Genomic DNA, 115,343 nt, shown 5'->3' with positions numbered 1-115,343 from the left:
TTTTTCTGAATATTAATGGAGTATTGATCCATGAAACGGGAGATATTTATTATCGAGATACAAAAATAGATAAGAAGAATCGAAATGAGTTAAGAAAAAGAGTGGGAATTGTTTTTCAGGATGCGGATAATCAAATTATAGCATCTACCGTATTGGCAGAGGTATCATTTGGACCAATGAATTTAAAACTTTCGAAAGAGAAAGTAAAAGAACAGGTCTATGAAGCACTGGATTATATGAATCTTATTGGCTTTGAAGAACGCCCTCCTCACTATTTGAGCGGAGGCGAGAAAAAAAGGGTCAGTATTGCGGATATTATAGCCATGAAACCGGAAGTGATAATTTTTGATGAACCGACCGCATCTCTTGATCCACTGAATCAGCAGATGCTGGAAGAGGTATTGAAAAAGTTGGAGAAGGAAGGAAAAACAGTCTTAATATCTACCCATGATGTAGATTTTGCTTATCGATGGGCAGAACGTATATTAGTGTTTTCAAAAGGTGAGATCATTGCTGATGCTCCACCGGATGAAATATTTCAAAATGATGAAATTATAAAAGCAGCAAATTTGAAAAGGCCTGTTTTATTAGATATATATGAAATGTTAGTTAACAAAAAGTTCTTAAAAGCAGAGAATTCCTATCCCAAGACGATAGATGAGCTTTATGGACTGTTGTCAAAAAGTAATTAGTTGAGTCATATTAACAAAAACTAGTTAAGGAGAGAAGAAAATGTCAAAGAAGCAAAAGAAGTTAGTTTTATTTGCCACTGCAATGGGACTTATGCTGTGCATAACCCCTGTAGCAAATGCCATGCATATTATGGAGGGATATTTATCGCCTAAGTATTGTATTGCATGGGGCGCAATTAGTCTTCCATTTTTGATAATGGGTAGTATTTTCATGAAAAATACAATTAAGGAAAACAGGAGATCCATAACATTATTTGCCATGGCTGGTGCATTTATTTTTGTGATTTCCTCACTAAAGATTCCATCTGTAACAGGCAGCTGTTCCCATATGACAGGAACAGGCCTTGGCGCATTATTGTTTGGTCCTGCTCCTGTTGCAGTTTTAGGGATGATCGTACTAATCTTTCAGGCAATTTTATTAGCTCATGGAGGATTGACAACACTTGGGGCAAATACTTTTTCCATGGCAATTGCAGGACCATTTTTGTCCTACGGAATTTATTATGTATGTAAAAAATGTAACCTTAATAGAAAAGTCAGTATTTTTTTAGCAGCCTGTCTGGGAGATTTATTTACATATTGTATTACAAGTATGCAGCTCGCTCTTGCGTATCCATCTAAAGATGGTGGAGTGATGGCTTCTGCCGTTAAATTTTTAGGAGTTTTTGCACCTACACAACTGCCTCTTGCAATTATTGAGGGTATCATAACCGTAATCATTATGATTGCATTAGAAACCTATGCAAAACCAGAATTAAAATCCATCGGTTTTTTAAAGGAGGTGAACTAAAATGAGTAAAAATAAAAAAACAGTTATTATTTTATCCGTAGTTATTATCCTCATGGCTTTTGTTCCTCTATTCCTTCTGAAAGGTGCTGAGTTTGGAGGTTCTGACGATGCAGGAAGTAAAATGATTGAAGAAATAAATGGAGGATATGAACCATGGTTTACGCCAGTCCTGGAAACATGGATTGACGGAGAACTTCCAGGAGAAGTGGAAAGCTTGCTATTCTGCCTTCAATCAAGTATTGGGGTAGGAATCATTGCTTTTACTATGGGACGTTTTGTAGAACGTAAACATAAGGAAGATGAACAGAAAGGCGCAGCGTAGGGAAGAAATTTATGCAACAAGGTATACTAATGGTCAGTTTTGGATCCAGTCACAAAGAAACGAGAGAAAAGAATATTGATGGGATATTTTCACATGTAAGAGAGAAATATCCTAAGGCAAAATGTTATCAGGCATTCTCAAGTGATATGATTCGGAAAATATTAAAAACAAGGGATTTCATTGAAATTCCGGATATAGAAGGGGCCTTAATAGAGATGAAGAAGGACGGCATTACCCATGCATATATCCAGCCCACTCATATTATTGATGGAATTGAAAATAATAAGATGAAAGAAATTGCAGGGAAGTTTTCAGGTGAATTTCAGGTATTAAAGATAGGCAGTCCGCTACTGGATACAAAGGAAGACTTTGACGAAACGGTCAAGGGAATATGGGAAGAATTAACTCCTATTGTGAGAGATGATATTTTAATCCTTATGGGGCATGGTACAACCCATGAAGCCAATGAAGCGTATTCCAGATTAGAAGCATGCTTTCGCAGTCATGGAAAAAATAAAGTGTACATTGCAACAGTAGAAGGTACACCTACTATAGAGGATGTAATGGATAAACTGACTTGCAGAAAAGGGGAGAGGATCGTACTGGCTCCGTTTATGTTTGTTGCAGGAGAGCATGCGGTCAATGATATGGCGGGAGAAGAAGATTCTTTTTCTTCTAAATTATCAGCAGCAGGATATATTACTGATTGTATTTTAAAGGGAATTGGTGAGTATGAACCAATCAGGGACAGATATATCAAACATTTGGATGAGATTCTGACTAAAGCAGAATAGAGGAAATTAAAGGAGTAGCAATGGACCTTTATATTAACAAGAACCAGAAAAAACTTAAGTGCGGATACACTACAGGAACCTGTGCAGCGGCAGCAGCAACTGCCGCTGCCAGTATGCTGCTATTGGAAAAAGAGTATAAATGTATTCCTTTAATAACACCGAAAGGAATTGAGGTAACGATACCTATTGATTCTACTGAGATAGAAGAATCAATAGGTATCGTTACCTGCTCTGTAATAAAAGACAGCGGAGATGATCCGGATATTACCAATGGGATCCGTATCTTTGCCAAGGTCTCTTTGGGAGGCAGTCAGATACCCGGGGAAGAAAGAGTATTTATTACAGGCGGAATAGGTATTGGTACGGTAACAAAGCCAGGTCTGGAACAGGAGATAGGCAGTCCTGCAATTAATAAGGTACCAAGGCAGATGATAAAAAGGGCAGTAGAAACTGTTTGTATGCAGGCAGATTATGCAGGCAGAATTATGGTAGAAATTTCAGCACCGGAAGGTGTAGAAATAGCAAAGAAAACATTTAATCCAAGACTTGGTATCAAAGGAGGCATCTCAATTCTTGGAACAAGTGGAATTGTGGAACCTATGAGCGATAAGGCTCTCATAGATACCATTGAGACGGAACTAAAGGTATCAAAAGCACAAGGGAAAAAACATTTGCTGGTCTCTCCGGGAAACTATGGAATGGAATATATCCGTAAGGATTTAAAGATAAATAGTAATGATATTGTAAAATGCAGTAATTATATTGGTGAAACCATTGATTTGGCTGCCAGTTGTTCTTTTGAGAGTCTGCTGTTTGTGGGAAACTTTGGGAAGCTTGTAAAACTTAGCGGAGGCATTATGAATACCCATTCCAAAGTAGCAGATGCAAGATTTGAAATCATTGGTGTCCACGCAGCATTATGTGGCGCATCAAAACAGATAATACAGGAAATTATGAATTGCATTACAACAGAGCAGGCACTGGATATTCTGGTTGAACATGAGATTTGCGAGGACACGATGTCCAGTATCCTAAAAAAAATCGATCAGGTAATCAAAAATCGAGCCGGTGAGGAACTGAAAGTGGGAGTTATTCTGTTTTCTGAAAAAAGAGGATTTTTAGGTAAAAGTAAATTGGCAGATGAATTGATCAAGTATCATGGAATATGAAAGAGGTGCAGTATGGTTTATTTTGTAGGAGCAGGTCCCGGAGCAAAAGATTTAATAACTGTCAGGGGATTGGAACTTATTAAAAGTGCGGATATTGTCATATACGCCGGTTCTTTAGTAAATCCTGAGTTATTAAATGATTGCAGAGAGGATTGTAAGATTTATAATAGTGCATTCATGACCCTGAAGGAAGTAATTGAAACTATGGAGGAGGCCGAACATAAACAACAGATGACAGTCAGGCTGCATACGGGGGATCCTTGCTTATATGGAGCAATCAGAGAACAGATAGATATGTTAAAAGAGAGGAAAATCCCATATGAGATATGTCCCGGTGTGAGTTCTTTCTGCGGTGCAGCGGCAGCATTATCGGCAGAATACACACTTCCCGGAATATCCCAATCCGTGATCATTACAAGAATGGAAGGAAGAACATCTGTACCTGAGAAAGAAAGTATTGAAGCTTTTGCAGCGCATCAGGCAACAATGGTTATCTTCTTAAGTGCCGGAATGCTCCTTGAGCTGCAACAAAGATTGCTGGCAGGGGGATATCCTGAAGATACGAAGGCTGCAATTGTATATAAAGCAACCTGGCCGGAGGAAAAGGTATGTTTTTGCAAGTTAAAGGAATTGGCAAAAACAGCAGAGGAAGAAAATATTAAAAAGACAGCATTGATTGTAATTGGGGAAGTACTTGGAGATGTTTATGAATATTCCAGGTTGTATGATGAGTGTTTTACTACGGAATATAGAAAGGGAAGGATGTTAGATGAAAATCAGCCTGATTAGTTTCACTTCCAGGGGCTATAGACTTCTTAACAAGCTTTTAGATATGATAAGCGATACCAATGAAGCAAGAGGATATTATAAAGGAAAATATTTACCGGCCGATCATGAAACAGATTCCAGGATTGAGATAGTGACAGATGAACTGTCTGAGTGGGTCAAAACACAGTATATCCAAAGGAATGCTATTATTTTTATCTCTTCGGCCGGAATCGCGGTAAGGGGTATTGCTCCTTTTGTCAGAGATAAATACAGGGATCCTGCAGTTGTTGTGATGGATGAATATGGGAAGAATATCATTTCCCTTCTATCAGGTCATCTCGGGGGAGCCAATGAACTTACAAATTATCTGGCAGATATGCTTCAGGGAAATCCAGTGATTACCACTGCCACAGATTTAAACTGTGTATTTGCGGTAGATTTGTTCGCAAAGAAGAATCAGCTCTTGATTACAGACAGGGAATTAGCCAAAGAAATATCAGCTGCAATTCTTAATGACAAAAAAGTATTTTTACATGCAGATACCATAATAAAAGGAGACTGGCCTGAGGAATTGGCAAATAGAAAAGAAACTTCAGAACAGTTCGGTATCTATGTGTCACCATTTGTAACAGTGAATACTCCTGAAATGGAAGGAAAAAGCCTTCATCTGATACCAAAAGTCATCAGTATCGGAATCGGATGTAAAAAATCAACCAGTGAAGATAAGTTAAAACAATTTATATTAGAGCAATTAGGACAAAAAGGAATCGATATCAGATCTGTTATTAATATTGCAAGTATCGATATAAAAAGAGAAGAGGAGTGTCTGCTTAGGATTTCCAGGGAACTGGAAGTTCCTTTTCTTACCTATGGCAGTGAGGAACTGATGAAGGCCGAGGGTGAATATGAGAGATCAGATTATGTAAGCAGGATAACAGGTGTAGACAATGTATGTGAACGGGCGGCTAAGTTAGCAAGCAACCACGGGAAAATTATATTACACAAGACAAAAGGCAATGGAATGACATTAGCACTGGCAATGAAAGAATGGAGTGTTACCTTATGAAAAGCAAACTTTATGTAGTGGGGATTGGTCCCGGGGGCAAAGAGTTCATGACAGAACAGGCAGCCCAGGCACTGAATGAAAGTGAAATCATTGTAGGCTATACAGTGTATGCGGATTTAGTGAAAAAATATTATCCTGATAAAGAATTTATTACCACCCCTATGAAAAGAGAAAAAGAGAGGTGTGAGATTGCCCTGACAAAAGCACAGGAAGGAAAGACAGTTGCAATGGTATGCAGTGGTGATTCTGGTGTTTATGGCATGGCCGGATTGATTCTGGAATTAGGTGAGAAATACAAAGAAGTTTTCGTAGAGATCGTTCCGGGTATTACTGCCGCATCTTCCGGTGCAGCGGTATTAGGAGCCCCTTTGATTCATGATTTTGCAGTGATCAGCTTAAGTGATCTGCTTACCCCTTGGGAAACAATAGAGAAGCGCCTCCATTCTGGTGCAGCAGCTGATTTTGTCATCTGTCTTTATAACCCTTCCAGCCATAAGAGAAGTGATTATCTGGAAAAAGCCTGTGATATTATTTTAGAGCATAGAAATTCAGAAACCATATGCGGATATGTGAAAAATATTGGACGTGAAGGTCAGACAAGTGAAATCATGACCTTGAAAGAATTACGAACCCGGAAGGTGGATATGTTTACTACAGTATATATAGGTAACTCTCAAACCAGGAGAATCGGGAATTCCATGGTGACCCCGAGAGGATACCGATAGATAAGGAGAATTCTATGAGCGGAATATTATATGGAGTTGGTGTGGGTCCGGGAGATCCGGAGCTATTAACACTGAAGGCACTGAATAAGATCAAGATGAGCCAAACCATTATTTTGCCTGTTGCCCATAAAAAAGAATGTCATGCTTATAATATAGTGGCAGGTATTTATCCGGAAATAGAAGGCAAAGAAATCATCTGTCTTCCTTTTCCAATGATAAAAGACAAAGAAATACTAAAAAAAGCCCATGATGAGATTTTTAAGGCTGTAAAAGAGGAATTAGAAAGTGGGAAAAAGGTTTCTTTTTTAACCATAGGAGACCCAACCATATATTCCACTTATATGTATCTTCATCAGAGAATGGTGAAAGAGGGATATGAAGCATACATTATAAATGGTATTCCGTCCTTTTGTGCGGCAGCAGGGGTACTTAATATTCCACTGGGTGAGAATAAGGAAGAAATACATATTATACCCGGTTCCTATGATGTGGAAGAAGCAATATTATTAAAGGGAACAAAAATATTTATGAAATCAGGGAAGCAGCTGATCAAGTTAAAAGAAGCTCTATTGGAATTAGAGAAATCTCATAAATATTCTATATATGGAATATCAAATTGCGGTATGGAAAATGAAATAGTTTATAAGAGGTTACAAGACATAGGAGAAGATAGTGGATATTTAACTATTGTTATCGTAAAAGAAAATAATTAGGCAGAAAAGGGAGTGGTACAGATGAATCGCATTGTTGTATTTGGAGGAACAAGAGAAGGAAGAAAGCTTGCAGGGTATTTAGAAGGTTCAGGTGTAAGTGTTCATATGTGCGTTGCTACGGAATATGGAGAATCCATTCTTCCAAAAGGAGATAATATTCATATCTGTGCAAAACGTCTTAATAGAATAGAGATGGAAGAATATCTGCTAACCCATCAACCGGAATATGTGATAGATGCAACTCATCCCTATGCAGTAGAAGTGACGGACAATATTATAGAGGCATGCAAGGAAACAGGATTTTCCTATATCCGTCTTATCCGGGAGGAGAACAGTACAGCAGAGGAAGCAGATATTATCCACGTACCGGATATTGAAAGTGCGGTTGCCTATTTAAGGCATAAGGAAGGAAATATCCTTATTACAACAGGAAGTAAGGAACTTAATAAATATACCCTCCTTGATAACTATAGAGAAAGATGCTATGCAAGGGTGCTCTCCGTTGCATCTGTAGTGGAAGAATGCAGTAAAATAGGATTTGAAGGAAAAAATCTTTTTTGCATGCAAGGTCCTTTTTCAGAAGAATTTAATTATGTTCAGATACGTATGATCCATGCTGCATATGTTGTAACGAAATCCTCTGGAACAAACGGAGGATTTTTAGAAAAATACAGAGCCTCCATGAGAGCAGGTGTAAAACTGATTGTAATAGGCCGGCCTATGGAACCAAAAGTAAAGACAGACAGCATGTCCTACAGAGAAGTGCTGGTATTTCTCAGAGAAAAATACGGAGTTTTGCCAAAGCAGAAGGTCACTTTGATCGGAATGGGGATGGGAAATAAGAACCATCTTACTTATGAAGCTGTGAAAGCGTTAGAAGAAAGTGATGTTATTATTGGAGCCAGCCGGATGCTTACACTTTGCAGAAGTATCGTATCTCATAAAGAATTTTACTCCAGCTATACAAAAGAAGAGATAGTCCGCTTTATTAAAGCACATCCGGAATATACTAATATTGCAATTGCTTTTTCAGGAGATGTGGGTTTTTCTTCTGGAGCCAAGGGATTATCATCTTTGTTGGATTCCTGCCAGATTACTGCAGTATCAGGAATTTCAACCCCTGTTTATTTTTTAAATAAGATAGGAGTGCCTTGGGAAGATACTCTATTTTTAAGCAAACATGGGAAAGAACTTAATATTATAAGTAAAGTACGAAATAATGAAAAAATATGTGTCTTATTGGGAAGTACCAGTGATGTGTCAGAAATCTGCCATAAACTATTGGAGTATGGAATGGAGTACCTGAATATTACAGTTGGAGAGAGACTTTCCTATCCGGAGGAAAAAATCTTAACCGGAAAGCCAAAAGATTTTGTGAATCAGGTCACGGAGAATCTTGCAGTTATTTATATTGAAAATATATTTGCCGGACATAGAAAGCAAAGAATAGAAGATGAGGAATTTACCCGGGGAAAAGTTCCTATGACAAAACAGGAAATCAGATTAATATCCATAGAAAAATTAGGTTTGGATAAAAACTCCATCGTTTATGACATAGGAGCAGGGACAGGTTCTGTGTCTGTGGAGGCGGCACTTCGATGTGAAGACGGAACCGTTTATGCTATTGAGAAAAATACAGAAGGAATTTCATTAATAGAGGAAAATAAGAGGAAATTTCAAGCAGATAATTGCACCATTATAGAAGGTATGGCACCGGAGTGCCTTGAAGGTCTCGAAGCTCCTACCCATGTATTTATTGGAGGAAGCAGCGGAAAATTAGAATCGATTGTAAAATCTGTCACGAGAAAAAATAAAAATGTCCGAATTGTTGTAAATGCTATTTCCCTGGATACGGTCTCGGAAATCATGAAATTGGTGAAAGAAGGTATTATAAAGGAGCCGGATATAATCCAGACCAATATATCCAAAAGCAGGAAGACTGGAAATTATCATATGATGCAGGCTTATAATCCTGTTTATATTGTATCGTTTGGAGGAGGAAACAGGAATGGTTAAAACAATCCCCAGAATACTTTTTGCAGCCCCCGGCAGTGGAAGCGGAAAAACAACAGTGACCTGCGGAGTGCTTCGATATCTGCAAAAAACCGGGAAGAAAGTGACTTCTTTTAAATGCGGTCCGGATTATATTGACACCATGTTTCACAGCAGGATACTAGGGATGAAAACCGCAAATCTGGATACTTATTTTACTGATGATAACACCACCAGATATCTATTGGCTAAAAATACAAAAGATATGGATATTGCTGTCTTAGAAGGGGTCATGGGATATTACGATGGTTTGGCAGGAATATCACTAAAAGCAAGTACTTATGATATTGGAAAGGTTACTGGAACACCAGTTATCCTGATCGTGAATGGGAGAGGTTCCAGCGTATCTTTAATCGCCCTTATAAAAGGAATGATGGAATACCGGACTGACAGTAATATAAAAGGCGTGATTTTGAATCAGGTGGGGGAAGGCATATATCCTGAATTAAAGGAAATGATTGAGAGGGAATTGGAAGTTCCTGTAGTAGGTCATCTTCCAAAAATGGAAGATGTCTTTCTTGGAAGCAGGCATTTGGGCTTATTACAGCCCCATGAAATACATAAAATCAATGATAAGATAGAAAAACTGTCAGAAGCAGTAGGAAAGAATATTGATATGAAGCTTCTTCTGGAAATCGCCCATGAGGCGAAGGAGATAGAATATGAAGAACTCATAATCCCGAAGCTTTCTAAGGAGGTGCGGATCGGAGTCGCAAAAGATGAAGCATTTAATTTCTACTATGCAGATAATCTGGACTTGCTTAAGAGAATGGGAGCAGAACTTGAATTTTTCTCCCCTATCCATGACAAGGAATTGCCGAAGCATATTCACGGGCTTTTATTGGGGGGCGGATATCCGGAGAATTATGGAGAAGAACTGGAAGCAAACCTCTCCATGAAAGAATGTATCAAAGAAGCAATTACAGGAGGAATGCCCTGTCTGGCTGAATGTGGTGGTTTTCTTTATCTCCAGGATACCCTTGAAGATATATCAGGAATTCACAGAAAAATGGTGGGGGTTATAAAAGGGAAGGGATTCAGAACAGAAAAACTCCAGCGTTTTGGCTATATAGAACTTGAGACAAAAGAAGACTGTGTAATAGGAAAACGGGGAGAGAAAATAAAAGGGCATGAATTTCACTATTGGGATAGTACCAGCAATGGAGAAACATTTCTTGCCAGAAAACCTCTCCGTAAGAGGGAATATCCATGTATCTGGAGTCAGGACAGAATATTGGCCGGATTTCCACACCTTTATTATTATAGTAATATAGATATGCCTTATCAATTCCTGTCAGCTTGTGCTCAGTCCAGGCAGGAATGGCTGCAAGAATAATATTAGCATAAAGAAGTAATTGAAAAATGAAAAGAAATTTTGAAAGACTTGGTATAAAAAATGAAAAATGAAAAATATTTGGAATTAGAAAACGTTCTGCCCGCAGATATTGAAAGAAGAAGCTTTGAAATCATATCAGAAGAGCTTGGAAATGTTTCTTTAGAGAAATCCCTGGAGCCGGTGATCAAACGTGTGATTCATACAACAGCTGACTTTGATTACCTTGATAATCTTTGCTTCTCTACAGATGTAATAGAAAAAGCATTAGAAGCAATAACTCAGGGTGCATGTATTGTAACGGACACACAGATGATAAGATCCGGTATTAACAAAAAAGAATTGGCAAAATACGGTGGTGAGGTATTTTGTTTTATGAGTGATGAAGATGTAGCAGAGACTGCAAGAATTACCGGGACAACCCGTGCAGTTGCAAGCATGGATAAAGCAAGTAAACTTGATAAAAAAATTATTTTTGCGGTTGGGAATGCACCTACAGCTTTGATCAGGCTTTATGAATTGATTAAAGAAGAGAAAGTAAAGCCTGAATTAGTCATTGGAGTTCCAGTTGGATTCGTGAATGTAGTTCAATCGAAAGAATTAATCATGAAAGGAGATACACCTTATATTGTGTCCAAAGGAAGAAAAGGAGGAAGTAATGTTGCTGCCGCCATCTGCAATGCACTATTGTATATACTAAGAGATGAAGAAAACCAAACGAAATAGGAAAGTCTCCTTTTATTGAACTATCTTTGTTCAAATGAGAGTCAAGTATCATTAATAGAACATATCCACTGTTATTCTTCATATATTATAACAGAGAATTATTTTAAGGGTGAATATATGGATAGTGGAAAAGTGAGTAATGACCTTAACCTGGCACTTGATGTGAATGATCAGGTTCGAGAGAAGTCAGCTGATCTTAATGTGGGATATATTGAAGAGGATAATAGTTGGGAGCTTATTGTCAAATATAGCGGAGATATAAACAGAATTCGTGAAGAGATGCAGATTCAGATCACAGAATTAATCAGTGGATATGCAACCGTGACCATTCCACAGTCAAGGATCGCGCAATTTATATCTTATCCGGAAATAGAATTTGTAGAAAAGCCCAGACGTCTTACTTTTGCAGTGAGTGCAGGAAGGGCAGCTTCCTGTATTAATCCTGTTCAAACAGCAGAATTTGATTTATTCGGGGACGGAGTATTAGTGGCAATCATCGATTCGGGAATTGATTATACCCATCCTGATTTCCGTAATGAAGACGGAACATCAAGAATATTGGATTTATGGGATCAGACAATTCCTGGGACGCCTCCCATAGGATATACTGTGGGAACTCTTTATACAAAAGCAATGCTTGATGAGGCACTATCCAGAAGAACTGTTCCGGAGCGGTTAGAAATTGTTCCAAGCGTTGATATTTCCGGACATGGAACCCATGTAACGTGTTTGAAAAATATTAAGGTTAGATATCCACTTAGAATCGAAAGTAAATTACCTGAGTTGACGAAACCAATGGATTTTTTAGAAATCTCACAAATGAAAATTATTTATGAAGGTAAAATTCAATCTTTTAATGAAAGTTCATTATATAATATAACAATGTTAATTAATAAGCTTGGTATAAGCTAAAATGTATTTATTAAAGAACTTGTTATAATTAATAAAAATCACAGAAGCAGTAAGTTTTTTATCGGTAAAAGACTTACTGCTTTTGTTTTTTTTTTCATAAACCTTCCGGTGGATAGGAAATGTATTTTTTATTATGAGAACATCTGAATTTTAAGGGTGTAGTTTTATAATACTTTTTAAATATTTTTGCAAAGTAACTTACATTTCTATATCCAATGCTATGGGCAATATATTACAAAGATATATATTTAGTTATATCAACTACGATTTAACAAATAAATCAGCCATGGCGAAAAAGTGTCAGTCGACAATTATAATAAATTTAAACAGTATTATAAAAAAATATAAACATTATTATGATAAAATATAAACATTATGTTAGAAATTTTTTTAATTTTCAACAAAAACATATATGAATTTCAGCAAGTTACAGTATAGATCAAATTATCTGATATAATTCTATTATATAATGATTTAATCAAATATAGATTTGTAATGTTTATGTATACTGAAATTAAAATATTGCTAACCTACATTAAATTTCTTTTTGAAGAGACAATCTTACCTTTGTAATGACAGTTAATATAAGTTAAATACAATTGTATAAAAAGGTTCGTAATATCATGACATCGAGGCGTATTTTTTTAAAAGAAATATATTTTATTAATAAAAATGAACACTTTAAAAGGTAAAAGAATATAAAACAATAGAAGAATCAAAAAATTACAAAAAATGTTTAAATTTGTCAAGATATAACAAAAACATTCAATTAATATTTGTATATATTTTATATTTACTTTTCATATCATAATAATTACAATTGATGTATAAAAATGATTTATATGTATTTGAATTATATTCAGATAAGAGGAATAATAATTATGTAATAAAGTGTATTTTAATTAATTATAATATGTATTTATAAGATTGGTTGGTGGATTATGAAAATAAAATTTAAGAAAATAAATATAATTCGATTTTTTATTACGTTTTGTTTATTATTCCTTATCGTTAGTATAAGTTATAAAAACAATATAGGTTCCAATATTAGTAAAGAAGAGAAAAATGTTTTTGTAAAGAATTCTGTTGTTAATGGGGGGCCAAAAAATGAAGGTGGATTTTCATATAATTCTGATGGCACAGTATCCTTAGGGCAAGGAATGACAAGTAATGGGTTTTATGACTCAAAAACAAAACTAATTATAGAAAATGGATCATTAATAAAACCTGAAAATGGTAAAGTTATGGGGCAAGTTGAATTTCAACAAAATGTTCAAGGTAAAAATAATTATTTATTAATTATTATGGTCGATTTTGTTCAGCAAAAATTCAACGTCGATGATGTTACATATGATTCTTATGCATTTTCTTTGAAAGGAGATGCCAAAAAGAATATTGATATTGAATTACCCTTAAAGGATTTAAACGCGCGCGAGTTTGAATATATAATTATTAGAGAACCCAATATTACAGAGCTATCAATAACCAACAAAGATGAATGGGCTAAATTACACATAACTAGAGATTTCTATTCATGGAGGCTTTTTTTGAGTGACTTTGATTACAAATCGTTTTCGTTGGAATATGACAAGTCATATAATGAAATGGGCAGAAATAATGGACTTACAATGGAATTAACAAAAGCTCATAACAAAATTATGACATTACCGACATGTAAAAGTTTAGAAAATGTTGAGTTAGTCATGGGGAATTCTTATAATGTTGATATGGATTTTGCCTTAGTGTCATTTTTAGGCTGGGAGCAAACAGAATTTGAGGATGGAAGTTTGGTCAAATATGTTAAAATTCCATCTAATAAAAGTATATATTTAAATTTAAAATTACCTAAAGTTAATTCTAAATTACCTTATCAGATAATAGCTTTTCCGAAACCATATGACAAAAATTTTAGGTATACAATGCCACCATTTTCAACTTTTAGAACGATTGTAACTCCAAAAAGTGAATAAAATTCTAGCAAATAATAAGGAGGTTATAATTATGAAAAAATTAATGAGTTTATTTTTATTAAGTTGTGTACTATTATCTTTCTAATCTCCAGTATATGCAAAAGGTTCAGAAGATTATGCTAAAGAACAAGATAATATCAAGTCAATTATAATTGACCAAAAGGGTAATAAGGTAGTTGAATATGAGGAAATTGAATTTGTTCCAGATTCTTATGTTATTCAAAGCAGTAGTCCTTCTATTGCAATTGGTGCTAAGGGAATGCTTGCAGCACCAAGTTATTCTTCAAAATTAGGGGCATATAATGATAATTCTTATGCAAGAGCACAATCAGATTCAAGTGTAGGTATTGATTATATGTTTGTTTCTTGTTCAGCATACTATCCATCGGGTTCATTTATTGGCAGTGATAACAATAGTAATCCTTCTGGTACTAAAGTTCTTGCATTGTCTGCCACAGTTGAAGCACCTGATTTATTTGATTTTCAAGTTGGTTCAGCAGATTCACAACATGTTTATAGAACAGCTGGGTATAATGAAGTAAGACATTTTCTTATATGGCCAGAATAATATTTTAGTAATGACTATTGGTAGCTCAAGACTTAAATAACTTAAATTTTAATTATTATCAAAAGAAAGCTGACTGCTGACTGAAGTGGTCAGCTTTTTAGTGTGGTGTGTCCAGCAAAGCTGGACCACGTTAGTCGGTGTAAGCCCGACCATGGTTGTATGATGTAATGCTGAAATTTGCAAAAGATAGTTGATTAGAAGAAGTCAGTTAGGAAATATGTCAATAGAATATACATATTATATTTCATTTAACATTAATGGAAAAAAGAAAGCATTATTATTAAGTCAAAGATTTTATGAGAATTTAATGAAGGAGATATGTTGTAATTTATAGTGGTAAGATTTGGATAGGAGGAGGGATAAACATGAATTTGTATGGAAATGAAATACCGAACATTTTAATTAAAATATGTGAAAAAGAAGAATACGCAAAAGATGTAAAGAATGGTAAAATCTATATGAAAGAAAGTGGATATTTCCGAAAGCTAGAAGAAAATCATCGAGGTGACATTTATGATGGCAAAATGCCGATACATGGAAACCTTGACATAAAAATTGGTTTAAAGAATGGTCGTATAAAAAGCTTTAAACAAGATTTTCCGGACTTAGTAATAAAAGAAATAGATGCTGGAATGGTAAATGATGATAAATTTCCAATATATTGTACTACTATTCTGAATGAAAATATTACGGAGTATATTAGCGATAAAGAATTTAATTTTAAAAATGAATTTATAGAAGAAATGAAAAATTTTGGTAGATATGCCGTAGTATTCAATGCTGATGAATTAATTCATAAATCAAGTAAATATCTTGTTGAGAATAAACTTGCTACTCGTGGAGAAACCGCTTGCATACTAAGTACTATAAACTATTGTGACATACATAATAAATATACTATAAAAGATACAGCATATATACAAAATCTAATACAGTTTTATAATAAGGATTTAAGTTATAAATGGCAAAATGAATGTAGATTGATTATTTTAAATAATCGTTTAATCCCATCTGATAAAGACCATTTTATAATGCAAATAGGAGAGTTAGAAACGGCCGTGATTATACCTATTGATGAATTAAATAGTTTAGAACTTTAAAGTTCTGTTTATTAAAAGAAGCCACTTCTGATTAAGCATATTCACAAAACCGGAAGGGACTTCTTACTTTTTAAGTATAAAAAGACCTTAAGACCTGTCTGAACGAGGTTGCTATCTCCTTAACTAATCTTGTCCAATTTTCCGTAACAGAAATTTTGAAACTCGAACGGCTCAAACACCGCGATCTTCATTTCATTCGAGACATTCAATTCCGCTTCACCTTGCCACTCAAATTCATCCCGGATATACTCATCCAGCCACACCTGCTCATCCGTTGTTAATTATTTTCTCATACTATTCACCCAATTCTGTCAACACCATGTCTAGGCACATACTCAGCAAATATTGTTTCGTAAAGCATGGATATTTTTCCACGAGGTTATCGAGGCGGTGCTGGCATGAAGTAAGTAATAGTAAGGAACACTAACGTTTTGTGTCATATCCTTTTAGTGTATTTCTATTAACCAAGAAACGAGGGTTCTTATGAAAGAATCACATAACAAAGAAAAAGTATTGTTAGAAGACTATGCATTAAGATATTTTATAAAAGACATTTAGAGGCAAACTGGTATGGAAAGTAAAATTATATCGCGGCGAGAAGGACCAGATGCTGTAGTTGAAATTAATAGTACTATAATAGGTATAGAGATAACCCACCTTTATTATGACAACGAAGAAGCAATTACAGGAGGAATGCCCTGTCTGGCTGAATGTGGTGGTTTTCTCTATCTCCAGGATACCCTTGAAGATATATCAGGGATTCACAGAAAAATGGTGGGATTTATAAAAGGGAAAGGATTCAGAACAGAAAAACTCCAGCGTTTTGGCTATATAGAACTTGAGACAAAAGAAGACTGTGTAATGGGAAAACGGGGAGAGAAAATAAAAGGGCATGAATTCCACTATTGGGACAGTACCAGCAATGGAGAAACATTTCTTGCCAGAAAGCCCCTCCGTAAGAGGGAATATCCTTGTATCTGCAGTCAGGCCAGAATATTGGCTGGGTTTCCACACCTTTATTATTATAGTAATGTAGATATGCCTTATCAATTCCTGTCAGCTTGTGCTCAGTCCAGGCAGGAACGGCTGAATGAATAATATTAGCACAAAGAGGTAAATAAAAAAGAAAGAGAAATTTTGAAAGAGTTGGTATAAAAAATGAAATACGAAAAATATTTGGAATTAGAAAACGTTCTGCCGGCAGATATTGAAAGAAGAAGCTTTGAAATCATATCAGAAGAGCTTGGAAATGTTTCTTTGGAGAAATCCCTGGAGCCGGTGATCAAACGTGTGATTCATACAACAGCTGATTTTGATTACCTTGATAATCTTTGCTTCTCTCCGGATGTAATAGAAAAAGCATTAGAAGCAATAACACAGGGTGCATGTATTGTAACGGACACACAGATGATAAAATCAGGTATTAATAAAAAGGAATTAGCAAAATACGGTGGTGAGGTAGTTTGCTTCATGAGTGATGAAGATGTAGCAGAGACTGCAAGAATTACCGGGACGACCCGTGCAGTTGCAAGCATGGACAAAGCAAGTAAACTTGATAAAAAAATTATTTTTGCGGTTGGGAATGCACCTACAGCTTTGATCAGGCTTTATGAATTGATCAAAGAAGAGAAAGTAAAACCTGAATTAGTCATTGGAGTTCCAGTTGGATTTGTGAATGTAGTTCAATCAAAAGAATTAATCATGAAAGGAGATACACCGTATATTGTGTCCAGAGGAAGAAAAGGAGGAAGTAATGTTGCTGCCGCCATCTGCAATGCACTATTGTATATACTAAGAGATGGAGAAAACCAGATTAACTAGGAAAGTATCCCTTTATTGAATTATCTTTGTTCAAATAAGAGTCAAGTATCATTAATAGAACATATCCACTGTTATTCTTCATATATTATAACAGAGAATTATTTTAAGGGTGAATATATGGATAGTGGAAAAGTAAGTAATGACCTTAACCTGGCACTTGATGTGAATGATCAGGTTCGAGAGAAGTCAGCTGATCTTAATGTGGGATATATTGAAGAGGATAATAGTTGGGAGCTTATTGTCAAATATAGCGGAGATATAAACAGAATTCGTGAAGAGATGCAGATTCAGATCACAGAATTAATCAGTGGATATGCAACCGTGACCATTCCACAGTCAAGGATCGCGCAATTTATATCTTATCCGGAAATAGAATTTGTAGAAAAGCCCAGACGTCTTACTTTTGCAGTGAGTGCAGGAAGGGCAGCTTCCTGTATTAATCCTGTTCAAACAGCAGAATTTGATTTGTTTGGGGACGGAGTATTAGTGGCAATCATCGATTCGGGAATTGATTATACCCATCCTGATTTCCGTAATGAAGACGGAACATCAAGAATATTGGATTTATGGGATCAGACAATTCCTGGGACGCCTCCCATAGGATATACTGTGGGAACTCTTTATACAAAAGCAATGCTTGATGAGGCACTATCCAGAAGAACTGTTCCGGAACGGTTAGAAATTGTTCCAAGCGTTGATATTTCCGGACATGGAACCCATGTAGCAGGGATAGCCTGTGGAAATGGAAGGGCAAGTGCAGGAAGAAACCGGGGAGTAGCCGCACGAAGTGAAATGCTTGTGGTAAAACTAGGATCTTCAGTGGGGAGTTCTTTTCCAAGAACTACGAGGCTGATGGAAGCAGTTGATTTTGTAATAAAGCGTGCCATTAGTCTTGGAAGGCCAATTGCAGTAAATATCAGTTTTGGAAATAATTATGGTTCTCATGATGGAAACAGTATTCTGGAGACCTTCCTGGATGAAATCTCTGGTTTTGGAAGAACGTGTATTTGTGTTGGAAGTGGTAATGAAGGTGGATTAAGGCATCATGTCGGTGGAACATTAGTTATGAACCAGCCTCAAACAATAGAGCTTGCAGTGGGGCCTAGTGAATCAACTTTAAGCGTCCAGATATGGAAAAATTTTTTTGATGATTTTGATATAGAATTAAGAAATCCCAATGGAGAATTGGCTGGTCCGATTCAAAAGGTCCTGGGCACTCAAAGATTTATTCTTGGCAATACAGGAATTTATTTATATTATGGAGAACCTACTCCTACCAATATGGCACAGGAGATATATATTGAATTTATTCCAATTAATGATTATATTGATGTAGGTACATGGAACATAAGGTTGATTCCTAGAATAATTGTAAATGGAAGATTTGATATGTGGCTTCCGTCAGGAGAAGTAATAACTCCAACTACAGGATTCCTGCAGCCTACAGAAGAGATCACACTTACCATTCCATCAACTGCAATGAGGGTAATCACTGTTGGTGCATATAATGCTTATTTGAACAGCTTTTCTTATTTTTCTGGCAGAGGCTATACCAGATATTACAGGAATATAAAGCCTGATCTGGTTGCACCGGGAGTTAATATTACGTCAGCGGCTCCCGGAGGGGGGTATACCTCCATGACCGGAACTTCTATGGCAACTCCTTTTGTAACGGGGAGTGCGGCCCTTATGATGCAATGGGGAATTGTTGAGGGAAACGATCCTTATCTTTATGGAGAAAAGGTAAAAGCCTATCTTATTGCAGGTACTAGAAAATTAGATATTGAACCGGAATATCCCAATCCAAGATTAGGGTATGGAGCATTGTGCCTTAGGGAAAGTTTCCGATGGGCCAGAAGAACGTTTTAACATAGAAATAAGGCGAAAAAGGAAGTAATCCTGTTGTAAGGAATGGCTTCCTTTGGAGGTTGTGTGATGAAAGAATTAAAGATACTTGCGCCCTGTGGAATACTGGGTTATGGATATCCTGAGTCCTCTCCAATTAATAAAGCTGATAAAAATATTCTTGAGGAGAATTCTGCTGTTAATTGGATCTGGAAAATGGCTCATCAAGAAAACCGGAAAATGGTAAAGTTATGGAACAAGGTTATTCTACATATATTATAATAGAAATTATTTTTAAGGTGAAGATATGGATAGTGGAAAAGTCAGCAATGATCTAAATCTGGCACTTGATGTGAGTCCACAGGTAAGAGAAAGATCAACAGACTTATTTGTTGGATATATTGAAGAAGAAAATAGTTGGGAGCTTATTGTTCGGTATAGTGGGGATTTAAGCAGAATTCGCGAAGAGATGCAAATTCAGATTACAGAATTAATAAGTGGATTTGCAATAGTGACAATTCCCGAATCAGAGATTGAACAATTTCTTTCTTTTCCTGAGATAGAATTTGTGGAAAAACCCAGACGTCTTGTCTTTGCAGTAAGTGAAGGCAAGGCGGCTTCCTGCATTAATCCTGTTCAGACAGCAGAATTTGATTTATTTGGGGATGGGGTATTAGTGGCTATTATAGATTCTGGAATTGACTATCAACATCCTGACTTTCGTAATGAAGATGGAACATCAAGGATATTGGATTTATGGGATCAGTCAATACGTGGAACCCCTCCGGAAGGGTATAATGTTGGAACACTTTATACAAAAGTAATGCTTGATGAAGCACTAGCGAGAACAACAATCCCAGAACGCTTGGAACTCATACCAAGTGTAGACATCTCTGGTCATGGAACCCATGTTGCAGGAATTGCTGCGGGAAATGGCAGAGCCAGTGGTGGTAGAAATCGTGGAGTAGCTTCTAGAAGCGAACTTCTTGTAGTGAAACTTGGCTCCTCAGTAGGCAGCTCATTTCCAAGAACAACAAGGCTTATGGAGGCAATTGACTTTGTAGTAAAGAGAGCCATTAGCCTTGGACGGCCTCTCGCGATAAATATTAGTTTTGGAAATAATTATGGCTCTCATGATGGGAATTCTATACTTGAAACTTTTATAGATGAAATCTCAATATACGGTAGAACATGTATTGTTGTCGGCAGTGGTAATGAAGGTGCATTAAGGCATCATGTTGGCGGTACGTTAACAATGAATGAGCCCCATATCATTGAACTTGCAATAGGACCGAATGAATCCTCTGTTAATGTCCAGATATGGAAGAATTTCTTTGATGATTTTGACATCGAATTAAGAAATCCAAATGGGGACTTAGCTGGTCCAATACAAAAGGTTTTAGGAACTCAACGATTTATTCTTGGGAATACTGGAATTTACTTATATTATGGGGAACCTACACCAACTAATATGGCACAGGAAATTTATATTGAATTTATTCCGATTGATGATTATATAGATGTTGGAAATTGGAATATAGGATTAGTACCAAGAGCGATAGTAAACGGGAGATATGATATGTGGCTTCCAACAGGGGAAGTGATAACTCCGGAAACAGGCTTTTTACGACCAACCGAAGAAATCACCTTAACAATTCCAGCTACTGCAAGAAGTGTAATAACTGTAGGCGCGTATAATGCCTATCTGAATAGCTTTTCTTATTTTTCCGGAAGAGGCTATACAAGATACATCAGAAATATTAAACCTGACTTAGTGGCACCTGGAGTTAATATAACTTCAGCTGCACCCGGAGGGGGGTATACGTCTATGACAGGGACATCTATGGCAACTCCTTTCGTGACAGGAAGTGCAGCACTCTTAATGGAATGGGGAATCATTGATGGAAATGATCCTTATCTATATGGAGAAAAGGTAAAAGCATATTTGATTGCAGGAACGAGAAAGTTGGATATTGAGCCGGAATATCCAAACCCCAGGTTGGGTTATGGAGCATTGTGTCTAAGAGAAAGCCTAAGATGGGCCAGCAGGACGTTTTAAATAGAAGAACCAGAGGTTTTAAACAGCTGATCAGAGAAATGTTTAAAATCTCTGGTTCTTCTATCTTCTGCCTAAAATAGCAGTAATGAAAAATGAAAGCAATGACCCATTTTTAACGCTACATATTTAATACATAAGAAAAGACCTTTATTCAAATAAATCTTATTAGTTTTTTTAATATGTAAATCATACTATTCCTATTGACAAAGTATAATATAAGATGGTAAGTTATATTAAATTAAAACATAGTAAACCGGTAAGAATTATATAAAAGGAGGGAGATGCCATATCAGAAGGCGAATATTAATCCATTACATAAAGGCAGGAATTCGATGTTTTACTTAAGTTAAAGGCTAAAATAATAAATTTAAATTGAAATTTGGAAAGGTAAGGTTCTAATTATGAATAAGAGAAGATTATTAAGTTTAGGTTTAACTTTAGTACTATCAATCGGAGTATTAACAGGATGTGGGAGCAAATCAGAAATAATTGAAATTACAAATGTTTCCTATGATCCCACCAGAGAATTTTATGAAGCTTATAATGAGGAATTTAAGGCTTATTGGAAAGAAAAAACAGATCAGGAGGTTACGATTGTTCAGTCCCATGGTGGCTCTGGAAAGCAGGCAAGGTCTGTAATCGAAGGAAATGAGGCAGATGTTGTTACATTAGCTCTGGCTCAGGATATCACGGCAATTGAAGAAGCCGGATTAATTGAGGCTGGCTGGATAGATGAGTTTGAAAAAAACAGCTCTCCTTACACTTCTACCATTGTTTTCCTGGTCCGTTCAGGAAATCCAAAGAATATTAAGGATTGGGATGACCTGATAAAAGACGGCGTGGAGGTGATTACACCTAATCCAAAATCCTCCGGCGGTGCAAGATGGAACTTTTTGGCGGCATGGGGTTTTGCAGATGAACTTTATGGGGGAGCCCAGGATAAAATCACAGAATTTATCACAAAGTTGTACAACAATGTAATTGTACTGGATTCCGGAGCAAGAGGATCAACAACGACATTTGTAGAAAATGGTCAGGGAGATGTTTTGATTGCCTGGGAAAATGAAGCCTATTTATCCTTGAAAGAACATCCTGATGAATATGAGATTATCACTCCAAGCATTAGTATTTTAGCAGAACCTTCTGTTGCAGTAGTGGATGAAGTTACGAAAAAAAGAGATACTGCTGAAGTAGCCAGTGGATATATTTCATATCTATATTCCGATGCTGCACAGCGGCTTGCCGGTGAGAATTACTACAGGCCTTCCAATGAAGAAATTTTACAGGAATTTTCCAACGTGTTTGACTTGAATAGCCGTTTGATAACGATAGATGATTTTGGCGGCTGGGAGGAGGCCAGCAAAGAATTTTTTGTAGATGGCGCATTATTTGATCAAATTTATTCTGAATAAATAGCTGAAAGGTATTTTATCAATGAAAGAATTAATAAAAAAGACAAAAGGAAAATATGGGAAGAAAATTATTCCCGGTTTTGGAATATCCATGGGAATTACTATATCTTTTTTAAGCCTGATCGTGCTGATTCCAATGGCATCCATCATCGTAAATGCGTCAGGGCTTTCATTTGAGGAGTTTATAGGGATTGTTACAGAAAAGCAGGTTGTTTCCGGATATAAAGTCAGTTTTTTATGTGCATTCATTGCAGCACTGATCAATAGCGGTTTTGGTGTTATATTAGCCTGGGTATTGGTAAAGTATGAGTTCCCGGGAAAACGGATATTGGATGGATTGATTGAACTTCCTTTTGCCCTGCCTACAGCTGTAGCCGGCATTACTTTAACTGCATTGTATTCGGATAAAGGATGGATTGGGAAAATATTTGCAGGAGCAGGAATCCAGATAGCGTATACGAAGGTTGGTATTATTATTGCAATGGTATTTATAGGAATTCCGTTTGTAGTAAGAGCAATACAACCGGTATTGGAAAAACTGGACACTCAGTATGAAGAAGCTGCAACCATGCTTGGTGCAAGTGGAAGTAAGACTTTTTTAAAAGTGATACTTCCAGAAATATTTCCTGCAATGTTAACAGGTTTTGGCCTTGCATTAGCCAGGGGGATTGGCGAATATGGAAGTGTTGTATTTATAGCTGGTAATATTCCATATAAAACCCAGATTGCACCTCTGCTGATCATGACTAAACTGGAACAATATAAATATGCAGATGCAACAGGGATTGCATTGGTAATGCTCATTGCATCTTTTCTTATATTGCTGATTATAAATATTGTTCAGTCATATATGAATAAAGTCACAAACAATTAGAGGTGTAAGTATGAAATCTAAAATCACAAGGATTATATTAATAACGGTTAGTTTCATTTTTATTGGGGGCATGTTAGTACTTCCGCTAAGTTCTGTAATTGTATATGCTCTGAGGGATGGCATCAAAGCTTATAAAGAGGCAGTCTTTGATGAATATACAGTAAAAGCCTTGTATCTGACTATAATAGCCACCATGTCTGCCGTTGCACTAAATACGTTGTTTGGGATATTTGCAGCATGGACTATTACAAAATTCAATTTTCGCGGAAAACAGTTACTGACAACATTGATCGATATTCCTTTCGCAATCTCACCAGTCATTGCCGGCCTGTTATTTATTTTAATATTTGGCCGGGTCGGCTGGGCCTATGATTTTATAGAAAAATATAATATTAAAATTGTTTTTGCGATTCCAGGAATTATTTTAGCAACCATATTTGTGACATTTCCTTTTGTATCCAGAGAGATTATTCCTGTTCTTAACTCTCAGGGGAAAGATGAAGAAGAAGCTGCCGCCCTTATGGGGGCTGATGGATTCAAAATATTTCGAAAAATCACATTGCCCCACATGAAATGGGCATTGCTTTACGGAGTTATATTATGTACCGCAAGAGCCATGGGGGAATTTGGAGCGGTATCCGTTCTTTCAGGTCATTTAAGGGGAAAGACCAATACCCTTCCTTTACATGTGGAAATATTGTATAACGAATTTAATTTAACTTCTGCTTTTGCAGTATCCTCCATTCTGGTGATCATGGCGATCATTATATTAATTTTAAGAAATATTGTTGAATACAAAGGGAAAAAGGCTGGTGAGTTGTAATGTATGTGGAACTTAAAAATATTAATAAATCTTTTGGGGATTTTAAGGCCTCCGATCATGTGGATTTTCAAATTGAAAAGGGAAAATTAATTGGATTGTTAGGTCCCAGCGGAAGTGGCAAGACAACAATATTAAGGATGATAGCCGGGCTGGAGATGCCTGATTCCGGTGACATTATAATTGATGGAACCCGTATCAATGATGTGCCGGCCAATGAAAGAGGAATCGGATTTGTTTTTCAGAATTATGCACTCTTTCGATATATGACGGTATTTGATAATATTGCTTTTGGTTTGGAAATTCAGAAAAAAAGTAAAAAAGAGATCAAGAACAGAGTAAATGAATTAATAAAATTGATTGGTTTAGAAGGTTTAGAAAAGCGATATCCTCATCAACTTTCAGGAGGGCAGAAGCAGAGGGTTGCTTTCGCAAGGGCATTAGCTCCCAATCCCCATCTGCTTTTACTAGATGAACCTTTTGCAGCAATCGATGCAAAGGTGCGTCAGGAACTTAGAAGCTGGTTAAAAGAAATGATTGAAAGAGTGGGAATCACAAGTATTTTTGTTACTCATGATCAGGAAGAAGCTATTGAAGTGGCAGATGAAATTATTATTACAAATCATGGAAGAGTGGAGCAGAAAGGCTCTCCCATAGAAATATATAAAAACCCCGGAACACCGTTTGTAGCCCAGTTTATCGGGCAATCCACCATTATTGAGAATTACGGTGCATTAAAAGGATTTGAAGTATTAAAAAATATAGAAAAAGCAGTTATCAGACCTGAATTTATAAGTATATCCAAGAAGTCCAGATTGAAACAGTACATAAGTGCAGCAGAAGAAGGAACCGTAGAGAAGATATCTTTTCGTGGAAGTTATTTAGAAGTAAAAGTCAGGGTAAAAGATATCATCCTCACAGCGACCCGTACCATGGAAGATGAACTGATAGAAGTAGGAGAGACAGTAAGTGTGTTGATCTATCGCCTGTATGTGTTTGATGAAAATAAAACCTACCTGTTAGAGAATAACACAATGGAGGATAAGAATCCGGTCTTTATTTAGTAGATAGTATAGGTAATTGGGAAACTTTGTATGTAGTGTTCAGGGAGGGTTTTATGAATAGTGAGATAAGAGTCGAAAGACTTACCACAGATATATTGATCATTGGTGGCGGCACAGCAGGATGTTATGCTGCCATGACAATCAGGGAATATTCCGGGGCAAAAGTAATAATTGCTGAAAAGGCCAATATTAAAAGAAGCGGATGTTTAGCAGCGGGAGTCAATGCAATCAATGCATACATCATTAAGGGAAGAACCCCGGAGGATTATGTTGATTATGCGAAAAAAGATGCAGATCATATTGTAAGGGAAGATTTACTGCTTACCATGTCACAGGGACTAAACCGGGTTACGGAAAAATTAGAAAAATTAGGTCTGGTTATTTTAAAGGATGAAAATGGAGAATACGTAGCCCGTGGAAACCGAAACATTAAAATCAATGGTGAAAATATAAAACCTTTATTAGCAGAGGCAGTAAATCAGTTAGAAAACGTAAAGGTTTTAAATCAGGTCAACATCATTGACTATATTGTGAAAGAGAATAAGATTTTTGGAGCTTTTGGTATTGGAGTAAACGATAATATCCTTTATGAGATAAAGGCCAAAGCAGTTATTTGTGCTACCGGCGGTGCTGCCGGTCTATATAAACCAAATAATCCGGGATTTTCAAGACATAAGATGTGGTATCCGCCATTTAATACAGGTGCCGGTTATGCTATGGGAATTCGAAACGGAGCGGAAATGACTACATTTGAAATGCGCTTTATAGCCCTTCGATGTAAAGATACTATTGCACCAACAGGAACAATTGCACAGGGAGTTGGCGCAAAACAGATAAATGCTTTGGGCGAAGTGTATGAGACAAAGTATGGGATTACGACTTCAGAGAGGGTCTATGGGACAGTGAATGAAAATAAAGAAGGAAGAGGTCCCTGTTATTTAAAAACAGAAGGAATTCCCCCTGAGCAGGATGAAGAATTAATAAAAGCATATCTGAATATGGCACCCAGCCAGACTCTTTCCTGGGTCGAAGCAGGAAAGAATCCAAGTGAGCAGAATGTAGAGATAGAGGGAACAGAACCATATATTGTGGGAGGTCATACAGCCAGCGGTTATTGGATCGATACAAAGCGCTCCACCACAATAAAAGGTCTTTATGCAGCTGGAGATGTGGCCGGAGGGTGCCCTCAGAAGTATGTTACCGGTGCCCTGGTAGAGGGGGGAATTTCAGCAAAAGCAGCAGTGGAATATATAAAAAATGAAGAGGATTCGAATATCCTTAATGAATTAGAGGAAATAAGGCTCATTAACAATAAAAAGAATGAGGTTGAAAAAATATTAAATAATAGAAATCCGGCCTTTCCCCCAGAGCAGTTGGAAGAGGCAATGCAGAAGGTTATGGATTCTTATGCAGGTGGGATTGGAACCAATTATCAATTTAATGAAAAGCAGCTGGATCTGGCAGATGAGAAAATCGACCAGCTTATAAAGCTTGCTGATGGTCTGTCCGCTTCCACCATGCATGAATTGATGTTTGTATATGAATTAAAGGAACGCCTCATAGTCTGTAAAACGGTGATTGCCCATCTAAGGGCAAGAAAAGAAACAAGATGGCATAGTTTTGCCGAGAATTTGGATTATCCAAATAAGAGTGATGAGTGGCTAAAATATGTAAACTCAAAATTAGTTGATGGGAAATTACAAATTATATTCAGAGACTTAGTGGGACGAGGTGAGACTTATGAGCATAGTTTTTGATAAGGGGAAATGTGTAAGCTGTAAAAAATGTTTATCTGTCTGTCCCGGAAGCCTGTTAAAGTCAGGAACAGATGGAAAACCGTTCATAAAGTATGAAAAAGATTGTTGGGGATGTACTTCCTGTATCAAAGAATGCCAGTTTGGGGCCATTGCTTTATATCTGGGAGCGGATATTGGTGGAAGAGGAAGTAAGTTAACTGCTAATATTGATGGTGATATTGTTCATTGGAAGATTGAAGAGAATAATGGTAAGGTACACGCCATTGATATAAACAGATCGGATTCAAATAAGTATTAGTTCATTTAAATCCTTGTGATTCGTAAGAAATCACCATGGGAGAACAGATAGGAGAATAAGTATGAGTGAATTATCGCATCTTGACGAATTAGAAGCAGAAGCAATATATATCATCAGAGAAGTGGCGGCAGAATGTGAAAAGCCGGTCATGTTATATTCCATAGGGAAAGACAGTTCCGTCATGCTGCACCTTGCCATGAAAGCTTTCTATCCGGAGAAACCGCCTTTTCCATTTATGCATATAGATACTTCATGGAAGTTTAAGGATATGATCGAATTTCGCGATCGAAAAGCCAAAGAACTAGGAATTGAGATGATCGTATATCGAAATGAAGAAGCGATTGCCGGGGGCATTAATCCCTTTGAACATGGTTCTGCGTATACGGACATCTTAAAAACCCAGGCTCTAAAGCAAGGATTAACCCAATATGGATTTACGGCAGCATTTGGGGGCGGCCGCCGGGATGAAGAAAAATCCCGTGCGAAAGAGAGAATTTTTTCTTTCCGTAATGAAGCTCATGCATGGGACCCTAAAAACCAAAGACCAGAGATGTGGAAACTCTATAATACAAAGATCAATAAAGGGGAAAGTATGAGAGTATTCCCGATTTCCAACTGGACTGAAAAAGATATCTGGCAATACATAAAGAGAGAAAATATTGATATTGTACCGTTGTATTATGCCAAAGAAAGACCGGTGGTATATCGGGACGGCAATATTATTATGGTAGATGATGAACGATTTCAGTTTTTACCAGATGAAAAAATCCAATATAAAAAAGTACGTTTTAGAACCCTTGGCTGTTACCCTTTAACAGGGGGATGTGAATCAGAGGCAACTACATTGGATGAGATAATAGAAGAGACCCTAAGTGCGGTATCCTCCGAAAGAACGACCCGTGTCATTGACAATGAAGCTGCAGGAAGTATGGAAAGAAGAAAGAGAGAGGGGTATTTCTAAGATGAAGAGTTTATTAAAATTTATCACATGTGGAAGTGTGGATGACGGAAAATCCACTCTTATAGGACATATTTTGTATGACGCAAAATTACTATATGCAGATCAGGAAAAAGCCTTAGAATTAGACAGTAAAGTTGGCAGCAGGGAAGGTGCCATTGATTATTCATTACTACTGGATGGTTTAATGGCAGAGCGGGAACAGGGAATCACCATCGATGTGGCATACCGCTATTTTACAACAGATAACCGAAGCTTTATTGTGGCAGATACACCGGGCCATGAAGAATATACAAGAAATATGGCAGTAGGTGCTTCCTTTGCGGATCTTGCCATTATCCTGGTAGATGCAAAGCAGGGAGTGCTCATTCAGACAAGAAGACATGTAAGGATCTGTTCACTAATGGGGATCAGGCATTTTGTATTTGCCATAAATAAAATGGATCTGATTCATTACGATGAGTCCCGTTTTAAAACAATTGAAAGTGAAATCCAGGAATTGACCCAGGAACTTTCTTTAGAGAGCATTAAGATCATTCCTTTATCAGCAACGGAAGGGGATAATTTAACAAAGAAATCCACAAACATTCCTTGGTATGAGGGGGAATCCCTGCTAACATATCTTGAGGATATTAATATATCAGATACCCATGAAGAGGGATTTTATATGCCTGTTCAAAGAGTCTGCCGTCCTAATCATACTTTCAGGGGTTTTCAGGGGCAGATTGAATCGGGCAGCATTGAGACAGGGGATGAAATTATCACTCTTCCAAGCAATGAGAAGGCATTGATTAAAAGTATCCATATTACGGATAAAAAAGTTGAGACCGCTTCAAAAGGAAATCCGGTAACCATACAGCTGGACAGGGAAGTGGATGTATCCAAGGGATGTGTACTTATGAAAGGTGCTAATCTTGAAACCAGTAAATTATTATCCGCAGCTATTCTTTGGATGGATGACTCAGAACTTAACATCGGAAAGGATTATATTGTAAAACTGGGAACTAAGATGTTACCCGGTGTTGTTACGGATATAAAATATAAAATCGATGTCAATAATGGAGAGCATTTACCCGCCTCTCTTTTAAAAAAGAATGAGATTGCATTGTGTGATATTACACTTTCAGAAAAGATTGTAACAGATAAGTTTGATTCCCATAAGACGTTAGGTGAACTCATCTTAATTGACCGGATCACAAATATGACGGCAGCTTGTGGTGTAATAGAAGATATCATAGACAGTCAGGAAGAAAAAGCAGCTTTTAGATATAAGGAACTACGTGCAAGAGGAGATATCTTTGAAGAATTCTATTACAATCTGAATGTATCCTCTTTGTCAAAATATAAATCTGTACTTAAGACATACACGGTAGGAGATGAAATACCAGTGAAAGGGGATAGCTACAGTTATCCAGAGGATTTTGATATATTACAGCTTAGTGATAAAGTAGCGATCAGGGTACGTAATAAAAAGATATTCCAGATGATTCCTATTACTGACTATATTTATTCAGGATTTCCGGTTACAGATGCCTGTGGTTTTGCCATAAGGGCTTATTCCGAAGACGAAGTAAATGACTTTATTAGGGAGTATAGTGAAACAGATGAAAATAAAAAGTTAGGTTTCTCCCAAAAATGGCTGAGTTTTGAAACTTATAGAAGAGTAGCATTTAATAATAATTTTTGGGTGATTTAAAAGGGAGGAATGTTATGGCTGTAGATTATGCATCATTAAAAAAGGGCGGATTTATGAGACAGAAGCAAAAGGGGATGTTCTCCCTCAGGCTGCAGGTGGTAGGAGGAAATCTGACTGCCGAAAATATAAAGAAAATATATGAAGTAGCAGAAAAATACGGGAAAGGATATGTCCATTTAACCTCCAGGCAAAGTGTCGAGATTCCATTCATTCGATTTGAAGACATTGAAGAAGTGAAAGAAGAATTAGCAAAAGGAGGATGCAAGCCTGGTGTATGCGGTCCCAGAGTACGTACGGTTACTGCCTGCCAGGGAAATACATTATGTCCCAGTGGAAATATTGATTCTTATAAAATCGCACAGGAACTTGACCAGAGATATTATGCCAGAGAATTGCCCCATAAATTTAAGTTTGGTGTAACCGGCTGCCAGAACAATTGCTTAAAAGCAGAAGAAAATGACCTGGGTATCAAAGGAGCTTTGGATGTCCATTGGGAAGAAGAAAAATGTATCTTCTGCGGGGTCTGTGAGAAAGCCTGCCGTGAAAATGCAATTACAATTGATGGCAATACTCTTACCTTTGATGCAAATCGATGTACCTATTGCGGAAGATGTGAAAAATCATGTCCGACCGGAGCCTGGGAAGGGGAAAATGCTTATATTGTGTCCTTTGGAGGACTATTTGGTAATACAATCAACAAAGGTGCTTCTTTCCTGCCATTAATTAAGGACGAAGAGCAGCTCTATCGTGTAACGGATGCTGCAATCCAGTTCTTTGATGAGAAGGGGAAATCAGGGGAACGTTTTAAATTTACTATTGACAGAGTAGGAGAAGATAAATTTAAAAAAGAAATGGAGGAAGCTTATCATGGCTGATTATGATATTACCGATACGGTAGATATTACAGATGTGGTTTGTCCACTAACCTTTGTAAAAGCCAAGGTTGCCATTGAAGAACTGGAAGACGGACAGATTCTGTCAATCAGGATGAATGATGGAGAACCGGTTCAGAATGTTCCAAGAAGTTTTAAAGAAGAAGGACACCAGATTTTGAAACTAATCAATAATAATGATGGAACTTATGACCTAATCGTAAAAAAAGTAGAAGAATAAGTAATTGAAATAAGAGGTGAATCCATTGGCAGTTAGAGTAAATGAATCAAATTTTGAAGAAGAAGTATTAAAGACACAGGAATTAGTCCTTGTTGATTTCTATTCGGATTCCTGTATTCCATGTAAGCAGATTTCTCCCATTTTAGGAGAGCTTGAGGAACAATACAAAAGCCAGATAAAGATTGTAAAGGTAAATGTTAATTTTGATGAATCCATTGCAAGCAATTATAAGGTAATGGTATCGCCTACGATTGTATTTATAAAAGAGGGCAGGGAAATTAACCGGACCAGAGGTTTTACAAAAAGAGAAGAACTGAAAGAAATAATAAATAAGATTATATAGGAGGAAGACACATGTTTATAACAGTTGCAGGCATTAAGAAAGAAGTAGAGGATGGCACTACAATCGAAAAACTGATTCTGGATGAAAAAATTGAGAATGCAGAATATGTCACAGTAACCGTTAATGATGAATTTGCCCGCCGGGAAGATTTTGATAAGAAAGCATTAGGTGATAATGATGTGGTTGAATTTCTGTATTTCATGGGAGGAGGCAGTTTTTAATGGCATTTACCAATGAACAGATAGAGCGTTATTCCCGCCATATTATATTAAAAGAAGTAGGGGCAAAAGGCCAGAAAAAATTACTGAATGGAAAGGTTCTGATTATTGGAGCCGGGGGTCTCGGCGCTCCTGCAGCCATGTATCTTGCTGCCGCAGGTGTTGGGACAATCGGAATCGCAGATGCAGATGAAGTAGATTTATCCAATCTTCAAAGACAGATCATTCACGGAACGAAAGATGTAGGAAAAGCAAAGGTAATTTCAGCAAAAGAAACCATGAATTCCATGAATCCTGATGTTACGGTAAATACATACCGCACTTTTGTAACTTCTGAAAATATTATGGATTTAATTAAGGATTATGATTTTATTATTGACGGCACTGATAATTTTCCGGCAAAATTTTTAATCAATGATGCCTGTGTCATGGCTGAAAAACCATTTTCCCATGCGGGAATCATAAGATTCCAGGGGCAGCTTATGACTTATGTTCCGGGAGCTGGTCCATGTTACCGCTGCGTTTTCAAAAATCCACCTCCAAAAGATGCGGTGCCTACCTGTAAACAGGCAGGAGTCATTGGTGCCATGGGAGGTGTGATCGGCAGTCTTCAGGCAATGGAAGCCATTAAGTATATTCTTGGAGTGGGTGATTTATTAGTGGGAAAATTATTGACCTATGATGCCCTGAAAATGGAATTTCGTACCGTGAACCTGCCTAAAGAAGTTTCTGATTGCGGCATATGTGGGGATCATCCTGCAATTACAGAATTAATTGATTATGAGCAGACAGAATGTGATGGAAAGTAGGGAGATATATGTTATTTTTAAGAAAGAAAGACTATGAATTAATCCTTGAACATGCCTTAAACGGTCTTCCAAACGAAGCCTGCGGATTAATTGCAGGAGTCATAAAAGAGGATAAAAAGTATATAGAGAAGGTTTATCTCCTTACCAATATTGATGTCAGCAGGGAACATTTTTCCATGGACCCTAAGGAACAACTGGCTGTGCTAAAAGACATCCGGGCCAACAATTATGTATTATTAGGGAATTTTCATTCCCATCCCGAAACACCTGCAAGACCTTCAAAAGAAGATAAGCGTCTTGCATATGATTCCAAAATCAACTATCTGATACTTTCATTAATGAATCCGAAGCAGCCTGTATTAAAGGCGTTTTTGATTCAGGAAGGTAAGGATGTCAGTGAAGAGGTAATTGAAATAGTGTAGAATTACGTATATGAAATTATACCATAATAATATATAATAGAGGGCGGACGAAGGGTTCGCCCTATTTGCATTACTTGGAGGATAACATATGTACTGTATTAGTATTAGTCATAAAACAACACCAGTAAATATAAGAGAATTATTTTCCTTTTCGGAACAAGAACAAATGGAATTTGAAAGACTGGTGATAAGTGATAAAGATATTTTCGGATGTGTGGTTATTTCGACCTGTAATCGAAGTGAAATATATTTTAGCGGAGAAAAAACGGCAATAGATATTGTAGAGAAACAGTTATCGGAATTTAAAAAGGTCAGGAAAAATGAAATCAGAAAATATTTAAATATATATAGTAATGAAGGAGCCATGAAGCATTTATTTCAAGTCACAAGTGGATTAGATTCCATGGTTTTAGGAGAAGATGAAATTTTACGGCAGGTCAAAGATGGATATTATTTAGCCTTGAATAATAAATGTACGAATCATGAATTAAATATCGCATTTCAAGGGGCCATGAATAGTGCAAAACTGGTGAAGACAGATACAAGATTATCCAACACACCAGTTTCTATTGGTACCTTAACTGCCAATAAAGTAGTTGATTATTTGGAATCAGTGCAGGGTAAAACGGTGTTAATTGTGGGTATTACAGGGCAAATCGGAACTATCGTAGCCAAAAACCTACTCTCTAAAAACTGTAATATTCTTGGGACCAGCAGAAGCCACAGGCATGAATTAATATTAAATGACAGTAATATAAAAATGATAGATTACAAAGACCGGTATCAATATTTAGAAATGGCGGAAGTTATAATAAGTGCAACCACAAGTCCTCATTACACCTTTACATATAATGAAGTATCAAATATTTTAAAAAGCAGATCCTGTCCTAAATTATTTATAGATTTAGCAGTACCTTGCGATATCGACAAAGATATATCAGAAATTAATAGTATCCAGATCATTGATATTGATTATTTTGAGAAAGCTTCCAAAGAAAACAACAGAATAAAATTAAAAGAGTTAGATAAAGCACAATTAATATTGAACAAGTGTGTTGATGATACTTTAAAAAATATATATTTTCAGGAATTCTATCCAGCCCTGGATCAAATAGAACAAAAAATAGAGGAAAAAGGATTTGGGCATATATTATTTCAGCTGAAAGAATCACTGAACAGTGAACAGTTAATGACACTTATCAATTCATTTGAAGAAATAATAAGGGAGGAAGACAAATGACCTATTTTCCGTTTTATGTTGATATCAGTAACCAGAATTGTCTGGTTGTTGGAGGTGGCAAAATTGCATATCGTAAAATAAAAATATTATTAGAATTTAATGTAAGGATAAAAATAATAGCCCCCGGCATCTCCAGACAGATCTATGACTTGGAATCTGAGATAAATAAGAAGCATTTAAAGAAAATCATAATAATAGACAGGGAATTTGAAGATGGAGATATAGATGATACGGATTTTGTCATAGCTGCAACGGATAATGAACATTTAAATTCCCATATATCAAGACTTTGTAAAAGAAATAATAAAATGGTTAACGTAGTTGATGTAAAAGAAGAATGCAGCTTTATTTTCCCTGCAATTATAAAAATGAAGGAAATGGTAGTAGGAATATCCACTGGCGGCAATAGTCCTGCAATGGCAGCTCAAATAAAAAAAGAGATCCAAAAGAATATTCCTGACTATTATGGAGAATTAATTGAATTTTTAGGTGAAAACAGAGATTATATAAAGAGTGAGGTATCTGATTCCGGGGATCGGAAAAAAGTTTATGATGAATTAATAGAGCTGGCAAATTTACATAAAGGGAACATAACCGGACAGGACTTAGTGGATATCGTTAATAAATATAAAATGAAACTTAATTCAGATGTGCTTTGAACCACAATGTTAGTATGAAGGAGATTCTACCAGAATGAAGGAAAAAAAGATTAGAATTGGTACAAGAGGAAGTAAACTTGCACTCGTTCAGACCGAATTAGTAATTGATGCAATGAAACAGGTATTACCTGATTTGGAATATGAGATAGTTATTATACAGACAACAGGTGATAAAATCCTGGATAAACCATTGGCTGAATTTGGAGGGAAAGCTGTATTTGTTTCCGAGTTCGAAGAAGCTTTGCTTTGGGATAAAATTGATTTTGCAGTCCATAGTGCAAAAGATATGCCGATGGAACTTAGTGAAGGGTTAGATATTGTAGGAGTGCTAAAAAGAGACGATCCGAAAGATGTGCTTATTACGCAAAAAGGAACAAATATTCATGAGAAAAGCACGGCTTTGATTGGTACCAGCAGTCTAAGAAGACAATTTCAGATTGAGCAATTATATCATAATATAGAATGTCATCCCATACGGGGAAATGTAAATACCAGATTAAATAAATTAAGGGAAGGTCAATATGATGGAATCATTCTTGCAGCAGCGGGGATCAATCGTTTGAAATTAAATCAGGAATCTGACTTCCAATATAAATATTTAGATATTGATGAGTGTATACCTGCCGGAGGTCAGGGAATTATTGCGATTGAAGGAAAGAAAAACTCAGAATGGGTAAGCCTTTGTGAGAAGATCACAGACAGGAATGCAAAAATAGAATTGGAAATAGAACGAAGGGCATTAAAATATTTTAATGCAGGATGCCATGAGCCAATTGGAGTTTATGCAAAAGCTTCGGAGAATCAGATTACAGTATGGATGATGAAAGAGATAAATGGTGAAATAGTAAGGAAGAAAGAAACCGGAAATATTTCAAAGGGTCTGGAGTTAGCCAGGGCTATGGTAAATAATATAATGGAGAGTATTTAATATGGGAATTGTATATTTAGTTGGAGCAGGTCCGGGAGATTCTAAGCTTATTACAGTAAAAGGAATGGAATTACTTAAAACTTGTGATGCGGTTATTTATGACAGGCTGGCATCATTGGAATTATTGGAATATGTAAAAGAGGATTGCGTAAAAATCTATGTGGGAAAAGAATCCGGGCATCATTCCAAAACCCAGGAGGAAATTAATAAAATTATTATAGACTGTACAGGAAATTATGAAAAAATAGTCCGTTTAAAAGGAGGAGATCCTTTTGTATTTGGAAGAGGGGGCGAAGAGGTTGAGGTATTAAAAGCCAGCCATATTCCATTTGAAGTAGTGCCGGGAGTTACTTCTGCTATTTCAGTGCCGGAAAGTGTGGGCATACCCGTTACTCACAGGGGAATCAGTCAAAGCTTTCATGTTATTACAGGGCATACGAAGTGGGGTGAATCCACTTTAACAGATAATTATGATGTATTGGCGAAACTGGATGGAACCCTTGTGTTTTTAATGGGCTTATCCAACATTGGGGAAATAACGGGAAAGCTGATTGAGAACGGTAAAGATAAAAATACTCCGGTAGCGGTTATTGCAAGTGGAACCATGAATAATGAAAAAACAGTACGGGGTAATCTTTCCACCATAGTTTCTAAGGTGAAAGAAGAAAAAATCTCATCTCCTGCCATTATTGTTGTAGGTAATGTGGCTGCTCTTCATTTTACATCAGAATGTGAAGATAAAGTTTTATCCAATGTAAAGATAGGAATTACAGGAACCAGAAAGCTGCGGGAGAAACTTGAAAAAGAATTGATTCACTTAGGGGCCCGGTTTTATACAGTATGTGATATGCACATTGAAAAAACATCTGCTATCCATGAATTGGATGGAGAACTTAAAAGTTTGGCCAAGTACCAGTGGATTGTATTTACCAGCCAGAATGCTATTGATATTTTCTTTGAGAGAATGGAGAAATGCTTGATAGACAGAAGAAATTTGAGCCAGATGAAATTTGCAGTAATCGGAAGCGGAACGAAGCAGTGTTTAGAGAAATATGGCTATTTTGCAGATTTTATCCCTTCCGGATATACAACAAAGGATCTGGCCAATGAGTTTTCTGCCATTGTGGATAAGAATGATGAAATATTAATACCAAGAGCTTTCAAAGGAAGCAGGGAATTAAATGAAATTTTAGAAAAGAATCATTTGAAATATAAAGATATACCAATTTATGACGTAAGAGGAAAACTAACGGAAAATGCCGTATACGTAAAGGACATGGACTGTCTTATATTTCTAAGTGCTTCCGGCGTGATCTCCTTTTTTGAAGAGATCCATGAAAAATCTGTCACTCTGCCTTCTACTGTAAAAATAGCATGTATCGGTGAAGTGACAGCAGGGGCTGTGAAGGAACAAAAGAGAGATGCCCATATTATAGCAAATGTAAATAATATTGATGGATTGATGGACAGTATTCAAAAATTTAAGTGGTGAGTATATGGAATATCCAGTTCGGGTCACCTGAATTATAGAACATTAAGAAGCTCTAAAGTTGAATTAAGGAAAAGAGGAGAAACAAATGGAACGTATGAGAAGGCTTCGGGTAAACGAAGCAATGAGAAGTTTAGTACGGGAGACAGATCTTAGAAAAACAGATCTGGTTTATCCGGTTTTTATTATGGAAGGAGAAAATATTAAGAATCCCATTGATTCCATGCCGGGAATCTATCAATATTCCATTGACTGTTTTGAAGAAGAATTGGATAAAATCCTGGAATCAGGAATTCAGGCAATTTTAATATTCGGCATTCCTTCCCATAAAGATGAAGTGGGGAGCCAGGCCTATGACGAGAATGGAATTGTCCAAAAGGCAATCCGTTATATTAAAAAAAGAGCACCAGGACTTTTGGTCATCGCTGATATCTGCCTTTGCGAGTATACTTCTCATGGACATTGCGGTCTAATTAAGAATGGAGAAGTATTAAATGATGAAACCCTGCCTTTATTAGCCAAAATGGCCGTAAGCGCTGCCAAAGCCGGGGCAGATATTATTGCTCCATCTGATATGATGGATGGGAGAGTTAAGGCAATCAGGGAGGCACTGGATCAAAGTGGCTTTTATAATTTGATGATTATGGCATATAGTGCAAAATATGCTTCCGGGTATTATTCTCCATTTAGGGATGCTGCTCATTCTGCACCGAGTTTCGGAGATCGTAAGACCTATCAGATGGACTCTTCTAATTTAAAGGAAGCTATGAGAGAGTGTCAGTCAGATATTGAAGAAGGTGCAGATGTGATTATGATAAAACCTGCACTTGCATATCTGGATGTAATTAAGGAAGCAGCCAATCGTTTTGATCATCCAATCGCCGCCTATAATGTAAGCGGTGAATATTCCATGGTAAAGGCAGCAGCAGCAAACGGATGGATCGATGAAAGAAAAATTGTTATGGAAAATCTGATTGGAATCAAAAGAGCAGGAGCCAAAATAATCATTACATACCATGCACTGGATGCTGCAAGGTGGTTAGAGGAAGAATCATGTTAACAGAAAGTTTTGATAAAAGGAGGAAATCATGAATTCTGAGAGATCAAGAGAGTTATTTGAAAAATCCAAAGCCTGCATTCCCGGAGGCGTGAACAGCCCTGTCCGTGCCTTTGGAAGTGTGAACAGAGCTCCTCTGTTTATTGAGAGAGCGGCAGGCTCTAAAATATATGATGTAGATGGGAATGAATATATTGATTATGTGAATTCCTGGGGACCATGTATTTTGGGACATGGTGATAAAAGGGTGATTGATGCAGTCAAGAGAGCATGTGACAATGGGCTGACGTATGGCGCACCAACAGAAAAAGAATATATCCTGGCAAAATTAATCAGTGAATTGATTCCGTCTATGGAACAGACAAGACTGGTCAGCTCCGGAACAGAAGCGGTTATGAGCGCAATTCGGGTTGCCAGAGGATATACAAAGAGGGATATGATTATTAAATTCAGAGGATGTTATCATGGCCATTCTGATGGGCTGTTAGTAAAAGCAGGATCCGGTGCATTGACTCATTCTGTTCCTGACAGCAGCGGTGTCCCTTATGATTATACAAAAAATACTCTGATTGCTGAATATAATAATGAAGAATCTGTAAAAGAATTATTTCATCAATATGGGGAAAAGATAGCGGCAATTATTGTTGAGCCGGTTGCGGCAAACATGGGAGTGGTTCTTCCTAAGGATGGATTTTTGCAATTTTTAAGAGATATCACCAGGAAATATGATTCTTTACTGATATTTGATGAGGTAATCACAGGCTTTCGTTTAGGTTTAGGGGGGGCTCAAGGATATTATGGAATCACTCCGGATCTAACTACACTGGGAAAGATTATTGGTGGAGGAATGCCGGTTGGGGCATATGGAGGAAAAAAAGAAATTATGGAGATGGTTGCACCGGTGGGATCTGTCTATCAGGCAGGAACCTTATCGGGAAATCCAATTGCAACCGCAGCAGGTATTGAAACTTTAACTATTCTGAAAAATACGCCGGATCTTTACCGCCAGATGGAAAAGCAAGCTGAGAAAATAGTTTATGCAGTGAAGGAACGATTTGAGAATCAGGTCTGTATCAACCATATTGGATCCCTGATATGTATCTTTTTTACAAAAGAGAAAGTAGTTGATTTTGATTCCGCTATGGCTTCTGACACGAAAAGATATGCAGATTATTTCGGATATTTATTGGAGAATGGAATTTATCAGGCACCATCCCAATATGAGGCAATGTTTCTATCCCATGCCCATACAGATGAGGATATTCATAAGACCTGTGCTGTGATAAAAAATTACCGGTAAGTCAAACGGCATTATAATCAAGTTCAACGATTATCAGACATATTAGAATAATCTTCTGTGTATTACGCATAATAATTAAAATTAATTAGGAGGTAATACTACTTTGAGGGAAAAAGCATCCAGCCGGAAAGATACAATTGATCAAACAAAGAATTATGTGAGTGGAGACAGAATGCCGTCCTCTTCAGGCCATAAATTTAAAAATAACGAAAGAGATCCTTCTAAGGAAAGTGGAAAGAGGAGCAGTACTGGAGACACAAACAAATTAATATAATTTACGACCGGGAAGAGGTTGTTGCAAAATTATTACGAATAATACAAGAAATGCAACAGCTCCTTCCCGGTCGTTTTAGGTTGGGATAAAGGTCGGATAGAAAGAATTTTACATAGACTTAACGTAGATTTGCTTCTGCCAGAACAATAATATGGTATCAATAAGTATATTGTTAATATGGGGATAAAAATGTCCACATGATAAACTGGGAGGTCAAACTATGGACAAAAGAAAAGATGCCTTAGAATATATTATTTATAATAAAAAAATTAAAACGGTCTTTCAGCCTATTATATCCCTTAGGGATGGCACTGTTTTAGGACACGAGGCACTTAGCAGAATTACATGTGAAAGTGAAATTACAAATTCTGAGATGCTGTTTTTAACTGCGGGAGAGTATAATCGTTTATGGGATTTGGAACTTCTTTGCAGGACAACTGCCCTTAATGCAGCGTATAAATTTATGGTTCCTCCCTATAATAAAAAATTATTTATTAATGTAAATCCTTATACAATGCATGATGATAATTTTAAGAAAGGATTTACAAAAAGCTTTCTTAAGCAATATGAAATTGCACCTCATAATGTTATTTTTGAAATAACCGAGAGAAATGTCATTACGGACATGGAAGGGTTTAAGGCAACAATTGCCCATTATAAAAGCCAGGATTATAAAATTGCCATTGATGATGCAGGAGCAGGATATGCAGGATTAAATCTCATAAGTGACGTAAATCCTAACTATATTAAACTTGATATGAAATTAATCCGGGGAATCAATGAAGATAGTTTAAAATATGCACTGGTAAAAGGAATGGTGGAATTTTCCAAGGTTTCAAATATATATCTTATTGCAGAAGGAATTGAAACTTATGAAGAAATGGACACTTTAATCAATCTGGGAGTCCAATATGGACAAGGTTATTATATACAAAAACCAAAAGAGGAAATATTAGAAATCAATTCCAAAGTGCTGGAAGAAGTAAAAGAAATCAATTTAAAGAAAAATCATACTTCCCAGAGTATGATTTCGAATCTGTATATAAAGAATTTGTGTACTTCTATTGATCTGGTATCACCAGAGGAAAAGATTCCTAACGTATATGACCATTTTAAGGCAAATCCCAATTGCTTTGGAGTATGCGTGGTTGAGAATGATATCCCCATAGGAATAGTCACTCAGGAAAAATTAGCATTTCAATTAAGTGGATTTTATGGTTTCTCATTAAATCAAAACAAGCCTATATCAAAGCTTATGGATAAGAATTATCTGTCGGTGGACTATAGGACACCTGTAAGTGTTGTATCATCTATGGCTATGTCCAGGTCGATTAATAAACTTTATGATTTTATTGTGGTGACAGAAGATGAGAAATATATTGGTGTTGTAACAATAAAAGATTTGCTCCAGAAGACCACGGAGATAGAAATTTCTACGGCCAAACACCAGAATCCGCTCACAGGCCTTCCGGGGAATCTGGTCATTGAACAAATGTTAAATAAATGTATCCTAAGTAATATGGAATATAGTATTGCATATCTGGATATTGATAACTTTAAAGCATATAATGATGTATACGGATTTGAAAATGGAGATATGGTCATTAAGCTGTTAGCCGATATCTTACAATATTATAGATCAGCAGATCAGTTTGTAGGACATATTGGGGGAGATGATTTTGTTATTATCTTAAATAAGCATGTATTCGATGATTATTTTAAAGATATTAAGAATGAATTTGAATATGAAGTGTTAGAATTATACAATGAGATAGATTTAAAAAATGGATATATAACTACAGCAAACAGACATGGCAAAGTGGAGCAATTTCCATTAATCTCTCTTACCATTGTTACTGTTAATAATAAATCAGAAACATTTAAGAATGAATTTGAACTTACGGAAATACTTGCAGGATTAAAGAAAGCAGCGAAACAAAAGAAGGTATCTGAGAGAACTATTTTAGATAATGAATGATAGAATTTGTAAAATGTGGTAGTTTATTCTAATAAATCATAGAATCCAAGCCGATACTTAAGGAAAGACATTATATATCAATTAATGGTGATAAAACATATGTGTCGTGCAAGGAGGCCTTGAAATGCTAATTCATATTCAGGATAATGATAATACCAATATTTTATTTAAAAACACTAAGAATGAGAGACATCATGGAGATGGTCATTTACAGGATAAAAAGAATCAAAAGACAGGTTCTGTTTATGGTGGCAGGCTGAATCTGAATCAGGATAAGATTCTCATGAAGAAAGTCATGGCACATAAAAAAGCATTAAAGACCGTTTTAGATACATATATGAATGATAAAGAAATTGACGATAACATAGAATCCAGAAGACAACGTATTAGTGAATTGGAGGTGGAATGTAAGGAATATAATGAGGAATTAAAAAGTATTGCAGATAAGAAGCAGCAATTAAGAGAAAAGTACGGGATTACAGATGACTATAATAAAGAAAAAACAGTGGATCCAGAGTTATTTGCAGAATACCAGACACTAATATCGGAATATGATGAGAGAGCAGGGGAATTACAAAAAAAGCTTGACGATTCAAATTATTTGATTTCTGCAGAATCCAATGTTATCAGCGGTATTGAAAAAGAGAGATTAAAAACACATGCCATGGTAGATGCAAAGGAAAAAGCTTCTGACATATTGGAAGAAGCAGGTAAAGAGATTATTGGAATGATTATAGATGATACGAAAGATCAGATAGATGAAGATATAAAAGAAAAAAGAGAAAAAGCCGAGAAAGAAGCGAAGGAGAAGGAAGAAGAGGAGTTACGGCTGGAAGAACTCAAAGCAGAAAAAGAAGAGAAAAAAGAAAAAAATAACGATTCACCTTTGGATAATTTGATTAATATTCAATTATTAAATGAAATTACCAAAGCAGATCTTGCAAAAAGCAAATTGCAAACGGAAATTAAGACCATGTTAAATACTCAGGTAGTACTGGATGAAGATATCAAAGGTATTAAAGTGGATAAACAATTATAAAATATTGCAGGGGTTGCCGCAAACTATTAGTTATAAAACTACAAATGCGGCAGCCCCGTTTTAGATTTATAATACGATTCCTTGACGATATTTATCAGTAATTCTATAATATACCTTATAGGCATTCTTTCGTGAACTTTAAATATATATTATAATGGAATGCTTGGCGGAGGTAATTATATTGCACAAAATATTTACATATTTAAAACCATATAGCGGCCACATGTTAATTGGCTTTCTTATAAAAGTACTGGGAACCTTTATGGATCTGGGGCTTCCCTGGGTGTTAGCATACATTATTGATGATGTAATACCTCACAAGGAAATTTCATTGATTTTGTGGTGGGGAGGAATCATGGTACTGTTGTCCATTGGAGCCAGAAGTTTTAATATCATTGCCAATCGAATGGCAACAAGTGTTGCAAGAGATACAGTACAAATTCTACGCCACGATCTCTTCGTAAAAATTCAAAGTTTATCTGGCAGTCAGGTGGACTATTTCTCAGTATCTTCCCTGGAAGCGAGAATGACCACGGACACTTATCATATACATAATATGATTGGAATGATGCAAAGAATCGGTGTCAGGGCACCTATTATCATTATCGGGGGAATTATCATTACTTTTACTTTAGAACCTGTTTTAACGTCTGTTTTAGTAGGTGTTCTGCCATTTCTGGCACTTATCGTCATCCTTGTATCTAAAAAGGGAATTCCATTATATACGAATATGCAATTGTCCATCGACAAAATGGTTCGTGTTGTGAGAGAAAACATCAGCGGAATCCGGGTTATTAAAGCACTTTCAAAAACCTGGTATGAGAAAGAAAGGTTTTCTCATGTAAATGAAGAATTAGCAGAGAAAGAAAAGAAAGCCGGGATTACCATGGCAATAACAAACCCATTTATGAATCTTATATTTAATTTGGGTTTGACATTGGTAGTTATTGTGGGTGCTTACAGGGTGAACAGTGGGGCTTCCCAACCAGGTAAGATTGTCGCTTTTCTTTCTTATTTTACACTGATGCTTCAGGCGGTCATGGCAATTACAAGAATTTTTGTAATTTATTCTAAAGCCATGGCATCAGCAAATCGTATTGGAGAAATTTTAGAAACGAAAGAAGATTTACAGATGCAGGATATCTCTCGGATACCATCGGTGTATCATATAGAATTTCAAGACGTTAGTTTCTCATATGTGCATGGGGATGATTCAGATAAAAGCCAACTTATCAAAGATATTAATTTTGGAATTATGAGAGGTAAAAGCCTTGGAATTATAGGTTCAACGGGATCAGGAAAAACTACACTGATTAATCTTCTTATGAGATTTTATGATGTGGATAAAGGGAATATACTCATCGACGGGCAGGATGTGAGAAGCTATGATAAGAAAGTGCTGCGTAAAAAATTTGGAGTAGTTTTTCAGAATGATATTCTCTTTGGTGATACTATATATGAAAATATTAATATGGGAAGAGGTTTATCGAAAGGGAATGTAAGAGCCGCCGCCGTGGATGCCCAGGCAAAGACTTTTATTGATGAGTTAGAGAAAAATATAGATTTTAAACTTGCTATAAAGGGGAGTAATTTAAGTGGAGGTCAGAAACAAAGGCTTTTCGTCGCCAGAGCATTGGCTGGGAAGCCGGAAATATTGATTTTAGATGATTCTTCCAGTGCCCTTGACTATAAAACAGATTCCCTCCTTCGCAAAGCAATTCGAGAGAATTATAAAGATACAACTACGATTATGATTGCCCAGAGAATCAGTTCGGTTATGAAATTAGATCATATCCTGGTTATTGAGGATGGTAAGATGGCGGGATATGGAACTCATGAAGAACTGCTGAAGTCTTGTGAAGAATATCAGGATATTTATAAATCTCAGATAATGTAGATAAGAGAATGGAAAAGAGGTGCAATATGCCCCCAGGTCAAAGTTTTGGTAAAATGAAAATAAGCAGTAAGACTGAAAAACCAAAGGATACGAAATATGTGTTCAAACGGCTGTGGTATTATATATATCAATATAAATTGCTATTTTTATTAGCACTTATATTAACCATTGTCAGCAATATATTAGCAATCATAGGCCCTATGTTATCGGGATATGCTATTGATGCTATTGAACCCGGAAAGGGATCTGTAGTGTTTAAAACGGTATTCTATTATGCCGGCTGGATGGTTCTGTTTTATGTCGCATCCTCTATACTTTCTTATATTCTGTCAGTGTTAATGATTCATCTTAGTCAGAAGATTGTAAGGAAAATGAGAGAGGATGTCTTTCATAAGTTAGTTGATTTGCCAATAAGTTATTTTGATACGAATCAAGCCGGTGATATCATAAGCAGAATTTCTTATGATATTGATACAGTGAATACATCCATGTCTACTGATGTAATACAGATAGCAGCAGGCTTGATCACTGTAATAGGTTCTCTGATTATGATGATAATTATTTCACCTGTTCTTGTATTGGTTATGTTTGTAACTATACCTCTATCTGTTCTGTATACCCGTTTTATGTCAAAAAGAATTAAACCTCTTTTTCGTAAACGTTCTGCAAAACTGGGAGAAATGAATGGTTTTATTGAAGAAATGGTATCAGGGCAGAAGACGATCAATGCATATGGGGCAGAAGATGAGATATTGAAACGTTTTGATAAGATAAATAAAGAGACAGTAGATGCTTATTACGATGCAGAATATTATGGGAGCCTGATGGGACCCACAGTGAATTTTATTAATAATATTTCTTTAACACTAATTACTATAGCTGGTGCAATTCTTTATCTTTTGAGTCATATGAGTCTTGGAAATATTTCTTCTTTTATTCAGTACAGCCGTAAATTTTCAGGGCCAATCAGTGAAGTGGCAAATGTAGTGAGCGAATTGCAGTCTGCAGCAGCGGCAGCAGAGAGGGTATTTAAGCTCATAGATGAAGAAGCAGAATTAATGGATAAAGAGGATGCCATTGATTTAAATATGGTACATGAAGATGTATCGCTGCACAATGTCTCTTTTGGATACATTCCTGAAAAAACAATTATTAAGAGTCTTTCCCTAAAAGCAAAATCAGGTAGTTTAACGGCCATTGTTGGGGCGACGGGTGCAGGAAAAACAACGATTATTAATCTGTTAATGAGGTTTTATGATATATGGGAAGGGAATATCTATCTGGATGATAAGGAGATAAGGGATATTACAAGAAAGAGCCTTAGAAAATCCTATACTATGGTATTACAGGATACCTGGCTGTTTGAAGGAACTGTTTTTGACAATATTGCGTATGGAAAAGAAAATGCAACAAAGGAAGAAGTAGAGGAAGTGGCTAAGATGACAGGGATTCATTCTTTTATTAAAAGACTTCCAAATGGATATGATACGATAATAAATGAGAATGGCATTAATATCTCAAAAGGACAAAAGCAGCTTCTAACCATAGCAAGAGCGATGCTTCTGGATTCCCAGATGTTAATCCTGGATGAAGCAACTTCTAATGTTGATACAAGAACAGAGATCAAGATACAGAAAGCTATGAGAAAATTAATGGAACAAAAAACATGTTTTGTTATTGCACATCGTTTATCAACGATTCAGGGGGCAGATAATATCCTCGTTGTGGATCAGGGAAATGTAATAGAACAGGGGAATCATATAGAACTTATGGAGAAGAAAGGATTTTATTATAAATTATACCAATCACAGTTTGAATAGAAACAGGGCTGCTGCAAAATACAGTTTTCTAGAAATGTAGAATAAATTTATTCTACATTACAGGATACTTATCTTTTGCAGCAGCCTCTTTGTGTAGTTTAATAATCAAAACCGTAGGAATCCATCATCTGATGATTATTAATGATCGCGTCGCTGTTTAATTTTTTCTGTCTTAAAGATTTATCACTTCCTAAAAGTGCGCTATACAAAATATCAATAATATATAAGAACATTAAATTATTTGATAAAGATACAGAGTTATTGGCAACAATTTTATCTGAGATAATAAATTTGAAATCGGAGATATCGTTTAACTTAGGTGAATCGTAACTTGTAATAGTCAGATTTTTGGCTCCTCTTTCTAAAGAAGCATTGGCTACCTGGTAAATATCCCGCATCATGATTGTTGGAGCAATAAAAATGGACAAATCGCCGGGAACTATATTTGTTGCCTGGATCCGCATATCAATAATATCAGTAAAAGATTTTGAGCCAATTCCAATCTGATCTAATTTAAATTCTAATTCTTTTGCTATGAGTGCAATGTTGGAAAGAGAAAAAATATGAACATTTTTTGCTTCCTTCATAAATTTAATGGCTTCCATAACAAGAGATTCATCTAACATTGCAGAAGTATTCATTAACATTTGACGATAATCTGCGGTAACAGATGAGATCAATCCATTCTCAGCAGAATAACTGTTTTGTTTCATCATATTATTATAAAAATTTTCTTGAGCAAGTGCGATCTTAAATCCATTAAATCCTTTATATCCAATTTTTTTGCAAAATCTATTAATACTTGCTTCTGATGTTCCGGTTTCTTTCGCAATTGTAGTTATCGTACTGGATACAACTAAATCTGGGTGATTTATTACATATTGACTTATCTCATTTTCACTTAAAGTAAAACTATGCTGAAGTGAAACTATTTTAGATATTACTGTAGATACCATATCCCGAACTCCTTATCTGTTAAGTTAAAACATTATACCATATCCAGTAAATTCGAAAACACCTCATTAAGTGGATAGGTACATATTCTCACTAAGCTCGGAAACACCTCGCTAAGTGTTCACATTATACTATAAAATCTGGAATAAAGCAAATTATAACAGAAAAATCGCAAATGATTTACAAATTAATTCAAAATAAAGAAAATAATTTTCAAAAATATTGACGTGTAATGAAAAATGTGTTAGCATTATAACATAAAAAGTAAAGTTAATTATATAAAAATATAAATAATGCACAAAAAAGAAGTGAAATATGACATGATCAGTTTTTAGCATTGAAAATTATTTTCAACAGATTGAATTATTAAGAAGGAGGCTTATGATGGGAAGTTTCGATTATGAAAAATTATTTGACGTTGTAATTGCAGGAGGAGGTGTCTCAGGAGCAGTCGCTGCAATAGCAGCTGGAAGAACTGGTGCAAAAACCCTTGTTATCGAGCAGTCAGGATATCTTGGAGGCTCTCTGACATCTTGTGGTGTTGGGCCTATGATGACTTTTCATGCAGGGGAAAAGCAGGTAATTAAAGGTGTGATGGAGGAAATTGTTGAAAACATGGTTGCAAGAGGCTATTCCCCAGGGCATATAAAGGACACGACCCAATACATAAATTATCTGACTCCATTTAATTCAGAAGGTTTGAAAATTGTTCTTGATGATATGTTACAGGATGCAGGTTGTGAAGTATTGTTTCATACCTTTATTGGAAAAGTTAATAGGAAAGATACAAAAATTCATTCCATTACTGTATGTAATAAAGATGGTCTGAATGATGTCTTTGGAAAAATATTTATCGATGCAACAGGTGATGGTGATGTTGCAAGTTTTGCTGGTGCACCCATGGTTAAAGGAAGGGAATCAGATGGTGCAATGCAGCCTATGACTATGAATATGAAATATTGTAATATCAATGTAGATCTCATTAAAGAGCACATTGAAAAATATGCAGACAGATTTCCACGTATGGTAAATAATATAGAGTTAATGAAAAAAACAAAAAGATTATCTTTTGCAGGTTTTGCAGATGAATTTAAGGAAGCAAGAAAACAGGGAGAACTAGATATTAAAAGAGAAGAAGTATTGTGTTTTGAGACAAATACTCCAGGGGAATTCATTGTAAATACTACAAGAATCCTTGAGCATGATGGCACCAGTGCCTTAAGCTTAAGTGAAGCAGAAAGATTAGGAAGAAAACAGTGTGAGCAATTGGATAAATTCCTAAGAAAATATATCCCCGGTTTTAGGGATGCAATCCTTGAATTTACCGGTCCTTCCATTGGAATACGTGGTTCAAGGCAATTAGTTGGTATTTATACCTTAAATGGGCAGGATGTAATAGAGAGAAAAAATTTTGATACAGTGATTGCTCATTCGGCATATCCAATTGATATTCATAATCCTAAAGGGGAAGGAACAGAAAGTTCTTTTGTTTCAGAACCTGGAACTTATTATAGTATCCCTTATGAAGTTATGGTATGTAAGGAAGTTTCCAATCTGCTTGTTACTGGCAGATGTGTATCCGCTTCTTTTGAAGCACAGGCAGCGATACGTACAACTCCAACGGCCGGTGCATTAGGTCAGGCAAGTGGAATCGCTGGGGCAATGGCAGCATTTGCTGATTTAGATACCAGAAATGTAGATATAAAAGAATTACAAAATCATTTAATTCTGCAAAATGCATATCTGGATCTTCATATTAGAAAGTCATAGGCATATTTAGCCTAAAAAATAGATTAAAGGAGGATTTAATTATGACTTTACAAATTATTGGTATTCTTGGGCTTTTTGTGATCATGGTAGTACTGATGATGACTCGCAAATTACCAACCATTCTGGCATTACCGATTATGGCGATTGGTATTGCACTGATTGCAGGAATTCCATTTTTGGGTGGGGAATTCGACATTGCAAACGGAGTCATTGAAACCGGGGCAATGAGAATGAGTACAGCGATTGCCGGATTATTCTTTGGAGGTTTCTTTGGAAAGGTTTTATCCAAAGTGGGTGTCACTCGTACGATTATTCGTAAGGCAGCTGAAATGGCAGGTGATAAGCCATTGCCAATCGCATTGGCATTTTTAGTGGTATGCTCTATTATTTTTGCAGCTTCTAATGGTCTTGGAATGATCATCTTAGTTGGTACTATCATTATTCCAATTATGATCAGTGCCGGGCTTAGCCCAATGGTAGCAGGAACCGTTCTTTTACTTTCTAACGGTATAGGGGTTACATTCAGTGTAAGTACATTAGCTGTTTATATTGATGTATTAGGCTTGCCTCAGGAAACAGTTACATCCTATTCATTATTATGTGGTATTCCGTTAATCGTGGTCGCAGTTATCATGATAGTATTTACTACAAAGTTTAGCGGGAAAACAAGAAAAGCATGGGCGATGCCTGCAGGTGGTGATTTATCTTCAGAGAAAAATGTACGCTCTATTGCTTTAATCAGCCCGATTATTCCGGTATTATTAGTATTTATCTGGCACTTACCATTAGTAACAGCAATTATAATTGGTATTATTGTAACGTTGATATTATCTACTCCTAAAAATGCAGTGCAGGTAGTTTCCAGTGCATTTGTAGAAGGGATACAGGATACTGCAGGGGCAGCAGCTTTAATGATCGGTATTGGTATGGTACTAAAAGCTGTTATGGCACCGGAAGTGGCTCTTGTATTAGAACCATTGATCAAAGCAATTATTCCTTCCAGTAAGATAATGTTCATCTTAATATTTGGTTTACTTTCCCCACTTGCAATTTACCGTGGACCACTAAATGTCTGGGGGCTTGGCAGTGGTATTATAGCTTTACTTGCAGCAAGTGGTATGAATCCTGTTGCAGCAATGATAGCATTAAGATTAGATTCTAATGTACAGGCAGTATGTGATCCTACAAATTCCCACAACGTATGGGTGGCTGATTTTACAAAGACAGATGTAAATGAATTTACTAAGAAATCTATGGTATGGATTATGGCATCAACATTTGTTGGTTTAATTATTGCAAGTTTTATTGTAACATTATAATGAAATTGGGGGCTGTTTTTAACAACCCCCTCCTAAAGTTGAAAGCAATTAGTATCTATATACTTTTTAAATAAATAATAGTTACAGTTCAGCCAAAGCCAGGTTTCGCCTTGCTATATCCCGCTGAACTGTAAAAACAACAGAGAGGTGCTAACATGAACAAAAAAGTCAGAATTGGTATTGATGTAGGCGGAACATTTACAGATGCAGTTCTTATAGACAACGATACTTATGAAGTTATGGCAAAACGTAAAATACCAACAACCCATAAAGAAGGGGTAGCAGTTGGTATTGTAAAAATAATCTCTGAATTAATGAAGGAGAATAACGTTTCTCCCGATGATGTAACATTCATAGCACATGGTACGACTCAGGCTACAAACGCCTTATTAGAAGGGGATGTTGCTAATGTTGGTATCATTGGAATGGGAACTGGGATGGATGCAAGAAGTGCAAAAAATGAAACTAATGTTGAGAATATAGAGCTTGCTCCCAATAAATATCTTAAATCCAATCATGTATTTATCGATTCAAAAGAATTAAGTGATGGGATCATTGAAAAAGCGATTGATGAATTGTTAGAAAAGGATTCGGAAGTTATAGTGGCATCTGGTGCCTATAGTGTGGATGATCCTGAAGATGAACTGCGTGTAATGGATAAAGCACAGGAGAAAGGATTATATTATACTGGAGGTCATGAGATTTCTCAACTGTATGGGTTAAAGATGCGTACCAGAACAGCAGTCGTAAATGCGAGCCTGATTCCTAAAATGATGGAAACTGCCAATATGACAGAACAAGCGGTAAAAGATATGGACATAAAATCCAATCTTATGATCATGCGTTGTGACGGTGGAGTCATGAGCATCAATGAAGTCCGTAAAAGACCGATTCTTACTATGTTATCCGGGCTGGCAGCAGGTGTGGCAGGAGCATTAATGTATGAAAAGATATCCGATGGGATCTTCTTTGAAGTGGGCGGTACCAGTGTTGACATTTCAGTAATTAAAAATGGTAAGGTAATGATTAAATATGCCCAGGTAGGGGGTCATAAAACCTATCTTCAATCCCTGGATGTGAGAACTCTTGGGATTGCCGGCGGCAGCATGGTACGTGTGAAAGATAATAAAATCATAGATATTGGGCCAAGAAGTGCACATATTGCGGGAGTGGAGTATGAATGTTTCCAGGAAGATTCTGCCCTGACCGGTGCTAATGTAAAGTTTGTAAGTCCCAGAAAAGATGATCCATGTGAATATGTTTTAGTGAAAGCCCAGGATGGGGAAGAATATTCCTTGACTCTTGCAGGCGCTGCCAATTTATTGGGCTATATTCCAGAAGGAGATTATGCACAGGGCAATATTAAATGCGCTAAAGCAGCCTGGCAGGCTTTAGGAGATTATCTGGGCATGCCGGCAGAAGATGCGGCTAAGCAGGTTATGGATCTGGCGATCAGGAAATTGGAGGTCGTAATAAATCAGCTGATTTCGGAATATGAGCTGGACCGGAAATTCATCACGTTAGTTGGCGGCGGCGGAAGTGGAGCAGTGATTGTAAATGCCTTGGCAGAGAAGATGGGATTCAAATGGAAACTGGCAAAAAATGCACCATATATATCAACTATAGGTGTGGCTCTTGCCATGGTCCGTGAACAGCTTGAAAGGACTATCGTAAATCCAACAGAAGACGATATCAAAAAAATCAGGATTGATGTATTAGAAAAGATTGTGAAGTCCGGTGCCAAAGAGGATACTGTAGATATTTCCATTGAAATTGATGCACAGAAGAATATTCTAAGAGCCATTGCCACAGGTGCGACAGAATTAAGACAAAAAGACTTAAATACAGCAGACCTGACGGAGGAGCAATTAAGAAATATATCAGCAGAAGCCCTGGGAGCAAATGAAGGGGATACGACCTTCGTCTCTGCAACTGGCCGCTGGAATGTATATAATGCCATTAGTAAGTCGAAAATGTTAGGATTTATTCCTGTTAAGAAACAAAGTTTATGTGTAATTGACAGAGAAGGAGTGGTTCGTCTTAAAAAAGAAAAAGCTTTTACAGTGAAGTTTAAAAAGGGCAGCCGTACTACCATGTTTAACAGCTTTTTGGAGGAACATACAATATACTCTGATGCAAATGCGACCATTCCTAAAGTATTCGTATTCTATCGTGAAAAAATGCTGGATCTGACAGGAATGCAGACTGCAGAACAGCTATATTCCATCCTTGATGTAGAGACAGAGAATTTAAAAGAAGATGAAGAAATTATTGCTGTAGCTTATAAATAGAAGAAACACAGAATGGTGATCTGACAGACGGGAGGGCGTTTTCTTGATTAAAGATGAAATTTTGGCTTTATGTGAATTAACTAATGATTTGTTGTATCATAAGATCCCGAAAGATAAACTTCATTATTATATTGATGAATCGTTAAAGATTGGGAGAATGGCTGGAAAAGAATTTAAAGGGCGGGACATTTTAAGTCTTTGCAAAGAGCATAATATTGAACTGGAATTTATAAAAGAAAGTAAAAAAACATATGGGGTATCTTTTCGTGCCCAGGTGGAAATGGATAAGAAGCATACAAAGATCTGGTTATATGAAGGTTCTATATTAGAATTATCAGACCACAGCAGTTTTGAAGGGAAAAAACCTATTGATTTTAAAAAAGCATTAGAAATCCATTTATCCCATGAGTTTTTTCACTATCTTGAATTTATAAATAATGACTTTGTTTCTGATCAGCTTGATCCTTTGGTTACAATGAAATTGCCGTACTTTACAAGGAAAGCCCGTATTAACCGGTGCAGTGAAATTGGAGCCCATGCTTTTGCAAAAGAACTGCTTGGATTAGAAGAATTACCTAATATATATGACTATTATTATTTAATAAATTCTGGTAAGACAACGAAAAAAGAATTTTATGATATGATAAACAGATATGAAAAATTATTAGAAGAATAAAGGAGAGTGTCTGTATGGAGCCACGTTGTACCATTATCACCAGTCCTTTGTGCGATTCTGTATATCAAAGGAATCAAGATAATATTGCGATCATACCGATAGTAGTATTATATACCAGACCTGTAAACAAAATAAAGATAAAAGCATTCCGCCCTGATTACGATTCAGATTGGGTTGAATTGATTTTAAATTATAGTACTGCAAAAGGAAATATATCAGTGCCTGCCGGTGACTGGTATAGGATACATATGCAGGCTTTCGATGAAAATGGTGGGATTGTTGAAGAAGATACAAGTATACAAGTAGGAGTGGGAGAAGTTTTTGTCACCTGTGGTCAATCCAACTCCTTAAATTTTGGCGATACATTAACGAAATCCCAGAGTTTGGATGTAGTAAGCTTTCATCCCGAGAATCATACATGGCAGTTATGTGCCGATCCCCAGCCAACAGAATATGGTCCGGAAGTTGATATGGGTAATGGCGGTTCAATATGGCCAACTGTTGGTGATTTCTTAGCAAAAGAATTACATATGCCAGTAGGTTTCTATTCAACTGGATGGGGTGGTGCTGGAATCAGTGAATTTGGATCAGATATGGTGAAATACAGAAGGCTTCTTAATGCACTGGAGTTCTTTGGAGATAATGGGTTAAGAGCTGTTTTATGGCACCAGGGTGAAACAGATGCTATTTATAATCCAGATACCCAATATTATAAAAATCTATTAACTGATCTTATATATCGGAGCAGAAAAGATGCCGGCTGGGAGGTATCCTGGGTGATCGCCCAGGCTGCATATCATCCAAAGGCAGCACGTGAAGATGAAAAATTAATACGAATTGCCCAGGAAATGTGTTGCAATGGGAAAGACATTTTACCAGGACCAAACAGCGATACATTACAAGGAGATTATCGTATTCTTAATAGTGCCCACTTTACCTTAAAAGGGCTGAAGGCCCATGGAATGCTGTGGGCAGCAGAATTGAAAAAACTGTTTTATTTTGTCTAATTAAATAATTTATTGGAAAAAATATGCACTTAGCTAAGACAGATGTCTTTCCTGGGTGCACATTTTTTCGTATTTCAGTCCATATTTTATTGCTTTCAAGTGTAAAAGGTGGTAGAATGATATGGAAAAAACTTAAAGGATGGGGATATTCAAATGGAAAACGAAAAAAACTTTAAACCATTTGTTTCAGCCGACAAGGTTGTTCCGGAATTTACCTTTACTTCTATTGCAATAGGTATTATTCTGGCAATTCTTTTTGGTGGTGCAAATGCGTATCTCGGATTGAGAGTAGGTATGACAGTATCTGCTTCTATTCCGGCGGCAGTTATTTCAATGGGTATTATCAGGGTTATTATGAAGAGAGACTCTATTTTAGAGAATAACTTGGTACAAACTATTGGTTCTGCCGGTGAATCTTTAGCTGCCGGTGCTATCTTTACTATGCCTGCAATGTTTATGTGGATGCAGGAGTGGGGAGAAGGAAGTCCTTCTTTTGTAGAGATGGCAGTTATCGGTCTATGCGGTGGTATTCTTGGTGTTGTATTCATGATTCCACTAAGAAAAGCGTTAATTGTAAAAGAACATGGAACACTTCCTTACCCGGAAGGAACTGCTTGTGCAGAAGTACTTCTGGCAGGTGAAGAAGGCGGAGAAAAATCCGGTGGTGTATTTGCTGGACTGGGTATTGCAGCAGCGTATAAATTCATTAGTGATGGTTTAAAGCTGTTCCCTAGTGAAGTTCACTATGAAATCAGTTCATATAAAGGATCCGCAATTGGTATGGACGTATTACCAGCCCTTGCCGGTGTAGGTTATATCTGCGGACCTAAAATTTCAGCGTACATGTTATCCGGTGGTGTTCTTGGCTGGTTTGTATTAATGCCGCTTATTGCATTATTCGGAGCCGACACGACTTTATTCCCTGCAACTGTTCCTGTGAATGAATTACTTAGCACAGGTGGAGCATTTGGCCTTTGGGGCAATTATATCCGCTATATAGGTGCCGGTGCGGTAGCAGCAGGTGGTATTATCAGCCTAATCAAATCATTACCATTGATCGTAAGAACTTTTGGGGATGCAATGAAAGATTATGCGAAGAAAGATTTTGGAAACAGTACGATCCGTACCGACCACGATATGTCAATGAAAACAATTCTTATTATTGTGATTGCAATTGCATTTATTATGTGGCTGGTTCCTGTTATTCCAGTTAACTTAATCGGTGCATTAATTATTGTAGTATTTGGTTTCTTCTTTGCAACCGTTTCTGCAAGAATGGTTGGTTTAGTAGGAAGCAGTAACAACCCTGTTTCAGGTATGGCCATTGCAACATTACTATTCTCAACATTGATTCTTAAAGCGACAGGTTCAACAGGTCATGAAGGTATGTTAGGAGCTATAGCAATTGGTTCAATTATCTGTATCATAGCTGCTATCGCAGGCGATACATCTCAAGATCTAAAAACAGGTTATATTTTAGGAGCTACTCCATACAGACAACAATATGGTGAAATTATCGGTGTTGTAGTATCTGCACTTGCAATTGGTGGTGTATTATACTTACTAAATGCAGCATGGGGATATGGTTCAACTGAATTGCCGGCACCACAGGCTACCTTAATGAAGATGGTAGTAGAAGGTGTTATGGGCGGAAATCTTCCATGGAATCTTGTATTTGTTGGTGTAGGTATAGCTATTGTGGTTGAAATCTTAGGTATACCAGTTCTTCCATTTGCAGTTGGTCTGTACTTACCAATTCACTTAAGTACAGGTATCATGGCGGGTGGTTTGGTAAGACTTTACTTTGATAAGAAGAAAGGTCTTGCTGAAGATAAGAGAAAAGATCTTGTTGAAAGTGGTATCTTATTCAGTTCAGGTTTAATTGCAGGTGAAGGTTTAGTAGGTATTTTACTTGCTGTATTTGCAATTATACCAATTGGTGCTTCAACATTAGGTGGAGTGATCGATATTTCATCGAAGATCTCATTAGGTAATATCGGTGGATTAGTATTCTTTGGATTGTTAATATTGATTTTACTTAAATTTACGCTATGGAGAAAAATTAAAAAATAAATAATATAATTTAAATTATGGAATTAAGAGGGATACATGGCAATTATCAGAGTTTGCCATGTATTCTTCATATAAAGATTTCATTTATAAGGAGTAAAAAAGTGGGCAAAAATAAAAAACAAGAAAATTATATGGATTTTGTACCATTAAAAAATAAAAAGTATAGTTGGAGTGAGAATGAAAAAGGAAGAGTGATAGTTGAAGTACCTCATGAAGGTTTTTATGATAAAATTGCTCAAAAATTTTTCAAGACTCCTAAAATAAGTAATATTGAACTTGATGATTATGGCAGCTTTGTGTGGAAATGTATTGATGGAGTGAATACGATTTATAGAATCTCTGAAGAAGTTCATAAACATTTTGGTGAAAAAGCAGAGCCCTTATTAAACAGATTAGTAAAATTCTTTCAGATATTAAAGGACCACAAGTTTATTATTTATAGTAAGGAAGGGAAAGATTGATGTTAGAAATGATTGTTGGTATCCTAATGACGGCCATTGCAACATCTGTAATATATATATGGGGACTAAAGAAAAGTATGTCCCAGCAAAATGATCTGTTGCAAATTCTTTCAATCAAAGGGCGTAAGAAGGTCCTAAAATATTTGAAAAAGAATGGACAGATCACTATTTCTGAGGTTGAAAAAGAAGTGAATAAAATTTCGGCATCCCAGTTTTATAGCAAAAGAAAAGCAGTTGTAACAGAACCTAAAGTTTTTAGTAAAGCTTTAATTAACGAGATGAAGGAAAATGGTATTATAACAGAAGAATTGGATCACGGAAAGAAAATATATAGATTACAATCAAAAGATTGAAAAACAATTTACCCTAAAAGATGAGGAAGTCTTTAGGGTTTTTTTGTTACTTTTAAATATATGAAAGTAAAATCTTTTACTATAGAAATTGTACGGTTCTGCCTGATTAATTTGGTGATATCGTCAATGTACAAAATCTAATATAAATTTTAATATAAATTCATCAAGATTTTTAGGATTAATACGAATTACAACAGGAGGATCATATGAATACAAGTATGAATTATAGTAAGGCAGAAGATTGGTACATTGAAGAAGAAAAATTTGACAGCTCATGGTTGGGAAAATGTGAAGCAATCATGTGCCTTGGGAATGGATACTTGGGGCTTCGATCTGCGACAGAGGAGGAATATCTGAATGAAAAAAGGGGTTATTTTGTTGCGGGAACCTTTAATAAATTCGATGACAGGGAAGTAACAGAATTACCGAATATTGCAGATATTATTAATTTGCAGATGATTATTAACGGTTGCTGTTTTACATTGGATAAAGGAACCATAAAAAAATATAGTCGTAAACTTAATTTAAGAACAGGTGAATTATCAAGATGTATCGTCTGGATTTCCCCAAAAGGGGATGAATTAGCTATTGAGTTTTACCGGGTGGTATCTATGGCGGATTTACATCTGATTGCCCAAAAAGTTATAATTACTCCTATAAACAGCAATATTTCTTTGAAAATAATATCGGGCATCAATGGACGAATTACGAATAGTGGTTCCCAGCATTTGTCAGATGGAGATAAGAGACTATATGAGCAAAAATACATGCAGCTGGTTCAGACAACAGGAGAATCCCAAATAGATTTTGTACATAATACAAGTCTTTCCTTTATGATAGATAATGAGACTTGTGAATTGGAGTCCCGCATTATTATTGAGAGAAGAAAAATCTATATGGAGTATGAGATGGATGTGCCTCAAGGCATTCCTTTGGTCATTCAAAAGATTTCCAATGTCTATACATCAAGGGAACCAGATAATGCAGATATAGGACTTAAAAAGCTCCAGGAAAAATCGTTGTCTTTACTAAAGAATGCTGTGGCTCATGGGTATGACAGGATTGCTTATGATTCTGCCACAGAGTGGGGAAAGAAAGTTTGGGACAAGACACCGATTAAGATTACAGCAGAAGACGAATTTGACCAATTATCAATACGCTTTGCCCAGTACCATTTAGCTATTATGGTACCTTCTCATGATAATAGAATGAGTATAGGAGCAAAGGGACTAAGTGGAGAAGGGTACAAGGGGCATACATTTTGGGATACTGATATTTTTGTGCTGCCTTATTTTATATTTACAGATCCCCAGTTAGCAAAACAATTAGAACAATACCGCTATCTGTCCCTTAATGGTGCACGGGCAAAAGCATTATCCAATGGATTTTCAGGAGCTCAATTTCCATGGGAATCAGCATGGCTTGATGATGGAGAAGTGACACCTGTGTGGGGAGCAGCAGACATTATAACAGGGGAGCCAACTAAGATTTGGTCAGGGTTTATAGAACAACATATCACATCCGATGTTTCCTATGGTATTTGGCAATATTACAAAGTAACGGATGATCAAAAATTTATGGACCAATATGGTTATGAAGTGATATTTGATACTGCTAATTTTTGGGTATCCAGATTAGAATTCAGTGAGGAAGACGGTTTATATCATATCAACAATGTAGTTGGCCCGGATGAGTATAAAGAGCATGCAGACGATAATGCATACACCAATTATATGGCTTATTGGAATATCAAAAAGGCCATGGAATATTATCAATATTTGAAAGAAGAAAGAACATCCATCTTTAATAAACTTCTAAACTCTCTGGATTTAGATGCCTCCTATGAAATGTGGGTGGATAGAGCTGATAAAATATATCTTCCGGTACCAAGAGAAGAGGATCTTGTTATTCCTCAGGATAAATATTATCTCACTTATAAGGAGATCGACTTGACAAATTATAAAAGTCAAACTCAGGTAGATACTATTTTTCTTGATTATAATATAGAACAGATTAATCACATTCAGGTATCAAAACAGGCAGATATAATGATGTTATTCTTATGTCTGGAAGATATGTTTTCTTATGAAGTTAAAAAAGCAAATTGGGATTATTATGAACCACGTACTCTTCATGATTCATCCCTTTCCCTTTCTTCTCACTGTATACTGGCAAATGACTTGGGAGATTATGATAAAGCATATGATTTATTCCGTAAAGCTGCAGGCATTGATCTGGGAACTAATATGAAGAGTTCAGATAGTGGTATACATGCTGCTTCTATTGGGGGCATATGGCAATGTATCGTCTATGGATTTGGCGGAGTACGTATGATCAATGGGAAACTTAGAATAGAGCCGAAACTGCCTAAAACCTGGAGTGATCTGGAATTTCCTATCATATGGCATGGGCAGAAATTAATAATAAAAATAAATAAGAACAGGTTACAAATTGAGAATATAACAAAAGAGGCTGAAGTAGAAGTAACGATCTATGGAAAATCATATCATATTGACGATAGACTGGAAGTGGACTTACCTGAGGGCTGCCAGCTGTAACATTCCTACTTGTAAAGAGAGAGATAGCATTTTCTGGATAAGTTTATATATTATAAAAATATTATTGGTTGACACATGTATACCAAAATGATAGTATTAAGGTAGACATATGTTGACCAAAGGAGCGATTATTATGAAATATATAGATTTATCAAATGGAGAGTGGAAAATAATGAATTTGTTATGGGAATCTTCACCACGTACCATAACAATGCTGACAGCCGATTTAAAAGAGAAAACTGGTTGGACAAAACATACTGTAATTACAATGCTTTCCCGTATGGAGAAAAAAGGTGCAGTACGTTTTGAGGAAGGGTCACGTGCAAAACAGTATTATCCCAATATTTCAAAAGAGCAGGTTTCTTACACTGAAACGAAAGGATTTTTGGATAAGGTTTATAACGGAAGTCTTAGTATGATGGTAAATGCCATGGTAAAACAGGATTCTCTTACAAAAGATGAGATTGATGAACTCTATGGTATTCTTAAAAAAGCAGAGGAGGAGAAGTATGATTGAAACCTTTGTCTCATCCTCGATTTTAATAATTATCCTATGTATTATACGCTTCCTGTTAAAAGGTAAGATAAATTTTCGACTCCAATATGCACTTTGGGGTCTGGCAGCCATTAGATTACTGCTGCCAAATACATTGATACAGTTACCTGGTATTGGGAGCTCTTTTAGTATCATGAATCCTGTAGTCCACGTTAATAAAAATGTAATTAAAGGAACCGACCTGGAACCATTAGTCACTAATATTACAACAGGCGTTGTATATCATGATGAAAATGCAACTTCCCTGTTGATTAAACTTGCGGCAATTGACTGGGAATTAATTATTATGGCTGTGTGGTTTGCAGGAGTTGTTATCATTGGAATATGGATGATTGTCATTAACATACGTTTTAGCAGATACTTAATTGATCACAGAAAGCGTATATTAAAACCAGATTTTCCATTACCTGTATATACAGTATCTGACTTACAAACTCCGTGTCTGTATGGGGTATATTCTGAACCGGCTGTATATATTACACCAGAGATATTAGAAAATCCGGAACAATTAGAACATGTTTTAACTCATGAATTATGTCATTTTAAACATTATGATCATATGTGGTCTATTATTCGATGCGGATTAATCGTGTTGTATTGGGTGAACCCATTTGTATGGCTGGCTGCTTACCTTTCAAAAAGAGATTGTGAACTGGCCTGTGATGAAGCAGCAATTGAAATATTGGGAAACGAACAAAGAATTCAATATGGACGAACCATACTTTCACTGGTTACGAATAAAGCAACATCCTCTGATTTAATAAAGACTGCCATAACCATGACTGCTGATAAACGGGCATTGAAAGAGAGGATAAAGATGATAGCAGACCAGCCTAAGATGTTAAAGACAACATTAGCTGGGTTAATGCTGGTGTTATTGGCAGTTATAGCAGTCACATTTACATCATCGGAGGAAGAATTCATTGATTTAAGGAATAACAGTGAAACTCAGAATATATCAGACAGTATGACAAAGGCTGAGGAGGAGAACTCAATCAAAGATATCAGGGAGCTGATCCCCAGACCTGCAAATTGGAATCCGGATTTGAATATTGGTGCAGATTCCCCGGTATTGGATTATGCTTCCAGAGCCTATATCATTTTTCACGGGTATTTTGGATTGTTTGTATATGATCTAGATACACAAACATTGGTAAGGACATTAGACTTAGAGTCCATTGGCTGTAATATGACACAGGGAGATAACTATTGTGAAGTCACAGTATCCAAGGATGGCAAAACAGTGTATTTACATCCGTTAAGTGAAGAGACTATGTATGTTTATAAAGTAGAAGATAATAAACTGTATCAACAACAATATGAAAAAACAGAAGAACCGTTTAATAATTTTGTACCGATAGAAGAATTGGTAAAGGAATCCGGGTTTTATAGTTATAATGCTGTCAGATTTATCACAGAGGATGGATATGAATATTTTGGCTATTTATACTTTATGGATTCTAATCTTAATTCGTTGGTTTATCAAGAGGGAGATATGCTTATGGAAATCTTTCGGGAAAAATAAAGTTCTTCTAAGTTCAGAAAACTGTATTTTGCAATGGTCCCTTTAAATATTTTCATAAAGTTTGGGTTAATAGGTTTACCGAAAGTAGTTTAAGTGATAGAATAAAAAAGTTAAATAAAGGAATGAAAAGTATTTATTGCGGAGGATATTTCATGAGGAAAAATAGCCTTGGTTTCATTATAATAATTTGGATCATAATGTTGACCGGATGTAGTTTTGGCAATAGCGCAAATTCATATCATAAAACAGGTATGAAATATTTTGAGAAAGGCGAATACAGTAAAGCAGTAGAGAACCTTAAGGAAGCTGTAAAATTGAATCAGGGGAAAGCAGAGTATTTTATAGACTATGGATTTGGATTAGTGAAAACGGGACAAGTTGATGAAGCATTAGCAGAATTTGATAAAGCTATTTTAAATAAAAACAATAAGGTTGTACGTGAGAACAATAAAAAAGCTTATCGCGGCAAAGGAGTTGCTTATTACGAAGGAGGAGAATATGAGAATGCAATTGTTGAATTTAGTAAGGCATTAGAAATTAAAGAGGAAGATAAACTAAATCAGGATTTAATGTATTATATTGCTTCATCCTATGAAAAATCGGGTAATTATAAAGACGCCCTCAATCAATATGAGAAGATACTGGATGAATTTAAACCAAATGCGGGCATATATGAATTGATCGCAAGAACGAATTATCATTTAGGAGAATTTGAAAAAGCAATAGAGAGTTATGATAAAGCACTGGAATTTGATAAAGATGTATATGAATATTATTTTGAGAAATATGCAATATTTAATAAGATGGGAGAAGTTGAAGCAGGGAAAAAAGTATTATCCAAAGCTGCCCAAATAAAAGCAAAATCAAAAGAGAATGATTTTAATGGAGCAAAACTCTTATTTTTATCAGGTGATTACGAGAAAGCAGCAGTTAAGTTTAATGAATCGTTGGAGGATGGCTTCAATCTTGCGAATTATTATCTGGGCGAGATTTATCGTATTGAAGAAGATTATGATTTGGCAATCCAATATTATAAAGAATATCTCAATAAAGAGTCTGACATACAGATATCATTGGTGTATAATCAATTAGCAGCTTGTCTTATTGCAAATGAAAATTATGAAGAAGCACTGGGATTTTTGAACATGGGAATCAAACAAAATGATTCCAGTACTTTAAAAGAATTATTATATAATCAGGTAATTGCTTATGAAAATTTGAGCAGCTTTAAAGAAGCCTATGGTACTGCTGAAAAATACTTGAAGTTATATCCGGATGATAAAGAGATGATGAGAGAATTTGAATTTATTAAGACACGAGTGACTGAATCAAAATCATCCAAAGAGAAATAATAATATAAAAAGAGCACGGAGGTCATTATGGCAGAAATTTTTGAAATAAAAGAGCAGGAAGAGAGAATCATTCTGGTTGGTGTAGCCGTAAGTGATGGTGATGATACGAAAGAATCTTTAGAGGAACTTGAAGAACTAGGGAAAACTGCCGGGGCTGTCACTGTGGGAAAAGTAATACAAAATAGAGAAAATATTCACCCTGGAACTTATATCGGGAAAGGTAAGATTGATGAAGTCAGGGAATTAGTTGAAGAACTTGATGCAACCGGAGTGGTCTGTGATGATGAATTATCACCGGTACAGCTTAAAAATCTGCAGGAAGCTCTGGATGTAAAAGTAATTGATCGAACTATTATGATTTTAGATATCTTTGCCAGCCGGGCTTCTACGAAAGAAGGTAAGATACAGGTTGAACTTGCCCAATTAAAGGACAGAGCATCAAGATTAGTTGGACTTCGTAATTCCTTATCCAGGCTTGGAGGTGGTATTGGAACAAGGGGTCCCGGTGAAAAGAAACTTGAAATGGACAGGCGTCTTATTAAGGAACGTATTACTCAGTTAAACAGAGAGCTGAATGATGTAAAAAGATCCAGGGAAACTACAAGACAACAAAGAAGTAAGAATGGAATACCAGTAATTGCAATAGTGGGGTATACCAATGCAGGCAAATCTACTTTGCTAAATACTTTGACAGGTGCAGGGGTATTGGAAGAGGATAAACTTTTTGCAACCCTTGATCCTACTACAAGAAATCTCACATTAGAAAGCGGGCAGCAGATTTTGCTGACAGATACCGTTGGATTTATCCGTAAATTACCTCATCATCTTGTAGATGCGTTCCGCAGTACACTGGAAGAAGCGAAATATGCAGATATTATTCTCCATGTTGTAGATAGTTCCAATCCCGATGCTTACAAACAGATGCATGTAGTTTATGAAACTTTAAATAAACTTGGAGTGAAAGATAAAACTATTATTACGGCCTTTAATAAGCAGGATAAACTAGAGGTTCCATTGATCATTAAAGATTTTAAAGCAGATAAAGTAGTGAAGATTTCTGGAAAACAGAAGACAGGTCTTGATACATTGCTGGAAGTGATTGAAGATATATTAAAAGAACAAAAGATCCTGATCGAGAAAGTCTTCTCTTATTCCGATGCAGGAAAGATACAAGGGATTCGTAAATATGGACAATTATTAGAGGAAGAATATAGAGAAGAAGGTATCTTTGTGAAGGCCTATGTACCAAAAGAAATCTATCCTACCCTGTAACAAACGCTACAGCTCAGCCATAAGCTCGAATTCGCTACACTACTTCTCGCTTGGGCAGAGCGCCATATAGAAATCAATATGAAACTGCCCTTAGGATGCTTGCACCCTAAGGGCAGCTTTATATTGATTTCTGCATGACTGAACTGTAACAAAAAAGTAAATAGGAATTAAGTCCTATGCAAACACTATATCTAGTACTGTTGAAAAAAATAGTGCATATATATGGTGTTTTTTATTGACTAAAAGATGGAAATCTGCTACAATCTTAATCACAGGGTTTAGTAAAAATATAGAAGAATATGGCAGAAAAGTATAACATTTTCTTCCATATAGAGTGGGAAGGAGATAACACAAATGATTAATGTAGTAAAAAGAGATGGAGAGATTGCAGAGTTTCACTTATCCAAAATTACAGGTGCTATCACAAAGGCATTCAATGCCACAGAGAAAATGTATAATGAGGACATCATCAATCTGTTATCCTTAAGGGTAACTGCTGATTTTCAGACGAAGGTAAAAGATAATCTGATATCGGTAGAAGACATTCAGGATAGTGTTGAACATGTTCTTGAACAAACAGGATATACTGATGTAGCAAAAGCTTATATTTTATACCGTAAGAATCGTGAAAAAATACGTAATATGAAATCAACTATCCTTGACTATAAGGAAATTGTTGACAGCTATGTAAAGGAAGAGGACTGGAGAGTAAAAGAAAATTCTACAGTTACATATTCTGTTGGGGGACTTATCTTACATAATTCAGGCTCTATTACTGCAAATTATTGGTTATCAGAAGTTTATGATGAAGAAGTTGCAGCGGCCCACCGCAATGCAGATGTACATATTCATGACTTATCCATGTTGACCGGATATTGTGCTGGTTGGTCATTGAAACAATTAATTAAAGAAGGGCTGGGAGGAATACCTGGTAAGATTACTTCATCACCGGCATCCCATTTATCCACACTTTGTAATCAGATGGTTAATTTTTTGGGAATCATGCAGAATGAATGGGCAGGAGCCCAGGCGTTTTCATCTTTTGATACTTATTTAGCTCCTTTTGTAAAGGTAGATAATCTATCTTATAGAGAAGTAAAGCAATGTATCCAATCTTTTATCTATGGTGTAAATACACCAAGCCGCTGGGGGACTCAGGCACCATTTTCTAATATAACGCTGGACTGGACGGTTCCTAATGATCTTGCTGAATTGCCATGTATCATTGGTGGAAAAGAAGTAGATTTTAAATATAAAGATTGTAAAAAAGAAATGGATATGGTTAATAAAGCTTTTATTGAAATTATGATTGAAGGGGATGCAAATGGAAGAGGATTCCAATATCCTATCCCAACCTATTCTATTACACGTGATTTTGACTGGTCTGATACAGAAAATAATAAATTATTGTTTGAAATGACTGCAAAATATGGAACTCCATATTTCTCAAATTATATAAACAGCGATATGGAACCAAGCGATGTTCGTTCCATGTGCTGCAGACTTCGCCTTGATCTTAGAGAACTTCGTAAAAAGACTGGTGGATTCTTTGGTTCTGGTGAAAGTACAGGTTCTGTAGGTGTTGTGACGATAAATATGCCAAGAATTGCATACTTAGCAAATACAGAAGAGGAATTCTTTAAGAAATTAGACCGTATGATGGATATCTCTGCACGCTCTTTAAAAGTGAAGAGAAAAGTAATTTCAAAATTATTGGATGAAGGTTTATATCCTTATACAAAACGCTACCTTGGAAGTTTTGACAATCATTTTTCAACCATCGGAATTATTGGAATGAATGAAGTTGGACTGAATGCCAGATGGCTTGGCAAAGATATGTCTCATAAAGAAACCCAGGAATTTTCAAAGAAAGTTTTAAATCATATGAGAGAACGTTTGTCTGATTATCAGGAAGAATATGGAGACCTCTATAATCTTGAAGCAACTCCGGCAGAATCTACTACATATCGTTTGGCAAAACATGATAGAAAACGTTGGCCGGACATTAAAACAGCCGGCAAAGAAGGAGACACTCCATTCTATACAAATAGTTCTCATTTACCAGTAGAATATACTGATGATATCTTTTCTGCCTTAGATATTCAGGATGAACTTCAGACATTGTATACTTCAGGAACTGTATTTCATGCATTCTTAGGTGAGAAATTACCTGAATGGCAGGCAGCAGCAAAATTAGTACGAACAATTGCAGAAAATTATAGTTTACCTTATTACACTTTATCACCGACCTATTCAATTTGTAAGACTCATGGGTATTTAAATGGTGAACAGTTTACTTGTCCGGAATGTGGTGGGAAAGCAGAAGTTTACAGTCGTATTACCGGTTATTATCGTCCGGTTCAAAATTGGAACGAAGGTAAATCACAGGAGTATGTAAACAGGAAAATATATGATATGACAGCTGCGAGGCCTATGCCTTGTGGAAATAGTAATACAGAAGTTGAAAAGCAGATGGAAGCAATGGAAACTATAAAATCCAACGGTACCTATCTTTTTACAACGAAAACATGCCCAAACTGTAAGATAGCTAAGACTTATCTTGAAGATATAGAATATGAAACAATTGATGCAGAAGAAAATGCAGATCTTGCATATGAATTTAAGATAATGCAGGCACCTACTTTAGTAGTAGTACAGGATGGACAGGTAAATCGTTATGTAAATGCTTCTAATATAAAGAAATATGTGGATGAAAAGCTAATGTTCATACAATAAGAAATATAAATATAGTGAATAATTCAAATAAAAGCTCTTTGAGCATAGTGAGGAAACTCAATTATGTCAAAGAGCTTTTATATTAACTTTTTAGAAAAAAATCTGATTAAATATTGAAACTCAGTAATAAAATACACCTATTTACGGTCAAAACTAGAATAAAATGCTTAAAAATAAACGAAACTCAAGAATGTATTTATGCAAAATGACTATAAAAGTCAAAAAAACGGGTTGACAAATTGGTTATAGTTACTTATAATGACAATATAAAGTTTGTTAACCGATTTCGTAAATCGGTAAATGAAGGAAGGATAATATGGTAGATAACAAAAGAGCAAAAATTACAATTGATGATGTGGCTGAAAAAGCCAAAGTTTCAAAGACAACAATATCTCGTTATATCAATGGAAAATATGAATATATGTCTGAAACCACAAGAGAAACAATTCAAAAAGTAATAGAAGAATTGGGTTATAGGCCAAGTAATATTGCAAGAAGTTTAAAATCACAAAAAAGCGGAGCAGTAGGATGTGTGATAGCAGATATTACGAGTCCCTTTTCTTCTTATATCGTAAAAGGAATCAATGATGTTTGTAAAAAAAATGGTTACCAGGTGCTGTTTGTGAACACAGATAACAATCAACAGAGTGAAATCGAGAGTATTCAATCTCTTATGGATAATAAACTGGATGGTCTGATTGTAAATGCCACAGGCTACAATGATGAATATCTGATGGAAATCCAGGAAGAAGGAATGCCTATTGTTATGGCGGACAGATGTTTGAAAAATAAATATCTTATGGATTCTGTCACGACTCAGAATTATACTTCAACTTATGAGTGTATTAAGTTCTTACAAAAGCAGGGTTATACGAAAGTTGCTTTTTTCACTCAGGAATTAGGCGAAATCAGTAGTCGTTATGAAAGACACAATGCATATATTGACGCCATGGCAAAATTATATTCACTGGATGGCAATCGATATACATACCTTGTCGATACGGATGATTTGAGTGTATGTACCAAAGGTCTTCGTAAATTAAAAGAAGAAAATCCAGAGGATGAAATCGGAATTTTTACAGTGAATGGTGTAACATTAATGGATGTGCTTACGGCAATGAATAAAGAGGGCTTTGCTATTGGAAAAGATTTTGGTATCTGTGGTTTTGACGATTGGGGATGGGCATCCCTGATTCCACCAGGAATAACAACAATTACACAAGATTCCTATGCTACAGGAGTGATGGCAGCACAGTTATTAATTAAAAGAATTGAAAAAGGCATTTCAAAGAAAAAGAAATTCATTGAATTACCTACTCAGCTGGTAGTAAGAGGTTCCACAACACCTTATCCCAGAGAGAATAATGAATAAGAAATGGAGCAGTCATAATGAATAAATCAGAAGTCAAGAATCTAATGAAAGGCAAATTAATTGCAGTTATCAGAGTAGAAGATCCAAATGAAGCAAAAATAATTTGCAGAACAATCGTAGAATCTGGAATTGATACGTTAGAAATTACTTTCTCCGTAAAAGATGCAGAAAAATTAATCTATGATTTAAAGCAGGAACTTCCAGAAGCAATGATAGGGGCAGGAACAGTATTAACAAAGGAACAGGCAGAACTTGCTTATAAAAATGGGGCGGATTTTATTGTTTCACCATGCATTGTAGAAGAAGTAGGGGCATACTGCAAAGAATATGATATCTTTTGCTCCATGGGAGCTGCAACGCCAACGGAAGCACTCCATTCCTATCAGGCAGGAAGTGATGTGGTGAAACTATTTCCGGGAGATTGTCTTTCACCTAAAATGATTAAAGGAATTAAGGCTCCAATGCCGTTTATTGATATGATGCCCACAGGGGGCGTAGATGATACGAATGTGAAAGAGTGGTTTAAAAATGGTGCATATGCAGCCGGCTTTGGAGGATATTTAACAAGTGGGATTAATTTAAGTAATCTTGATGAGCTGAAAAGACGCTGTCAAAAGCTTTTGAATGCATATCAATAGAAGGAGCAGGTTATGGATAAGGAAAATTTAGCAATTAATACATTAGTATTTTGGGAGCAACTAAAACAGGGGGTTCTACAGGAAGATCTGCTTGATCTGTTAAATGCCATGGATATAACTAAAGTGGAGATACGCAGAGAGTTTATCAAAAACTTTGACCGGGAGATTCACAACATCGGGAATAAGGCAAAGCAGTTTAATATGGAGGTATATTACTCTGTCCCTGAATTACTGTATGAGAATGGAGAACTTTTGTTTTCTGCTCTTGAGAAATATTTAATAGAAGCAAAGGCTATGAATGCTACCAGGATAAAACTGGGTATAGGTGAGTATAGAGAAGCAAGGAATGAAGACATCAGTAAGCTGAACAGGCTGTGCGAGGACTATAATATCTTACTTACAATTGAAAACGATCAGACCCGGGAAAATGGGCAGATCCACAAAATCAAACAGTTTTTGGAAGATGTTAGTGCATTAGGTAGTAAGATTTTAGCTACTTTTGATATTGGTAACTGGTTATGGCAACAGGAAGATCCTATGACCAATGCAAAACTTCTTAAGGAATATGTTGCTTATATTCATCTTAAAGATGTGAAAGGAGGCGAAAATCCACAAGCTACATTATTAGATGAAGGGGATATTGAGTGGAGACAAATATTAAAGGAACTTCCCCAAGTACCTTTGGCTCTGGAATATCCATGTGGATCTAATGCATCAGGGCAGCTGGCAATAGAACTGGCTAAATTAGCAAAATAGCAAAAGACTAATTAGAGGAGGATTTAGTATGTTAGAAACAATAATCGGTATCATCTTATTGCTTACCTTTGTAGGCTTCACAATCTATGCAGTAAAGGGCGGAAACTTAATGATTGGTTTCCTGGTAATGGCGATCATCTGGGTTGCACTTGGCATGGTTGGAGGAAAAATCACATGGGAAGATGCACAAACAGTGGTTTTTCAAGGAGGTCCTGAAAGTTGGGGTGCAACAGCAGTAGTTGTTATCTTTGGTAGTTGGTTTGGACAAGTACTTGTAAAGACCGGGATAGCATCAACTATCATTCGAAAAACAGTAGAACTTGGTGGTGATAAACCATTAGTTACGACCGTATTATTATGTATCGTAACTGGTTTGATTTTTACCAGTACTTTTGGTGCAGGTGCAGTAGTTGCAATTGGTGTTATTGTGTTACCGATTCTTTTATCTCTTGGAGTTCCTAAATCATTGGCAGTATCATCCTATTTAATGTCAGTAGGTTCAGGTATGTATGTAAATATTGTTCTATTTAAACAGATGCAAGGGATATTTGAAGGATTTCCATACGACAGCAGTTATTTAAGATTTGGATTCGCTGCTATGGCGGTTCAGTTAATTGTAGTAATAGTGATGCTGGCAGTAAGATTAAAGAAAGCAGATGTAAGCCACGCTTGGGCAGCTACGTCAGGTTCTCTTGACAGCAACGAACAGGCTCCTGTATATGCACTGATTACTCCAATCATTCCTGTTGTACTTGCAATATGCTTTAAATGGCAGCCAATCCCTGCATTTATTGTAGCAGCTTTTTATGCACTATTTACTTGTGGTAAGATCAAATCATATAAAGACACTGAAAAAATCGTAACAAAGACTTTTTACGATGGAGTTGTTGATGTTGCTTCTCTTTTAGGATTCTTATTCATCCTTCCAATGTTCAACAAAGTTTCAGGTTTAAATGCAGTATTTTTTGAATCTATATTAGGTGGTATTATGCCTACCAGTACATTGTTCGTAGCTATTTTATTTGCTGTTATTGCACCATTAGGTTTATTTAGAGGACCTTTAACAGTATTTGGTGCAGGTTCAGCAACACTTGGTATCTTAAGAGGTATCGGTACATTTACAGCCCCTTTCCTATTCCCTTTAATATATATTCCAACAATTACAATGAATATTTCATGCTGTCCAACACAATCCTGGAACCTTTGGGCGATTAACTATTCCAAGACAACAACAAAAGATTTCTTACGCTCAGGCGTATTGTGGGGTTGGGTCATATGCGCTATTAATACAGCAATTGTTTATTTCATGTTTGGCTAAAAGTAAGAAAATATATAGTATGTAAATGTATTCCCCATAAGTAGGTAACCTTAAAACACTTTATTGTTTCAAGGTTACCTACAACAAAATAAGAATCCAAAGTTACAATTAAGTTTAGTCCAAATCACATCCCAATTAAGTTTCATTTGATGAATCATGTGAAGAAAGTTATGAAGCGATTTATATAATTATAATGAAAACATATTAACTATGAAAATAATCAACTTAATATAAACTACAAAATAACAGGAGGAACGGGAAATGAGTAAAAAGGCAATACGAGTAGGCATTGATGTAGGTGGGACTCATACCAAGGCAGTTGCAATAGATAATGAAACTCATGAGATAATCGGAAAAGGCTCTGTCATGACGACCCATGATCATGAATTAGGAGTGGCACAAGGGGTTATTGAAGCATTTAAATTATGTTTGACAGCTAATAATATTGATCCGGATGATGTAATATTTATAGCACACAGTACTACTCAGGCAACCAATGCCTTATTAGAAGGGGATGTTGCAGAGGTGGGAATCCTGGCTACCGGAAAAGGCGGATTTGAGGGAATGCTTGCTAAAAAGCAAAGTAAGATTGACGATATCGACCTTGGAACCGGAAGGATTATTAAAATACATCACACTTATTTAAAAAAGAAAGATTTTAATGAACAATCTGTGGATGGCGAAATAAAAGCATTGAGGGAGAAAGGATCAAGTGTTATTGTTGCATCAAAGGCTTTTGGCGTAGATGATTTTACGGAAGAACAAAAGATCCAGCAAATTGCTGAAAAGCATGGTCTGCCAGTATCTGTAGCATCAGAGATCAGTAAACTGTATGGTCTGACAAGAAGAACAAGAACAGCAGCAATCAATGCCAGTATTTTACCTAAGATGTTAGATACTGCAACCAGTACAGAACAAAGTGTCCGTCAGGCAGGAATTAAAGTACCTCTCATGATCATGCGTGGTGATGGTGGTGTTATGGATATCAGTGAGATGAAGAAAAGACCCGTACTTACTATGTTATCCGGACCTGCTGCCAGTGTAGTAGGTGCTCTTATGTACCTTAGGGCATCCAACGGTGTATATTTTGAAGTTGGTGGGACGAGTACCAATATTGGCGTTATAAAGAATGGCCGTCCTGCTGTTGATTATTCCATTGTAGGAGGACACGCTACTTATATTAGTTCCCTGGATGTTCGCGTTCTTGGCATCGCCGGCGGAAGTATGGTAAGAGCCTCTAAGAATGGTATTGTGGATGTAGGACCAAGAAGTGCGCATATTGCCGGTATGCCATATGCGGTATATACTCCAATTGAAGAAATCGAGGACCCGGAAGTGGAATTCTTTACTCCAAAGAAAGGTGATCCATCAGATTATGTTGCAATTAAATTAAAAAATGGTAAGAGAATTACGATTACCAATAGCTGTGCAGCCAATGTACTTGGAATTGTTACCCCGGAACATTATTCCTATGGTAATCCTGCTGCGGCACGTAAGGCAATGGAACCACTGGCAAAACATATGAATATGACAGTAGAAGAAGTTGCAGAACAGATTCTTGCAAAATCTTTTGAGAAAATCAAACCAGTCATTGAAATGTTAGCAGAAAAATATAAAATAGAAAGAGACCAGATCTCTTTAGTTGGTGTTGGGGGTGGAGCAGCTGCATTATTGCCATATACAGCAAATCACATGAATTTGGAATATAGTATTCCGGAAAATGCAGAAGTGATCTCATCCATTGGAGTAGCTCTGGCTATGGTGCGGGATGTGGTGGAACGAACCATACCTACTCCTTCAAAACAAGATATTGCAGATATTAAGAAAGAGGCTGCAAACCTTGCGATTGCCAACGGCGCAGTTCCAGATTCTATTGAAGTGCAAATAGAGATTGATTCCCAGACTTCAAGAGTAACTGCAATTGCTTTAGGATCTACAGAAGTGCAGACCACGGATCTCCTAAAGGCATGTACAGAAGAGGATGCAAAAGAATTGGCAGCAAAGTCAATGGGAAGTACTTTGGAGGAAACAAAACTTATTACAAAGAACAATGTATTCTATGTATTTACTTCAAAGAAGAGCAATGGTGCAGATCAGATTCGAATTGTAGATAAGAAAGGGTTCATCAAAGTGCAACGTGGTGATGGAGATGCCGCTGGCTGTACGGTAGCAGAGGCTCCTGAAATTATTGAAAAAATGTGGGAAGACCTGGCAGTGTTTAAAAGCGATATTCGTCTTCAACCAGATCTCTACATCTGTATTGGTGGCAAGGTTCTTGATTATGCCGGTATGAGAGATCTTGAACAGTTGCTTATGGTTGTAGACACAGAATTAGGTCTTATGGAAGCAGAAGAACAAATTATTGTTGTTGGAGCAAGGAATGATATATGATAAAAGAATCCGCAGAAAAATTAATGTTGCTAGACGATATAGAGTGGGGGAATTATGCATTTAGCCGTGATCCGCTAAATCGTAAGATTGATTCCGATTTAAGGACTCATATGATAAAAAATGCCAATTTTTGCGGTATTGAACAAGCCAGAAAACTTAAAAATCAATATGGGCCCGCTACAGTAAAAGAGTATGCAAAGAAGCTTGATCTGAAGATTAAATATGAGGACTCTGATGGAGCTGATAATTACATTGTTTTTGCAAAGTTTAATTATCCTGATAAGGTGACCATATATCAGGGGAATATAGAAAAAGTAACAAATCTGTTGGAAGAAAAGGATATGAATGAAATGATGGAGCATGTGGATATTGAAAGTATGCTTTTGGCACATGAGATGTTTCATTATATGGAAGAACAGGATGAGAAAATCTATACGAGGACAGAAACAATTGAATTATGGAAAATAGGACCATTACGCAATAAATCAAAGCTTATGGCAATTGGTGAAATCGCTGCCATGGCATTTGCAAGGGAACTTTTGGGAATATCTTATAGTCCTTATGTATTTGATGCCATAATGCTTTATCCTCATGATGGGGGTAAAACACAAAAGTTAGTTGATGAAATTCTAACGTTTAAAAAGAATAGATTCCCTCAAAATTATCATAGAGGGCAGGAAGGGGAATAATATGAGTGAAGTAATTTTATTTGGGGAACCTATGGCGTTATTTATGGCAGATACTTATGGTCCATTAGAGGAGGTTGAGCATTTCACACGTTCTTTAGCTGGTGCAGAGGTTAATGTCTGTATCGGATTAACCAGATTGGGACATAAAGCAACCTATATTACCAGACTTGGTGATGAACCACTGGGACATTATATAGAGAATTTTCTAAAGAAAGAATCTATCGGCACAGAATTTATCACTTATGATCCTATCTATAAAACAGGATTTCAATTAAAAAGTAAAGTGAAATCAGGAGATCCCTATGTTCCTTATTACAGAAAAGGATCTGCGGCTTCCCATATGGGAATAAAAGAAATAGATGCAATTGACTTTAATGGAATCAAATTAGTTCATATAACAGGAATACCGCCGGCTCTGTCAGATACCTGCAGGGAAGCAACCTACCGATTGATTGAACGGGCAAAAGAAAACCATATCTTTATTACATTTGATCCTAATCTAAGACCTGCCCTGTGGGAGAGTCAAGAAGTAATGACTCAGACAATTAATGATATTGCTTCAAAATGCCATATGATCCTGCCTGGAACTTCAGAAGGGCTGATTCTAATGGGAAGTGAAGATCCTGAGAAAATCGCAGATTTTTACCAGGGACTGGGTATTAAAAAAGTGCTTGTAAAACTTGGACCGGATGGGGCCTATGTGAGAGATGAGGATACTTCATATACAGTTCCTGGTTTTAAAGTGGAAAAGGTTGTAGATACTGTTGGTGCAGGAGATGGATTTGCCGCAGGAGTGATAAGTGGATTATTAGAAAATTTATCAATCAAAGAGTCTGTACTTCGTGGAAATGCCATTGGTTCCATTCAAGTCACACATATTAGTGATAATGAAGGGCTGCCGACCAGACAGGAATTGGATGAATATATAAAACAAAGAAATTAAAGAGGAAAATTCCTTATATGTAAGAAAGGACTATTTTTAATTATGATATTACAACTTGCCATAGACCGGGTAACCATTGAAGAAGCAATTGATATTATAAAAGAGACCAGGGAGTATGTGGATATTATTGAGATTGGTACTTCCCTGATTAAAGATTATGGAATGGACTCTGTCCGTAAAATAAAAGAAAACTTCCCTGATATTAGGATTCTTGCAGATATTAAAACAATTGATGAAGCAGAGTATGAATTTCGGGCAGTATATGAAGCAGGAGCAGATATTGCCACTGTTATGGGAGCATCAGCAATCTCTTCCATTGAGATTTGTGACCGGGTTGCGAAAGAATATAAGAAAGACTATATGATCGATTTGCTAGAAGTAGATGACCAACGTTTATCCAGCTTAATAAAGTTCAAAGATGCAATCTTTGGAGTTCATCTTCCGGCAGATAAAAATGGAATAGGACTGGAGAATTTAATTCAGGAATCAATCCTGTCTCTAAAAGGGATAGAAAGGATATCTGTGGCAGGAGGAGTGTCTGTAAATACTATGCCACTACTTGAGAAAAGTGGAATTGAAATAGCTATTGTTGGAGGAGCCATTACAAAAGCCCAAGATCGTAAATTGGCGGCAAAAGACTTCAGTAGAATGAAAGAGGTTAGAAAATGATTGATATATTACAAGATATTATGAAGGAAATAACGGTTGTGTTAGAAAAGGTAGATATAGAACAGCTGGAGGAATTTTTATCCTATGTGCAAAAAGATAAAAGAATCTTTGTAGATGGAGAAGGCCGCTCAGGGCTTATGGCCAAAGGATTTGCCATGCGATTGATGCATCTTGGTTATAGAGTCTTTGTCATTGGAGAAACCATTACTCCTTCTATTGAAAAAGAAGATATCCTTATAGCAGTATCCGGTTCAGGGGAATCTTCCAGTGTAGTAGCAGATGCTAAAAAAGCAGTTAAGATAGGCTGCAGTATTATTGCGGTGACAAGCAAACCTTCCTCAACGATTGGAGAATTAGCAGATATGGCATTGATCATACCGGGGACTGTGAAATCAGAACAAGGTAAAGAAAGGGCATCCATCCAATTACTAAGCAGTTTATTTGATCAGACTTTACATATTACATTAGATGGGATATGTCTTATGTTAAGCAGAAGGGATCAATTTTCCAATGAGGAAGCAACCAAAAGACATTGGTAGTCCTTAGATAAACAACATCAGAAAAGGATCCGTTATAAAATATAGCAGGGGCTTTTGCAAAATATATTTTTCTGAAATTTAGAAGAACTTTATATTTTTGCAAAAGCTCCTTTTTGGATTGTATTTTTTAGTCGCTTATTTTAGTATAATATAGGGAGAATAGTCCTAAGGCAACTACATATAATAAATTATACCCACAGAGATAGTATTGTAATTGACTATAAGATTATATTCATGAAAGGAAAATATATAATGGATTAACATTATATAAGGTAATACCATGAAGTTTAGTGAAATGCCATATGAACGAGTAGATCATGAGGAATTAAAGAAAGAATTTAATAATCTGTTTACAAATTTTGCAAAAGCTGAAACGGGAGAAGAACAATTCGAAGCACATAAATATTATTACCATATCATGAAAAATTATGAGACCATGTCAACTATAGCTATGATTCGTCATGATATGAATATAAAAGAAGAATTCTATGCAGGGGAACAAGACTATTATGATACCATGTCGCCTCAGATAGACCATCTGATCAATCAATATATGAAGATGGTTTATGATTCGGAGCATAGGGATTATTTAGAGAGTAAGATTGGACCAGTTGCATTTAAGAATATTGAGTTAAGATTAAAGTCATTTGATGAGAAATTAATTCCACTGATTCAGAAAGAAAATGCTTTATCAACAATGTATAATAAACTAATTGCAAGTGCTAACATTAAGTTTCATGGAGAGGAACTTAATATATCTTTGCTGCGTAAGTATTTAATTAGTGAAGATAGAGAGATAAGAAGGCAGGCCCATAAAAAAGAATCCGAATTCTTTTTATCCATTGGGGAAGCTTTGGATGAAATCTATGATGAGCTAGTAAAAAATCGTACCGAACAGGCAAAATTGCTGGGATATGATAATTTTGTGGAACTGGCTTATTACCGAATGGAAAGAAATTGTTATGGTCAGGAGATGGTAAAGGTATTCAGGGATCAGGTAAAAGAATATCTTGTTCCATTTGCAGAAAAATTACATGAGCGAAGAAGAGAAAGAATTGGATTAAGCAGCTTATCCTATATAGATGAAGAAGTACATTTTAAAAATGGGAACCCTGCGCCCATTGGAACTCCGGAGCAGATTCTTCTGGCCGGTAAAGAAATGTATACAGAATTGTCAAGTGAGACAAAAGATTTCTTCCATTTCATGATGTCTAATGAATTATTTGATGTATTTGGAAGAAAAGATAAAAGAGCCGGAGGATACCAGACAACTATCCCTAATTATAATGCTCCATTCATTTTTGCCAATTTTAATACCACAAGTGGAGATGTTGATGTAATGACTCACGAATGTGGCCACGCATTCCAGGCATTTTTAGTAAGGAATGAAGAAATCAGAGAGCATAAAGAAATCACTATGGAAACAGCAGAGTGTCATTCCATGTCTATGGAGTTTTTCACCAGGCCATGGATGCACCTTTTCTTTGGAGAAAGAGCGAATGAATATATTCAAATGCATCTTGAACATTCCGTATCCTTCATTCCATATGGCTGTATGGTAGATGAATTTCAGCAGATAGTATATGAAAATCCCGATATGAGTCCTCAGGAAAGAAAAGATAAATGGATGGAACTTGAAAAAGTATATCGTCCGCATCTTAACTATGAAAATGATCCTTTCTTTGGAACGGGAGGCAGATGGCAGAAACAGACACATATATATAATTCACCATTCTATTATATTGACTATTGCTTAGCGATGACTTGTGCATTACAATATAAAGTAATGATGGATGAAGACTATGGAAAAGCCTGGAACAGTTATCTTAATCTTTGCAAAGCCTCTGCAAGTGACTTCTTTGTGAACACTATAAAGACTGCTGGTTTAATCAGCCCATTTGATAAAGACTGTATTAAATCATTAGTGGATAAACTTGAAGAAATAGTGTAATCTGCAGGGCAGCATAAAGGAACGTTCCCAGATAAGTTCAACTAAAATTCAGTCAGGATTCAAATCACATCTGAATTTTAGTTGAACTTAATTTTGAACTTGAATACAGTTCAGAATACGTTTTGCTGTAATATGAAGATACTTAGAGATTAAATAATGAAAAGAGCTGGAGGAGAAAAATGAGTTTAGCAGATAAGATATTTATTGATATGTGTAAGGATATCCTTGAAAATGGCTACAGTACAGAAGGGGAAAAAGTCAGGCCTAAATGGGAAGATGGCTCTTTTGCCTATACCATTAAGCAGTTTGGAGTGGTAAATCGTTATGACTTATCAAAAGAATTTCCAGCAATCACCCTTAGAAGAACCGGCATCAAAAGCTGTATTGATGAGATGCTTTGGATATGGCAGAAGAAATCCAATAATATTAATGATCTACATAGTCACATATGGGATAGCTGGGCAGATAAAGATGGTTCCATAGGCAAGGCGTATGGATATCAATTAGGAGTAAAACATCATTATAGAGAAGGAGACATGGATCAGGTGGATCGTGTCATCTATGATTTAAAGAATAACCCTTACAGCCGAAGAATCATGACTAACATCTATGTTCATCAGGATTTGCATGAGATGAATTTATATCCTTGTGCATATAGTATGACATTTAATGTGACAACGAATAAAGAAACTGGAAACTTAAAGTTAAATGCAATTTTAAATCAACGTTCACAGGATATATTAGCAGCAAATAACTGGAATGTATGCCAATATGCAGTTCTTGTCCATATGTTGGCACAGGTGTGTGGCTATGAAGTGGGTGAGCTGGTACATGTAATTGCAGATGCACATATCTATGACAGACATATTCCAATCATCAAAGAATTAATTACAAGAGAAACTTATGATGCACCAACTTTCTGGATGAACCCGGATATAAAAGATTTCTATCAGTTTACAGTGGATGATTTTCGTCTGGATAATTATATCACTGGACCAAAGATAGAAAATATACCTGTAGCAGTATAAATCTTGAGGTATACTGTTAAATTGCAGATTAGAATTGAGAGGATAAAGAATGAATTTAATTGTTGCAGTTGATAAAAATTGGGCAATCGGGCTTAAAAATCAATTACTGGTGAGAATCCCGGCAGATCAGAGGTTCTTTCGGACAGAAACAACCGGAAAGGTAGTTGTTATGGGAAGAAGTACCCTTGAAAGCTTTCCAGGTGGACAGCCTTTAAAGAATCGTACTAATATAGTGATAACAAGGCAGAATGATTACAATATGAAGGATACAATGATCCTTCACAGTATAGAAGAAGCACTTGAAGAAGTTAAGAAATATCCATCAAATGATGTATATGTCATAGGTGGTGAAAGTATATACAAACAGATGTTACCATATTGTGATGTGGCCTATGTCACTAAAATTGATTATGCCTATGAGGCAGATACTTATTTTCCTGATCTTGATGATATGCCCGATTGGGAATTGGCAGAAGAATCAGAAGAACAGACTTATTATGATCTGGAATATACTTTTCGTAAATATGTAAGGAATTAGACATTACCTAAAGGAATGATTTACATAAATTATTCGTATAGGTATATTGGATAAATTTAGATTTTACTATTGAATATTTAATCTTAGAAGTATAATATATTCAGTAATAAAGAAATCTGTTTAATGTAATTACTGGAAGTTTGGTAGTTATCAGCTAAAAGGAAGGATGAGAATAATGTTGGACATCAGATTTGAAAAAACTACTGCACCTAAAGAAATACCAGACGAAGATAATCCATTAGTATTTGGTACTATTTTTACGGATCATATGTTTCTCATGGATTACGAAGAAGGTAAAGGATGGCATGATGCCAGGGTAGTACCTTATGGGCCTCTTAGTCTTGAACCGTCTGCCATGGTATTTCATTATGGACAGGAGATGTTTGAGGGTTTAAAAGCGTATAAAACAGAAGATGGAAGAATATTATTATTCCGTCCTGATAAGAACATTGAGAGAGCAAATAGGACCAATGAAAGACTTTGTATGCCAGAGATCCCGGAAGAAGATTTTTTGGCGGCACTAAAAGCTGTAGTAAAAACGGATGAGGAATGGATACCTACAAAAGAAGGTACTTCCTTATATATCAGACCATTTTTGATCGCAACAGATCCATTCTTAGGTGTACGTCCATCCAATACGTACACTTTCATAATAATACTTTCCCCAGTAGGGGCTTATTATCCGGAAGGCTTGGATCCGGTCAAAATATGGATTGAGGATGAATATGTAAGAGCAGTAAAAGGCGGTATCGGCGAGGCAAAGACTGGTGGAAATTATGTGGCTTCCATGAAGGCACAGGTAAAAGCACATGAGGCCGGATATTCACAGGTTTTGTGGCTTGATGGTGTGGAACGCAGATATATTGAAGAAGTAGGAGCTATGAATATTTTCTTTAAGATTGATGGGAAAATAATAACGCCCCAATTAAATGGAAGCATCTTACCTGGGGTAACAAGAGATTCTGTAATCCAGTTGTGTAAAGACTGGGGAATCCCGGTAGAAGAAAGAAAAATTACAATTGATGAAATTTATGAAGCACATAAGAATGGTATTTTAGAAGAAGTTTTTGGCACCGGAACGGCTGCAGTAATTTCACCCGTTGGACAATTACGTTGGGAAAATCATATTATGAAAGTTCAGGATGGCGGTATAGGAGAACTTAGTCAGAAAATGTATGATACAATTACAGGAATACAATTAGGAAAAATAGAAGACACTAAAAATTGGACTGTGGAAGTAAAATAAATAGTATATTGATAATTCTTGTTATAAGGAGGCTGTCATGAATAATTTTATTGAAGAGAAGAATCGAATTTATATGAATGACCTGAAAGGACAACTGATTGCAGAAGTAACTTTTCCGGATATAGATGCCAATACAGTGAACCTAAATCATACTTTTGTTGATGATTCTTTACGTGGTCAGGGAATAGCAAGTAAATTAGTAGAAGCAGCGGCTTTAAAAATGCAAAAGGAGAATAAAAAAATCATTCCAACCTGCTCTTATGCGGTTCACTGGTTTGAGAAAAATAAAGACTTTGCATTTCTTTTAAAGTAATCCCTCTTGAAACTTTATCATATAAATAGAGTCGTGATTTTGTATAGGAATCAAATATATGGATGGTGTCTTTTTCATTGGAATAAACTTTCCAATACCCGCACAATTTATAATTTTTTCCCTGATTCATGATGAAACCGATGATATCATCTAAGGGATATCCAAGAAATACACCTATTTCATGTGGATATTCCTTGGATTTTTTTATTCTTAGTGCCAGAAAATCAATCATCTCATCTAAAGAATGATTCAGAGGATAATCATAATTTTTAAGAAAAGCTTTTATCTCCGGTTTTGATAATTGTTGTTCCAGCAGAGAAGCATCATAAATCAACAAGATATTACCGGCCCTTAGTTGATAAAGAATCTTAATACGTACAGGGCATGTGGATAAAGACTCATGAAATTCATGAATCCATTTTTTCAGCATCTTGATTTCTATTTGACAGGACAATAAATTAGCCGGTTTTAATCCCATAATACTTGGGGCACAATAATATGCCAGTAATTTTTCAAATTCATGATAGGTGAGCATAAGTTACTCCTAGAATGTGATATTTTTATCTATTATCTCCTGTAATGGAATATTGATACTGGAAATCACTCCTAGTGTGTGAGTCAAACGATCATTAAAATTAAATATAGATGTATACATTAAAATATCAGCGTATAATTATTCAATTTGACGTCGATTAACTGAAAGTGATATACCACTTGAAGGGAAAACGGTCAAATTAATATAATATACGCTGATATTTATTTAAAAATTAAGATGAACTTTGACATTCATGTTTACTACATTTCTTAAACTAATTCTGCGATTCTGCTTGTTGCAACATAAATTTCAGAAATTCTGTACCAGGTAGGGAAATCCACGATACCATTTGCAGGTAACCCAAATACACTTTGGAAAGTTGAAACAGCATCTGCTGTCTGCTGGCCAAAATTACCGTCTGCCACTACCTTAGGGATGGCAGGGAAGGAATCTGAAATTACATTGATCTGGTTTTGTATCATTCGAACAGGTTCTCCAGAGGAGCCGATTGTTAAATTATAACCAGGGAATGATGCAGGAACACCTGCAACGACAGGTGCTGTATTAATGAACATATTTTCTCCATAAAAATATCTAAGGATTCCAATTGGGTCATAACCTTGATCTCCTAAATATTTAGAACCCCATTGAGTCATCCACCCCGGACACTGAACCCGGTTACCATCACAATATTGGGTCAAAATTGGCTGGATTACATTTGGTCTTGATAAATAATTAGTAAAAAGAGCATCTACTTCAAGTGCTATGTTTCGATAATAATTTCTTCCAGGGATAAATTTGTGATCATAAGCAGTAGATGATGTAATTGTAAAATTATAACCTTGATTTCGATACCACTCTGTAAATACACGGTTTAATGTAAAAGAAAGAATCGCAAAAATATTAGCCTGTATTGTTGTAGTAGGCCATGTAGCATAAATTTCACTGGATGCTACATTCTTGATATAATCCCGGAATCTCACATAATAATTTTCTGCGGGACTGGCAGGCGGGCCATCATGTACAATAACGAATTCTGGTACGACAACTTGGCTTAAAACAATTTCGCCTGTTTCTTCAATATCTTTTATTTCATCTTCAGCAATTTTTGGAGGATAATCACCGTATAAAGTATGGGGAGAAACTACAAAAGTGTGCTCAGCAACTTCCGCTGCCTCTCTTAAATTTGTATTTTGTATGGCTAAAACATCTGGTAATATTTCAGTACCATCTACGATGATCTGTTCGAATTCAGGAGCAGTTACTTTAACTGTATAATTGGAGTAAGGTTGATCTGAATTAGGCTCCAGACTATAATCCAGAGGTGGTGCTGGTAATTCAACCTCTTCCGTCTGGCCTACATCATTAGTAGTAATCTCTTCTATTGTAGTGCCGGGATCATTGGTATAGGATATTGTGACTGTAGCATTTGGGATAGGGCGAAAGCCAACTTCGGTGAATGCATTCACTTGAAGTCTGCCAAATGACTGTGTGCTTACTTGAGCTGGATATACCAAGTGTTTATTCATAATACCTCTTTTATAATATTTGATTATTGTTATTAATAGCATATGTATCATAGAAAAATCTGTGATTATCTAAATTTCATTTTCTATATAAGTTTTACGTTATAAGAAACTTGATTTATTCCTCATCTGTGCTAAAATAATCAGAGAATTAAAATTGGGGGACAGACGATGGAAAAAGATGAGATCATTATTCGAAATGCAATTGTTCATATATTAGATTCAACCATAGGGATGCCTGTTTTATCAGATACATTATTGGAGCTTGGTCCGGATTTAAATGATTTTTTGAGAGGACATATTTATAAGATTGCTTCCAGTGATGATGTGAAAAGCTGTCAGTTTAATAAGGAAGAATCAATTGTTTATCATATTCTTGAAGAGTTCAATGAGGATAATTTAATACAGATAAGCCATAATATAGCAAGCCATTTATATGGTATCATGAATCAGAATATTGATATTACGCCAGCTGATCTGCTGGTGGTAACATATCAGGTGAATAGTACCCTTCATCTGGCGTTATTAAAAATGAATTATAAAGAATCATATATACATATCACTGGTTCTGATGTATATGGTAATAGTAATGATATTATTAAACAGAAAGCTACTTTACCGTCGGAAGGAACAAAATTATCAGAAGCCGTATTAATTAATCTTTTAGATTATTCTATTGAATTAGTAGAGAAAAAATATGAAATAAATGGTGTAAAGACCAATTATCTGTCACAGATATTTTTACAATGTATGGGAAAACTGTCTCCTAAGGCTAAACTTAATATTGTAACAAAAGCAATGGAGCAAATACATCAAAAATATTATGAAGAAGATTTTGACAAACATATGGAAGCAAAAAGTATTCTTCACAATGAATATATAGAGCAAGGTGTTATTAATACGTCCTCCCTTGGTGAGAAAATTTTCAAAGAAAATCCAGAAATCCGGGAAGAGTTTGTAGAAAAACTTGAAAAATATAATATCGAAGCGGATGAAGTGAAGCCAAGGAACAAGCAGACGACCAGGAAGTTTGAGAAGCAATTCTTAACAACGGATACCGGGATTGAAATTAATATTCCAATGGATCAGTACAATAATAAGAACAATATTGAATTTATTACGAATCCGGATGGAACCATATCTGTGTTAATTAAGAATATTAATCATATTACAAGTAAATAAGCCACAAGGATGGGACTTTTGTATTTTAGTTTATCACTACAAAAGCCCCATCCTTTTATGTGTAAAAATTTTAAAAATTACTATTGCATTTTCATGCAAAGCAATGTATAATTATAAAAAATAATTAATAAAAATTCATTTCGAAAAAAGGCTTGTATAATTTATAAAGATATGGTAAAATCTCTACAATTTGAGTAAAAAGTCGAAAAAGAATATGTCTCTAGCAGATATCATGATGTACAAGGGAGTATGTCCGATAAAATTATTGGGGTAAGTCTCTTCTTTTTTTGAGATTTTTTACAGAAAAGGATGCTATTAGTACTTAAATTCATACAAAATTCTTTGAAAAGGAAACGAAAAGTAATTTTTTTAAAGATATATTGGGAAATATTTCCAATATCAAAGCAACTTTCAACACAGGACAGAAAGGAACGGGTGCAAGTTATGAAAGCTTATCTAATACTTGAAGATGGAAATGTATTTACTGGAGTGAGTATTGGTGCCATGAAAGAAGTAATTAGTGAAATCGTATTTAATACTTCCATGACTGGATATTTAGAGGTACTAACAGATCCCAGCTATGCAGGGCAGGCGGTTGTCATGACATATCCACTAATAGGGAATTATGGAGTATGTTATGAAGATATGGAATCTTATAAAGCATGGCCAGATGGTTTCATCGTTCGTGAAATTTCTAGAAGAGCAAGTAATTTTAGAAGTGAAGACAGCATTGAAACTTTTCTAAAGAATCAAAATATATCAGGAATTGCAGGAATTGATACGAGAGCCCTTACGAAAATACTAAGAGAAAAAGGTACTATGAATGGTATGATTACTTCCAATGAAAATTATAATCTTGATGAAGTAATCAATAAATTAAAAGAATATTCTCCAAAAGAAGTGGTACAGAAAGTTACCTGTAAAGAGAAAATAGAATACAAACCTGAGAAATTTATAAAAAAGGTTGCCTTAATAGACCTTGGGACAAAGAATAATATTGCTAAATCCCTTGTAAAAAGAGGATGTGCAGTTACTGTTTACCCGGCGGCAACGAAAGCGGAAGAAATTATAGGGGAGAAACCAGATGGTATTATGTTATCTAATGGGCCCGGAGATCCAAAAGAATGTTCTGATATAATCAAAGAAATCAAAAAACTATATGATAGTGATATTCCAATATTTGCTATCTGTCTGGGACACCAGCTAATGGCCTTAGCAAACGGTGGGGATACTCACAAATTAAAATACGGTCATAGGGGTGCCAATCATCCTGTAAAAAATCTAAAAAATAATAGAGTATATTTATCTTCTCAGAATCACGGATTTGTTGTGACGGAAGGAAGTATTGATAAGCAAATTGCCGAACCAAGTTTTGTCAATGTAAATGATGGAACGATTGAAGGTTTACATTATCTTGGCAAGAATATATTTACAGTCCAGTTTCATCCAGAAGCGTGTCCGGGACCCCAGGATTCAGAGTTCCTGTTTGATGAGTTTATTCATATGATGGAGGTATCAAAATAATGCCAAAGAATGAATCAATTAAGAAAGTATTAGTAATCGGATCAGGTCCAATTGTCATAGGTCAGGCAGCAGAATTTGACTATGCAGGAACACAGGCCTGCCGTTCCCTGAAAGAAGAAGGTATTTGTGTTATATTAATAAATTCTAATCCGGCGACCATTATGACAGATAAAGAAATTGCGGATAAAGTTTATATAGAACCACTTACGGTACCAGTGGTGGAAAAATTGATCCAGCTTGAAAAACCAGATAGTGTATTGCCTACTCTTGGAGGCCAGGCTGCATTAAATATTGCAATGGAACTTGAGGAATCTGGATTTTTAAGGGAAAATAATGTGAAGTTGATCGGAACTACTTCCCTTACCATTAAAAAAGCAGAAGACCGTCTGGAATTTAAGAATACCATGGAAAAGATAGGAGAACCGTGTGCTCCTAGTGAAGTGGTAACAACAGTAGAGGATGCAATTGCCTTTTCTAATAAAATTGGTTATCCGGTAGTTGTTAGACCTGCCTATACACTTGGAGGCAGTGGCGGTGGAATTGCTGACAATGAAGAACAGTTGATTGATATTTGTTCCAATGGATTAAGGCTCAGCCGTGTGGGTCAATGTCTGATAGAACGTAGTATTGCAGGCTGGAAGGAAATTGAATATGAAGTAATGCGTGATGGTATGGGAAATTGTATTACAGTATGTAACATGGAGAATTTAGATCCGGTTGGTGTACATACGGGAGACAGTATCGTCGTGGCACCGTCACAAACACTTGGGGATAAAGAATATCAGATGCTTCGTACCAGTGCATTAAATATTATTACCGAACTAAATATAACGGGAGGCTGTAACGTTCAATATGCCCTTCACCCTGATACTTTTGAATACTGTGTAATCGAAGTAAATCCCAGGGTAAGCCGTTCTTCCGCATTGGCATCTAAGGCAACCGGCTATCCAATTGCGAAAGTTGCAGCTAAGATTGCATTAGGATATACTCTGGATGAGATTAAGAATGCAATTACAGGTAAGACTTATGCAAGTTTTGAACCTGCACTGGATTATGTGGTAGTGAAAATCCCAAAATGGCCTTTTGATAAATTTATCATGGCAAAAAGAACTCTTACAACTCAAATGAAAGCAACCGGAGAAGTTATGAGCATCTGTACTAATTTTGAAGGAGCTTTAATGAAGGCAATCCGTTCTCTGGAGCAGAATATATACAGTTTGGATTATGGTAATTATGACCAGTTAGACATAGAAGAGATCAGAAAACAACTTTATCTGGTGGATGACAGGAGACTCTTTGTAATTGCAGAAGCAATCAGAAGAGGTATCACCTTGGAAGAAATTCATGACATTACCAGGATTGACATTTGGTTCCTGGATAAGATTGCAATCTTGGTAGAGATGGAACAAGAGTTAAAAACAAAGACATTAGATGCTGATTTATTAAAAGAAGCAAAGAGATTAGAATATCCGGATAGGGTAATTGCACAGTTTACAGGTAAATCAATGGAAGAGATTAAAAAATTACGAAAGCAGGAAAATATCATTGCAGCTTATAAAATGGTTGATACCTGTGCAGCAGAGTTTGAAGCTTCCACACCATATTATTATTCCTGCTTTGGAAGTGAAAATGAAGTAGTAAACCACAAACAGAAGAAGAAAGTTATGGTACTGGGATCGGGCCCAATTCGTATCGGTCAGGGAATTGAATTTGATTATTGTTCCGTACACAGTGTATGGGCATTGAAAGAATGTGGATATGAGACGATTATTGTAAATAATAATCCGGAAACAGTGAGTACTGATTTTGATATTGCAGATAAATTGTATTTTGAACCGTTAACACCTGAAGATGTTGAAAATATTGTAGATTTAGAAAAACCAGATGGTGCTGTGGTACAGTTTGGTGGTCAGACAGCCATTAAATTAACAGAAGCATTATTAAAGATGGGAGTCCCTATCTTTGGAACCTCTGCAGCTGATGTAGATGCGGCAGAAGACAGAGAATTATTTGATGCCATCTTAGAAAAGTGCAATATCCCAAGACCTGCCGGCAAGACGGTCTACACAACAGAAGAAGCAATAAAAGCAGCCAATGATTTGGGATATCCGGTGCTTGTCAGACCTTCTTATGTACTAGGTGGTCAGGGAATGCAGATCGCAATATCAGATGAAGATATCATAGAGTTCATGGAAATAATTAATCGAACAGTTCAGGAACATCCAATTCTGGTAGATAAATATTTGATGGGTAAAGAGGTTGAAGTGGATGCAGTGTGTGATGGTGAAGATATATTAATACCTGGTATTATGGAACATATTGAGAGAGCAGGGATTCATTCCGGAGACAGTATTTCAGTCTATCCGACCCAGAATGTATCAGCTAAGATGAAAGAAGTAATCGTGGACTATACAAGAAAATTAGCAAAATCCCTTCATGTAATTGGGCTGATTAATATCCAATTCATTGTATATGAAGAACAAGTCTATGTCATTGAAGTAAATCCTCGCTCGAGCCGTACCGTTCCTTATATTAGCAAAGTAACTGGAATCCCTATTGTAGACCTGGCTTCCCGTGTCATTCTGGGAGAAAAGATCAAAGATTTAGGATATGAACCAGGATTAGCAGAAGAATCAGAATATATTGCTATCAAAATGCCAGTTTTCTCTTTTGAAAAGCTTCGAGGAGCGGATATTAGTTTAGGTCCTGAGATGAAGTCGACTGGAGAATGTTTAGGCATTGCAAAAACATTTAATGAAGCCTTATATAAGGCGTTCTTAGGTGCCGGTATCAATCTTCCAAAACATAAAAAGATGATATTTACTGTAAAAGATGCAGATAAATTAGAAGCAGTAGAAGCAGCAAAAAGATTTAAAGCTTTAGGATATGAAATATATGCGACCAGAGGTACTGCTAACGTATTTCTTGAAAATGGTATCGATGTTATTAAGGTAAATAAAATTGAAGAAGAATCTCCAACACTACTGGATCTTATCTATGGGCATGAAATAGATTTAGTGATTGATACTCCGACCAATGGACGTGATAAATCAAGAGATGGCTTCTTAATAAGAAGAATGTCGATAGAGACCGGAGTAACCTGCTTAACATCCATAGATACCGCCAATGCATTATTAACAAGCCTTGAGAATTCAAATAATGAGAATTTAACATTAATAAATATTGCTGAAGTGTAAATCAGGGAGGTTGGTTAGATATAGGAGTGAAGGTCGGTTAATGCATTAACAACCTTCATTTCTCTCATAAAAAAGAAGTTCGATAACTTTTGTATCGAACTTCTTTTTTTATATTAAGCTGTTCTTTTTACTTCTTTTAGGGCTAATGTTACTGGTGGTAAACATAGAATAATCACCGTAGCAATAAGCTCTGGAATAATATAAGTTGCATTATAGCCCAGTGTATAAATTAACGAATTCATATTTTCAGGAGCATAACTTCCAAAGAATATGTAACCAGAGATTACATGGAAGAGATATCTTCCAAGGATACCAACAATGCAGCCTTTTACTAAACCATAATTACTTTTATAAAATAGACCAGAAAGACCCAGTGCACCAAAAGCAAGTGGATAATCAAGTATTAATTGCCATGGGTGATAAATATAAGGATCAACAATAAGTTGAAGAATACCATAAGCAATTCCAGTTGTTAAACCAATTTTCGGTCCGTATAAATATCCAATAAAACAAATAAAAAACATACTAAATAGAGTGATAGAGCCACCAAATGGTAATGAAGCAAGTTTAATAAATGAAGTTATGGTTGCAAGAGCAAGTGCCATGGATGCGAAAACAAGTTGCTTTGTATTCATTCTTTTTTCAGATTTACCCAATAGTGTGATTATAAAAATAATCAATAAAAGTAGAATGACAAGAGCAGCATACCCTGCCGGTCGTAAAAGATATTCTCCGTCACCTTCGGTAACAAAGAAATGAATTAGATTTTGAAACATAAAAAATCCTCCTTTGATTTGCGCATAGGAGGGGCCATAATGGATGCTTCCTTACGCCGGCATTAACCGGATCAAGTAATGAGGGTAGTGAACGTATAATGAATGAACACCTCTCAGCCGCAGGCTCCCCTAGCAAAAAATATTTGCTTTATTTAGTTTATGTACAATAATTAAATTGTACGATTTACTACTGCTTCAATATAACAATATCAGTGATAAAAGTCAAGTAGGAATGATAATTTTGGTTGAATTTGATAGTAATCTAGAAGGGTATTCAGATTTGGAGTAAAACATATTTATGTTAATTATTACCAAAATTTATGAAACTTTTTAGCACTTTATGAAATTGAATTATCTGAATTTTAATGTTATAATAGTACTAATTTACGGGAAAATGCACGAATGAAATCAAAGTGTAATATAAATAGGGATTATAATCGTATAAATAGAAAAACTTTACATAAGTAAATATCCTTTTTAGGACTACAAGGGGGCACCAATGAGACAGGGCGAGATATTTTGGAGTGAAAATCTTACAAATGATAAATTAAATAATATATTAAGTCTTATTTCAGATATTTATTTCGAATATGATGTAGTTAAAGATTTATTAAAGTACAGTGGAAATGACGTTGAAGGCGGTATATTAAAGGAATTCAGTAAATATGTCATTACTACGAAATATATTCATGAAGAAGACAAAGACAATATTTTAAAGTTATTAAAGAATAGAACAGTAGGGAACCTTGAATATCGTCAGATTGATAAAAAGGGTAATATTACCTGGCATTTTGTAAGGACCAAAGCATTACTTAATGAGAATAATGACTTAACCACTTTAATGGGATGTGTCTATAATATTGATAAACAAGATAAGAGAAATATTAATGATGTGAGCAAAATATATTTTGATTCTTTAACAAAGCTGAATAATAAGATGGCATTGGAGACCAAGATCAATAATTATTTAAATGAGGAGGGGAAAGGAAAGAACCATGCTTTCTTAATTTTAGATATTGATAATTTAAAAGCAATCAACCATAATCTGGGGCGTCTGTTTGGAGACACCGTACTTAAAAATGTTGCAGATACATTTAAAAAACTTTTTTATACTGCAGGATATATTGGCCGTATCGGAGGAGATGAATTCCTTCTGTTTTTAAAAGAAATCAATAAAAAAGAGGAATTAGATAAAAAAGTAAGCATGATCAAAAAGGTTTGTGAGGAAACCTATAGCGGTGAAGGGTTAACAAATCAAATATCTTGTAGTATTGGAGTTTCAAGATATCCGAAAGACGGACAGGATTTTGATTCTTTGTTCAAAAGTGCGGATCACGCTTTATATGAAGTGAAAAATCAAGGTAAGAATGGTTATATATATTACAATAAAAAAGACAGGAAAGAAATAGAAACAGAAAAGTATCATAATACATATCAGGTAAAAGAAGATAGAAAATTTGGATATTCTATATTTGATAAAGAAATTACTACATTTGCATTTGATATTATGGCAAGTACAAAAGATATCAGTAGTGCCATCAATATGTTGCTTCAGCAGCTGGGGAAATATTACTGCGTTAATCAAGTATCAATATTTGAGACAGATGAATATGAAAAAACTCCTAGATTAACATATCTATGGAGAGCAAAAAATGATAAGAAAAATATTTACAAACAATATACTTTAAAGAATTATGATCAGGAATATAGCAGCTTTTTTAATGAAAAAGGCTTTTTTGCAGTTACAGATTGTGCTGCCTTGGACAGCAACGAATATCCTTATTATAAAGTCATCAACTCTTTGGGAGTAAAATCCATACTACAATGTGGTATCTTTGAAGAGGGGAATTTCCGTGGCTGTATTAGTATTGAGGATTGTGATGAACATAGAACCTGGGTGAAAAGTGAAATTGATTCTTTGCTGACAATTACTAAAATTGTTGCATCTTATTTATTAAAGATAAGAACATCCCAGCAAAGTAATGAGAAAATGGAAAAGATGCGTAATTATGATGAATTGACAGGAATTTCCACCTTCTATAAGTTTAAAAGAGATTCTGAAACTATTATCCGTCATTCCAAAGAAAAAGATAAATTTGCAATTATTGTATCGGATATTAGTAATTTTAGATTTATTAATGATACTTTAGGATATAAAAAAGGAGACCAGGTACTTTGTGATTATGCTGATTTAGTCACTCAGAGTTGTAAACAAAATGAACTGGCTGCCAGAATTTCAGCCGATAATTTTATGTTGCTCGTGAAGTTTAAGGATGAAGACTCTCTAATGAAACGAGTTGATTCTGTAAATGAAAAATTTCGCCAGGGGCAGAAATTAAAAAACAGAAATTTAAATATTATTATTATTAGTGGAGTATGTGTAATTCAGGATAACATTGATATTTCCACTGCCATTGACAATGCCAATATCGCAAGAAAAAGTATAAAATCTTCTCAAAGACCACAATGTAAACTATATGATGACCAGATGTTTGAGAAGATCACAAAAGAGATTGAAATTGCCAACTCCATGGATGAGGCATTAAAGAATAATGAATTTAGTATTTATCTCCAGCCTAAGATTAATCTTTCTGATGGGAGATTAGTGGGAGCAGAAGCATTAGTCCGCTGGATTAAACCAGAAGGTACTATTATACCTCCGGACAATTTCATTCCACAATTTGAAAGGAATGGATTTATTATTAATTTAGATTTCTTTGTTTATGAAGAAGTTTGCAAAACTCTGAGAAAATGGATCGATAATGGTGTCGATGTGATACCAATTTCCGTAAATGTTTCAAGGGTTCATTTAAACGAGGAAGACTTTGTGGGGAAATTCAAAAAATTGGTGGATAGTTATAATATATCGCCAGAATTACTTGAATTAGAATTAACAGAAACTATCTTTTTAGAGCATACAGAATTGGCTCTAAATGCCATGAGGGAATTTCGTAAACTTGGATATCAGGTATCCATTGATGATTTTGGCGCAGGCTATTCATCCTTAAACCTGCTTAAAGATATTCAAACGGATGTGTTAAAAATAGACAAAGGATTCTTTCTCCAAGGTGAGATGAATAAAGAAGGCAAAGTGATCGTATCTAATATCATAAATATGGCGAAGGAACTTAATATGAAGGTATTATCCGAAGGAGTAGAAACGAAGATGCAATCAGATTTCTTGCGTGATATTTCTTGCGATATGGCCCAGGGATATTTTTATTCCAGACCGGTACCAGTGAAAGAATTTGAAAATATTATGGATCAAAGTTTAATTTAAAAGAAGAATAAAAATGCCGCTGTATATAAAACAGGGCATTTTTATTTTGCTGTTATTATAAAATTTTATAAGCTGCTTTCATTTAAACTGATATCTGATTCATTAATGATACCGGAGTTGTCCAGACTATCCAGAAAATACTGGGCAGCGCCGGAAAGAGGTATTTTATCATTATATGCAGCTACTAAGGTTCTTGTTGGCAATTCTTCCTCTGTCTTTAGGGTAACAAGCTCTTTGTTATCTTCGCTAATACAAAAGTCAGGAATAAATGCGACCCCAAGACCTATTTTAGCTAAGTCAATTAACAGATCATTACTGCTTAATTCAATTGCCGGAACGAGATCCAGTGAATGCTGGAGAAATAGATTATGAAGATATTCACTGGTAGTTGAGTTTTTCTCCAGCATAAGTATTGGATAATTTAATAAGTCTTCTAAAGATAGTTTTGTAGATTCTATAGGAAAAGCCTCTTTATTAACAATGAATACATCCTGAAATTCTTTAATGGTCCGAATGCTTGTTATATTATTTAATCTTGAGTTAGGAGTGTTTATAATGATAAGGTCAACTTGATTATTCTCAAGTAATTCTACACATTGCAAAGAAGTCCCGTTGGTAACTTTAATATGTACTTTTGGATACTTTTTGTGGAATTCATTTAAATATGGAACCAGAAAATATCGGCAGATAGTATCACTTGCTCCAATTCTTAACTGACCGCCGCCTAATTCATTGGCTTCAAATATTTGATTTTCTCCACGCATAATAAGATTAATGGCCGGCTCTATATGTTTAAATAACATTTCGCCTTCTTTTGTCAGCTTGACCTTTTTCGTACTTCTAATGAAAAGAGTCTGGTTTAAACGCTTTTCCAGAACTTTGATCGATTGACTTACTGCTGACTGAGATATGAACAATTCTTTTGAAGCCTCGGAAAAACTAAGTGTTCTTGCAACCTTATAAAACACTTTGTATAATTCATAATTGATATCCATACTTTGACCTCCCGTTAATCTTATGTTTAGTTGCCATGCTACTAAATAAGCAAAATATTATAAGCTTTACTAATGAACACTTTGATAGTAACATACATTCTGATAAATAACAAGTAATATATTTTGTTACGGTAACATGGTAAAGTGAAAATGGCAGCCTTCAGATAAATATGTAGTTTCTGTGAAATCCTTCTTTGAACTTGACTTATCCTAGAAAAAGGTTAAAATATTATTCATGACGATATGAATGAATTATGATTGCTTTCTATGCATATTAAATGGATTCCATCGCCTACAAAAACTTATAATGGAGGAAACAAAGTGAAAAAAATTAAGAAAATCATATCAACTTTACTTATATTTACATTGGCGCTGACTTTAGTGACTGGATGTAGTAAGTCAGGTGGAAGTGAAAATTCAAAAAAATTAACTGTTACAGTTGGGGATTCAAAGGTATATCTTGATGAGATGATGTACTATATTTTTATGAATGAATATCAATTGGATCAGTATGATCAAATGTATAAAGCATATATGGGAACAAGTTATTGGGATATGGAATATTCTGAAGGCGTAACGATGCGTGAATTCGCAAAAACTTCAACTATGGATATGGTAGTTCAATATGAGATATTATATGCTGAAGCGAAAAAAGCAGGATATGAATTAACAGCTGAAGAAAAAGAGACTCTTCCAACAAATGTTGAACAATTTATGAGTGCAATTACAGAAGAACAATTAGAAAAAACTGGCCTTACGAAAGAAATTGTAGAAGATGTAGTTGAAAAATTAATGGTTACCAGTAGATATATTCAGGATATGATTGATAAATTTGAAATAGATGATGCTGCAATTACGGCTACCGTGGATAAAGATGAATTAAAACAATATAATACCCAGGCGTTATTTGTTGAAACATCAACAATTGATGAAGAAGGAAAAACAGTTGCATTTTCAGATAAAGAAAAAGCAGATGCTAAGAAGAAGTTAGATACAGTTCTTGAGAAAGCAAAAGCCGGCGACGAGTTTGATAAAATCGTCGAAGGTCAGGAAGAGATTCAAAAACAGGATAATAACTTTGTTATAGGCCAGGGGGCTGTAAGTGAAGAATACGAGAAATTAGCCAAAGGTCTGAAAAATGATGAAGTAACAGATGTTGTTGAAACAGCAGATGGATACTATATTATTAAAATGGTCAACAACAATTCTGATGAATCTTATAAAGCTGAGGTAGATAAAAAAATCAGTGAAGAAGAACAAAAGCAATTTGAAGCTGAATATGCAAAGATTAAAGAAACATATAAAGTTACAATCAACGATGAAGTTTGGAATGAAATTGTAATGGGTGAAACAACTCTTATCCAGGCAGAGGATACAAGTGCAGCAGAAGGAACTACGGAAGAAAGTTCTGATGCAGCACAGGACTCAGATTCTGAGAGTGCAGACGATACTGAGGCTGATGAGACAGAAGCAAAATAATTATCTGAAATCATAGCTGATATTTATAAAGATAGAATGGCTCATAACAAATATATTTGTTATGAGCCATTACTATGTGATATTATAATATGGCTTAAAGGTCAATAGTTTGTATAAAGTTCAACTTAAGAATCAGATCGTTGTCAATATATTGAAATATTAATTGACAGGAAACTTAATAAGTGATACTAATGATTGATTAAACATATATTAATTTTATTTATAAAACAACATATGTTATAATATGTACAATAAGCAGATTAGTATGTAAAAGGTATGACATCTTTAAGGGCCTAATCTGTATAGATATGACAAATTTGCTTCAATGAACTGATGAACATTGCAATGTGGAGGTAAACCATGAGTAACGTAAAGAGAATTTATGTAGAAAAGAAAGAATCTTATGCGATCAAAGCAAAGGAATTAAAAGGGGAAATAATAAATTATCTTGGTATAAAAAATCTTGTAAAGGTCAGAGTGCTAATCCGTTATGACATCGAAAATTTAAGTGAGGAAACATATTCAAAATCTCTTGGTACCATTTTTTCTGAGCCGCCTGTAGATTATTTATATGAAGAATATTTTCCATATGATAAAACAGATAATATTTTCTCTGTAGAATTTTTACCGGGCCAATTTGATCAAAGGGCAGATTCGGCAGTACAGTGCGTGAAACTTCTTAATGAAAAAGAAGAACCGGTCATTCGTTCAGCAGTTACTTATGTGTTATCAGGAAATCTTGATATAGATGAAGTGGAAAAGGTAAAAGCATATTGTATTAATCCGGTAGATTCCAGGGAAACCAATGAGATAAAGCCGGAAACTTTGATTTCTGAATTTGAAGAGCCGGAAGATGTAATAATCTTTGAGCAATTTATTCAATCTAATGAAGGTGACTTAAAGGAATTATATGATTCTTTAAGTCTTGCAATGACATTCAAGGATTTTATCCATATCCAGAATTATTTTAAGGAAGAAGAACATCGTAATCCAACTATGACTGAGATTCGGGTTTTAGATACTTATTGGTCCGATCATTGCCGCCATACTACATTTTTAACAGAATTAAAAAATATTGAATTTGAGGATGGTTATTACCAAAAACCAATCAAGGACTCCTATGACCGTTATCTGACAGATCGTGAAGTCATATTTAAAGGAAGAGATGATAAATATATCTCTTTAATGGACATTGCTCTAATGGCTATGCGTAAGTTACGTGCAGATGGTAAATTAGAGGATATGGAAGTATCCGATGAAATTAATGCATGTTCTATTATTGTACCTGTTGAAATTGATGGAAAAGAAGAAGAATGGCTGGTGTTCTTTAAGAATGAGACACATAATCATCCAACGGAAATCGAACCTTTTGGTGGTGCAGCCACATGTCTTGGGGGAGCAATCAGAGATCCCCTCTCAGGGCGTGGATATGTGTATCAGGCAATGCGTGTGACAGGTGCAGCTGATCCGACGGTTTCATTAAAAGAAACATTAAAAGGCAAATTATCTCAGAGAAAAATTGTCACTGGTGCAGCAAGTGGTTATAGTTCTTATGGCAATCAGATTGGTCTTGCCACAGGTCTTGTAAATGAAATCTATCATCCCAATTATGTGGCAAAAAGAATGGAAATCGGAGCTGTTATGGGCGCTGCCCCAAGACGCAATGTAATTCGTGAAAATTCTGAACCAGGAGATATGATTATCTTACTGGGCGGCAGAACCGGGCGTGACGGTTGTGGTGGTGCAACCGGCTCTTCTAAAGTCCATACGGAAAGTTCCATTGAAACTTGTGGTGCAGAAGTTCAAAAGGGAAATGCCCCAACGGAGAGAAAGATCCAAAGATTATTCCGCAGAGAAGAAGTGAGTTCTATTATAAAAAAATGTAATGATTTTGGTGCAGGTGGAGTATCTGTTGCAATCGGTGAATTAGCAGATGGCCTTCATATATATCTTGACAGAGTTCCAAAAAAATATGCCGGCTTAGATGGAACAGAACTTGCCATTTCTGAATCCCAGGAAAGAATGGCCGTTGTGGTAGATAAAAAAGATGTTGATAAAATGCTTATCTTTGCAGGAGAAGAGAATCTGGAGGCAGTGGTTGCAGCAGAGGTGACGAAAGAACCAAGACTTATAATGCTCTGGAGAGACAAAGAGATCGTAAATATATCCCGGGCATTTTTAGATACAAATGGTGCCCATCAGGAAACAGATGTACTGGTCTTGATGCCAGATAAGGAAAACAATTATATCAACAAAGAAATCAATGTGAGTGATTTAAAGAAGAAATGGCTTGAAAATCTAAGTGATTTAAATGTCTGCTCTCAAAAAGGTCTGGTTGAGATGTTTGATAGTTCCATTGGAGCTGCTACAGTAACAATGCCTTATGGGGGGAAATATCAATTAACTCCAACACAGACTATGATTGCAAAATTACCAGTTTTAAAAGGAAATTGTGATACTGTGACCATGATGAGTTACGGTTTTGACCCTTATCTATCCTCCTGGAGTCCATATCATGGTTCTGTATATGCAATTATCTCATCAGTGGCTAAGATTGTTGCAGCAGGCGGAGATTATTCAAAAATCAGATTTACATTCCAGGAATACTTTAGAAGGCTTGGAGCAGATAAAAAGAACTGGGGTGAACCATTCGTATCGCTCCTTGGTGCTTACGATGCCCAGATGAAATTAGGACTTCCTTCTATCGGTGGGAAAGACAGTATGTCAGGAACATTTAATGATATCAGTGTTCCTCCAACTTTGGTATCTTTTGCAGTAGATGTTGCAAAATATAAAGATGTAGTCACTCCTGAACTAAAGAAGGCAGGGAATGTTTTAGTTAAATTTACAATTAAGAAAGATGAATATGATTTACCGGACTATTCTTCTTTGGTCTCTATGTATCAGGAAATAACAAGGTTAATCAAGGAGAAAGTCTTAACATCAGCCTATGCCATATCCTTTGGCGGAATCTCTGAGGCGGTTAGTAAGATGGCATTTGGCAATAAATTAGGAGTGACCCTTGACGAGAGCCTAAGTAACAAAGAGTTATTTGCACCGGAATATGGTTCGATCATTGGAGAGATTTCAGAATCAGATCTGGATAAGATCAAGGTGGAATATAAGAGAATCGGTCAGATTACTTCTGACGAAAGGTTCGTATGTGGCAATATGATTGTAAGTATGGAGGAAGCTTTAAATACCTGGATGGGAACTTTAGAAAAAGTATTTCCAACAAGTTCAGGGGTGGAAGATAAGGTAATTGATACAAAACTTTATGATGCCAAGACCATTTATATTGGTAAGGAAAAATATGCAAAACCGCAAGTATTTATTCCTGTATTTCCGGGAACCAATTGTGAATACGATTCCATGCGTGCATTTGAAATGGCTGGTGCGGATGTAACAACAACAGTATTTAAGAATCAAAATGAAGCAGATATCAGAGATTCTGTGGAAGCATTTGTAAAGGGAATCAATGAAGCACAGATCCTTATGTTCCCAGGCGGATTTAGTGCGGGAGACGAACCAGACGGTTCAGGTAAATTTATTGCAACTGCATTTCGTAATGAGAGGATCAAAGAAGCGGTAAATCAGCTTCTAAAAGAGAGAGATGGTTTGTGTCTTGGTATCTGTAATGGTTTTCAGGCATTAATTAAATTAGGTCTTGTGCCATATGGAGAAATTACACCTGCAAAAGAAGATTCTCCTACTTTAACAACGAACAGCATCGGACGTCATATTTCCAAAGCGGTCTATACAAAAGTTGTCAGTAACAAATCACCATGGCTGCAAAAAGCAGAATTAGGCGGGGTCTATTCCATACCTGCTTCTCATGGAGAAGGACGTTTTGTAGCCAGTGAAGAATGGATTCAGAAATTAATTAAAAATGGCCAGATAGCCACTCAGTATGTGGATATTAACGGTAATCCCACTATGAATGAAGACTTTAATCCCAATGGTTCATACTATGCAATTGAAGGTATTACAAGTCCGGATGGAAGAGTGTTAGGCAAGATGGCCCATTCTGAACGCAGTAGAGAAGGTGTATCATTAAATATTGTTGGAAATCAAAATCAATATATCTTTGAATCCGGTGTAGAATATTACAAATAAATAATGAAGCTGTTGCAAAAATAGTTTTATCAAAAAAGAAGGAACTAACTACTTCTTTTTTGACAGAAAAGGATAAAATTTTGCAACAGCTTTTTCTGTATTTACAGGAGAATGTATATATTTGGAGCAGCTTATAGAATTTTCTGTAAAGTTAAGACATTCCGTTGATTATGAAAAATTATCGTGTTATAATGTGGGGAATAAAGATTGGAGGACAAAGATGGAAGACGTTATTGTAATAGGTGTGGCAGGAGGGTCAGCATCTGGTAAAACTACGGTTGCAAACCGATTAAAAGAGGCATGTAAAGAAAGTGTTGAATTATTAAGTCATGATTTTTATTATTTACCACATAATGAATTGCCTTTTGAAGAGAGAGCAAAATTAAATTATGATCATCCAAATGCGTTCGATACAGATAGATTAATCAATCATATTAAGCTATTAAAGCAATGGATTTCTATAGAACGGCCAGTATATTCTTTTACAGAACATAACAGATTAGCAGAGACTGTAAGGGTAAATCCATCGAAAGTAATTATTGTAGAAGGATTTATGATATTTGAAAATGCAGAATTACGTGACTTAATGGATATAAAAATATATGTAGATGCAGATGCAGATGAAAGATTGATCCGCCGTATCGTAAGAGATGTGAAAGAACGTGGAAGAAGCCTTGAGTCTATTATTGAGCAATATACGAATACAGTGAAACCAATGCATGAATTATTTGTGGAACCATATAAAAAATATGCAGATGTGATCATTCCCAGGGGCGGTATGAATGATGTAGCGATTACGATGCTTATTAATCGCATCAATGCAATTATAAATGAAGAATAAGAGTAAGAATAAGAAAAAGAGTAATAATAAGAATAACCGAGAGTGTTGCTTTCAAAAGCACACTCTTTTTTGATTTTTTAGAAAGTAACAAAGCCTGGATGCATAAAATGTAAAGTTTAGATTTAATAATTTCACTCAATTTTAAATATTAATAAAATGTTACAAAACAAAAATAGTTTTAATATTCACTAATAAAACAGCCAAAATATGACTAAAATGTGGTAAAAAATACATAAATAATTTATAAATTATTTTGATGAAGAAAATGGTCAATCTATTTCGTTTTATTGATTATGAGGAACTTCAAATTTCCTGTAATACCGTTAAAATGTACAAAAAGTAGCCTTTAAAAAATTATAAATTGTGCAATAAAATTTTCAATAATATGTTAGAATATAGTATAGAATAGGAAAAATATAAATATTAATTAAATGTGACATAAATGTTAAATAAATATTAAATGATTTTTGAATAGAGGGAGTGCTCCTAGAAGGGTGAGGACGAATGAATTTATACGATGCTATATTTGTTAGAAAGTCTTCCAGAAATTATATCATGGAAGAGATTGAACCACGAATTTTAGATAATCTGATGAACTTTATAAAACATGTTTCATTGCTGGATGAACATTTTAAAGTATCTTTTAAGATTTTAAAAAATTTAAAGGATACCAATGAATTACCAATAAGTACGAATGTAAAGGCCCCTTATTATTTAGTGATCGCATCTGAGGAAAAAGAAGATCATCTATTAAATGTGGGATATGTTATAGAGCAGATTTCTCTGTATTTAACTACCAAAGGAATTGGTTCCTGTATTTTAGGAGTTTCAAAAGTAAAAAGAAGTCAGATTGCTGACCTGGAATATCCAGTTGCATCTATTATGGCTTTTGGAAAAACAAAAGAGAATATATATAGAGAAAGTAGAAAAGCAAGGCGTATTAGTGAAGAGCACTTATGCAGTTATAAATCTGAAATTCCAAACAGTATAAAATCAATTATAAAAGCCGCCAGATTAGCCCCATCAAGTATGAACAGCCAGCCCTGGAGATTTATATTATATGATAATCGCATTCATGTATTTGCAAGAAAAGATTTCTTATCAGGCCGTCTATTAAAAAACACACGGGAAATTGATATTGGTATCATGCTTTCCCACATCATGCTCACTTCTGAAGAATTATGGCTTGATATCGTTGTGAAGAAGCAGGATAATATTGCAGAAAAAGAGTTTAAAAAGAATGAATATATAACAAGTGTGTTAATTAAATAAATAGTATAAAAAAACACAAAAAATTAAAAAACTTTTCCAAAGGTATTGACAAACTCAATTATATATAGTATATTATGTCATGTGCTTAAGAAATGCACATAACATAATATGCACGAGTGGCTCAGTGGTGGAGTATCGCCTTGCCAAGGCGAGGGTCGCGGGTTCGAATCCCGTCTCGTGCTTAATAAAGTAAAAAGGATATCCGGATGGATATCCTTTTTACTTTATTCGAGTCCAATCCTGGACTCGAAGTTCGAATGTCTCCGCTTCGCTCCGGTCCGCGCATAACCGAGGTCCACTGGACCTCGTGCGCCGTCTCGTGCTTTCCCAATCCCTTGTTTTCAAGGGATTTTTTGCTGCGCTGATATGTGCACCGTATCTATACTACGATTTCGTGTTCTTTCTATCGCTCTTTTTCAGAGCTTTATTCATAATATTAAGGTTCTCTTGTTCCGTATTGGGATTGTAAATATAACTTAGAGTAGTCCTTTCATCAACCTGTCCAAGCATATCCCAAAGATAATTACATTCATCTATTCTACGAAAAAAGCTTACATCATTTACAAAAGTATAAACAATACACTTTGCTGCTTGGTGTATATGAATTCTAGTGAATTTTATTTTATTTAATTTATTTAATATGATATCATGAGTTTATATTTAGTTAAAATTCATGATAATAAATGGGAAATATCAAAGGGGGGATATTATGATATTTTTCTCCAAAATTTAATTAGAAAATAATGAAGTAAAACAACACCTAATTATAGTTGTTATTATCCAAAAAAATATGTGCACTATTATGTGTACATTAATCAGAAGTGGCTATTGATAAACTTCGTCAAAGTAAGGCTAGGTTTGGAATTGCATATGTAATATTTTCGAATAACAGAATGGTATAGATGTGCTAAAAATATTGTAAGAAAAGTCAAAATTCTATAAGAAAATTTAGTGTATTTTGTACTGAGTTTTTTCAGGTCAATATTTTACATCATAAAGGAAATGTCAGCTATTTAATGCTAATTATATTTTCGATATCCTATGTATAAATAGGAGGAAATGAATATGGCAGAATATTATGACAGGTATGGCAAAAAACTACAAATCGTGACCATAGATAATGGTTGTATGTCGTTTACAGTTCTCCCGGAGAGAGGCATGGATATTGGTAATATTTATATAAATGGAGAAAAGGTGTCTTGGGAGGAACCAGAGGGGGAACTGCTTCATCCAGACAGTGTTGATTTAAAAGAACAGGGATCCTGGGACAAAGGATTTGTAGCCAGCGTTACGACCATTGGTCCCGAGGTGTTTGGAACACCGGATAGGATAAGAACCGTGCATGGAACCGGTGCTTATTCAACTGTAGATCCTTACTCTTTTTCTCAGAAGGAAACGAAGGAAGAGATAGAGGTTATGGGTACAGTAACAATTCGAGGATATGAGAAGAACCCGGTGTATAAAAAGGATATCCGCATAGTCACTAAGCGGAATTCCACTTTTTTAACTCGATATGAAAGAACATTCAATCTTACAGAGAACAGGCAGCATATTGATGATGGATTTCATATCCAACCGGCAGGTGCTTTTGTATCAAAAGGAGGTAGATACGTGTTACCTGTAAAAACAGAACATATGTTACTGCGTGACTCTGCTCCAATCGAGGAGGACCCAAAGAGAATATATGATCACAGTATGAAACTGGATCCTATCAGATGCTATCAATATGTTCCGGCAGAAGTACGGGGACTAGAGATGCTTCCTCTTCCGAATACCCATCATGTCACAGCGGAGATGCTAGTGGATGATAGATGGACGATGGCAGCTGTTCTTGTAAGACCTTTAGATGTATTTCCGAGAACATTGATTGCCAAAAGAGCAATAAATAAACCTATGTACGCAATTGAGCCGTGTAAGACCAGGCCTAATTCAATCAAACAAAAAGCCATTGATGGAGAATTGATGTATCTGGAGCCTCACAAATATATGGATTCCTGGATTACTTTAGGATATCTGCTTCAACAAGATGAGATAAAGGATGTTGCGTCTAGAATTGAAGAGGCGCAAGGGATAAAGGATGAAAAAAAATAGTTTTATTCTTAAGTTCAGCGTTATATTAATGGCAACATTTTTGCTATATGGAACATATGTAAGCCGGGAAACATACCAGAATATTCTGAAAAATAACTATAAAAATATAGATATTATGGTGGATGTGGATATAGAAAGTCTAAGGCAGACTCATGAATTAATCAGAGGAACCACTTTTTCTTTGTCAGGCAGTGATTCAATAGAAGGCTGGCGAAGGGATGAAACTTTTTTCTCCAGGGGAGATAAGAGGAGTCGGCTGAATCAGGAGAACCTGAACAAGATAATGCAGAAGATTCTTACAGATAACAATGTATGGAACTTTGAATTGTTTGATTATGTTGCTATCTATGAAAATGATCAATTGTTAGCGTTTACTTATACGAAGCCTTATAGCGCAAAACAGATTATTACCTCTTCTAGAATAGTATATGAGCAGATTAAGGACATGGAAGATTATACGGTAGAACTTCCTCCTACAGAAGATGATTATACCATTTATACCACATTACGTATCAAATCAGATTTTAAAAGTGCCAAAGCCTTATATATAATTGGTGCTACAAATGAACAGTGTTTTGGAGAAAGATTGAATAGTCTGGCTACTTATGATGGTTCACTGGTGTTTATGACAAACAAAGAGGGAACCGTTTATTCTTCCAATGATAGTAAATGGTTGGGCAAAGAATTGCCAAAGCAGCTATTTGTATTGCCTAATTCAACAGTAAAAAGTGAGCTTGTGATGAATGGAACCAGTTATATTGTAACAAAACGAACGATAAATAAGGGATACGACCTAATCTATCTTTATCCGAAACAAGAGGTAGTATTAAGTACTTTTATAGGCATGAGATACTTTATTATGGTATCGATACTATTTGCTGCATTTATAGTGGTGATTTTTGTTCTTATGACGAATGGAGTAAAGCGTTTGGTGAAGAGTGCCTATGAGTCCAAAATATTACTTGATGAAATGGAGATTAAATTTCTTCAACATCAAATGAATCCACACTTTCTGTTTAATATTTTATTAACGATACAAATCAAGGCAAAAATGTCGGGAGATGAAAAGATTTACAAGATGATTTCTTCGTTGTCGGCATTATTGAGGGCAGGTATCTATAAAGATGCACGTGCCATTGTGTCAATAAAGGAAGAACTTGAATATGTAGAGTATTATCTCTGGCTGCAAAAGGAGAGATTTGATGATCGTTTAAACTATAGTATTGATATATTAGATGCTTCCATACTAAACTGCAAAATTCCCAGACTTATTATAGAAGCCATGGTGGAGAATGCTATTGTGCATGGTATTGAAAATATGTCAGAAGGAGCTATGGTTCGTGTTACTTTGGAATATGCTATTGTAAATGGAAAAGAAGAGATTTTGATTCATGTCATAGATAATGGAATTGGTTTTAATGCGGCAGAGGTAGTTTCAGAAAAAGTAGGTTTAGAGAATGATGGCAGCATACGGCGTGATAAAATGGGGCTTAACAATACCAATCAAAGATTGAAGTTGATTTATGGTGAGCAGTATGGTTTAGAAATCCGAAGCAAGGAAAATGAAGGAACTGATATTAAAATACATATACCCAAAAAGTTAATGGAGACGGAAAATGATAAAAGTAATGATAGTTGATGATGAACGTAATATCAGAGAAGGTATTATTCATTTAATTAATTGGAGAGAATTAGGGTGTGAAGTGGTACATTCTTGTAATAACGGCAGTGCTGCTCTTCTGTATATGGAGGGAAATCCCGTAGATATTGTTGTGACTGATATTAAAATGCCGATTATGGATGGAATTGAGCTCAGTGAAAAAATTAGTCAAAAGTATGGGGCTAAGATAATTATATTAACAGCGTATTCTGATTTTGGATTGGCGAAGCAGGCAATCAAGTATAACGTGTCGGATTTTATTGTAAAGAATGAATTTATAGAAGAATTGCCCATATCTATCAATAAAACCATAGAGAAAATTGTAAAGGAACGAGAGATGAGTGAATCCGGCACATCAGAGATGCCTGGCAGCTTAAATTATGTCAGTATTTTTCAACGTCTGATCACTACGGGGGAAATTTCAGAAAAAGATATAGAAGAAGGGAAGTTACAGGAGAACAACTATGTTCTTTGTGCTTGTGATATAGGTTATTACGATAGGGTTACAGGGAATCAAAATATGTCAAAGCTTCTTAATAATATTCTTCGAATCTCATTGAAAGATTGCAGCTATAGTATTATACCGTTTACAGATTCCTACTTGATTATTACGGTAAGATATAAAAAGAATAGCCCAATCAATATTAATACCATAGTAGATTATTTTAACAGTATAATCATCATGATAGAAGAATTCATGAATATTGATATGAAATTGGGTCTTAGTTCTGAAATAAAAGATATAGCACAGCTTAAAAAAGGATATGAAGAAGCAAGACAAACATTGGCTAAGATAACAACGGAAGGAACGGCTATCAATGTGTATACCTCTCTGTCTTTGGCGGGTGCTATTACAGATTTTGATGTGGACAGATACACTAATATGCTGTTAGAGATGACCTTTGATGAGGAAAGCCAAGAGGCAGAAGAAAAGCTGGCAGAAGGTTTTGAAAGGTTGGCTGATACCGGCTACGCTTTTGAACAGTGTCAGTTATATATGCTGGTAATCTGTAGCTCTATTATTCATAAAGCGGTAAAGTATCATCTGGATGTGGATCAGGACTTTAATGAAATGGAAAGGGAAGTATATGAGAAGATTCAGAATGCAAAAACGATATATAGTTTGATTCTTGTAGGAAACCACACCATTAAAAGAGTCAGAATGCTTTGTATAGGTAAGAAAAATTTTAAAAATGAGTTGATAAAAAAGGTGGATGAATGTATACGAAAGCACTACAAGGAAGAACTTAATCTTCAATATATTAGCAATGAGCTGTACCTTAACAGTAGCTATGTAAGCCGGGCTTATAAAAAATTGACTGGTCATACTGTTACCGAGAAGATTGCCATGTATAGAGTAGGGAAGGCAAAAGAACTTCTGGCAGGTACTAATACAAAGATTTATGAGATAGCACAGGCAGTAGGATTTAAGGATGCACCGTATTTTACCAATGTTTTTGTGAAATATACTGGAATGAGTCCGTCTGAATTTCGGCAGGAGCAATAAGAAGACACATCAAAATATTTTTATATAAGTAAAAAATACACAAGAAAAATAAGAAGAATAGTACATAAAACAAGAAGAGGTCAAATTAACATAACAAGTAGAAAAATAATTCTATTCTGAGTAACAAGATGAAAGGGTATTATAATCTTGCACTAAAACAAGTTTTAGAAAAATAATTAGTGGAGGATAGATATGAAATATGAATGTGCTATTTTTGATTTAGATGGTGTAATTGTGGATACTGCAAAATACCATTATTTTGCATGGGCTGCTCTTGCCAAGAAGCTGAATATCAACTTTACAATAAAACACAATGAACTCCTTAAAGGCATATCCAGAGAAGAGTCGTTAGAAGTTTTGTTGGGCTATAGTGGATTAATTAATAAGTTTACTCGAGAAGAAAAAAATCAGATGATGGAAGAGAAGAATCAATTGTATTTAAGCTATATTGAACAGATAGGCAGGGATGAACTTCTAGAGGGAGCATTATGTTTACTAGAAACATTAAGAAATAGAGGGGTTAAAATAGTATTAGGATCAGCGAGTAAAAATGCTCCTTTGATAATGAGTAAACTTGGAATTGAGACTTATTTTGATGTGATAGTAGATGGTAATTTAGTTAAAACAGCAAAACCTGATCCGGAAGTGTTTATATTTGGGGCGGATAAAGCGTTAGTTCCGTATGAAAAATGTGTTGTATTTGAAGATTCCATAGCAGGAATTCAAGCAGCATTGGCTTCAAATATGTTTGCGGTCGGCATTGGAACGAAAGAAGATATGCCTTTAGCGAATGAAGTTATCAGTAACTTGAGTCAATTTGACGTGGATAGATTTTTTTGTTAATTATTAAATTCGAGAGGAAGTCAGACTGATGAAGAAAAAGTTACTGAGTAGAAAAATACATAAAGAAAGAATTATTAATAAAAGAAAGAGAAGTTACATATTTGATTCTATGGGAAGTATTCGTGTTAAACTAATTGGAGCTTTTATCATTCCCGTTGGGTTGATTATAGTACTAGGGGTAGTTTCCTATTCAAAAGCTTCATCTGGTCTCATTCGGAACTATGAATTAGCTACTATATCTACAATTAATAGTCTAACTGAATATCTAGACTTTGGATTTAGTACAGTTGAATCGAAAGCCAATATGCTAAATAGTAATAGTACGTTGATGAAGTATTATTCTGGTTATTACAGAGATAATAAAGTGGAAGAGCTAAAACAATATGAATATGTGAAGTCTTTAATTGCATCCAATATATGGACGGAAACTTATATCAGTAATATTTATCTGTTTTCTAAATATGGAAGAGCCTTTGGAGTGTCAGCGGATGGTGCTGAAGGCGAAGCATTATATGATAACTATATGGAATCGAAAGATGGACTTAGTTTTATTGAATCTGGTGAAAAGACAACGTGGGTTGGAAGGCATTCTTTTATAGATGAACATGTATCAAATGGGAAAGACTATAGTATAAGCCATATGAGCTATTTGTATAATTCCAGTGGCAGGCCCATTGGATTTATTGTTATTGACGTTAATAACGATTATATTGAAAAAGTACTCGATAATAGTGGAATGCTTGATAAGGGAAGCGTTGCATTTATAACAAGTGATGGAAAGGAAATCGTTGGGGGGAAACAGTTAAAAGATTATAAACTTTCTGAACAAGACTACTTTATGAAAGCCATAAATAGTGATGATAAACAAGGGTATAGTTATATAAATATTGGTGATAAAGAATATATGTTTTCATATTCAAAGACAAGCAAAGGGAATGCTTTATTGTGTGCATTGATTCCAAAGGCAGAAATTATTAAAGAGGCAAAAGAAATGAAAGAAGTTACACTTATAATTGTTTTTTTAGCAAGTATCATCGCGATTATATGTGGAACTATTATTGCTTCTGGAATTGGGAATGTTATAAATAAAACAAATCAAGTATTGAATGTAACGGCTCAAGGTAATTTGGGTGTAAGAGTTGAAATGAAGCGTAAAGATGAATTTGCAATTCTTGCACGAAGTATTAATCACATGATTGAAAGTATGATGGGACTTATTCAAAAGGTGACAGTGATAAGTGCAACTGTTTCTCATTCTGCATTTGATGTATCAGGAAGCTCACAAGTATTACTTGATGCAACAAAGAAAATTAATGAATCTCTTTTAGATATTGAACAAGGTATTATGCTACAAGCAGAAGATTCAAGTAATTGTTTGGCAGAGATGTCAACTTTATCAAAACAAATAAACGAGATATATTTAAATACAAGTGCAATTGGAGACAGCGCTAAAGAGACAAAATCTGTTGTTAGACATGGGTTTACAATAATAAGTGAATTGGAGCAAAAGGCAAAGAATACAACTAAGATTACGAGGGAAGTGATCCGAAATATAGAGGATTTGGAGAAAGAATCAGACTCTATTGGAGAAATTGTTCAAACAATTAATGCAATAGCAGAAGAGACAAATCTATTAGCCTTAAATGCTTCTATTGAAGCTGCAAGAGCAGGAGAGTTTGGCAAAGGATTTTCTGTGGTGGCGGATGAGATTAGAAAGTTGTCAAATCAATCTACAACTGCAGCCAATCAGATTGATAATATTATTATTGGAATCCATCAAAAAACAATAAAGACCGTTGGAGTTGCAAAAGAAGCAGAAGGTATCGTTGCCTCTCAAAGTGATGCATTAGGGCATACTATAGCTCTTTTTAGTGAGATTAACGAACACGTTGAGGAATTAACCAGGAACTTAATAAAGATCTCAGAGAGAATGGTAGAAATTGAGCATGCTAAGGAAGATACATTGGGGGCTATTGAAAATATTTCGTCAGTTTCACAAGAGACCGCAAGTGCCTCAAATGAACTAGCAGGAATAACCACAGAACAATTAAGGGCAGTGGAAACGTTGACGGCTGCTGCTGCTAAATTAGATGAAGACGCAAAAGATTTAGATGAATCGGTGGCAATATTTAAGATATAGTATGTATGTACCTCCTAGTAAATTGGTTGCAACACTGACGCTAGGAGGTCTTTTAATAGGATATGAATTTTTGTGGAACAACGATAAGAAGACAATACATCAAAATATTTTCATAAAAGTAAAAATTGTATAAGAAAAATAAGTAGGATAATACATAAAACAAGAAGAGGTCAAATTTCCATAACAGGAAGAAAAGCAATTCTATTCTGTATAACAGGCTGAAATGGTATTCTAATCTTGTATTAAAAAATAAATCGTTTATTTAGGAGGTCTTATGAAAAAAACAAAAGTAATTGCGTTACTGTTAGCCCTTACCATGACTATGTCATTGGTAGCATGTAAAAACAAGGATGCCAGCAAAGAAACAGGTACAAACACAGAGGCATCAGTAGATGAGACAGACAAAGGGGATACACCGGAGGGAACAAGCTCTGAACCAGTAGAAATCTCTTATGCAACTTTTATGGTTGGATCTCATGCATCTGCTGCAGCAGAAGAAGAAGTAATCAACGCATTCAATAAGAAGTTTGAAGGCAAGTACAAAGTAGTAGTAGAAGAACTCCCTAGTGATAATGCATTTGTTGATAAGATGAAGATATTAGCATCTTCACAAACATTACCAGATGTATTGATTGGAAAGAATGGCATCAGAGAGCTGGCAATTGAAAATGGGCAAGCTGTTAATATTAAACCGTTTTTAGAAGCAGATCCGGAATGGATGAAGTTTGTAGGAGAAGACGCTATGAATTATAACATGGAAGATGACGGAAGTGTTTACTCTATCTCCAACCAGCGTCAGATTATCGGCTATTTCTACAATAAGGATATGTTTTCAAAAGCGGGTGTCACTCCAGCTAAGACATGGGATGAGTTCATGAGCAACAATGCTAAGCTGAAGAAAGCAGGATTTACACCATTGGCTTTAATGACTGGTGAAAATGCATGGACTACAAATTTATGGCTGGCAGCAATGATTGGTACTGATGGTGCAGATGGAAATGCGTTCATGAATACCAGCTATCCTGCAAATTATAATAACAGCTCAGTGATCAAGGGCTTAGAAATGTTGAAAACATGTTTAAAAGAGTACACTACTCCAGATGCAGTAGGTGCACTTTATGCAAATGCAGCAAATAACTTTGAACAGGGTAATGTGGCTATGATCGCAAACGGACCTTGGATGTGTCCTGATTTTACAGATGAAACTAAGTCTATTCCAGGTTTTGGAGATCAGGTTGGTGTAGCTCTTTATCCTGAAGATGGATTGATTGCACAGTTTGAGGTTGGGTATATTCTTTGTACCAACGGAAAGTCTGCTGAGGAGCAAGCAGGTGCACTTGAATTCCTTAAGTTCAAGACAAGTGAGTATGCTCAGAGTGTATTCCTGGAGAAGGCAGGCGTTCTTCCTTTAACAGACAATATTGAGATGTCTGCTGAGTACAAAGCTGCTAATCCAATTCTTTCTGAACTAATCCAGTTGTCTGGTAGTGCAAAGTATACATTTGAGAATATCGATAATACGGCATTCTCTTCTATCGTAGATGAAACTGCTGTTAGATATCCAGAACTTGCATATGATGAGATTACACCAGAGGAGTTTGCAGATTACCTTACAAAGGCAGCTGAAATGAGCAAGTAATAAAGTGTTTTAGACAATTGCGCAAGCATAAATAAGGATTTAATGGCGATTCATATTTATGCTTGCGTTATTTTTTTGCAATATTTGCGGAATGGAGAATATTATGACAAAAAATAAGAAGTGGGTAATACTTTTTCTGCTTCCGGGAATTTTATTATTTAGTTTTATATTTCTTGGACCTATTATAGTCTTGTTTGGAACTTCCTTTACAGATTGGTCCATTGGCAAGGAAATATCTTTGGTTGGATTAAAGAACTACATATATTTATTTACAGAAGATAAAACATTTATGGATAGTTTGAAAAATACAGCTATCTGGATTCTTCTTCAGGCAACTTTTCATGTTTTTATTGGAACTGTAGTAGCTATTATATTAGCAAAAAAGAGATGGTATAGCAGTGCAATAAGAACTATTTTCTTTATACCAAATGTTATTTCAAGTGCAGCATTAGGCATGCTGTTCTTGTGTGTAATGAATCCACAGTATGGATTTATCAATACGTTGATTATGAAAATAACAGGAGAAGGCTTTAGTCAGAACTGGTTTATGGATCCAAAGTCTGCATTTTCAGCAGTAACTATGACATGGCTTCCATATGCAGGACTTGTTACAATTCTGGTCATGGCTGAGATGTCATCTGTTTCAGAAGATGTATATGAAGCAGCAAAGATTGATGGAGCCTCGTCTTTTCAGACAGATATATATGTAGTATTACCACTTATGAAAAATATTATTGGAACCTCTGCAGTTCTGGCAGCCACTAGTATGCTGCAAAAGCTGGACATAATCATGATGACCACCAATGGTGGACCGGGAAGCAGAACCATGAATATGCCCATGTATCTGTATAAAACGGTATTTACCAACAATAATTATGGACTGGCAAATGCACAAGGTGTTTTACTAGTACTTCTAGGTGTGATTTTACTTAAGAGTATTCGTAAGATATTCAGTATGGATGCAAAAGAATAGAAAGGATGACATTATGCTTCGAATAATTAGAAAAATACTTACAGCTCAGTTGCTGACGGTCATAGTGGTCATCTCCATTGTACCTTTTGCGTGGGTGTTATTTTCTTCATTTAAAACCAATAGCGAGATATTGACGGGAACATTGGGATTTCCTTCTGGTTTTCGCTTGAGTAATTATGTGACAGCATTTAAACTGGCACCTCTTATAACCTTTTATAAAAATAGTATAGTAATAGCTATAGCAGGAACAGTGCTAAATCTATTTGTATGTACCATGGCAGCTTATGTTGTGGTAAGGTGCTCATTTAAGTTAAAGGGAGTGGTAATGCTTCTGTTTTCTGTGGGACTGATTATTCCCGGAGCAGCATTGCTTCAGCCACTATATATAATACTTAATGTAACTAACCTTTATAATACGCGCACTGGTCTGATTCTTGTATACACAGCACTTGGTATGCCAACAACTTTTTATGTCATGATGAGTTACATAAAGACCATTCCGTATACCTTAGAAGAGGCAGCATATATAGATGGATCTGGTTTTTTACGAACCTTTGTAAAGATTGTTTTGCCTCTTACAAGGCCGGCATTTGCAACGGCTGGTATCATTCAGTTTTTATTGTGTTGGAATGAATTCCAGCTTGCACTTACTTTAACCGGAGAGACGGGAAAAAGAACCCTGCCAATAGCCCTTTACTATTTTAAGAGTGCATTTGCCAGTGATTATGGAGCCATGTTTGCGGCAACAGTAGTAGTTATCGTACCTAGTATCATTACATTTATATTATTTCAAAAACAAGTTGTTTCAGGTTTGGCTGCTGGATCAGTGAAAGGATAAAGGATGAATATAAATTGGTGCTTATATGAAAATTCCTATAATGGGGAGCTTATAAAGTATTATGAAGGGTTAATGACCCAGGGGAATGGTTATCTTCATGTGCGTGGAAGCTATGAAGAAGGAATATCAGGAGCAGTGCAGGATGAAGAATATGATAGGAAACCTGCTAATGTGACATTGGAGAAACATAAAAAGCAGAAATCCAAATGGGGGACTTATATCCCTGGCATAGTAGGACCACATCCTTATTTGAAAACGGAAACAATCAATCTTCCCTACATATTTGACTTGAAGGTAAATGCAGATGGAGAAGAGTTAGACATGGAAAACTGTCAGATAGAAAAGTACGAAAGGTACTTGAATCTTTTGGATGGTATTCTTACCAGGTCCTTTACCTGGAAGACAAATAAGGGAAAGGTGCTAAAGCTTACTTTTTCTCGAATGATCTCCATGGCAGATAAACATATAGCAGTACAAACACTTACGATAAAAGCAGAGTCAGGTGATATTAACATAGTTGTTACTGGTGACATCAACACTGGAGTCAGAACCAATGGATTTAATCATTTTACAAGAATTAAAAAAGAGAAACAAGATGATATAACCCGTGTAATTACTGAAACCAATGGCGGAAATACCATTACCATGTGCTCCTATTTGGACTGTGAGGGAGAGAATGTAATACAGCAGGGGGAACAACTTAAAATAACAAAGATTATCCAGGTTAGCACAGATCGAGATGAGG

97 protein-coding genes, 1 tRNA gene and 1 riboswitch (2 of these 99 running past the window's edge) are annotated in these 115,343 nt (G+C 35.7%); of the genes, 92 read left to right on the top strand and 6 right to left on the bottom strand.

Annotated features, from left to right (window positions below; all coding sequences use genetic code 11):
* The 13 genes from EDD66_RS10345 to EDD66_RS10285 all read left to right on the top strand — a co-directional run.
* Positions 1-692 carry the 3' portion of an energy-coupling factor ABC transporter ATP-binding protein gene (locus EDD66_RS10345; RefSeq protein WP_123609496.1) on the top strand. 142 nt of this gene lie to the left of the window's left edge, so only the last 692 of its 834 coding nucleotides appear in the window; its start codon lies off the left edge, out of view; the stop codon is at positions 690-692.
* A gap of 40 nt (positions 693-732) precedes the next feature.
* Positions 733-1,482 carry an energy-coupling factor ABC transporter permease gene (locus EDD66_RS10340; RefSeq protein ID WP_123609495.1) on the top strand — a complete coding sequence of 250 codons (750 nt, stop codon included), beginning with the start codon at positions 733-735 and terminating at the stop codon, positions 1,480-1,482.
* Position 1,483: 1 nt separating this feature from the next.
* Positions 1,484-1,804 carry an energy-coupling factor ABC transporter substrate-binding protein gene (locus tag EDD66_RS10335; RefSeq protein WP_123609494.1) on the top strand — a complete coding sequence of 107 codons (321 nt, stop codon included), beginning with the start codon at positions 1,484-1,486 and terminating at the stop codon, positions 1,802-1,804.
* An 11-nt stretch (positions 1,805-1,815) separates the two neighbouring features.
* Positions 1,816-2,598, top strand: coding sequence for a sirohydrochlorin cobaltochelatase (locus EDD66_RS10330; protein WP_123609493.1), 783 nt, complete (start codon positions 1,816-1,818; stop codon positions 2,596-2,598).
* 20 nt (positions 2,599-2,618) lie between these two features.
* Positions 2,619-3,767: a cobalt-precorrin-5B (C(1))-methyltransferase CbiD gene (gene cbiD, locus EDD66_RS10325; RefSeq protein ID WP_123609492.1), complete on the top strand. Its 1,149-nt coding sequence runs from the start codon at positions 2,619-2,621 to the stop codon at positions 3,765-3,767.
* Positions 3,768-3,779: 12 nt separating this feature from the next.
* Complete coding sequence (gene cobM / locus EDD66_RS10320; RefSeq protein WP_123609491.1) at positions 3,780-4,556, top strand: precorrin-4 C(11)-methyltransferase; 777 nt, start codon at positions 3,780-3,782, stop codon at positions 4,554-4,556.
* Complete coding sequence (gene cbiG / locus EDD66_RS10315; RefSeq protein WP_123609490.1) at positions 4,537-5,601, top strand: cobalt-precorrin 5A hydrolase; 1,065 nt, start codon at positions 4,537-4,539, stop codon at positions 5,599-5,601. Before cobM ends, cbiG begins: the two co-directional genes overlap by 20 nt.
* Positions 5,598-6,326: a precorrin-3B C(17)-methyltransferase gene (gene cobJ, locus EDD66_RS10310; RefSeq protein ID WP_123609489.1), complete on the top strand. Its 729-nt coding sequence runs from the start codon at positions 5,598-5,600 to the stop codon at positions 6,324-6,326. The genes cbiG and cobJ overlap by 4 nt, the downstream gene beginning before the upstream one ends.
* 14 nt (positions 6,327-6,340) lie before the next feature.
* The gene (cobI, locus tag EDD66_RS10305) at positions 6,341-7,039 is read left to right on the top strand and encodes a precorrin-2 C(20)-methyltransferase (protein ID WP_123609488.1); all 699 of its coding nucleotides are present in this window, start codon (positions 6,341-6,343) and stop codon (positions 7,037-7,039) included.
* Positions 7,040-7,060: 21 nt separating this feature from the next.
* Entirely contained in the window at positions 7,061-9,055 is a 1,995-nt protein-coding gene (gene cobK, locus EDD66_RS10300; protein WP_123609487.1) for a precorrin-6A reductase, read from the top strand.
* Positions 9,048-10,427 (top strand): cobyrinate a,c-diamide synthase, encoded by a 1,380-nt coding sequence (locus tag EDD66_RS10295; protein ID WP_123609486.1) that lies wholly within the window; start codon positions 9,048-9,050, stop codon positions 10,425-10,427. The genes cobK and EDD66_RS10295 overlap by 8 nt, the downstream gene beginning before the upstream one ends.
* A 60-nt stretch (positions 10,428-10,487) precedes the next feature.
* Positions 10,488-11,150, top strand: a complete 663-nt coding sequence (locus EDD66_RS10290; protein ID WP_123609485.1) for a precorrin-8X methylmutase — start codon at positions 10,488-10,490, stop codon at positions 11,148-11,150.
* Positions 11,151-11,267: 117 nt separating this feature from the next.
* Positions 11,268-12,062, top strand: coding sequence for a S8 family serine peptidase (locus EDD66_RS10285; protein ID WP_123609484.1), 795 nt, complete (start codon positions 11,268-11,270; stop codon positions 12,060-12,062).
* Positions 12,063-12,156: 94 nt separating this feature from the next.
* Here EDD66_RS10285 and EDD66_RS19010 read toward each other — a convergent pair whose 3' ends face one another.
* Positions 12,157-12,279: a hypothetical protein gene (locus EDD66_RS19010; RefSeq protein WP_408632109.1), complete on the bottom strand. Its 123-nt coding sequence runs from the start codon at positions 12,277-12,279 to the stop codon at positions 12,157-12,159.
* 724 nt (positions 12,280-13,003) lie between these two features.
* Between EDD66_RS19010 and EDD66_RS10275 the strand changes: the two genes are divergently transcribed.
* From EDD66_RS10275 to EDD66_RS10120, 33 genes are all read left to right on the top strand, one after another.
* The gene (locus EDD66_RS10275) at positions 13,004-14,032 is read left to right on the top strand and encodes a hypothetical protein (protein WP_123609483.1); all 1,029 of its coding nucleotides are present in this window, start codon (positions 13,004-13,006) and stop codon (positions 14,030-14,032) included.
* A gap of 259 nt (positions 14,033-14,291) precedes the next feature.
* Positions 14,292-14,600: a hypothetical protein gene (locus EDD66_RS10270; RefSeq protein WP_123609482.1), complete on the top strand. Its 309-nt coding sequence runs from the start codon at positions 14,292-14,294 to the stop codon at positions 14,598-14,600.
* A 365-nt stretch (positions 14,601-14,965) separates the two neighbouring features.
* Complete coding sequence (locus tag EDD66_RS10265) at positions 14,966-15,700, top strand: hypothetical protein (RefSeq protein ID WP_123609481.1); 735 nt, start codon at positions 14,966-14,968, stop codon at positions 15,698-15,700.
* Between the two features lie 570 nt (positions 15,701-16,270).
* Positions 16,271-16,798 carry a hypothetical protein gene (locus EDD66_RS10260; protein WP_123609480.1) on the top strand — a complete coding sequence of 176 codons (528 nt, stop codon included), beginning with the start codon at positions 16,271-16,273 and terminating at the stop codon, positions 16,796-16,798.
* Between the two features lie 60 nt (positions 16,799-16,858).
* Entirely contained in the window at positions 16,859-17,521 is a 663-nt protein-coding gene (locus EDD66_RS10255) for a precorrin-8X methylmutase (protein WP_123609479.1), read from the top strand.
* Between the two features lie 117 nt (positions 17,522-17,638).
* On the top strand, positions 17,639-19,390 hold the full coding sequence (locus EDD66_RS10250) for a S8 family peptidase (RefSeq protein WP_123609478.1): 1,752 nt from the start codon (positions 17,639-17,641) through the stop codon (positions 19,388-19,390).
* A 66-nt stretch (positions 19,391-19,456) separates the two neighbouring features.
* A complete protein-coding gene (locus tag EDD66_RS10245; protein WP_123609477.1) occupies positions 19,457-19,648 on the top strand; it encodes a hypothetical protein in 192 nt (63 codons plus the stop codon).
* Between the two features lie 25 nt (positions 19,649-19,673).
* Positions 19,674-21,425: a S8 family peptidase gene (locus tag EDD66_RS10240; protein WP_123609476.1), complete on the top strand. Its 1,752-nt coding sequence runs from the start codon at positions 19,674-19,676 to the stop codon at positions 21,423-21,425.
* Positions 21,426-21,826: 401 nt separating this feature from the next.
* Positions 21,827-22,837, top strand: coding sequence for a sulfate ABC transporter substrate-binding protein (locus EDD66_RS10235; RefSeq protein WP_123609475.1), 1,011 nt, complete (start codon positions 21,827-21,829; stop codon positions 22,835-22,837).
* A 22-nt stretch (positions 22,838-22,859) separates the two neighbouring features.
* Positions 22,860-23,711: a sulfate ABC transporter permease subunit CysT gene (gene cysT / locus EDD66_RS10230; RefSeq protein ID WP_123609474.1), complete on the top strand. Its 852-nt coding sequence runs from the start codon at positions 22,860-22,862 to the stop codon at positions 23,709-23,711.
* Positions 23,712-23,721: 10 nt separating this feature from the next.
* The gene (gene cysW / locus EDD66_RS10225) at positions 23,722-24,534 is read left to right on the top strand and encodes a sulfate ABC transporter permease subunit CysW (protein ID WP_123609473.1); all 813 of its coding nucleotides are present in this window, start codon (positions 23,722-23,724) and stop codon (positions 24,532-24,534) included.
* On the top strand, positions 24,534-25,595 hold the full coding sequence (locus EDD66_RS10220; RefSeq protein WP_123609472.1) for a sulfate/molybdate ABC transporter ATP-binding protein: 1,062 nt from the start codon (positions 24,534-24,536) through the stop codon (positions 25,593-25,595). The genes cysW and EDD66_RS10220 overlap by 1 nt, the downstream gene beginning before the upstream one ends.
* Positions 25,596-25,648: 53 nt before the next feature.
* A complete protein-coding gene (locus tag EDD66_RS10215; RefSeq protein ID WP_123609471.1) occupies positions 25,649-27,352 on the top strand; it encodes an adenylyl-sulfate reductase subunit alpha in 1,704 nt (567 codons plus the stop codon).
* Positions 27,336-27,650: a 4Fe-4S dicluster domain-containing protein gene (locus EDD66_RS10210; protein WP_123609470.1), complete on the top strand. Its 315-nt coding sequence runs from the start codon at positions 27,336-27,338 to the stop codon at positions 27,648-27,650. The genes EDD66_RS10215 and EDD66_RS10210 overlap by 17 nt, the downstream gene beginning before the upstream one ends.
* A 61-nt stretch (positions 27,651-27,711) precedes the next feature.
* A complete protein-coding gene (cysD, locus tag EDD66_RS10205) occupies positions 27,712-28,611 on the top strand; it encodes a sulfate adenylyltransferase subunit CysD (RefSeq protein WP_123609469.1) in 900 nt (299 codons plus the stop codon).
* 1 nt (position 28,612) lies between these two features.
* A complete protein-coding gene (locus EDD66_RS10200; protein WP_123609468.1) occupies positions 28,613-30,304 on the top strand; it encodes a sulfate adenylyltransferase subunit 1 in 1,692 nt (563 codons plus the stop codon).
* A gap of 14 nt (positions 30,305-30,318) precedes the next feature.
* Positions 30,319-31,179, top strand: coding sequence for a 4Fe-4S binding protein (locus EDD66_RS10195; RefSeq protein WP_123609467.1), 861 nt, complete (start codon positions 30,319-30,321; stop codon positions 31,177-31,179).
* Positions 31,172-31,417 carry a sulfurtransferase TusA family protein gene (locus EDD66_RS10190; RefSeq protein ID WP_123609466.1) on the top strand — a complete coding sequence of 82 codons (246 nt, stop codon included), beginning with the start codon at positions 31,172-31,174 and terminating at the stop codon, positions 31,415-31,417. Before EDD66_RS10195 ends, EDD66_RS10190 begins: the two co-directional genes overlap by 8 nt.
* A 25-nt stretch (positions 31,418-31,442) precedes the next feature.
* Entirely contained in the window at positions 31,443-31,760 is a 318-nt protein-coding gene (trxA, locus tag EDD66_RS10185) for a thioredoxin (RefSeq protein WP_123609465.1), read from the top strand.
* Positions 31,761-31,771: 11 nt separating this feature from the next.
* Positions 31,772-31,981, top strand: coding sequence for a sulfur carrier protein ThiS (gene thiS, locus EDD66_RS10180; RefSeq protein ID WP_123609464.1), 210 nt, complete (start codon positions 31,772-31,774; stop codon positions 31,979-31,981).
* Positions 31,981-32,787, top strand: a complete 807-nt coding sequence (locus EDD66_RS10175; RefSeq protein WP_123609463.1) for a HesA/MoeB/ThiF family protein — start codon at positions 31,981-31,983, stop codon at positions 32,785-32,787. The genes thiS and EDD66_RS10175 overlap by 1 nt, the downstream gene beginning before the upstream one ends.
* 8 nt (positions 32,788-32,795) lie before the next feature.
* The gene (locus EDD66_RS10170; protein ID WP_123609462.1) at positions 32,796-33,209 is read left to right on the top strand and encodes a M67 family metallopeptidase; all 414 of its coding nucleotides are present in this window, start codon (positions 32,796-32,798) and stop codon (positions 33,207-33,209) included.
* Between the two features lie 88 nt (positions 33,210-33,297).
* Positions 33,298-34,449 carry a glutamyl-tRNA reductase gene (gene hemA, locus EDD66_RS10165; protein ID WP_123609461.1) on the top strand — a complete coding sequence of 384 codons (1,152 nt, stop codon included), beginning with the start codon at positions 33,298-33,300 and terminating at the stop codon, positions 34,447-34,449.
* Positions 34,446-35,108 (top strand): precorrin-2 dehydrogenase/sirohydrochlorin ferrochelatase family protein, encoded by a 663-nt coding sequence (locus EDD66_RS10160; RefSeq protein WP_123609460.1) that lies wholly within the window; start codon positions 34,446-34,448, stop codon positions 35,106-35,108. Before hemA ends, EDD66_RS10160 begins: the two co-directional genes overlap by 4 nt.
* A 34-nt stretch (positions 35,109-35,142) precedes the next feature.
* Complete coding sequence (gene hemC / locus EDD66_RS10155; RefSeq protein ID WP_123609459.1) at positions 35,143-36,036, top strand: hydroxymethylbilane synthase; 894 nt, start codon at positions 35,143-35,145, stop codon at positions 36,034-36,036.
* Position 36,037: 1 nt separating this feature from the next.
* The gene (gene cobA, locus EDD66_RS10150) at positions 36,038-37,528 is read left to right on the top strand and encodes a uroporphyrinogen-III C-methyltransferase (protein ID WP_123609458.1); all 1,491 of its coding nucleotides are present in this window, start codon (positions 36,038-36,040) and stop codon (positions 37,526-37,528) included.
* 85 nt (positions 37,529-37,613) lie between these two features.
* Positions 37,614-38,585, top strand: a complete 972-nt coding sequence (hemB, locus tag EDD66_RS10145) for a porphobilinogen synthase (protein ID WP_123609457.1) — start codon at positions 37,614-37,616, stop codon at positions 38,583-38,585.
* 28 nt (positions 38,586-38,613) lie between these two features.
* A complete protein-coding gene (hemL, locus tag EDD66_RS10140; protein ID WP_123609456.1) occupies positions 38,614-39,882 on the top strand; it encodes a glutamate-1-semialdehyde 2,1-aminomutase in 1,269 nt (422 codons plus the stop codon).
* A gap of 103 nt (positions 39,883-39,985) precedes the next feature.
* Positions 39,986-40,156, top strand: coding sequence for a hypothetical protein (locus tag EDD66_RS18445; protein WP_170164318.1), 171 nt, complete (start codon positions 39,986-39,988; stop codon positions 40,154-40,156).
* A 220-nt stretch (positions 40,157-40,376) separates the two neighbouring features.
* Positions 40,377-42,134, top strand: a complete 1,758-nt coding sequence (locus EDD66_RS10135) for a GGDEF domain-containing protein (RefSeq protein ID WP_123609455.1) — start codon at positions 40,377-40,379, stop codon at positions 42,132-42,134.
* Between the two features lie 124 nt (positions 42,135-42,258).
* On the top strand, positions 42,259-43,173 hold the full coding sequence (locus EDD66_RS10130) for a hypothetical protein (protein ID WP_123609454.1): 915 nt from the start codon (positions 42,259-42,261) through the stop codon (positions 43,171-43,173).
* A gap of 181 nt (positions 43,174-43,354) precedes the next feature.
* Positions 43,355-45,070, top strand: a complete 1,716-nt coding sequence (locus EDD66_RS10125; RefSeq protein WP_207667775.1) for an ABC transporter ATP-binding protein — start codon at positions 43,355-43,357, stop codon at positions 45,068-45,070.
* A 26-nt stretch (positions 45,071-45,096) separates the two neighbouring features.
* Entirely contained in the window at positions 45,097-46,890 is a 1,794-nt protein-coding gene (locus EDD66_RS10120; protein WP_243115338.1) for an ABC transporter ATP-binding protein, read from the top strand.
* Between the two features lie 98 nt (positions 46,891-46,988).
* Here EDD66_RS10120 and EDD66_RS10115 read toward each other — a convergent pair whose 3' ends face one another.
* Complete coding sequence (locus EDD66_RS10115) at positions 46,989-47,846, bottom strand: MurR/RpiR family transcriptional regulator (RefSeq protein WP_123609452.1); 858 nt, start codon at positions 47,844-47,846, stop codon at positions 46,989-46,991.
* A gap of 382 nt (positions 47,847-48,228) precedes the next feature.
* On the opposite strand from EDD66_RS10115, the gene EDD66_RS10110 reads away from it, so the two are divergent.
* The 28 genes from EDD66_RS10110 (at position 48,229) to EDD66_RS09975 (ending at position 82,184) form a co-directional block, all read left to right on the top strand.
* Positions 48,229-49,614 carry an FAD-dependent oxidoreductase gene (locus EDD66_RS10110; protein ID WP_123609451.1) on the top strand — a complete coding sequence of 462 codons (1,386 nt, stop codon included), beginning with the start codon at positions 48,229-48,231 and terminating at the stop codon, positions 49,612-49,614.
* A 41-nt stretch (positions 49,615-49,655) separates the two neighbouring features.
* Positions 49,656-50,933 (top strand): citrate transporter, encoded by a 1,278-nt coding sequence (locus EDD66_RS10105; protein WP_123609450.1) that lies wholly within the window; start codon positions 49,656-49,658, stop codon positions 50,931-50,933.
* 155 nt (positions 50,934-51,088) lie between these two features.
* On the top strand, positions 51,089-53,224 hold the full coding sequence (locus tag EDD66_RS10100) for a hydantoinase/oxoprolinase family protein (protein ID WP_123609449.1): 2,136 nt from the start codon (positions 51,089-51,091) through the stop codon (positions 53,222-53,224).
* 43 nt (positions 53,225-53,267) lie between these two features.
* Positions 53,268-53,900: a hypothetical protein gene (locus EDD66_RS10095; RefSeq protein WP_123609448.1), complete on the top strand. Its 633-nt coding sequence runs from the start codon at positions 53,268-53,270 to the stop codon at positions 53,898-53,900.
* A 14-nt stretch (positions 53,901-53,914) separates the two neighbouring features.
* The gene (locus EDD66_RS10090) at positions 53,915-54,907 is read left to right on the top strand and encodes a sialate O-acetylesterase (protein WP_123609447.1); all 993 of its coding nucleotides are present in this window, start codon (positions 53,915-53,917) and stop codon (positions 54,905-54,907) included.
* A 153-nt stretch (positions 54,908-55,060) separates the two neighbouring features.
* Positions 55,061-56,980, top strand: a complete 1,920-nt coding sequence (locus EDD66_RS10085) for an OPT family oligopeptide transporter (protein ID WP_123609446.1) — start codon at positions 55,061-55,063, stop codon at positions 56,978-56,980.
* Between the two features lie 101 nt (positions 56,981-57,081).
* A complete protein-coding gene (locus EDD66_RS10080) occupies positions 57,082-57,441 on the top strand; it encodes a PqqD family protein (protein WP_243115337.1) in 360 nt (119 codons plus the stop codon).
* Complete coding sequence (locus EDD66_RS10075; RefSeq protein WP_123609444.1) at positions 57,441-57,794, top strand: helix-turn-helix domain-containing protein; 354 nt, start codon at positions 57,441-57,443, stop codon at positions 57,792-57,794. Before EDD66_RS10080 ends, EDD66_RS10075 begins: the two co-directional genes overlap by 1 nt.
* A gap of 206 nt (positions 57,795-58,000) precedes the next feature.
* On the top strand, positions 58,001-60,352 hold the full coding sequence (locus EDD66_RS10070; protein WP_123609443.1) for a glycoside hydrolase family 65 protein: 2,352 nt from the start codon (positions 58,001-58,003) through the stop codon (positions 60,350-60,352).
* Between the two features lie 133 nt (positions 60,353-60,485).
* A complete protein-coding gene (locus tag EDD66_RS10065; protein ID WP_123609442.1) occupies positions 60,486-60,869 on the top strand; it encodes a BlaI/MecI/CopY family transcriptional regulator in 384 nt (127 codons plus the stop codon).
* Entirely contained in the window at positions 60,862-62,433 is a 1,572-nt protein-coding gene (locus EDD66_RS10060) for a M56 family metallopeptidase (RefSeq protein ID WP_170164317.1), read from the top strand. Before EDD66_RS10065 ends, EDD66_RS10060 begins: the two co-directional genes overlap by 8 nt.
* Before the next feature lie 152 nt (positions 62,434-62,585).
* Complete coding sequence (locus EDD66_RS10055) at positions 62,586-63,785, top strand: tetratricopeptide repeat protein (protein WP_170164316.1); 1,200 nt, start codon at positions 62,586-62,588, stop codon at positions 63,783-63,785.
* Between the two features lie 27 nt (positions 63,786-63,812).
* Positions 63,813-65,057 carry a GTPase HflX gene (gene hflX / locus EDD66_RS10050; protein WP_123609439.1) on the top strand — a complete coding sequence of 415 codons (1,245 nt, stop codon included), beginning with the start codon at positions 63,813-63,815 and terminating at the stop codon, positions 65,055-65,057.
* Positions 65,058-65,411: 354 nt separating this feature from the next.
* On the top strand, positions 65,412-67,793 hold the full coding sequence (locus EDD66_RS10045) for a ribonucleoside triphosphate reductase (RefSeq protein WP_123609438.1): 2,382 nt from the start codon (positions 65,412-65,414) through the stop codon (positions 67,791-67,793).
* A 316-nt stretch (positions 67,794-68,109) separates the two neighbouring features.
* Positions 68,110-69,165 (top strand): LacI family DNA-binding transcriptional regulator, encoded by a 1,056-nt coding sequence (locus EDD66_RS10040; RefSeq protein WP_123609437.1) that lies wholly within the window; start codon positions 68,110-68,112, stop codon positions 69,163-69,165.
* A gap of 17 nt (positions 69,166-69,182) precedes the next feature.
* Positions 69,183-69,803 carry a bifunctional 4-hydroxy-2-oxoglutarate aldolase/2-dehydro-3-deoxy-phosphogluconate aldolase gene (locus tag EDD66_RS10035; RefSeq protein WP_123609436.1) on the top strand — a complete coding sequence of 207 codons (621 nt, stop codon included), beginning with the start codon at positions 69,183-69,185 and terminating at the stop codon, positions 69,801-69,803.
* Positions 69,804-69,815: 12 nt separating this feature from the next.
* Positions 69,816-70,559 (top strand): sugar phosphate isomerase/epimerase family protein, encoded by a 744-nt coding sequence (locus EDD66_RS10030; protein WP_123609435.1) that lies wholly within the window; start codon positions 69,816-69,818, stop codon positions 70,557-70,559.
* A 28-nt stretch (positions 70,560-70,587) separates the two neighbouring features.
* A complete protein-coding gene (locus tag EDD66_RS10025) occupies positions 70,588-71,877 on the top strand; it encodes a citrate transporter (protein WP_123609434.1) in 1,290 nt (429 codons plus the stop codon).
* Between the two features lie 261 nt (positions 71,878-72,138).
* Positions 72,139-74,268, top strand: a complete 2,130-nt coding sequence (locus EDD66_RS10020; RefSeq protein ID WP_123609433.1) for a hydantoinase/oxoprolinase family protein — start codon at positions 72,139-72,141, stop codon at positions 74,266-74,268.
* Positions 74,265-74,957 (top strand): hypothetical protein, encoded by a 693-nt coding sequence (locus EDD66_RS10015; RefSeq protein WP_123609432.1) that lies wholly within the window; start codon positions 74,265-74,267, stop codon positions 74,955-74,957. Before EDD66_RS10020 ends, EDD66_RS10015 begins: the two co-directional genes overlap by 4 nt.
* A gap of 1 nt (position 74,958) precedes the next feature.
* On the top strand, positions 74,959-75,900 hold the full coding sequence (locus EDD66_RS10010) for a sugar kinase (protein ID WP_123609431.1): 942 nt from the start codon (positions 74,959-74,961) through the stop codon (positions 75,898-75,900).
* 42 nt (positions 75,901-75,942) lie between these two features.
* Positions 75,943-76,569 (top strand): orotidine 5'-phosphate decarboxylase / HUMPS family protein, encoded by a 627-nt coding sequence (locus EDD66_RS10005; protein WP_123609430.1) that lies wholly within the window; start codon positions 75,943-75,945, stop codon positions 76,567-76,569.
* On the top strand, positions 76,566-77,108 hold the full coding sequence (gene hxlB, locus EDD66_RS10000; RefSeq protein WP_207667774.1) for a 6-phospho-3-hexuloisomerase: 543 nt from the start codon (positions 76,566-76,568) through the stop codon (positions 77,106-77,108). Before EDD66_RS10005 ends, hxlB begins: the two co-directional genes overlap by 4 nt.
* A gap of 280 nt (positions 77,109-77,388) precedes the next feature.
* Positions 77,389-79,059 (top strand): M3 family oligoendopeptidase, encoded by a 1,671-nt coding sequence (locus tag EDD66_RS09995; protein WP_123609429.1) that lies wholly within the window; start codon positions 77,389-77,391, stop codon positions 79,057-79,059.
* Positions 79,060-79,238: 179 nt separating this feature from the next.
* On the top strand, positions 79,239-80,087 hold the full coding sequence (gene thyA / locus EDD66_RS09990; protein ID WP_123609428.1) for a thymidylate synthase: 849 nt from the start codon (positions 79,239-79,241) through the stop codon (positions 80,085-80,087).
* Between the two features lie 49 nt (positions 80,088-80,136).
* Complete coding sequence (locus EDD66_RS09985) at positions 80,137-80,625, top strand: dihydrofolate reductase (protein ID WP_123609427.1); 489 nt, start codon at positions 80,137-80,139, stop codon at positions 80,623-80,625.
* Positions 80,626-80,800: 175 nt separating this feature from the next.
* Positions 80,801-81,871 (top strand): branched-chain amino acid aminotransferase, encoded by a 1,071-nt coding sequence (locus EDD66_RS09980; protein ID WP_123609426.1) that lies wholly within the window; start codon positions 80,801-80,803, stop codon positions 81,869-81,871.
* Between the two features lie 7 nt (positions 81,872-81,878).
* Positions 81,879-82,184: a GNAT family N-acetyltransferase gene (locus EDD66_RS09975; protein ID WP_330511091.1), complete on the top strand. Its 306-nt coding sequence runs from the start codon at positions 81,879-81,881 to the stop codon at positions 82,182-82,184.
* Here EDD66_RS09975 and EDD66_RS09970 read toward each other — a convergent pair.
* Together EDD66_RS09970 and EDD66_RS09965 are read right to left on the bottom strand one after the other, a co-directional pair.
* A complete protein-coding gene (locus EDD66_RS09970; RefSeq protein WP_123609424.1) occupies positions 82,114-82,719 on the bottom strand; it encodes a DUF3793 family protein in 606 nt (201 codons plus the stop codon). The two genes, EDD66_RS09975 and EDD66_RS09970, sit on opposite strands and share 71 nt — an antisense overlap.
* 269 nt (positions 82,720-82,988) lie before the next feature.
* Positions 82,989-84,248 (bottom strand): peptidoglycan-binding protein, encoded by a 1,260-nt coding sequence (locus tag EDD66_RS09965; RefSeq protein WP_123609423.1) that lies wholly within the window; start codon positions 84,246-84,248, stop codon positions 82,989-82,991.
* A 168-nt stretch (positions 84,249-84,416) separates the two neighbouring features.
* Here EDD66_RS09965 and EDD66_RS09960 point away from each other — a divergent pair, with 168 nt between their 5' ends.
* The 3 genes from EDD66_RS09960 (at position 84,417) to carB (ending at position 90,148) form a co-directional block, all read left to right on the top strand.
* Positions 84,417-85,427: a nucleoid-associated protein gene (locus EDD66_RS09960; RefSeq protein ID WP_123609422.1), complete on the top strand. Its 1,011-nt coding sequence runs from the start codon at positions 84,417-84,419 to the stop codon at positions 85,425-85,427.
* Between the two features lie 444 nt (positions 85,428-85,871).
* Positions 85,872-86,951 (top strand): carbamoyl phosphate synthase small subunit, encoded by a 1,080-nt coding sequence (locus EDD66_RS09955; protein ID WP_123609556.1) that lies wholly within the window; start codon positions 85,872-85,874, stop codon positions 86,949-86,951.
* The gene (carB, locus tag EDD66_RS09950; protein WP_123609421.1) at positions 86,951-90,148 is read left to right on the top strand and encodes a carbamoyl-phosphate synthase large subunit; all 3,198 of its coding nucleotides are present in this window, start codon (positions 86,951-86,953) and stop codon (positions 90,146-90,148) included. Before EDD66_RS09955 ends, carB begins: the two co-directional genes overlap by 1 nt.
* 113 nt (positions 90,149-90,261) lie before the next feature.
* Here carB and thiT read toward each other — a convergent pair whose 3' ends face one another.
* Positions 90,262-90,924, bottom strand: a complete 663-nt coding sequence (thiT, locus tag EDD66_RS09945; RefSeq protein ID WP_243115336.1) for an energy-coupled thiamine transporter ThiT — start codon at positions 90,922-90,924, stop codon at positions 90,262-90,264.
* Positions 90,925-90,955: 31 nt separating this feature from the next.
* Positions 90,956-91,065, bottom strand: a riboswitch (TPP riboswitch).
* 358 nt (positions 91,066-91,423) lie between these two features.
* Between thiT and EDD66_RS09940 the strand changes: the two genes are divergently transcribed.
* Positions 91,424-94,204: an EAL domain-containing protein gene (locus EDD66_RS09940; RefSeq protein WP_123609420.1), complete on the top strand. Its 2,781-nt coding sequence runs from the start codon at positions 91,424-91,426 to the stop codon at positions 94,202-94,204.
* 65 nt (positions 94,205-94,269) lie between these two features.
* On the opposite strand, the gene EDD66_RS09935 is transcribed toward EDD66_RS09940, so the two are convergent.
* On the bottom strand, positions 94,270-95,199 hold the full coding sequence (locus EDD66_RS09935) for a LysR family transcriptional regulator (RefSeq protein WP_123609419.1): 930 nt from the start codon (positions 95,197-95,199) through the stop codon (positions 94,270-94,272).
* Between the two features lie 321 nt (positions 95,200-95,520).
* Here EDD66_RS09935 and EDD66_RS09930 point away from each other — a divergent pair, with 321 nt between their 5' ends.
* The 14 genes from EDD66_RS09930 to EDD66_RS09865 all read left to right on the top strand — a co-directional run.
* Positions 95,521-96,678, top strand: a complete 1,158-nt coding sequence (locus EDD66_RS09930) for a peptidylprolyl isomerase (RefSeq protein ID WP_170164315.1) — start codon at positions 95,521-95,523, stop codon at positions 96,676-96,678.
* A 360-nt stretch (positions 96,679-97,038) separates the two neighbouring features.
* Positions 97,039-100,794, top strand: coding sequence for a phosphoribosylformylglycinamidine synthase (locus EDD66_RS09925; protein WP_123609417.1), 3,756 nt, complete (start codon positions 97,039-97,041; stop codon positions 100,792-100,794).
* Between the two features lie 220 nt (positions 100,795-101,014).
* Complete coding sequence (gene udk / locus EDD66_RS09920) at positions 101,015-101,635, top strand: uridine kinase (RefSeq protein ID WP_123609554.1); 621 nt, start codon at positions 101,015-101,017, stop codon at positions 101,633-101,635.
* Between the two features lie 504 nt (positions 101,636-102,139).
* Positions 102,140-102,907, top strand: a complete 768-nt coding sequence (locus tag EDD66_RS09915; RefSeq protein WP_123609416.1) for a nitroreductase family protein — start codon at positions 102,140-102,142, stop codon at positions 102,905-102,907.
* Between the two features lie 110 nt (positions 102,908-103,017).
* Positions 103,018-103,089 (top strand) — tRNA-Gly (locus tag EDD66_RS09910).
* 883 nt (positions 103,090-103,972) lie between these two features.
* Entirely contained in the window at positions 103,973-104,998 is a 1,026-nt protein-coding gene (locus EDD66_RS09905; RefSeq protein ID WP_170164314.1) for a DUF4432 family protein, read from the top strand.
* The gene (locus EDD66_RS09900; RefSeq protein ID WP_123609414.1) at positions 104,985-106,637 is read left to right on the top strand and encodes a sensor histidine kinase; all 1,653 of its coding nucleotides are present in this window, start codon (positions 104,985-104,987) and stop codon (positions 106,635-106,637) included. The genes EDD66_RS09905 and EDD66_RS09900 overlap by 14 nt, the downstream gene beginning before the upstream one ends.
* The gene (locus tag EDD66_RS09895) at positions 106,615-108,165 is read left to right on the top strand and encodes a response regulator transcription factor (RefSeq protein ID WP_123609413.1); all 1,551 of its coding nucleotides are present in this window, start codon (positions 106,615-106,617) and stop codon (positions 108,163-108,165) included. Before EDD66_RS09900 ends, EDD66_RS09895 begins: the two co-directional genes overlap by 23 nt.
* Positions 108,166-108,357: 192 nt before the next feature.
* On the top strand, positions 108,358-109,008 hold the full coding sequence (pgmB, locus tag EDD66_RS09890) for a beta-phosphoglucomutase (protein ID WP_123609412.1): 651 nt from the start codon (positions 108,358-108,360) through the stop codon (positions 109,006-109,008).
* 28 nt (positions 109,009-109,036) lie between these two features.
* A complete protein-coding gene (locus EDD66_RS09885) occupies positions 109,037-111,148 on the top strand; it encodes a methyl-accepting chemotaxis protein (protein ID WP_123609411.1) in 2,112 nt (703 codons plus the stop codon).
* 274 nt (positions 111,149-111,422) lie between these two features.
* Positions 111,423-112,787: an ABC transporter substrate-binding protein gene (locus tag EDD66_RS09880; RefSeq protein ID WP_123609410.1), complete on the top strand. Its 1,365-nt coding sequence runs from the start codon at positions 111,423-111,425 to the stop codon at positions 112,785-112,787.
* Between the two features lie 103 nt (positions 112,788-112,890).
* A complete protein-coding gene (locus EDD66_RS09875) occupies positions 112,891-113,760 on the top strand; it encodes a carbohydrate ABC transporter permease (protein ID WP_123609409.1) in 870 nt (289 codons plus the stop codon).
* A gap of 13 nt (positions 113,761-113,773) precedes the next feature.
* Positions 113,774-114,598 (top strand): carbohydrate ABC transporter permease, encoded by an 825-nt coding sequence (locus EDD66_RS09870; RefSeq protein ID WP_123609408.1) that lies wholly within the window; start codon positions 113,774-113,776, stop codon positions 114,596-114,598.
* Positions 114,599-114,601: 3 nt separating this feature from the next.
* Positions 114,602-115,343, top strand: partial view of a glycosyl hydrolase family 65 protein gene (locus EDD66_RS09865; protein WP_123609407.1) — the start only. 1,361 nt of this gene lie beyond the right edge of the window; only the first 742 of its 2,103 coding nucleotides appear in the window; the start codon lies at positions 114,602-114,604; its stop codon lies beyond the right edge, outside the window.

Source organism: Mobilisporobacter senegalensis (assembly GCF_003752155.1).
GTDB lineage: Bacteria > Bacillota > Clostridia > Lachnospirales > Lachnospiraceae > Mobilisporobacter > Mobilisporobacter senegalensis.
This window is presented reverse-complemented; position numbering and strand designations above follow the sequence as displayed.

Bases quoted from the DNA above. Each gene is read 5' to 3' on its own strand.
- EDD66_RS10340 (WP_123609495.1), top strand. From the start codon at position 733: ATGTCAAAGAAGCAAAAGAAGTTAGTTTTATTTGCCACTGCAATGGGA.
- EDD66_RS10335 (WP_123609494.1), top strand. From the start codon at position 1,484: ATGAGTAAAAATAAAAAAACAGTTATTATTTTATCCGTAGTTATTATC.
- EDD66_RS10330 (WP_123609493.1), top strand. From the start codon at position 1,816: ATGCAACAAGGTATACTAATGGTCAGTTTTGGATCCAGTCACAAAGAA.
- cbiD (WP_123609492.1), top strand. From the start codon at position 2,619: ATGGACCTTTATATTAACAAGAACCAGAAAAAACTTAAGTGCGGATAC.
- cobM (WP_123609491.1), top strand. From the start codon at position 3,780: ATGGTTTATTTTGTAGGAGCAGGTCCCGGAGCAAAAGATTTAATAACT.
- cbiG (WP_123609490.1), top strand. From the start codon at position 4,537: ATGAAAATCAGCCTGATTAGTTTCACTTCCAGGGGCTATAGACTTCTT.
- cobJ (WP_123609489.1), top strand. From the start codon at position 5,598: ATGAAAAGCAAACTTTATGTAGTGGGGATTGGTCCCGGGGGCAAAGAG.
- cobI (WP_123609488.1), top strand. From the start codon at position 6,341: ATGAGCGGAATATTATATGGAGTTGGTGTGGGTCCGGGAGATCCGGAG.
- cobK (WP_123609487.1), top strand. From the start codon at position 7,061: ATGAATCGCATTGTTGTATTTGGAGGAACAAGAGAAGGAAGAAAGCTT.
- EDD66_RS10295 (WP_123609486.1), top strand. From the start codon at position 9,048: ATGGTTAAAACAATCCCCAGAATACTTTTTGCAGCCCCCGGCAGTGGA.
- EDD66_RS10290 (WP_123609485.1), top strand. From the start codon at position 10,488: ATGAAAAATGAAAAATATTTGGAATTAGAAAACGTTCTGCCCGCAGAT.
- EDD66_RS10285 (WP_123609484.1), top strand. From the start codon at position 11,268: ATGGATAGTGGAAAAGTGAGTAATGACCTTAACCTGGCACTTGATGTG.
- EDD66_RS10275 (WP_123609483.1), top strand. From the start codon at position 13,004: ATGAAAATAAAATTTAAGAAAATAAATATAATTCGATTTTTTATTACG.
- EDD66_RS10270 (WP_123609482.1), top strand. From the start codon at position 14,292: ATGCTTGCAGCACCAAGTTATTCTTCAAAATTAGGGGCATATAATGAT.
- EDD66_RS10265 (WP_123609481.1), top strand. From the start codon at position 14,966: ATGAATTTGTATGGAAATGAAATACCGAACATTTTAATTAAAATATGT.
- EDD66_RS10260 (WP_123609480.1), top strand. From the start codon at position 16,271: ATGGAAAGTAAAATTATATCGCGGCGAGAAGGACCAGATGCTGTAGTT.
- EDD66_RS10255 (WP_123609479.1), top strand. From the start codon at position 16,859: ATGAAATACGAAAAATATTTGGAATTAGAAAACGTTCTGCCGGCAGAT.
- EDD66_RS10250 (WP_123609478.1), top strand. From the start codon at position 17,639: ATGGATAGTGGAAAAGTAAGTAATGACCTTAACCTGGCACTTGATGTG.
- EDD66_RS10245 (WP_123609477.1), top strand. From the start codon at position 19,457: ATGAAAGAATTAAAGATACTTGCGCCCTGTGGAATACTGGGTTATGGA.
- EDD66_RS10240 (WP_123609476.1), top strand. From the start codon at position 19,674: ATGGATAGTGGAAAAGTCAGCAATGATCTAAATCTGGCACTTGATGTG.
- EDD66_RS10235 (WP_123609475.1), top strand. From the start codon at position 21,827: ATGAATAAGAGAAGATTATTAAGTTTAGGTTTAACTTTAGTACTATCA.
- cysT (WP_123609474.1), top strand. From the start codon at position 22,860: ATGAAAGAATTAATAAAAAAGACAAAAGGAAAATATGGGAAGAAAATT.
- cysW (WP_123609473.1), top strand. From the start codon at position 23,722: ATGAAATCTAAAATCACAAGGATTATATTAATAACGGTTAGTTTCATT.
- EDD66_RS10220 (WP_123609472.1), top strand. From the start codon at position 24,534: ATGTATGTGGAACTTAAAAATATTAATAAATCTTTTGGGGATTTTAAG.
- EDD66_RS10215 (WP_123609471.1), top strand. From the start codon at position 25,649: ATGAATAGTGAGATAAGAGTCGAAAGACTTACCACAGATATATTGATC.
- EDD66_RS10210 (WP_123609470.1), top strand. From the start codon at position 27,336: ATGAGCATAGTTTTTGATAAGGGGAAATGTGTAAGCTGTAAAAAATGT.
- cysD (WP_123609469.1), top strand. From the start codon at position 27,712: ATGAGTGAATTATCGCATCTTGACGAATTAGAAGCAGAAGCAATATAT.
- EDD66_RS10200 (WP_123609468.1), top strand. From the start codon at position 28,613: ATGAAGAGTTTATTAAAATTTATCACATGTGGAAGTGTGGATGACGGA.
- EDD66_RS10195 (WP_123609467.1), top strand. From the start codon at position 30,319: ATGGCTGTAGATTATGCATCATTAAAAAAGGGCGGATTTATGAGACAG.
- EDD66_RS10190 (WP_123609466.1), top strand. From the start codon at position 31,172: ATGGCTGATTATGATATTACCGATACGGTAGATATTACAGATGTGGTT.
- thiS (WP_123609464.1), top strand. From the start codon at position 31,772: ATGTTTATAACAGTTGCAGGCATTAAGAAAGAAGTAGAGGATGGCACT.
- EDD66_RS10175 (WP_123609463.1), top strand. From the start codon at position 31,981: ATGGCATTTACCAATGAACAGATAGAGCGTTATTCCCGCCATATTATA.
- EDD66_RS10170 (WP_123609462.1), top strand. From the start codon at position 32,796: ATGTTATTTTTAAGAAAGAAAGACTATGAATTAATCCTTGAACATGCC.
- hemA (WP_123609461.1), top strand. From the start codon at position 33,298: ATGTACTGTATTAGTATTAGTCATAAAACAACACCAGTAAATATAAGA.
- EDD66_RS10160 (WP_123609460.1), top strand. From the start codon at position 34,446: ATGACCTATTTTCCGTTTTATGTTGATATCAGTAACCAGAATTGTCTG.
- hemC (WP_123609459.1), top strand. From the start codon at position 35,143: ATGAAGGAAAAAAAGATTAGAATTGGTACAAGAGGAAGTAAACTTGCA.
- cobA (WP_123609458.1), top strand. From the start codon at position 36,038: ATGGGAATTGTATATTTAGTTGGAGCAGGTCCGGGAGATTCTAAGCTT.
- hemB (WP_123609457.1), top strand. From the start codon at position 37,614: ATGGAACGTATGAGAAGGCTTCGGGTAAACGAAGCAATGAGAAGTTTA.
- hemL (WP_123609456.1), top strand. From the start codon at position 38,614: ATGAATTCTGAGAGATCAAGAGAGTTATTTGAAAAATCCAAAGCCTGC.
- EDD66_RS10135 (WP_123609455.1), top strand. From the start codon at position 40,377: ATGGACAAAAGAAAAGATGCCTTAGAATATATTATTTATAATAAAAAA.
- EDD66_RS10130 (WP_123609454.1), top strand. From the start codon at position 42,259: ATGCTAATTCATATTCAGGATAATGATAATACCAATATTTTATTTAAA.
- EDD66_RS10120 (WP_243115338.1), top strand. From the start codon at position 45,097: ATGCCCCCAGGTCAAAGTTTTGGTAAAATGAAAATAAGCAGTAAGACT.
- EDD66_RS10115 (WP_123609452.1), bottom strand. From the start codon at position 47,846: ATGGTATCTACAGTAATATCTAAAATAGTTTCACTTCAGCATAGTTTT.
- EDD66_RS10110 (WP_123609451.1), top strand. From the start codon at position 48,229: ATGGGAAGTTTCGATTATGAAAAATTATTTGACGTTGTAATTGCAGGA.
- EDD66_RS10105 (WP_123609450.1), top strand. From the start codon at position 49,656: ATGACTTTACAAATTATTGGTATTCTTGGGCTTTTTGTGATCATGGTA.
- EDD66_RS10100 (WP_123609449.1), top strand. From the start codon at position 51,089: ATGAACAAAAAAGTCAGAATTGGTATTGATGTAGGCGGAACATTTACA.
- EDD66_RS10090 (WP_123609447.1), top strand. From the start codon at position 53,915: ATGGAGCCACGTTGTACCATTATCACCAGTCCTTTGTGCGATTCTGTA.
- EDD66_RS10085 (WP_123609446.1), top strand. From the start codon at position 55,061: ATGGAAAACGAAAAAAACTTTAAACCATTTGTTTCAGCCGACAAGGTT.
- EDD66_RS10075 (WP_123609444.1), top strand. From the start codon at position 57,441: ATGTTAGAAATGATTGTTGGTATCCTAATGACGGCCATTGCAACATCT.
- EDD66_RS10070 (WP_123609443.1), top strand. From the start codon at position 58,001: ATGAATACAAGTATGAATTATAGTAAGGCAGAAGATTGGTACATTGAA.
- EDD66_RS10065 (WP_123609442.1), top strand. From the start codon at position 60,486: ATGAAATATATAGATTTATCAAATGGAGAGTGGAAAATAATGAATTTG.
- EDD66_RS10060 (WP_170164317.1), top strand. From the start codon at position 60,862: ATGATTGAAACCTTTGTCTCATCCTCGATTTTAATAATTATCCTATGT.
- EDD66_RS10055 (WP_170164316.1), top strand. From the start codon at position 62,586: ATGAGGAAAAATAGCCTTGGTTTCATTATAATAATTTGGATCATAATG.
- hflX (WP_123609439.1), top strand. From the start codon at position 63,813: ATGGCAGAAATTTTTGAAATAAAAGAGCAGGAAGAGAGAATCATTCTG.
- EDD66_RS10045 (WP_123609438.1), top strand. From the start codon at position 65,412: ATGATTAATGTAGTAAAAAGAGATGGAGAGATTGCAGAGTTTCACTTA.
- EDD66_RS10040 (WP_123609437.1), top strand. From the start codon at position 68,110: ATGGTAGATAACAAAAGAGCAAAAATTACAATTGATGATGTGGCTGAA.
- EDD66_RS10035 (WP_123609436.1), top strand. From the start codon at position 69,183: ATGAATAAATCAGAAGTCAAGAATCTAATGAAAGGCAAATTAATTGCA.
- EDD66_RS10030 (WP_123609435.1), top strand. From the start codon at position 69,816: ATGGATAAGGAAAATTTAGCAATTAATACATTAGTATTTTGGGAGCAA.
- EDD66_RS10025 (WP_123609434.1), top strand. From the start codon at position 70,588: ATGTTAGAAACAATAATCGGTATCATCTTATTGCTTACCTTTGTAGGC.
- EDD66_RS10020 (WP_123609433.1), top strand. From the start codon at position 72,139: ATGAGTAAAAAGGCAATACGAGTAGGCATTGATGTAGGTGGGACTCAT.
- EDD66_RS10015 (WP_123609432.1), top strand. From the start codon at position 74,265: ATGATAAAAGAATCCGCAGAAAAATTAATGTTGCTAGACGATATAGAG.
- EDD66_RS10010 (WP_123609431.1), top strand. From the start codon at position 74,959: ATGAGTGAAGTAATTTTATTTGGGGAACCTATGGCGTTATTTATGGCA.
- EDD66_RS10005 (WP_123609430.1), top strand. From the start codon at position 75,943: ATGATATTACAACTTGCCATAGACCGGGTAACCATTGAAGAAGCAATT.
- hxlB (WP_207667774.1), top strand. From the start codon at position 76,566: ATGATTGATATATTACAAGATATTATGAAGGAAATAACGGTTGTGTTA.
- EDD66_RS09995 (WP_123609429.1), top strand. From the start codon at position 77,389: ATGAAGTTTAGTGAAATGCCATATGAACGAGTAGATCATGAGGAATTA.
- thyA (WP_123609428.1), top strand. From the start codon at position 79,239: ATGAGTTTAGCAGATAAGATATTTATTGATATGTGTAAGGATATCCTT.
- EDD66_RS09985 (WP_123609427.1), top strand. From the start codon at position 80,137: ATGAATTTAATTGTTGCAGTTGATAAAAATTGGGCAATCGGGCTTAAA.
- EDD66_RS09980 (WP_123609426.1), top strand. From the start codon at position 80,801: ATGTTGGACATCAGATTTGAAAAAACTACTGCACCTAAAGAAATACCA.
- EDD66_RS09970 (WP_123609424.1), bottom strand. From the start codon at position 82,719: ATGCTCACCTATCATGAATTTGAAAAATTACTGGCATATTATTGTGCC.
- EDD66_RS09965 (WP_123609423.1), bottom strand. From the start codon at position 84,248: ATGAATAAACACTTGGTATATCCAGCTCAAGTAAGCACACAGTCATTT.
- EDD66_RS09960 (WP_123609422.1), top strand. From the start codon at position 84,417: ATGGAAAAAGATGAGATCATTATTCGAAATGCAATTGTTCATATATTA.
- EDD66_RS09955 (WP_123609556.1), top strand. From the start codon at position 85,872: ATGAAAGCTTATCTAATACTTGAAGATGGAAATGTATTTACTGGAGTG.
- carB (WP_123609421.1), top strand. From the start codon at position 86,951: ATGCCAAAGAATGAATCAATTAAGAAAGTATTAGTAATCGGATCAGGT.
- thiT (WP_243115336.1), bottom strand. From the start codon at position 90,924: ATGTTTCAAAATCTAATTCATTTCTTTGTTACCGAAGGTGACGGAGAA.
- EDD66_RS09940 (WP_123609420.1), top strand. From the start codon at position 91,424: ATGAGACAGGGCGAGATATTTTGGAGTGAAAATCTTACAAATGATAAA.
- EDD66_RS09935 (WP_123609419.1), bottom strand. From the start codon at position 95,199: ATGGATATCAATTATGAATTATACAAAGTGTTTTATAAGGTTGCAAGA.
- EDD66_RS09925 (WP_123609417.1), top strand. From the start codon at position 97,039: ATGAGTAACGTAAAGAGAATTTATGTAGAAAAGAAAGAATCTTATGCG.
- udk (WP_123609554.1), top strand. From the start codon at position 101,015: ATGGAAGACGTTATTGTAATAGGTGTGGCAGGAGGGTCAGCATCTGGT.
- EDD66_RS09915 (WP_123609416.1), top strand. From the start codon at position 102,140: ATGAATTTATACGATGCTATATTTGTTAGAAAGTCTTCCAGAAATTAT.
- EDD66_RS09905 (WP_170164314.1), top strand. From the start codon at position 103,973: ATGGCAGAATATTATGACAGGTATGGCAAAAAACTACAAATCGTGACC.
- EDD66_RS09900 (WP_123609414.1), top strand. From the start codon at position 104,985: ATGAAAAAAAATAGTTTTATTCTTAAGTTCAGCGTTATATTAATGGCA.
- EDD66_RS09895 (WP_123609413.1), top strand. From the start codon at position 106,615: ATGATAAAAGTAATGATAGTTGATGATGAACGTAATATCAGAGAAGGT.
- pgmB (WP_123609412.1), top strand. From the start codon at position 108,358: ATGAAATATGAATGTGCTATTTTTGATTTAGATGGTGTAATTGTGGAT.
- EDD66_RS09885 (WP_123609411.1), top strand. From the start codon at position 109,037: ATGAAGAAAAAGTTACTGAGTAGAAAAATACATAAAGAAAGAATTATT.
- EDD66_RS09880 (WP_123609410.1), top strand. From the start codon at position 111,423: ATGAAAAAAACAAAAGTAATTGCGTTACTGTTAGCCCTTACCATGACT.
- EDD66_RS09875 (WP_123609409.1), top strand. From the start codon at position 112,891: ATGACAAAAAATAAGAAGTGGGTAATACTTTTTCTGCTTCCGGGAATT.
- EDD66_RS09870 (WP_123609408.1), top strand. From the start codon at position 113,774: ATGCTTCGAATAATTAGAAAAATACTTACAGCTCAGTTGCTGACGGTC.